This is a genomic window from Prescottella sp. GW823-FHT02E09 (assembly GCF_058797375.1).
In genome coordinates this window covers 302,645-416,320 of sequence record NZ_JBXAJP010000006.1, presented here as the reverse complement: position 1 = coordinate 416,320, position 113,676 = coordinate 302,645, and the positions used below count along the sequence as shown (strand labels likewise).

Below are 113,676 nucleotides of genomic sequence, written 5' to 3'. Positions count from 1 at the left end.
AGTTGACGTTCGCGACCAGCACGGCCTTGCGCTGGTCCTGCCACAGTTCCTCGGCGTCGCCGTCGAGCGCGAACGCGACGATCGCGACGTCCACGTCGCCACCGGCCCACGCCTGGTCGATGACCTTGGGGTGGCCCTCGGTGTCGAGCGCGTCGAAGTCGATCAGGTCGACCTGCGTTGCACCCGCGGCCTTCATCTGCGCGACGGCGGCGTCGCGACCCGGATCGTTGGGCAGCGCAGCGAGAATCACCCGCAGCGGTGCTTTCTTCAGGTACTCCTCGCAGATCGCCAGGCCGATCTCGGACGTGCCACCGAGGAGCAGCAGGGTCTGGGGGTTTCCGACGGCGTTGATCACTGCAGTTCCAACCTTCTGGACATGTCGGAGGCGAAAACGCCTGTGGGGTCGACGGATCGGCGGACCTTGATCCACTCGTTGATCCGCGGGTACATGGCATGGAACGTCTCGGCCGTGGTCCGCGAGTCCTTCGCGGTGTACAGGCGGCCGCCGAACTCGAGCACGCGCTTGTCGAGTTCGGTCACGAATTCGTTGAGGCCCGGCTTGATCCGGAAGTCGACGCAGATGTTCCAGCCGGCCATGGGGAAGCTCAGCGGCGCCTTGTTGCCCTCGCCGAACAGCTTGAACACGTTGAGGAACGAGTGATGTCCCGACGCCTGGATGTCGCGAATGATCTGCTTGAACTCGCCGACGGCCTCCGGCGGCACCACGAACTGGTACTGCAGGAAACCGTTGGAGCCGTAGCCGCGGTTCCACTCACCGAACAGGTCGAGCGGGTGGTAGAAGGCCGTCAGATTCTGGATCTGGTTGTCGGCGTTCTTCGTCTTGCGGTAGTACAGCTCGCCGATCACCGAGAAGTTGAACTTGTTCGCGAGACCGTTCGGGAAGACGTCCGGCAGCGTCAGCAGGGTCGGCGCGTCGAACTTCAGCGGATTCTTCTGCAGCTTCTTCGGCAGCTGGTCGAGCTTGGCCAGGCTGCCGCGCGAGACCGCGGCCCGGCCGAGATTCGGTTCGGGCGAGATTGCGTCGAACCACGCGCTCGAGTAGCCGTAATTGTTCTCGCTGCCGTCGCTGTGCAGCGCGATGGTCTCGTCGAGATCGGCCGTACGGCGGCTGTCCGCGATGAAGTACGCCGTCTCGGTCGGCGTCATCTCGATGGTCGCCTTGAGGATGATGCCCGTCAGGCCCATGCCACCGACGGTGGCCCAGAACAGCTTCGCGTTCCGGCCGGCCGGGGTGAGGGTGCGGATCTGGCCGTCCGCGGTGAGCAGATCCATCGAGCGCACGTGGTTGCCGAAGCTGCCGGCGCTGTGATGGTTCTTGCCGTGGATGTCGGACGCGATGGCGCCGCCGATCGTCACCTGGCGGGTGCCCGGCAGCACCGGAACCCACAGGCCGAACGGCAGGGCGGCGCGCATCAGCTGATCCAGGTTCACACCGGCGTCCACCGTCACCAGACGGGTGTTGGCGTCGATGTTGTGGATGCGCTTCAGCGCGTTCATGTCGACGACGAGTCCGCCAGCGTTCTGCGCCGGGTCGCCGTACGAGCGGCCCAGGCCGCGTGCGATGACACCGCGCCGCAGGTGCGACGGCTTCGACTCGTTCTGTTCCGCGACCTGGGCGACCGCCTGGGCGATCACCTCGACGTCGGGCGTGGACAGCACCTGCGCCGTGGTGGGCGCGGTGCGCCCCCAACCGGTGAGGGTGCGGGTCTGCGTGGGGAGCGGCTCGTGAGCCGTCTCTTCTGCTGTCTCGGACATCGGCTACGAGGTTACCTGGCGGTAGTGCGCGGACTCCTGTGTGAGTGCGCCGATCCACAACTTCTTTACTCGCGTTTTGCGCACTTGTCGGCCTTTTCGGGGCCTCGGGAACAACGACGAGTGCGCAAAACGCGGGAGGGGAGGTCGATCAGGCGGGGACGATGAGTCCGGCGGTCTGGGTGCGGGCGGCGGCGAAGCGGGTGGCGACGTCGTTCCAGTTGACGATGTTCCAGAAGGCGTTGACGTAGTCGCCCTTGACGTTCTGGTAGTCGAGGTAGAAGGCGTGTTCCCACATGTCGAGCATGAGCAGGGGGGTCAGGCCGATGCTGATGTTGCCCTGCTGGTCGTAGAGCTGGACGATGATCAGGCGCTGGCCGATGGAGTCCCAGGCGAGGATGGACCAGCCGGAGCCCTGGATGGCGTTGGCGTTGGCGGAGAAGTGGCTGCGGAAGGCGTCGAAGCTGCCGAACTGGTCGTCGATGGCTGCCGCGAGTTCGCCTTCGGGCTTGTCGCCGCCGTCGGGGCTGAGGTTGTTCCAGAACACGCTGTGGTTGGTGTGGCCGCCGAGGTGGAAGGCGAGGTTCTTCTCGTGCAGGTTGACCACGGGGGCGAGGGCGTCGGCGTCGCGGAGTTCGGCGAGCTTGTCGAGGGCGGTGTTGGCGCCGGCGACGTAGGCGGCGTGGTGCTTGTCGTGGTGCAGCTCCATGATCTTGCCGGAGATGTGCGGCTCGAGGGCGGCGTAGTCGTAGGGGAGATCGGGCAGCGAGTAGACGGTCATGACGTTGATCATGCAACCTCGAGTGCACTCGAGGTCCACCGCGTGTGCCGGACGTCACCACGGATCGGCCCGTACGGTTCGCCTACGCTCGTTCCCGTGTCCGGAACCCCCCACGCCCACGAACCGCACGTCCCGCTGCCGGTCGAGATCCCCGTCACCGAGTCCATCGCCGACGACGCGCTGGACCTGAAGACGCAGATCGTGCGTTTCGTGCTGACCGGTGGTCTGTCGGCCGTGGTGGATTTTGGGTTGTACCTGCTGATGCTCGCGATGGGCCTGCCCACGGCGGCCGCGAAGTCGATCGGATTCGTCGCGGGCACCACGGCGGCATACCTGATCAACCGTCGGTGGACGTTCAAGGCCGAGCCCAGTCGCGCGCGGTTCGTCGCCGTCGTCGTGCTGTATGCGGTGACGTTCGCGGTGCAGGTGGGGCTCAATCAGGTGATGGTGTTCCAGGTGTTCCCGGACGAGTGGTGGCGCGTGCCGTTGGCGTTCGTGATCGCGCAGGGTGCCGCGACGGTCATCAACTTCGTGGTCCAGCGCGCGGTGATCTTCAAGATTCGCTGACGCGGCTGGACACCTGTCTGGAGACTCTTCCGGTTTAGGTTGGAACAGGTTACATTTCCTGAACCGAACCGACGCGGAGGAGTCAGATCGTGCGTTACGGCATCAGCCTGTTCACCAGTGACCGAGGAATCACCCCCGCGGCGGCCGCGCAGGCGGTGGAGGAATCCGGTTTCGACGCGTTCTACGTGCCCGAACACACTCACATCCCGGTCAACCGGGAGTCGAATCATCCCGGCACCGGCAACGAGTCGCTGCCCGACGATCGCTACATGCGCACCCTCGACCCGTGGGTCGCGCTCGGCACCGCCGCGTCGGTGACGTCGCGGATCCGGCTCGGCACGTCGGTGGCACTACCGCTCGAGCACGACCCCATCACGCTCGCCAAGACCATCGCCTCCCTCGATCACCTGTCGGGCGGGCGCGTCACGTTCGGCGTCGGCTACGGCTGGAACGCCGAGGAACTCGCCGACCACGGTGTCGATCCCAAGAAGCGCCGCACCGCGCTGCGCGAGTACCTCGAGGCGATGCAGGCGCTGTGGACGCAGGACGAGGCGTCGTACGACGGTCAGTTCGTGAAGTTCGGCCCGAGCTGGGCGTGGCCCAAGCCGATCCAGCAGCCGCGCCCGCCCGTCCTGGTCGGTGCCGGGGCGTCGGAGAAGACGTTCGCGTGGATCGCCCGGTCCGCCGACGGCTGGATCACCACGCCGATCGAGCGCGACATCGAGGACAACGTGACGCTGCTGCGCAAGATCTGGGCCGACGCGGGCCGTTCCGGGCAGCCGGAGATCATCGTGCTGGCTGGTAAGCCCGACGCCGAGAAGCTGGCCCGCTGGCAGGATCTCGGCGTCAGCGAGGCACTGTTCGGGATGCCCGACAGCTCCGAGGACGAGGTGCGCGCGTACCTGCAGCGACTGGCCGGCAAGCTCGGTATCGGCTGACGCCGGTCAGCGCGGCGGCCCCTCCGTCAGCACCAGCGAACCCGACCGCGGTGCGCCGGTGGCGTCGATCCACCGCAACTGGACGGGGTCGCCCGGGTGCAGGGCGTTCATCCGGATCGTGAGGTCGGCGGCGGCGCGTACGGGTACGCCGTCGAACTCGACGATCACGTCACCGCGGCCGAGCCCGGCACCCTCGGCGGGGCTGCGGAAGCTGACGAGCGTCACCTCCGCGCCCGACGGCACGTTCGACTGCGGATCGCGATGGTCCCGGACGCTGACCCCCAGCAGCGGGGTGGGGCCGATGTGCACGGTGTCCGACGGCCGCCCGGCCAGCACCTGCTCCACCAGTTCCATCGCGGAGTCGATCGGGATCGCGTACGACTTCGGGGCGGGTGCCTGCGGCACGTCACGTTCGACGGCGTTCCCGGCGCTGCTGACTCCGATCACCTCGCCGAACGCGTTCACCAGTGGGCCGCCCGAGTCTCCGGGGCGGACGTCGGCGTCCACCTCGATCAGCCCGGACATCTGGTTGCGGGAGCCGTCGACGGAGTTGCGGGTGGTGATCGTGACCCCGAGTCGGGTGACGGCACCGGGCGCCGGCACCGGCACCCCGCCGCCCTCCGCGTTCCCGATCGCGGTCACCGGATCGCCGACGTGGGCCGCGTTCGACGACCCCAGCACCGCGGTCGGCAGGCCGGCGCCGCCGGGTAGTCGGAGCACCGCGAGGTCGCGGGTGCTGTCGTAGCCGACGACCTCGATCGGGTACCGGCGCATGTCGTGCATGCTGGTCGCCACGATTTCGGTACCGCCGTCGATCACGTGATGGTTGGTGAGCACGATCGCCGCGGAATCAGCCGGGCGCAGGACGATTCCGGTCCCCGCCGTCGTGCCGAGCGCCGACTGGGTCATGACGGTGACGATGGTGGGCACCACGCGGGCCGACAGTTCTGCAGGGTCGAGCGGAACGGCCGGCGGCGGGGCCGGTGCGACCACCGACGTCGCCGCCTGCTGTGGCGGCGACGCGTCGATCGTGCCGTGTTCGAGCGGTATGGCCAGGAGAGCGAGGCCCGCGGCCACGAGCACTGCAACAGCAGCACTGGCGCGGCGCACCCTCGTCGCTCTCATGGGTTCAGTCGCTTCCCTCCCGGTACACCGGCAGCAGACCGGAATCGCGGGCCTGCAGCAGTGTCGGCGCGGCCAGGTCCTTGTCGGACAGCGTCCACTGAAGCGGTGTTCCGTCGCGTCCGACGACCGGCCAGTCGATGCCGATGCCGGGGTCCAGTGGGCTCACCTCGTGCTCGCGTTCGGGGTTGTAGCCGGACGAGCACAGATAGATCACCGTCGAGTCGTCCTCGAGCGACAGGAACGCGTGCCCGAGACCCTCGGAGACGAAGAGTGCGCGACGGTCGACGTCGTCGAGCAGCACCGAATCCCACTGCCCGAACGTCGGCGAACCGACTCGCAGGTCGACGACCACATCGAGGACCGCGCCCTTTGCGCACGTGACGTACTTCGCCTGGCCGGGCGGGACGTCGGCGAAGTGGATGCCGCGCAGCACGCCGGCCGCGGACACCGAGCAGTTGGCCTGCTGCAGATCGAGGGTTCGGCCGATCGCGGCGGAGAACCCAGTGAAGCCGGGTTCCTTGAACCATTCGAGGAACACCCCGCGGTGGTCACCGAACTGTCGGGGCGTGATCTCCCACGCCCCCGGAACCTTCAACTCCCGATAATCCATTTCACCATTCTCTGCCGCGGTCGAGCAGGCCCAGCAGGTACGTGCCGTAACCGGACTTGATCAGCGGCTGCGCCCGCTCGCGCAGTTCGTCGTCGGAGATGAAGCCGCGCCGCCACGCCACCTCCTCGGGGACGCCGATCTTGAGGCCCTGGCGCTGCTCGATGGTGCGCACGTAGTTCGACGCGTCGAGCAGTGAATCGAACGTGCCGGTGTCCAGCCACGCGGTGCCACGCGGCAGCACCTCCACCTGCAGCCGCCCGGCCTCCAGGTACGTGCGGTTGACGTCGGTGATCTCGTACTCGCCGCGCGCCGACGGCTTCAGGTCGCGCGCGATGGCGACTACGTCGTTGTCGTAGAAGTACAGCCCCGGCACCGCGTAGTTGGACCGCGGCTGCGCCGGCTTCTCCTCCAGCGAGATCGCGGTGCCGGAGTCGTCGAACTCGATGACGCCGTACGCGCCCGGATCGGACACCCAGTACCCGAACACCGCGCCGCCCTTGACGTCGTGGAAACGGTTGAGCGTGGTGCCCAGGCCGGGGCCGTAGAAGATGTTGTCACCGAGGACGAGCGCCACCGAATCCGAGCGGATGTGGTCGGCGCCCAGCACGAACGCCTGAGCCAGACCGTTCGGTTCGTGCTGCACCTGGTAGCTGAGCGAGATGCCGAACCGGGAGCCGTCGCCCAGCAGGTTGTGGAACTGGTCGGCGTCGCCGGGCGTGGTGATGATCAGGATGTCGCGGATCCCGGCCAGCATCAGCGTCGAGAGCGGGTAGTAGATCATCGGCTTGTCGTAGACGGGTACCAGCTGCTTGCTCACGCCCAGCGTGATCGGGTGCAGCCGGCTGCCCGTGCCACCAGCCAGAATGATTCCGCGCATGTACTGAAGTGTTTCACGGGCGGCGGCGGGATTTCGGGGGAGTGGGTGCACTCGTCGAATGCGCGTCCGGTTTGCCGCGTCCGGGTGCGTGCACAGTAGGAGGAAACCGGCACGGACGGCTGTGCGCGCCAGCCGGGCAGCACACCTGCGGCGTTATGATCCTGAGGGGTCTACCACGAACTGCATGACGGTCCAGCGGCGCTTGGCCGGGCGAGGGTACGAGCAATGTGGTGGGTACGAACACAGTTTCACAGTCTGCGACCACGGCCGGTCGGCCGAGTCGGGCGACCGGCCGTGGTCGGAATGCGGAGTGAGTCGGCCCGTCGGTTCCGATGACTGGGCAGATCGTACTGAGGGAGAAGCTGCGGCGCCCACCGGTGCACGGGCTGATCCGGCGCCGCTTGGTGGACCCGCTCTGCAAGCTGCCTGCGGGTTCGCTCGGCCTCGTGGTCGCACCTGCCGGGGCCGGGAAGACCACCCTGCTCGCGTGGGTGGCGGACCGCTGCGGAATCCCCGTCGGCTGGTATCGCGCCGCCTCCGACGACCGAGCGGAGGCGGGTCTCGTCGCGCACCTCGCGCACACACTGATGCCGGTGACCGGGGTCGAGGCCGGCGAAGTGGAGACGATGGCCGACCTGCTCGGCCGCCTCGACGGATGGCGCGGGCCCGGTGCGCTGCTGATCCTCGACGACGTCCACGAGATCGAGGCCAGCGAGGCATCCACCTCCCTGGCGCGATTCGTCGCGCTGCGTCCAGGGCGGCTGCGGGTGCTCATGGGCAGCCGCAGGACTCCCGACCTGAACGTGCCCCGACTCCGTGTCTCCGGGACGGTTCGTGAGATCGACGGTGACGATCTGCGGTTCCGCCACTGGGAGGTCGAGGAACTGTTCGCGAAGATCTTCCAGGAGCCGATCGCGCCCAAATCCGCGGCGGCCCTGACCCGGCGTACCGGGGGGTGGGCGGCCGGGCTGACCCTCTTCCGCCTGGCCACCACGGGGCGGACACCCGCCGGGCGCGAGCACGCTGTCGAGGAACTGGGCGGACGGTCCAAACTGATCCGGTCGTACCTGGCCCGCAACGTCCTCGCCGAACTCCCGGAGAAGACCCGTCGATTCATGCTGACGACGGCGACCCTGGGGCGGTTGACCGGACCACTGTGCGACGGACTGCTGGGGGAGGCCGGGAGTGGCCGGGTACTCGACCTGCTCGAGCGACGACAGCTGTTCACCACCTGCGACGACGACGGGTCGACCTACCGCTACCACGAGGTGCTCCGCACCCACCTCGAGTCCGAACTCGTCGAGGAGTACGGGATCGCACAGGCAAGGGCCTGGTACGCGCGGAGTGCCGGGTTGCTCGAGGCCGCGCAGCATCATCGGGACGCGGCGATCGCGCACGCGAAGGCCGGGAACTGGGTGGCGGTCGGTCGGCTGGTGCACGAATCCGCCGAGGTCGCCTCGGCGCTCGGTGATCTCCCGTTTCCGCCGCACATGCTGCGCGAGGATCCCTGGCTGGCGATGGCCGAGGCCCGACGCCTCGGGCGGACGGGTGCACTCACCGAGGCGGGCAACGCATATCGGCGGGCCCAGGATCTCTGCGACGATCCTGAGTACCAGACCGTCTGCCGCCGCGAACGGGCTCTCGTCGAGTTGTGGCGAACGGGCGGCGGGGGCGTGCGAACGGGCGGATCGGAGCACTGGAGTGCGCCTGTGCGGTCGGCACTGCGGACGACCCCGTCCGACGCTCAGGGCGGTTCCCGACCCGAGGGCGCGCATGCCCGTCTGGTCGAGGGTCTGGTCGCGGTGTCGATGGGCGATCTGGTCGGTGCACGGAAGTCGTTGGCGGAGTCGGCCGAACAGGAATCCGATGCGGTCGCAAGCCTGTTCGCCAGGTTGGCGGGAACCGTCGTCGACATCGTGTTCGGGGCGCCCGGCGACCCGACCGACCGGCTCGGCGAAATCTCCTTGGATGCGGAGCTTGCGGGCTTCCCCTGGCTCGCCCGACTGTGTCGAGGGTTCCACGAGGCCGCGCTCGCCCTCTCGGCGCACTGGCGGCTCGCAGCCTGCGACGAGTTGGTTCGGGAGTGCGTCCACTCCGGCGACCGATGGGGAGCCGCGATCCTCCGAATGTCGACCGCCCTCGTTCGGTCCAGGCATCGGGACGAGCAGGCGCACAACGATTTCACGGATGCCGGCGAGCTGTTCGCGGCGGCGGGCGCCGAGGTGGGGGAAGTGTGGGCGCAGGTATTCGCGTGTCTGGAGGCACGCGAGCGGGAAGGCCACTCGGGGGCGCTCGCGCAGTTGGCCGGGCGCTGCCGCGCGCTCCGGGTGCGCGGTGCCCACGCGGTGGCGACTCTCGCGCGGGAACAGGTGGGTCAGGGAGCAGGGGCCGTCCCGACCTCGGCGGAAGTGGATGCACGCCGCACCCTGGAGGTGCTCGGGCTGGCGGAACTGCTCGGGGAGGCGCGGAGGTCTGCGCGGACCGGTACCCCGGCACCGCCTCGGGTGGCCGTCCGCTGCTTCGGCGGGTTCGGCTTCGAGGTAGGTGAGCGGCCCGTCGACATGTCCCGAATACGTCCGAAAGCCGCTGCGCTCCTGCGCATTCTCGCGCTCCACTCCGGACGGCACGTGCACCGCGAAGTACTCGAGGAGTCGTTGTGGCCAGGGGTCGAGCACGAGGTGGCGTGTCATCGCCTGCAGGTCGCGGTCTCGAGCATTCGCTCGCTCCTCGGGAGCACGGGGGTGACCATTCGTCGTTGCGGGGAGGCATACGGATTGCAGTTGCCACGGGGAACCGTGAGCGACGTGCGCGCATTCGAGGAAGTCCTCGCCGGCGTTTCGGGTATCGGGTCGGACGGGGTCGCCGATCGGGTGCGCATGCGCCGCGAGGCCCTCGATCTCTATCGCGGCGATCTGCTGCCCGAGGACGGCCCGGCCGAGTTCGTCACGGAGATCAGGGATCGGTTGCGCCGGGCGGCGGCGGAAGCGGCCGCCGCCCTCGCGGAGGACTGCAGGACCCTCGGTGACGGCGACGATGCGCGGGAGGCGGCGCGACTGTCCGTCCGGCTCAATCCTTACCAGGACCGTCCGTGGGAACTCCTCATCGCGCTCGACGAGGCCACCGGCGACCGGTGTGCTGCAGACCAGACCCGGCGCGAGTACTCGAGGGCGCGTGCCGAGGTGGCGGGAAGAGCCGTCACGAATCCGGACCGACGATCTCCACCCGGTGCGGCACGTGCGCCGGAGTGACGGCCGCGACCAGAGCCTCCAAGCGGGCGATGTCCACGTGCGCCGGATCGGTGGCGGTGACGCGCACCGTGACCCCGGCCTGGGTGGGGGCCTCCGGAGTCGACGAGGGTCGATCCGACCACGACGCGCCACCCGGTTCCACCACCTCGACGTCGACCCCGAAGGCTGCGGCCACCGCGTCCCGTACACCCGTCGTGGTGCCGCGCCATCGGAGCAACTCGGCTCCGGCCTGCACCAGTTCGCGCTTGCGAGTTGGCGTCTCGTCGGTGCCGAGGGTGAGGCCGAGCCAACCGGCGAGCCAGTCGAGCGCGTCGGTCGGCGTGGTGCTGGGGTCGAGGTACGCATGGTAGGAGTCGAGGACGAGGAAGGCCGGAGCCAGCAGTCGGTCCGCCACCTCGCAGATGCCCTGGACGTAGTGGTCGTCGAGGTACAGCGCCGGCAGTGTCGTCCCGAGTGGTCGGGGCGTGCCCAGTCGGTCCACCGTGCCGCGCATCACTGCACCAGGACCGAGTGTCGGTACGAGCAGATCAATCCGTTGTCGGGCACCAGGATCCGATCGGTCGCGTCACCACGCTGGCCGGTGTGCGGATCGGTGGGGAACATGTGCACGGTGATCTCACCGGCCATGTCCACACCGGGAACCGATGCCAGCAGTGAGTTCACCTCGTGTACCCGCAGGCTGCGGCCGAACGGCCACCCCGTGCCGTCCTGCCCGCCACGCAGTGGGTGCAGCAGTCCGTACAGCCGGCGTGAGACGTCCGCCTTGACGCTCGTTTCGTCGCTGCCGGGCAGGGCGGTGAGCCCGACCGCCACGGTCACCCCGATGTACTCGGGGGGCTCGACGATCACCCGGGTTCCGATCAACCGGCGCCGGTCGAGGAACTTCGCGATGTGCCGCAGCGTCTCCGGCAGCGGTGCCAGGTCCGTGATGCGGACGCGGCCGGCCTCGTCGTCCGCGACGTGGGGGACGACCAGCACCCGGACCAGACCGGATTCCTCACCGAGACAGTGCACGCGGGCGACTTCGGGGGCGGCCTCCCGCGTGAGTTGCTCGAAGTCCTCCGTCGTGACGGCACGCCCCCTGGACCGCAGCACCACCGGTCCGCGCGCCTTCAACTCCTCGACGGTCTCGGCCTGGGCGCCGCCGACGGCCGCGATCCGGTTCTCCACCCGGGCGACGTAGGGCACCGAGGTCTTCAGCACCCGTATCTGACCGATGCCGATGTTCCCACGTGTGCCACCGCCGATCCGGTACGAGTGCAACTGCAGCACGGCGCCTTTGGGTGGTGCGGCACCGTAGTTGCGCACCGATCCGTCCGCCTCGCGGACGGCCGGTCCGAAGGCGATTTCCCCGGACACCGCGTCGACGTGGAACACCGCGCTTTCCGGACCGGACTCGGCGAAGTCGTCGACCGCGGTCCACTCGGACACCGCGCCGTCGGCCGCCGTCGCGGTCAGCGTCCCCGGCTCGGCACCGGGCACGACCGGTCCGAAGCGAAGCGGAAAACGCTGCGCAGCACTGCCGTCGGACACCCCGAGCACCTCGTCGCGGATCGCGCGGGCGTGGGCGATGGGAGCGGTACCGCCGACCGTCATCGCGGCTATCGCGTCGACATGCGGTGAGCGCGAGTACATCGGCTGGTCGGGAAGCGGCGCGACCACCCGGCACCGGACCCAGCCCGCGCGCTGGCCCGCGACCACGGACGCGGAATGGTCGAAGGGCAGATGGAGCACGACGTCACCCGGCTTGTTGAACCCGCCGGTCTCGTCGCGATCCACCTCGCAGCCCACCCAGCCGTGGGGAGTCCAGGCCTCCCACACGAGCGGTGGGCGCAGGGGATCCACGCCGACGCCCGACACCCGGCACTCGAGCCGCAGCAGCAGCGCGCAGGAGGGCACCGCCGACGAGAGTCCCACCAGGAGGCAGTCCCCGGCCGCCGGCCGCGACCCGAAGCAGTCGAATCCGCCGCGATCGAGATCGACGGTGCGATCGACCGGATCCGCGTCGCCCGCCGAGACGGCCACCCGACTCCGGGTGCAGGGCACGATGTCGAGGCTGGAGAAGGTAGCGAACACCACGGGTTCCTGCAGGTCGGTCCGGTCCGTGCTGACCTCGGCCTCCGCGCGCACCGTCACCGTCTGCGGTTGCGGCGCCGACAGCCAGAACGTCGCCTGGGCCCGGGCCGCCGACGCGGGCCGCAACTCCAGGCCGATCAGATCCAGGAACTTCAGATAGTGGCGATCGGGTACGCGGTTGAGGCGATAGATCAGCTGGTCCAGCATGGCGGCGAACGCCTCGATGAGCGTGATGCCGGGGTCGGACAGGTTGTGGTCGGACCATTCCGGGAATCGCGACCGCATCAGCCGGCGGCCGTCGTCGACGAGTTCCTGGAATCCGCGATCGTCGAGGTTCGGGGCGGGGAGCACGGCAGTCACCTGCCTTTCTCGGGTATCGGGCCGGGTGGGGGTTCGTCGGGAATGACGTAGAACGGGAAGACGAGGTTGCGGGCCTCGTTGCGGCCGTGGATCCGGTAGCCGATGTCGACGAAGAACGCACCGAGGTCGTACTCGTCGAAGTCGACGTACACGTGCTCGACGTCGATGCGCGGCTCCCACTGCTCGAGCGCCGACCGGACATCGTGCGCGATCGCGGCGGCGGTGGCGGTCGTGGTGGGTGCGAACACGTGATCGTGCACCCGACAACCGAATTCGGGTCGCATCGGCCGCTCACCCGGTGCGGTCCGCAGGATGATCTCGATGGCCTGCTCCACATCGGTTGCGCCGGTGACCAACACGAATGCCCCGGTGGCGTCGATCTGCACCGGACTGGACCATCCGGAGCCGACGAAGTCCGCGGACATCGCGTCAACCTCCGATCAGTACGGTCAGGGCGCCCATGATGATCGGTGCTCCGCATCCGGAGAGATCCCCGACCCGGGCCGCCGGCTTCCCGCCGATGAGCACCGTCGGACAGCCGGGCGGAAGCAGCGGAGTCGGCGGATGGACGGTGGGCGGCGGGAACGAGCAGACATGGGGCGTACCGACGGTGGCGGCCGGGCGGCCCTCGATCAGCACGGTGAGTTCTCCGGGCGGGCCGACGACACCGGGATGGCCGGTCGCGTCGCCCACCCGTGCCGCGGGTGGCATGTCCGGTCCTCCTCTCCGTACGAGGTCAGTTCAGCTTGATCGGCAGGCCCTTGACGGTGCAGGGGCCGCCCGCCTGGACGTCCACGGTGGCGTTGGCGCGCATGGCGACCTGTGACCCGCGCAGGTCGACGCGGCCCTTCGTGTCGACCGACACCGCCCCGGTGCCACCGGCCACCGTCACCCCGTTGGTCGCCTGCACGGAGACGGTGTGACCCTTCAGCGTGAGCGGCGAGGTCCCGGCGTCGACGGTGACACCCTTCGCCCCCGCGACCGTCACGGTGCCGTCGCTGTGGACGGTGACGGTGGTTCCGACCGCGTCCAGGTCCAGGAAGCAGGTGCGCTGGGCGGTGCCGATGCTGATCCCCTCGGTGCGTCCCTTCGCGTCGTGCAGGTCGACGCGGTGCCCCAGCCGGGAGACGAACGAGCGCCGGTTGACCTCACCGGAACCGCTGTCGACGACCGGGATCCCCTCGGTCGGCGGGGTGTCGATCCCGTTGTAGAGACCGCCCAGCACGTACGGCCGTTCGGTGGCGTCCTGTTCGAAGGCCACCAGGACCTCGTCGCCCACCTCGGGTAGCAGCATCGTCCCGCGAGCCAGGCCCGCGCCGGGTTGGAGGGTGCGTGCCCAGTCGCTGACGTAATCGTCGGACAGCCAAGGGAACTTGAGCTTGACGCGGCCGCTGCCGGTGGGATCGTTCACGTCCGTGACCTGTGCGACGACCACGCCGCGCCCGACCCCCGCCACGGCATCGCCGCCGACGAGGCCGAGCAGACCGCGGTCGTGTCTGCCGGAGGCGGTGAAGGTCGTGGTGTATCCCGTCGAGGGGTCGTAGCGGTGCCGTGCGGTGGTGAGCCGGAACTTGCCGTCGAACGGTGCTCCCAGATCTTGCAGGGACACAGAGACGTTGGCGCGCACCTTCGGATTGCCGCGCGCGACGCCCTCTATCTCCGCGAACGTACCGCCGATCCGCTCGGCGATCGCCTTCGCGGCGGAGTCCGCCTCGGGCTGGGTGCGGTGGGTGGGTGCGACGCCGGTGAACGTCGGGTTCCCGACGGCGGCGGCCAGGTCGGCCGGCGTGGCTCCGGGGATCTCCGCGCTGAGGGTTCCGGCGTCGGCGGTTCCGACGATCGGCCGTTTCGTGTTCACGTCCCAGCCCCTCGCCTCGACCCGGGCCACCTGCCCGGCCGCCGTGAGCACGGACCGCAGCCGCACCAGGTCCTCTCCGAACCGCAGCACCAGGGGATTCTTCGCCTTCCCGTCCGGTGCGGTCGAGGCACGTTCGGGCGGGCCGAAGTTGAGTTCGTCGTCACGCACCGTGGTCTCGAAACCGATGTCGCGGCCGAGACGGTCGAGGAACTCCCAGTCCGTCTCCGCGCACTGGGAGATGTGATCGAAGACGGTGGGGGAGGGTGTGATCCGCCCGGGGGCCAGACCCGCCCGGCGTGCGACGGCGGTGGCAGCATCGGAAGCGGTGGCCTGGGTGAAGGATTCGGTGTGACGACCGCGGAAGAGTCGGTGCGCCTGGTCGTAACCGCGCAGGATGGTGAATGTGCCGGTGGCCTCGTGTTCGGCCTCGAGTGCCGTGACCTCGCCGGCGACGAGACGTTCCGACTCGGGGTGGCTGTCGGTGACGACGGTGATCGTCAGCTTCGCGCCGATCGTGACGCCGGTCTTGGAGACCACCGTTCGGTCCGGATCCCGGAACCGAAGGACGAACGAGTCGGGGACGCGCAGGTTGGTGTCGACGTAGGCGGACACCAGGAGGACGGAGACGTCCTCGGGCACCGGTGAACCGTCGATCGTGATCTGGAACCCGCCGGTCGTCGGCACCGTCATCACATCCTCATCAGATCGTCACGGGCGGGCAGCATCACCGCGGTCCCGTCCGGAATGCGCATCGGGTCGTCGATCCCGTTGTATGCGGCGATATTCCGCCACAGCGCCGCGTCGCCGTACTCGGCGTGCGCGAGCAGTGGGAGGCAGTCGCCGGCGACCATGGTGTGGGTCGAGCGCGCGGCGACGGATTGGGAGGACGGATTCTGCCCACCCTTACCGCCGGGCATCTCCTCGAGGTTGACCGTGCACACCGCGCGGATCGGCACCCCCGAGGACGAGAAGCGCGTGAACTTGGCGCTCACCTGGGTCACGAAGCCGGGGAAGCTCTTCAATCCGCCCCAGGTGAAGATGACCAGTGGTGGAAGGGCTTTCGCGGTACCGATGGTGTTCTCGGTGGGTACACAGCACTTCATCAACGCGTCCACCCGGGTCACCACACTGTTGTCCTGCGTCTCCCACGCGTCGAAGAACATCTCGAGGCTGAGCTTTGACGGCTCGGAGCCCAGGAACTCCGGTGGGCCGGCCTTCTTGGCGCCCTTCGTCGGCTTGCTGCCCCACTTCGCCGCCTTCGCGATGGTCACCTCCTTGGGGTTGAACTGGAAGTCGATGCTTCCGAGGTGGCCGCCGGGCTGGCTGCCGCCCGGAGCCTTCGTCGGCTCGTACAGTTCGAGACTCGCATGTACCTGCGCACCCGCAGCGTTGTTCCGGGCACCCGGCTTGGTGTCGGCGCCGTCGGAACGGATGGCGACTGCCTCGGTCACGACTTGCTCCTGTCCGTCCCACGGATCCCGCAGTGGGCGATCTCCAGCGTCTCGGTGGCCACCTTGGGACTTTCGAGGGTGAGACTGGGCCCGGTCCACCGGACCGGGACCACCCCGGACAGCGACCACTCGGCGACGACGCTGCCCTCGGTGTTCATCGCCGCGATCTTCGCGGTGGTGGGAGCGAACCCGTTGACGACGTCGTTGACCCAGTTGGACAGCAGGTGACTGTCCTTGCCGACCGGCCGGGAGAGCTTGATGTTGCTGAACTTCACCCGGGTGGGCAGTTGCCACACCATCCCGTTGTTGCCGCCCTCCTCCCGCTGCTCGAGCACGATCTCCAAGCCCAGGCCCTCACAGCTGGTGAAGTTACCCAGCGGGGAGGAGTCGACCGTCACCGAGAAGCACACGCTGACCGCGGGGTCGGTGTCGTCCATGGCAATTCCTTTCGTGACGGGTCGGCGTCACCGGTCCGTGAGCAGTCCGGAACGTTCGCGGTCCAACCAGAGTTCGGCTCGCAGCCGGGCCGCGAGCGGTTCATACAACTGGCGCGCCAGTTCGTCCAGCGACGGTCCGCCGCCGACCGGGGGCGCCGACCCGGACGGCGCCGGCGGCGCGGCGGCGACGGAGGATGGCGCTTCGGCCGCGGCGGGTGGCGTGGCCTCGGGTGGCGTCGCCTCGGGCGGGGTGTCGGGTTCCTCGATTTGTTGGAGCGGGGCCTGGGGCAACACGGTCGGCCGGGTCGGATCGGCGAGGAGCGGTGGTCGTGACGGGCTCCGCTGCGTCGCCCGAGGTGTCGGGGTCGGTTCGGCGGTGACTGATTCGCGTGAAATGTGCTCCGACGAGCGGGCCGTCGTGTGGGAGTCGTGCGGGAGCGGGACACGCTGGATCGGCAGCGGCGTCGGGGTGGCGGCCGGACGACCGGCGCCGTCCGCCACACTACTGCCGGTCATCGCCGCGAACATCTGCGTGAAGGACACGGATTCACCGGCGGCGCGAGTCGATTCGGGGGTGGTCTCGGTCGGGCGCGGCAGTTGGTCGGGCATGGCTGTGCGCGGGATCCGGATCGGGATCCCGGATCGCTGCACCGTCGGTGCGGCGGGTCCGGGCGGGGTTCCGGGTTCGTGCGGCAGGGAGAGCTGGGCGGCGCGGGCGGCCTGCACGGTCGTGTCGGGACGTGCGGGGGCCGCCGTGCGGGGGAGTGTGGGTATGGGGTCGCTGTCGTGCGGTGCGGCGGTGCGGGCGGCGTCTGTCGGTGCCTGGGTTGGGCGAGTTGCGGGCTCGGCAGCAGACGCGGGGCCGGCCTCGGGCTGTGATTCGGAGCGATCTCGGACAGTGCTGCGCTGCAGTCGAACTGTGCGATCGACGGTGTTTCGCGAGTGGGCGGGGGCGCCAGGCGTGGGCGGGGTCGGGACGGGGCCACGGGAGGTGATGGGGGTGGATGGTGTTCCCGCAGGGCTGCGGGAGACGGTGGGCGCAGAGGGCGTTCCCGCGGGGTTAGGGAAGGTCGTTGCGTCGGCCCTGCTGTTGATTCCGTCGCTGCGGGCCGTGGCGGCTGCGGGGCCGGGCGGACTGGACGAGTCATGCGTCACCCGGTCGCCCCGGCGGGGTGGGCCGACCTCGTTCGCTACGGTCGCCTCGGTGTGCGCGGGAAGGCGGAAGGCCGCCACGGGCGGCGTCGGCGGCGCGGGGCGTGCTGCGGGCGAGTCCGTGGAGTCCACGGGTCTGGTGGAATCGTCGGGCAGGCGTTGCGCCGGTGCGGAGTGTTTGGCGCGGTTGGCGCGCACCTCCATCGGTTCGGTGCTCTGCCCCGTTGTTCGTTGGAGCGGGATCGGCGCCTGCGTGTCGGGGTGGATCGGCGTCCCGACTTCGTGTCGGCTGGTCGTGGGTGGGAGTGCCGCATCGGGCGGCGGGGTCCCCGCCGGTGAGCTTCCGGCAGCAGTTGGTCGTGCCCGTTCCGAGCCTGTCGGCGGAGGCGTGCACTCGTGGGGCATCGGCCGAGGTACGGAATAGGGCGCCGTTGCGGGTGGCCCAGATTCGGGTGCCGCCCGAGTGGACGTGACAGGTGGCACCGGCTCGCGTGCTGCCGGTGCAGAAGTGGCCGTCTGTACCGACGGTGCCGGCAGTGCGGACGGTGCGGCGACGTGCTGGGCCCAGCCGCGAAGACCAGGAATCGGGCGGACCGGCGTCGGCGTATCCGGCGCGGCGCGGGGTGTGTCCGGTGTGGACGGCGACGCGTCCGGTCCGGGTGGGTCGGGGGTGGCCGGCCGGGGCACGGATTCGGTTGTGGTGGACTCGGATCCGGGGACTATATCGGTCGCTGAACCATCGCTCGGTGCGGACGGTTCGGGGTCCATCGGATCCGTCGGTGCCTGCGGGACATCGCCCGTGCCGGGGACGTCGACCGGTGCGGGGGTGGTCGCAGACGCGTCGGGGTCGATCGCAGCCGCGCGGGACACGGCGAGACGCCGTCGCGGTTCCGGGGTCGGAGCGACGGTCATCACCGGCCGGTCGGACGCCCCGGGTCCGGTCGGGGGCTCGGGATCCGTCGTGATGTCCGGAGGCGCGGATCCGAGAACGGCCGCACCGCTGTGCCTCTGGACGAAGGTGCGCGTGCCGGGGGTCGGGGTCGCTGGGGCGGGACGTTGTCGCGGGGGCGGTTCCCCGGCGAAGAGTCGGCTGAGCGGCCGGGCGAGATCCACGGTGGGGGACAGGGGGCCGGTGACACTCGGATCGGTCGCGATGCTCAGCCCGGCGGTGAAGGAGGCGAACCCCGCGCTGGTCGGGATGCGCGAGACGACGGGAGCGAGCGGGCGGAGCCTGTGCCACTGCGGATCCGGCGCCCGCACGGGTGCGGGGGCCTCCGGGGGCCTTTGTGTTCGCCACGGCCACCACCGCACCGCTCTCACCTTCCCGCCGTGTCGTCGGCAGTGAGCTGCCGGATGGTCGCCACATAGCGCAGGCGCTCGTGGTGTTCGAGGTCGAGCAGTTCGTCACGCGACCAGTGGAAGTGCAGTGCGACGTACGAGAGCTCCTCGTAGAGACGGTCGGTCCCGTACGTCACGATTCCCCCAGGCGCCCACCCGAAAGGTCGACGGTGAACTCGTGGTGGCACGACGGGCAGGCGACGCCGGCCAGCGTGTGTCCCTCCTGGTTCACCTGTCGGTACAGGTCCTGCAGGAAGGCCAGATCCGAGGCGAACAGCGATTCCACGATGCCCGCGTGGACGTCGTCGATGTCGCCCAGTCGCGTCACCACCCGTGCGATCAACACCACCGTCAGATAGGTCGGGTTCTCGCGGACCCGGTCGTCGCGTTGCGTGACGAGTTCGTCGCGCGCGGTCGCGAGCCGCATCGTCCCCTCGCGGTGCACGGCGCCGTCGGCGTCGACGAAGCCGCGGGGCAGCACGAACGAGAACTCGGTCTGCAGGCGCTCCCGGGGCGGTTCGGTCGCGGCACCCCGGATGTCGTCGTGGGGGCCGTCCACCACCGCGGCCGCGTTGGTCCTACGCACCCTCGACCTCGCAGCGCTCGTAGGTGAGGACCAGCTTCTCGGTCAGCACACTGGTGTCGCCGGCCTTGAGAGAGTTCACCTCGAGGCTCTTGGGCCACGCGTTGGTCACCTTGTAGCGCTTGACGGCGCTGCCCTCGTAGTCGTAGACCACGATCGCGCCGCCCTTGCGAACGTCGCCCATCTTCCCGAGTTGAGAATCCTTGACCCACTTGTCGAAACTGTTGTCCTCGGTGAGCGGGCGGGTGAGCGTGACCTCGCCGGCCTTCCACCGCCCGGGCAGCTTCTTGACCAGATACTTGCCGTCCGCGGCCGAGTTCGACTTGTACTCGATGACATCCTGCTCCATCTTCAGGCCGGTGACCTCGGTGATGGACTTGATCTGGATGCCGTCGAACTCCAGCCCGAACGAGTGGCCGACGGAGCTGTCGAATTCGGGAAGGGCCATGGGAGCACCTCACTTTCGATCGATCGGATCATTCGGCGACCAGGCTGGTGCCGCCCGAGAACTGGGAGAGCCGGAAGATGACGAACTCGGCGGGCTTCACCGGGGCGACCCCGATCTGGCAGACCACCTCTCCGGCATCGATGCCCTCCGCCGGGTTCGTCTCGTCGTCGCACTTGACGAAGAAGGCCTCGTCCGGAGTGGTGCCGAACAGGGCGCCCCGCCGCCACTCGTTGACCAGGAAGGCTCCGATGGTCCGTCGCAGCTTCGCCCACAACGCCTGGTCGTTCGGTTCGAACACCACCCAGCTGGTTCCGCCGAGGATCGACTCCTCCAGGTAGTTGAACAGGCGGCGGATGTTCAGGTACCGCCAGGCCGGGTCGGAGGAGAGGGTGCGGGCGCCCCACACCCGGATTCCGCGTCCCGGGAAGGACCGAATGCAGTTGATGCCCCACGGGTTCAGCAGATCGTGCTCGTTGCGGGTGATCTGGGTTTCCAGGCTGACCGCGCCGCGGACCACCTCGTTGGCCGGGGCCTTGTGCACACCCCGTGTGTCGTCGTTGCGGCCCCAGATGCCGGCGATGTAGCCCGACGGCGGCAGGTACTCGCCGTCGCCGTTCCCGATCCACGGCCAGTACAGTGCAGCATATTTCGAGTCGTAGGCGGCCTTGTCGACGCGCCACTCCTTGACCTGCTGGGCGTTGAGGCCCGGCGGCGGGTCCAGGATCGCCATCCGGTCGCCCATCTGCTCGCAGTGCGCGATCATCGACTGCTGCACGGACTGCACGGTGTCGAGGTCGATGGCGCCCTGCTGGTAGGCGGTCATCAGGTCGGGGATGCACACCATGGTGACCTCGTCGACCGCCTCGAGCCCGGAGAACCCGCTGCGGTCGGCGACGTCGCCGACGTAGTCGTCGCCCGAGAGCCGGGCCGGGACTTTCGCGGCGGGTGGTGGCGGTGCCTCGAGTGCCGTGGTCATTCCGGGCTTCGTGTCCTCGACGGTCTTGCCGGTGACCGCCTCGAGGCGGATCACCTTGGAGGTGGCGTTGACGACGGTCTGGGCGCCGGTCTTGCCGCGTCCGGCGGTGAGGCCGTTGTGTTCCTCGACCACTTCGCCGCCGCGCCGGACCACGAGCTTGAAGGACCCTTCCGGGGCGTCGCCGTCGGCCGCGGCGGCCTCGACGTCGAGGCTGCCGCTCGGTGCGGCAGGATCGAGTGCCATCACCCGGAGGTTGCCCAGAACGCCTTGTGGTGGAGAGCTTTCCACGTCCTTCGGTGTGGGGTTGTCGTTCGATGTGTCGTAGTCGACGCCGATGCGGACGACGTAACACATTCCGCCACCGTTCTGGAAGTATCCGAACACCGAGCGGGCGAGCGCAGCACCGTCGACGAATCCGCCGAAGGTACTGGTGAATTGGGTCCAATTGGTTACGAGCGTCGGCTTGTTGAACGGGCCGGATTCGGTGAGGCCGACGAACGCGGCAACGGCCGTGCCGACGCCCTCGATCGGACGGGAACCGGAGTCGACTTCCTCGACATAGACCCCGGGGGACAGGTAGGTCGGCATGGTTGCCTCCTGGACGCGGGACGCGATGAGGTTGATTCTGCGCGTGCCGTTGCATCCTGAGCAGTTGCCAACGGACGCCTGCCTGGTCATTGATCGGTGCCCCATCGGGCACGGATCAGAGCCGTGAAGTCGAGCTTTGTGAAGCTGTGTGGCACTGTCGCACTGAGCTATCGTCTGAATTGGGTGCTGCCCGCCGGCTTGTACCAGCTCGCTCCACATGTGCCAGCGACGGCTGTCCATCAGGCGCATTGCGCCCGATCTCGAAATGTATGCGAAGAGTTCTTCGATTGGATCCCCATGGAGAAGGCGCCAGGGTGGTACACCGACCCATCGAACAGGGCGCAAGCACGCTACTGGGACGGTAGGGAATGGACTGAGCACATCTACCAATCGCAGCCACCTGACGCCACGTCCGAGATCGACCTGAGCTACGACCGACTGGGAAGTCGGCTGCACGCGATCGGGTCCGTCGAGCTGACGTACGACAGGCTCGGCAGCCGCCCGCGCAAAGTGGGTGACTGGCGCCTGGAGTACGACAAGTTCGGCAGCCGTCTTCGGCAAATCGAGCGTCTCGAGGTCGAATACGACATGCTTGGAAGCCGTCCATCGCGCCTCGGCGCCTGGGATCTGCATTACGACACACTCGGTAGCCGTTTGCGGCAAATCGGTCCATTCCGGGTGGACTACGACACGCTCGGCAGCCGAGTACGGACCATCGGGCCCATGCGGATTCACTACGACTCGCTCGGCAGTCGACCGCGACGGGTAGAGCTGTCCTCGCCCGATGAAGGGCAACTGTCGGCGGATTGCCTGCTTGCGTTGTTCTTTGTCCTTTACGAACGCGAACGCAGACGCGATGAGGAGCGGTAGTGCCGAGGGGTGAACGAGCATCGTTGTATCGACGCCTCCGGTCCTGCCCGTTTCGGGCTCGGTTGGTACATGGTTGCTCTTGCTCTCCAATATTGCGGCACGGAGCACGCCGCTGAAGAGTCAGAGTGGCTAGCCAATACGCCGCTGCGAGTACAGCCGATCGGCAAAGAGTCGGCCAGATCGACGTCCGTTATTGAGGAGGGCCTTTCAGCTCGACCGGTGTTGAGACCTGGCCGCCGTTCTGCGATATCCGAACTTCGAGCGGGCGAGCGTGGCGCCGTCGACGAATCCGCCGAAGGTACTGGTGAATTGGGTCCAATTGGTTACGAGCGTCGGCTTGTTGAACGGGCCGGACTCGGTGAGGCCGACGAACGCGGCAACCGCCGTGCCGACGCCCTCGATCGGATCGGAACCGGAGGCGACTTCCTCGACGTATAACCCGGGGGACAGGCAGGTCGGCATGGTTGCCTCCTGGACGCGGGGCGCGATGAGGTTGATTACTCGCGTATTGGAGAGTGCGTTGCAGTCGTGCGGGCGTCGGGTCGGCCATGGATCGGTGCCTCTTCGGGCATTGGAGTTTCATCAATAGCGGTGACCTTGGCTGATGACCATAGCTCACCAGCGCCTCTCTCAAGAAGCGAAAAGGTTTGTTGCGATCCTAGTTTCGGGCCGAGCGTCCTCTGATGCGAGTCAATGTGTTCGCCGAGAAGGAAGTGTCAGTAGCCGCTGTGCCTCCCTGAGGGCCCCTTCGAGCTGCTCAGCGCACCTTTGATTACTTTTCAGTACCCCAGGTGAGAGGTCGCCTAGTCCGATGGACGAGAGGACATCGAGTCCGACATGATCCCAGATGCGCCACACTCCCAATCTGACGCCGGCAGCAGCAAGCGATGCTAGTGACTTCAGGCTGGTCTTCGGAATCGGCACTAACTGACGCTTCGGTATATTTCCTTCTTGCAGCTTTGATTCCCACTTCCTTCCGCCATATAGGGCCGTGGCCTCTATGGTGAGTGCGATCCTGCGTCCATCAATTGTGGCCACCTGCAGTTGTTGAAGCGCGGCGGCGCAGCGGTCGCAGGGTGTTCGGTTCATTCGTAGGATGATCGGGACTGTTGATCCTCTTGGGTACCTACTTTTGCCTGCCCGGGCTGCAAGATTCTGGCGGACGTCGTCGTTGAATGCGTACTCCGCGTGGCGTCCCATCGAGTTCTTGAATTCCATCGTACGCGTGGGGTATTGAACGAACGCGTGTGTTTCGGGAGAGAGGTAGTCAAGTGCGAGCATCAATCTCAGCGGTGGCGGTCCCATCAATCGCTTCAGTATGGCGTCAGCACTTGCGCTGTCGGCCGGCAGTTTCGATTTAGGAGCTTTCGCATCTGTCGTTGCCGTCGCCCGCTGCACCTCCCCGTGGACCGCCCAGTGCTCCCCGTGCTGCACGGGTTCGAGCACCGACAACCCGCGCCGCACTCGGATCGCTCCGAGGAGCGGACGCAGAATCCGGTCACCGACGACCTTGCCCGCGAATCGGTTTGCGGCCGCAACGCCCGACTTCATTCCGGCATCGAGACGCTTCTGCTTTCCTTCGGGGCTGTCATCCCCGCCCAGGACCTTTGCCTTCACCTTCTTGTGCTTGGCCCTCGCCGATTTCACGAGCTTCGACTTCTTGAGCTTTCCGATCAGCTTCTTGCCGAACTTCACGGCCTTTCCAACCAGCCAGTCGATGACCTTGCCGACTGGCTTCTGAACCGCCTCGAGCACCTTCTTGATCTTGTCGGCGATTCCGCCGATGCCCAACAGGCTTGCAAGCCCGCTGATTAACATCGGTACCGTCTTCGACATCGTATTCTCGATGTGTGCGGCGACGGCTCCGACTCCGCCTGAAGCGATCGACTCCACCGAGTCTAGGATCGAGTCGACGAAATCCTTGAGTCGGGCGGCGTTATCGACGAACCACATTACGGCGTCGTAGATCATCTTGCAGGCCTTGATGAACGCGGCGGCAGGGTTGAGTAGCGATACCAGCCAAGTGATTCCGGCGGTGATGATCTTTGTGATGACGAAATCCTTGATCTGGCTCATCACCGTATCTTTGAGATTTGTCAGCTTCTGGGCGATCCACCGCCAGAGTCCCGGGATGCCCTCGGTAGCAACAGCTTTGACGAAGTCAACGGCACGTTCGATCGCACCCATGGCTGGTTCTCCGACGACCTTGACGATCCGTGCGCGTATGGCGTTCCACGTGAGGCCCAGTAGTGACAGAACCAATGAGATGATTCCTTTGAGGTCGAACGTCTCGGGAATCTCGACCCCCGCGTCGGCGAGTGCCCCGAACAACCACGCCTTCAGCCCCTTCTTGAGGTGCTCGACGACATTGCTGACGAAGTTCATGACTCCGGTCTTGACCGCGTTGACGAACTTACGGAGGAACCCGATCGGGTCCCGGATGATTGTGCCTATCGCATTCGCGGCCCGCGACAGCACGCTCAGCAGCATCTCCTTCAGCTGGAGAATCGTCTTGATCGCGCCGCCTATGGCGTCGTTTGCATGGTCCCACAGGCCCTTGTTCTCGGCCTGCATCTTGGTGATCCGCTCGTCGACCGCACCCCGCGCTTCGACGTACTTTGCTGCGAGATCTTCGGCGAGTGACTTCGACTTGTCGTCTACCGAGGTTTCAAGTCCGTCGAACTTCTCCCCCACGTCCTTAGTTGCGGCCGCGCCCACCTGCTTCAGATCCTCGGGGAGCGATTTGATGTAAGCCGCGATGTCTCGGCGTCCCTGAGCAATCCGAGTTTTCGCTGCGGAAAGGTCGGTCGCCACGACATCTGCTACATGCGAGATGACCTGGTCCATCGCCTTCAGGTAGATCTCTCGTCCGGCCTGGAAGATCTCGTTCACTTCGGCAGGCGGACTGAAGAGTTTGTCCCTCAGCCATTTCCATCCGCCGAGCCAACCGCCGTAGCGGTCACGTTTGAAGGTATCCATTGTTCGTGCGACATAACCCTCGAACGTCGACCGTGCCGCCGCCGCGCCTTGTTCGAATGCCTTGTCGACCTTCGGATCGATCCCGTCGAGGATCTTCTTCACGTCTCCCTCGGTCGCCGAGTAGATCGACTGCACTCGGGTAGTGACCTCGGCGCGTTTCACCTCGTCCTTACTCTGGGTGGAGGCCTTGACGGCCGTGATCTGCCCGAGGGTGGCGACCCGCGCTCCATGGATGCCGGTGACTGCGGCTCCGGTCGACTCCGTTGCCCCGGCCTTCGCCTGGCCGAGTATCTGTGTCTCGGCTGCGCGCACCTGGGTGGGTGCTGTTGCCGAGTGCGTTGCCGCTTGCCCTTTGGCTTGCAATGCTTGCTGGAAGGCAGGCTCGTTCGACTCGGCGAGCTGCGGTTCGGTGACGTCGGCATCCGCCATCGTCCCGGCGACATCGCGGCCGCGAGCAGCAAGATTGAGTTGCCCGGATGGTGCCGGTTTGGGTACCGCGCCGGCTGCGGGCACCGTCGTCGGCGCGCCCGGTTGCTCGGCGGGCATTGGTGAAACCGCCTTCGGCACCGCCGTCGACTGGTCCGGCGCGGCCTCGGTCGCCGCGGAGATGTTCCTCGCGGATTCCTTGGTGCCCCCGGTGATCATGCCCTTGACCTCGGCCTTGACCTGCTCGGGTTGGCCAGATTTGGCGTATTTGTCGGCGTCGTCGAGGGTCCGTGGTGATTTCGCCTCGATCGCCGTCTTAACCGCGGCAATGAACGCCTTCTTATCGAATGTGCCCGCCTGCTGCGCGTCCATCGTGTCGGCCTTTGCAGCCTTGGCCTGGCTGTCGAGGTCACCAGGCGGAGCCAGCGCCGCGGCCTGCGCTTCTCGAGCCTTTGCGTTGGCGGGAGGGTGTGCCTTCGCTGACCGAGCGAAAGCGGTTGTCGACTCGATAACGCGGCCGAATCCGGGATCGTCTTCGGGTCGCACAGGCTCGGGAGGAATGGGCGGCTGAAGGCGCTGATGTGAGGGGAGAGGGGAGGGGGTCTCAGACGAGAGTGGCGGGAGAACTGGATGGGCGACGAGCGGACCGGGCGGTCGGCGAGGTGTTGGGCTGCGTCCGGCACGCGCGAGCGGGGAGCGTGGGGAGGTCGCTTTCGGGGGTGGGGTGGGTTTGTGGGTCGGTAGAGCGCCTGGATCGAGCCCGGTACCCGCCACTGTCAGTGCAGATGCCGGAGGCTTCCGGGCGGCGCCGTCGAGGTCGACAGCCACCCCCACTGATCTGACCTGACGCAGGCCCGACTCGACTGTCGGTAGATGCGGTGGTTCACGCCGAGCCTCTCGCAGCGCGGAATCGATCTGCGCTGTCCGGTCGGCTCCGGTTGTCCGGGCGCGTCCGGCGAGCAAGGCGGTGACTGCGGCATTGCCCGCTTCCCGCTGCAGCGCGAACAGTTGAGCCATGTGACCTGGGTAGCGTACGCGGGCGGGCGGTCGGGTCGCCTCTCGAACCGTGGTCGAGTCCCGCGTCGTCGACAGTCGAACGACCTGCCCCATAGCTGGCTTCCAGTCCTCGTCCTTACCGCGGCTGCTGGACTTCAGGTGCCCGTCCCCTCCGGCTCCTCTTCCTCCTCGCGCTGGACGAATCTGCCCTGAACAGAGGATTCCTCCGGCTCCTCCTCTGCCTCGTCCCGCTGAACCGGGGCTGAGGGACCCACGACACGTTCGGCATTGGCGGCCGCCTCCCGCTCGAACCGGTCCGACGGATCGGAGACGTTGATCCCACCTGGCGCCGGTGTCCCGTCCACCGGCCCGCTCCGCTGCTGCACGACGTGCGTCAGTTCGTGCGCGAGCATGACCCGGCCGTCGGTGGATTCGGGGTTGTACATGTCGCGCTGGAACACCACGTTCGATCCGACCGTGTAGGCGTGCGCGTGTACCGCACTGGCCGACCGGTTCGCGGCAGCGTCGTCGTGCACGCGGACGTCGCCGAAGTCGTGACCGAGGCGAGATTCCATGTCGGCGCGGACATCCGGTTCCAGCGGACGTCCCCCGCCGGCGACGACGTCGTGCACGGGGGAGGGCTCGTCGTCGACGAGCGCGCTGACGCCGGCGTTGCCCGCAGCCCGCTGCAAGTCCAGCAGCCCGTCCCGGCCGAGGATGTCCGGGCGGCCCTGGGCAGCAGCGGGCCCGATCGGTCCGGACGTCGAGGTTTCGTCGAGTCGAGCCGATTTCGGGCGCAGCGCCGCCTCGTCGTTGTCGAATCGGTGTTCGCGCATGGCGCAGTTCCTTTGCTCGAGCCCGCACCTTCAAGTCTCTCACCACCGCTCCGCCCTCGACAGTCCTTGTCGCCCTGCCCGATCGGGCAGAAGTACGTGCCCGATCGGGCACGGCGCCGGAGACCGTACGGTGGGTTGCAGGCACGGATGAGTACCGGCCCATGGGTATACGCTCGAGAGAGTCGAGTGTCGTCCTTGCGGGGAATCCATGAGCGACGTTGTGTGCGGTCAATGCGGCGCGGTCAATGCGCCCGGTGCACAGTTCTGCGTCCAGTGCGACTACTTCCTCGGCCTGAAGGCGGGCGTGTCGTCGGAATCCGGCGATGTCCCGGCATCGAAGGAGTCGCCCACGATGGACGACGCGCGGGTGTCGGCGCCGCACGTCGAGGCACTCGCGGGCGAGGCGGTTCTCGATCCCGATGCCGGCGCGCGTGTGCCGGTGCGGATATTCAACGCCTCGTCCATCGTCGACGGCTTCAAGATCGAGATGGCCGGGCCACCCGCCTGGCTGGAACTGACACACGACGAGATCAGCCTCTACCCGAACCGGGACGACACGATCGCCCTCGAGTTCACGCGTGCAACCGGCGCGCAGGTGGCCGCACAGGCCGTGCCCGTCGCGTTGAAAGTCCGGTCACAGACGGACCCGTCCAAGACCGGCACCGCCTCGGTCACGCTGACGGTGCCGCGGGTGGGCGGCCCGGTGACGGTGGGGGCGCGACCGACGCTCGTGCGCCTGGACGACGTGACCGAAGGCGCCGCGCAGGTCACCATCGACAACACGGGCAGCAACTACCCGCAGCGGCTGGAGGTGACCGGTTCCGACCCGGAGGGGGTGGTGCGCTTCGGCTTCACGCCGTCCACGATCGAGGTCCCCGAATTCGGTTCCGCCGAAGTCTCACTACGGTTCACAGTCCCGGAACTCGACCACGGGGAGACCGTCAGCCGACCGCTCACGATCACCGCGACGGGCGGCGAGGACCCGGTCGAGACGACGGTGACGGTCAACCAGGAGCGGTCCGAGGCCCCGGTCGAGGTCCCGCTGCAGATGCGCCTGGAGCCGAGCGCACTGCGCGTGCGCGACTGCGCCATGGCCGATCTGAGCCTGGTCGCGGACAACCGTCGGGGAACCCGGGACCGGGACGTCACGCTCGAGGGTCGCGACCCGGAGGGTGCCGTGCGCTTCACGTTTCCGACGCAACGGATTCCGGTGCGCGCCGGTGCAACCGAGACCGTTCGGTTCACCGTCACCTCGCAGGTACCCCCGCCCGGGGAGGAGGCCAGCCACCCCTTCAGCGTGGTCGCGGTGGAGGCGGATTCGGACTCGGATTCGGAGACCGAGGCGACCGGGACCTTCGTCCAGACGACGTCCCCGGCGCCGATCACGACCGCGACCGTCCGGCTGGAACCCGAGGAGGTACACACCCACGGCCGCTCCGGCCGGTACCGGGTGGTGGTCGACAACAGCCGCGGCGTCGATTGGCTGCATGTCACGTTGACCGGTTCCGACCCGGAGAACGCGGTCCGGGTCCGGTTCGATCCGAACCGATTCGAGATCCAGCCCGGTCATTTCTCGTGGGGCCGGATGGACGTGCACGCCGACCGGCCGGAGGGCGGGTCCGACGCGCGCCGCGAACTGCGGGTCGAGGCGTCGGACGGTCGTGAATCCGTGTCGACACAGGGGATGTTCGTCCAGTCCACCCCGGACTGGAAGCCGATCGCCCGGATCCTGCTCACCCTCCTCGGTGGACTACTCGCCGTCATCGGGGTTTTCCTGCCGTGGATGACGGCGTTCCCCGACTACTACATCGATCTGCTCCTGAATCTCGTGCAGCGCAACCCGTACGGCGCGGGGCAGACCGAGGAGAGCGTCGGGCAGACCCAGGACGTGGTGGAGTATTCGCAACCGGCGGCCCGGCTCGCGGTGCTCGTTCTCGCCGGTCTCATGATGTTCGGGGTCACCGGCAAGGACGGCAAGCTCACCCGCGCCTCCGGGGTGCTGCTGATCGTGGCGATGGTCGGGTACTTCGTCGCCATGGGAGTCGCGACGGGCATCGTCAGCGCGCCGATGCAAGGGGCAGTTCTGGTCGTGGCGGGCGGGATCGTCGGCTACATCGGCGGCCTACTCGCCAAGCGGTGAGCCCGTCGCCTCCAGGTGCGGGGCGAAGTCCCGGCCCCGCACGAGACGACCCAGCTTGCGGTACTCCTGCCGGATCGCCGAGACCAGGTCCACCATCGAGACGGGACGGCCGCCCTCGGCCGCCCGGTAGCCTGCGGTCACCGCCGCCGATCGAATGTTCCCGCCCGACAGCGGAAACGATCGTGCGCAGTAGTCGAGGTCGAGCTCTTCCTCTCGCGGCAGCGGCGGTGCGAGGCACACCTGCCACAGCGCCAGCCGGGCCGCTTCGTCGGGTTCGGGAAAGTCCACCACGACGTCGATACGGCGGGTGAACGCCTCGTCGAGGTTGGCCCGCAGGTTCGTCGTGAGGATCGCGATGCCGTCGAACGTCTCCATCCGCTGCAGGAGGTAGGCGCTCTCGATGTTCGCGTAGCGGTCGTGAGCGTCGCGCACCTCGCTGCGTTTGCCGAAGATGGCGTCCGCCTCGTCGAACAACAGCACCGCATTCACCCCGGCCGCCTCGGAGAAGATCCGTTCCAGGTTCTTCTCCGTCTCGCCCACGTACTTGTCGACCACCGACGACAGGTTCACGGTGTAGAGATCCAACCCGAGGTCGTGGGCGACCACCTCGGCGGCCATCGTCTTCCCGGTCCCGGATTCGCCCGCGAACAGTCCGGTCACCCCGATCCCGCGCGCGCCGCCGGGACGCATCCGCCATTCCCGGAGCACCCGGTCGCGGTGCCGGGCGCGCGCGGTCAGCTCGTGCAGCAGCGCGAGCGGACCGGGCGGCAGCACCAGGTCGGGCCAGCCGACGTCGGGTTCGACCCGCCGGGCCAGCCGCTCGAGCCCGGTCGCGTTCTGCGCCCGCGCGCCGCGCCGGAGCGCGTCGAGGTCCACCGCGCCGTCGCCGGATCGGGCTGTGGCGGCGGCGGATCCGATGGCGTGGTGCACCTGGTCCGGGTTCAGCACGAACCGCTCGGCCACCTCGCCGGGGTCGACGGACTGTACCGACGCGCGGAGCAGGCTGCGCCACAGTTGCACCCGATCGTCGACGGCGAGCCGACCGGTCTCGACGAGCAGCGGCGGCGTGACCGTCCACTGCGGATCCCAGGGGCCGACCCCGACGAGGACGACCGGCACGGACGCCCGGGCAACGACCCGGATCAGTTCGGCGGTGCGGTGTGCGCTTCCCGCCTGCGCGCCGACGCCCCCGACGACGAGTCCGGAGTCGGTGAGTAGCGCCTCGCGGCAGAGAACGCCCGCGACCTCGGACAGGTCCGGCAGTTCGACGAGCCGGGTCGCGTCGGCTCCCAGCGCCGGCCGGCCGAGCCGGGCGAACGCGGCGACGGCGGTGGCGACCCCCACGCCGCCCGACACCTCCCGGAGATAGGTCAGGGGCTGCCCACGATCGATCGCCACCGCGGCCGGGGTGGACCACGGAGTGTCGAATCCGACCGGGTCGGTGAGCACGTCGCGCAGGACCGGATCGGTGAGGTCGTCGCCGAGCAGATGTGCGGTGACGCGGTCCGGGACCCGCAGTCCCCGAGTGAGGAACGGCCGGTCGGCCTCCTCGACCAGGACGAGGCGGTGCTCGACGAGCGGCGAGCCGTCCGCGAGGCGGGCGCGCGCATCGGACGCGAGGGGCGACAGATCCGCCAGTTCGAGCGCCAGCGCCACCGTGGCCCGCCGCCGGCTGACGTCGTCGTTGAGGTAGCCGTAGAGGCGTTCGAAACGGGGGTCCAGATCGGGCAACAGACAGGCCACCAACAGTTCGACGTCGGCGGGGGAGAGCGTCGCGGTCCTGGCCAGGCGACGCAGTCGGATTACGGCGCCGTGCGTCTCTGCGGCGTCGGCGGAGCGTTCCACGTCGCATCGGGTGTCGACGTCCGGGGCGGGCGGATCGGGTGCGTCGTCCAGCAGGCTGTCGACCACGGCCTCGCTCAGGTAGAGCCCCCGAAACGGGTCGTCGGGTGCGGGGTCGTGCATCCGACGATGCGCGACCAGCGTGCGAATTCTGTTCTCGACCAGTCGAGCCCGACCGAGCAGATAGCCGACGCCCGCCTCGCCGTTCACGACTCACCGGCAGCTGATCGCGGACGGCCGTGGCGCACCTCGAGGATCTCGGACCCGTCGTGCTCGGCGACGGCCAGCGTGGTGGGGGAGGTGACCGGCGGCCCGGCCGTGTACTCCTGACCGGTGTCCACCGGCATGGTCACCACGATGTCCAACGACGGTCGTAGCTCGCCGCCCAACGCGGTCCACACGTCGGCGAACGAACGGTCCTCCGGCGGAGGCAGCGCGACACCGACCGGGACCGGCAGCCCGAGTTCCGCGAGCGAGCCGCTCAACAGTTCCGGAGGGATCGAGTCGTGCCGGAGAAAGCACGACAACAGCGCCGCCAGCAGCCCGTGCTCGTCCTCGGGGCGCTGCGTCCAGGCGGCCACGAGATAGGAGAGCTTGAAGTGGCGAGGTGGAAGATGTCGGGCGACAACGCGACTCCCGTCGTATTCGTTGACCAGCCCACGTTCGCGGCGGCGCAGGTCCTCGCGAATGTCGTACAGGAAGACGTCGATCGACGGGCCGGTACGTTTGGCGACCCATTCCTTTGTCGGCGCGTCGAAAGCTACCTCGACATCCGCGCCGTCGAGTGCCTCCCGCTCGATCAGCGACCGCAGTGCGCGGTCGACCTCGGGTATCACCAGTCCAACGGTGTCACCGCCGCCGTCGGCGGGTAACCCTCGTTCGCGAACCGTCGGGGGAGGCGGGAGGAGGCCGAATGGCCCTGACACCCAGCCCTTTCGGGCAGCGGTCGATCAGATGAGGCCCTCCCGCATCGCGTAGGCGACGGCGTGCGAGCGATTGCGGAGTTGCAGGCGGGTGGTCACGTCGTGCAGGACGTTCTTGACGGTCCGCTCGCTGTAGTTGAGCGTCCGCGCGATCTCCGCGGTGTCCTGGCCGTCCGCTACGAGTCGCAGAACCTCGACTTCTCGCTCGGACAGGCCGGAGAACTGCAGTCCCCGCGGTGCCAGCACCTGACGTTGCAGTCGGCCAACCTGGCCGAGGAGGACGGCGAGGAGGTCGGAGGGGACGATTCCCTCTCCCGATGCGACGCGAGCGATGGTGTGCACCAACGCTTCCGGTGATGCTTCGGCGCGTCGGACGAGGCCGCGCACGCCGATCTCGGCCGCGGTGACGACGGTGTTGCCCTCGATCGTCCCGAGCACCAGCATCGTCTGCGGCACCCCGCCACGTTGCAGCGCCCGCAGAGTTCGGGTCACCTCGTCGTCGAGGGTGTCGGCCGCGACCACAGCGATCTCCGCATCGTCGAGTTCGGCGTCGTCGACGAGCCAGACCTCCGGACGCTGGCGCAACTGACTCATCACGCCCGCCTGCAGGATCGGATCGTTGGCGTAGACGTATGTTGCAATGCGCCGCTGCATGACACCCTCCGGCGTGGTCGACTACACAGTCAACTATCCGCAGGGAACTCAACAACGGCTCAACGGGCAATCCGCTCCGGCTCAACGGGCACTCAACGAGCGGGACTTCGTGCAGTGGTCAGTTCTGAGGTTTGCCGCAGCGCGGGCAGAAGCGTTGGCCGGCCTCGAGTCCGAAGCCGCAGTTGGTGCAGGTGGCAGCCGGTCCGGATGGCGACGAGGAGTCCGACGGGCGATCGGCAGGCGGCGGTGCCTGCGGCGCTGCCATATTTTGCGGTGCCGGCGCCGTCCCGGAACCGCCGGCCGGGGCCGTCCCTCCGCCACTTCCCTGACGACTTCGGATGAAGAACACCACACCCGCCGCCACAAGTCCCGCCACGACGACTCCCGCGACCACCCACATCCACGGCTGCATGATCGCCGATCCGCTGTCGCCGTACTCGTCGCGCAACTTCACCGAGTCGCGGCGCATTGCGGCGGCCTGTGGAAGGTACGACTGGGATTTCTCCATCGTCGACTCGAAATTCTTGATTGCGCCGCTGTAGTTCCCGTCGTAGAACTCGCTCAGGCCTTCTCGGTACACATCGTCCGCCGCCGACGACTCCGGGGTGACACCGTTGCTGGCCATCAACTGCAGTAGACCCTCTACCGGGACTATGAAGTTGAACGGTTGTGTCTCCCCGGCGGGCGCGAAGCTGTTGACGCCGACGACCTCACCGTCCAGGTTCACGGTCGGACCGCCGCTCATGCCGGCCGACATGGGTGCGCTGACCTCGTAGACGGGTTGGGTGTCGACTGTCTTGGCGGCGCTCACAGTGCCGCTCTTGGCGGTCGGTTCCAGGCTGTGGTCGGTTATCCGCTCGGTGCTGCCCGGGTAGCCCACCGACAGCACCTGCGTGCCCACCTGCAGCTTCTCGGAGTCCTCGTAGAGGAGTGCGGTGGGCAGATCGTCGTTCTTCGGCTCGACTTTGAGGAGGGCGACGTCGCCGGCGTTCCGTGGTCTGTAGTCGACGACCCGCGCGGGGGTGGGCGCGACGTCGGGCGGGTCACCGGCGAGCGAAACGTAGAGTTTGGCACCCGGTGCGTCGTCGACGCAGTGGCCGGCCGTCCCGATGAAGCCGTCCGGTGTCAGGATGAAACCCGTGCAGTGCGTCACGGTCCCATTCGGGTTCGTACCGGATTCGAGGTACACCACGGCCGGGCGGATCAGCGCTGCGGACTGCACCTCCGGCGTGTATTCGGGCTGGGCCGACGTCACACCAGCCCCGACGAACGTGGCACCGAACGTCACAGCTGCGAGCACGGGATAAACAAACGGTGATCGATGGTCGGACATGGTGTCCTCCGCTGCAGTCAGCCCGTGCCCGGGTCTCTTCCCCGCGGTTACTCCGTCGGTGGAGTCGCCGTTTCCGGCGTGGTCACACCGGGAACCTTCTCGGCTGTAGTGGGTTCGACCGGTGCGACCCGGTTCCCCGTTCCTCCGTTGGGTTCCGCGCCCCCGCCGGTGACTTCGCCTCCACTGGTGACGCCGCCCTCGCTCGTGACACCGCCCCCGCCGGTGACCCCGGGTTCGGAAGTCGTCGGGCCGCTCGGGGGTTCGGTTGTGCCGCCCTGCTTGCCGCTCCCGGGCGGCGTTCCGGCGCCCGGTCCGGTGGCCGGAGTGCCGCCGCGACCGGGGGAGGGCGAGGAGTCTGGGGGTACCACTTCGAGGGGTTCGGGCTCTCCGATCACGATTGTGGTCGCCGAGTCGGAGCCGTCGAGTGACGTGAGTTCGGTCGAGGACATCGGCTCGGGCGCGGGATCGACCTTCACGACCTGGTCCTCGGAGAAGCTGTTCCACCGGGGCCCGGTGTAGTCGGCTTTGGTTTCGCTCGCCTGGGTGAGGGGATTGCCGCATTCACAGCGCACCCTCGGGAGGCCACGGTCGTCGATGAGCACTGCGGTACCCGTTTGCAGGACAGCCTGATACGGGGCCGCCTCGTTGTTCTCGAAGCCGTGGTTGGTCACGCGGGTGTCGCGGGTCAGGACCACCGGCGACAGGGAGTTCACGTAGGAGCGGACATCGTCGGTCTGCACCACCGATTTGAAGGCGCGGTCCTGAGCGGGATTGTCCTCCAGGAAGTTCGACAGCTTCTCCTGGTCGCAGACGGAGACGTTCAGAGAGCCTCCGTAGAGGCCGGCTTGTTCGCCGGAGACGGTCGTGTTGTCGACCGGTTCTTGATCGGAGCGTTCGGAGACACCGGTGGTGGTCGCAACCGATTCGGTCCACGGTGACTCACCTCGCGACGTCGCAGCCTCCAGGAGGACCGCACTCGCCTCGGCCTCCGGCGCTTTGGAGCATCCACCCGCGGTGAGCGCGATTGCGCACACCACGACCGCCGCTGCGCGACCGCGTCGTCTCGACGGGCGGCTCCGATGCGTCGCTCCGACGGACTTCGCAGAGCGGGTCGCCCCGCTCCGAACAGGCGAGCTGTTCACCGCTTCAGTTTCTCACGCGGGATGGGGTCCGTGATTGCCGACTTTTGTGCCCGAAGGGGCAACTGGCAAGCGGTTCAGCAGGAACTGGATGACGCATCGCGCGGGGGAGTCCCGGGTCCGTGGAGACGGTATGGTGGGCGCCGTCACACGCGGTGACATCATCGCCGGGTGCAGCGCTGTCGCTGATGCATCACCGCATCGGCAAACGGGAAACCACCTCGTCGGCGCATCGCCGACGCCGGGGGTGTGGGTACTGTTCGTGCACATGAGGCTGCTCGTCACCGGTGGCGCCGGATTCATCGGCGCGAACTTCGTCCACCAGACCGTCGCGGAGCGCCCCGACGTCCGGGTGACGGTCCTCGATGCGCTGACCTACGCCGGCAACCGGGCGTCGCTGGACGCGGTCGCCGATCGGATCGACTTCGTGCACGGCGACATCGCCGACGCCGAGGTCGTGAACCGCCTGGTGGCCGACTCCGACGTCGTCGTCCACTTCGCGGCCGAGTCGCACAACGACAACTCGCTCGCCGATCCGTGGCCGTTCGTCCGCACCAATGTCGTGGGCACGTTCACGCTGCTGCAGGCCGTCCGCGACCACGACGTGCGCTACCACCACATCTCCACCGACGAGGTGTACGGCGACCTCGAACTCGACGATCCGGCCCGGTTCACCGAGTACACCGCCTACAACCCGTCGAGCCCGTACTCGTCGACGAAGGCGTCGAGCGACATGCTGGTGCGGGCGTGGGCGCGCTCGTTCGGGATCCGGGCGACGCTGTCGAACTGCTCCAACAACTACGGCCCGTTCCAGCACGTGGAGAAGTTCATCCCGCGGCAGATCACGAACCTGCTCGACGGCGTCCGGCCCAAGCTGTACGGGCAGGGCCGCAACGTCCGGGACTGGATCCACGTCGACGACCACAACCGCGCGGTGTGGGACGTCCTCGAGCGCGGCACGATCGGGGAGACGTACCTGATCGGCGCGGACGGCGAGGTCGACAACCGCACCGTGATCGCGATGCTGCTGGAGCTTTTCGGGCGACCTGCCGACGACTTCGATGTCGTCCCCGACCGTCCCGGCCACGATCTGCGGTACGCGATCGACTCGACGCGCCTGCGCACCGAGCTCGGCTGGGAGCCTCGCTACCGGGACTTCCGCAGCGGCCTCGAGGCCACCGTGCAGTGGTACCGGGATCATCCCGAGTGGTGGCGTCCGGCGAAATCGGCCACCGAGGCCGGATACGCGCGCACCGGGCAGTAGTCCCAGCCTGTGCGAACGCCCCGATCCGGCCACGCCGCGCATCCGGTCGCGGTAGCGTGACGAGCGTTCGCGTCGGGAAAGTTCACTCGGGCATCGAACCGGGAGGGTGCACTCCATGAGGGCCGGATCGCTGAACATCTCTCACCGCCGTCGTCGGACCGGGCGGCGGACGCTCGTCGTCGCATCGGTATTCGCAACGCTCACCGTCGGCTTCGTCGGTCAGGCGGGCGCCGACCCTATCGCGGGTGCTCCGCCGTGCTCACCGGTGCGGTTGGAGGGCCTGCTGGCCGGTGCCACCGCGTCGGTCGCCCCGAATCTGGAGCTTCCGCTGCCGTGCCAGGACGCGGTCGGGGTCGGCTACGTCGGACCCGCCGAGATACAGGCCGGGGCGATCGGTTCGGCCGTCGCGGCCGGGCTGGGCAGCCTGGGATTGCTCGCTGCGAGCAGCATCGACTGGAACAACATCGGCCCCGACAACACCGGGTCCTTCAACATCGGCTGGGCCAACACCGGCTCGAACAACGTCGGGTCGGCCAACACCGGCTCCGGCAATGTCGGGTCCGCGAACACCGGGTCCGGCAACGTCGGCTCGGCCAATACCGGCTCCGGGAACCTGGGCTCGGTGAACACCGGGTCCTTCACCTACGGCTCGATGAAGACGGGCATCGGCTCGCTGGCCGCGGGCTCGCTCGGCATCGGCACGCTCAGCTGAACGGTGGCGGCGTGGTCACGCTTTGCTGGGAAGCGGCACCCGGGACTGCTCGTGCACCAGGGCGTTGCGCAAGGCTCGTGATCCGGCGAGGGCGGCGACCGTCCCCGCGAGCACCTCGCTCAGCGTGAACAGCAGGCGCGAGGTCAGCGCGAGCGCGAGGGCGGTGCCGGCGTCGGCGACCGGTGCCAGCGCCGCGACGATGACGGCCTCGCGGACCCCGAGCCCGGACGGCACGACGAACACCAGCACACCCGCGCACATGGCCAGTGCGATCGCGCCGATCGATGCAACCAGGCGGTCGGTGCCGAACCCGCCGAAGGTGGACGCCAGGATCCACAGGTGCACGCCGTACGCGATCCAGCTGATCGCGCACCACATCAGCGCGAGCCCGATCTTGTGCATCGTGAGCGGTCGGGTCAGCGGGGCGCGGCGCAGCAGTTTGAGCGCGATGTTCACCAGCCGGGTCAGCACCGGCGGGTACGCGCACACCAGCGCGATGGGCACCAGCGCGATGACCGCGACCGCGGCCGGGGTGCCGATCTGGAACAGCGCCGGCAGGCCCAGCAGTCCCACCAGCAGCGCCGACGTGGTGCTCAGCCCCACCGTGACGAGCACGGTGATGAACGCCGCCGCTCCGGACACCCCGGCCCGGCGGGCCAGTTCCGTCTGCAGGACGAAGGCCCACACACTGCCGGGAAGGTACTTACCGAGCTGTCCCACCAGGTAGCAGCGGGCGGCGTCGAATGCCGGAATCGGATGCTCGAGGGCGCCGAGCGTGTGCTGCCACGCGCGGACCGCCGCGCCCATGCCGAGGAAGATGAAGACGGTGGACGCGACGAGTGACCACCACGAGAGATCGTGGATCGTGCCGCGCACCTCGGACCACTGCGACTTCACCGCGAACCCGATCGCCACGATGATCGCGACGGTCACGGCGATCCGGAGGCCGTTCACCAGCAGCGTTCGCTTGATGTTCGGCGGCGACTCCGGCGGATCGGCGACGGAATCGGTATCGGATGTCATCCGAGTCCACTCCTCGCGTGGTCCGTCAGGGCTTCTCGACCATAGCAACCGGTCATGCGGTGACAGGGAAAGCGAGCGGCTTCGCGGCACGCTCACGCCACCAGTCGAACGCGGTAGCGAGCGCGTCCGGAACGGTCCCCTCGGACGATCCCGGCGTGTACAGGCGGGCGACCGCATCGACGTCGGATTCCGCGATCCCGGACCGGCTCATGCCGATCGTGTTGGCACCCCGCAGCTCCACCGGATTCCCGAACGCCTTCGCGAACGGGGGCACGTCCTTGACGACGACGGTGCCCATGCCGGTCACGACGCCGGCGCCGACGACGCGGCGCTGGTGCACGACGGTGTGCATGCCGATGTTCGCACCGTCGCCGACGCTGACGTGCCCGGCGAACGTCGAGCCCGCCGAGACGACGCAGCGGTCGCCGACCTGGACGTCGTGCTCGATCGAGACCCGGTTCATCACGAAACACCCGGCGCCGACGGTAGTGACCCGCTCGCTGCCGTGGTGCACCGTCGACAGTTCGCGGATCGTGGTGTCGGCGCCGATGACGATGCCGCGGTGCGGCGTCGGCTCCGACCACGACGCGGGGTGCGCGGCACCGAGGATCTCGGGGGGTGCGCCGAGCACCGCGCCCGCGCCGATCCAGCAACGGTCACCGACAGTGAGCGGACCGGTGAGGACGGCGTGCGGTCCCACGGTCACGTCGTCGCCGATGACGACGCCGTCGCCGATGACGGCGGTCGGGTGGATGTGACAGTTCTGTCCGATCGACATGGTCCGGCGGGAATCCTTCCGGGGGCGGAAGGCAGCACTTCGCTACCCTCAGGCGGTTGCCCCCGATGATTCGCGGGGTGTCTCGGACTGAATCTATCGGAGGGTCATTCAGTGATTGCAATCTCGAGCATCTCGTTCGGGGAAGACGTCGAACGGGAAGTCTTGGACACGCTGCGGTCGGGGATCGTGGCGCAGGGTCCCAAGGTCAAGCGGCTCGAGGAGGAGTTCGCGGCGCTGGTCGGTGTCCGGCACGCGGTGGCCGTGAACAACGGCACCACGGCGCTGGTCGCGGCCCTGCAGGTGCAGGATCTGCAGCCCGGTGACGAGGTGCTGACCAGTCCGTTCACGTTCGTGGCGACCCTCAACGCGATCCTGGAGGCCGGTGCGACGGCGCGTTTCGCGGACATCTCCGAGAGCGACTTCAACCTCGATCCGGCCGTCGCCGCCGCCCGGATCACCGACCGGACGAAGGTCCTGTTGCCGGTGCACCTGTACGGCCAGTCGGCGGACATGGCGGCGCTGATGCCGCTCGCCGCCGAGCACGGACTGTCCGTCGTCGAGGACGCCGCCCAGGCGCACGGCGCGACGTTCGACGGCCGCGGCGCCGGCAGCTTCGGTCTCGGCTGCTTCTCCTTCTACGCGACGAAGAACCTCACCACCGCCGAGGGCGGCATGATCACCACCGACGACGACGTCCTCGCCGATCGGCTGCGCGTGCTCCGCAACCAGGGCATGCGGGAGCGGTACGTCTACGAGATGGCGGGCCAGAACTACCGGATGACGGACCTGCAGGCCAGCCTCGCGCTGCCGCAGATGGCGTCGTACGCGCAGCAGGTCGAGGCGCGGCGCCGCAACGCGGAGGCGCTGCAGGCGGGCCTGAAGGACGTCGCCGGTCTGCGGTTGCCGAGCGAGCTGCCCGGCCGCGACCACGTGTGGCACCAGTTCACGCTGCTGCTCGACGCCGACGCACCGATCGACCGCGAAACGCTCGCGGCCCGGCTCACCGAGAAGGGTGTCGGCAGCGGCATCTACTACCCCAAGGCGGTGTACGACTACGAGTGCTACCGCGAGCACCCGCGCGTCGTCATCGAGGACACCCCGGTCGCGACGTCGGTCGCGGCGCGGTGCCTGAGCATCCCCGTGCACGCCCGGCTGTCGGAGTCGGACGTGGACCAGATCATCGCCGCGGTCCGCGGCGCGATGGAGGCGTGAGCATGAGCAACCCGAAGATCGCCCTGATCGGTGCGGGCAAGATGGGCTCGCTGCACGCCCGCGTCATCTCGCAGTCGCCGCTGACCGACCTCGCACTCGTGATCGAGCCCAACGCCGAGCAGGGCCGGGCAGTGGCCGACCGCTGCGGTGCGCAGTGGGCGCCCGACTTCACCGACCTGGCCGACGTCGACGCCGTCGTGATCGCCGCGGCCACGCCCGCACACTACGACCTGGCCGGCCGCGTCCTCGACCTCGGCAAGCCGCTGCTGGTGGAGAAGCCGCTCGCCGCGACGTACGACCAGAGCGTCGACCTGGTGGAGCGTTCGGTCCGTGCCGACGTGCCGCTGATGTGCGGTCTGCTCGAGCGCTTCAACCCGGCTGTGCGCACCGCCCGCGAGTTCGCGGGCGAGGTGTGGCAGGTGACCGGAACGCGGCACTCGCCGTTCGTGTCCCGCATCCCGACCGGCGTCGCGACCGACCTGCTCATCCACGACCTGGATCTCGCGATCGGCTTCGTCGGCTCGGAACCGGTACAGGCCCGCGCCGAGTTCGGCTACTTCCATCCGACGTCGATCGAGAACCGTGCCGAGGACAGCGCCGACGCCGTCATGCGCTTCGAATCCGGTGCCGTGGCAACCATTTCCGCGAGCAGGCTGAGCCAGCGCAAGATCCGGCAGCTGTCGCTGCTCGAGGCGGAGCGTCTCATCGAGATCGACCTGCTGCGCCGCGACATCACCGTCTACCGGCACGTCGACCACGACATCACCGCCGACGGCAGCAGCTACCACCAGCAGACGATCATCGAGATCCCGACGATCCGGTACAGCGAGGAGCCGCTCTCCGCGCAGCTCGGACACTTCGTGGGGCTGCTGAACGGCGCCGGTGACGTTGCGGCCGAACGGGTTTCGATCCTGCCCGCGCACCGCGCGGTGCACGAGGCGACAGTGTCTGCGACGTCGGCAGTCAGCTGAAGTTGCGGGCGATCACCGCTTCCACCAGCGCGGCGGTCGGGAAGTCGGCCATCACGATCCCCGTCCGTCCGGCGCCGGTGGTGCGCAGGTAGTCCTCCGTGCGGGCGAGCATCCCCGTCGTGCCCGGGGCGCCCTTGGCGACGGTGATCGGTACGGTCCCGGTGGCCATCACGACCGGGGTCGCACCGGTGGCGCTCAGGTGGTTGACGAACAACGTCTCCGTGTCGCCGGTCGCGGCCCGCTCGAACTGGGTGCGGGCCTTGTCCCACTTGGTTGCGACCGCGGCGAGGTCGGGTAGTTCGAAGTCGTCCTGGATGTCCGTGCTCGGGCCGGCCCAGCGGGGCCCGTACTCGGCGGTGGCGGTGAAATCCTGCAGCACGACGATCCGGCCGCGCGTCTCACCCAGTTCCGGGATCCGACCGTCGTAGCCGGCGGGCGGCGTCCACAGGTGCGCGCCCAACAGGTCGCGGGTGTCCGGGTTCTCGTGGATGTACCAGTCCAGCGTCGCCTGGTACGAGCGGGTGTTCTCCTCCTCCGTGTGCTCCTTCTTCAGTCGCATGAGGATGGTCTCGCTCGGATTCGTGCGCAGGAAGTCGGTAGCGATCCGGACCACGTCGGTGAAGTTGGCGTGCAGGTACTCGAGACCGTGGTGGATCGGGAACACGTCCCGGAAGTGCCGGGTGCGGATGTCGAGCGCGCGCACCCCGGCCCGCAGTTGGGTGGCCAGGTCGAAGTCCTGGGTGAGCGTCGGGATCGACGAGTTGTGCGCCATGGTGTCGTGAGTGCCGGGCAGCGACAGTGCAGCCAGGCTGATCGCGTCGGGCAGCGATCGCATCCAGTCCGGCGCCGACGTGGTGTCGAGGTCGCCGCGGCCGAAACTGCCCGCCGCCAGGTCGGCGCTGCCGAGGCTCGACGTCGACTGAGCCTTCGCGAGCGGGGCGGGAACGAGCAGCAACAGGGGACTTGCGGCGAGTGCTCGCAGTACCGTGCGGCGTCCGGGGCGGATTGCGTCGGCCATCGAGGATCCCCTTGCGCGGGACGGACCCGCCTGCGTGCGGAACCCCGCCGGTCGGCGAGGCGCGCCCAGTATCGCAGGGAAGGTGCTGCGGCGGAGGTGATTCGACGACGGATTCTACGGATGTTCGTGATCGACGACGGCAACAGAGAAGGGGTCCGCCGCCTTGCGGAACTGGTCCTCGAGCCGCGGCCACCGGGGCTCCACACCGAACTGCGCACGCGCGCGCAGGTACTGCTCGCGGACGCCGGTGATGTCGCCGGTGGCGACACGGTAGCGGAGAACGTCGAAATCGATGTCCGAGTCCACGGACCGGACGATGTCGTCGGGGCCACGAAGCTCGCCCATCACTGCGAGCGCTTGGGCGAGCGCCGTGCGGAGCTGGTGGGCGACGGCAGGAACGTCGGTATCGACCTGCACGGTCACGTGCGGCCCGATGCCGGTGGCGATGTTCTCGATCCGGCACCGGTACTGGCAGTCGACCTCGGCCGGGCGCTCCTGCACCGGACGCCCGATGACCCGGTCGAACTCCGCGGAGTAGACGCCGCAGTTGATGTAGAAGCGAATGGACTCGAAGCTGTTGCCCGCCGAGCGTTGCAGGTTGACGACGTCGACCAAGCCGTCCCGCTCTCGGCTGAAAGTCAGCTTCCGCTTACGAAATCCGTGCTCCTTCAGGAGTGGTACGGCACTCTCACCGAGGAGTGCTGCCAGTACTTGTTCTGCTGAGGGCTGGTCCACTCGGACATGCTCGCAGACCCGAGCGGGGCCCACCACTGCATCGGGACAGCTCAGTTCGTCGACCGCTCCCAGGCCTCTCCGGTCCACGAGATGTCCACGGGATACTCGCTGTTGACCCCGGTCGCCCAGTAGTCGACGGTGCCGTGGTTCGCAGAGTCGAGTTCGATCCAGCCGATTGTGAACTCGCCGCGCAGAACGCGTTGGGCCTGCCGGTCGATTGCGCCGAGGGACGCGCAGAGCCCGCGGATCCGCGACTCGATCCAATCCGCCGTGGGATCGGGGATCGTGATCTCCAGCGTGTCCTCGTCGCGCAGCGGGATCACCACCAGCAGCTCACCGGAGTCCGGTCGTACCTCCCGCGTCGCGTGACGCGCATAGGCGCGCAGCAGTTCCCGGGGATCGTATGGTGCACCACTGGACCGTCTCCACTGACCGACGCGAAACATGGATCCATTCTCACCCGCCAGGAGCCGAACCGGCTGAACCGGCCGCCTGCAAAAGAAGACCGCTTAGTATGCAATGCGGAAGCGAGGTGTGCCCGGGGGGGGTGGGGCCGGCTCTGCTTCGTCCATTCGTGTGTTGGGTTGTGCTGGTTGATCGAGGGTGGGTTTGATGGCGTTTCCGATGTTGTCCAAGGGGCAGAACATGTCCCTGCCGGTTGATGTGTTTCAGGTCGATGCGGTGATCGGGTGGGCCGAGTCGGAGATCGAGGTCGATGCATCCGCGTTGCTATTGTGTGCGGAGGGGAAGGTTCGTTCGGACGCGGACTTCGTCTTCTACAACCAGTCCGAGTCGGCGGACGGATCCGTCCGTTTTCTGGGTGCGGGCGCGACCGAGGAGGGCGCGCAGGCGCGAATTGCGATCGACCTGTCGACCGTTCCCGACGATGTGCAGACCGTGGCGCTGGCGGGCAGTCTCGGTCAGGGTAGCTTCGGCGACCTGGGCAAACTCACTCTCCGTGTCGTCGACGGCGCCGGGCACACGCTGGCGGAGTATGTCACCGCGGACGCGACGACCGAGGCGGCGTTCGTGTTCGGCGAGGTGTACCGCCGAGGCGGCGAATGGAAGCTACGCGTCGTGGGCCAGGGGTGGGACTCCGGACTCGTCGGTCTCGCGACCGATTTCGGTGTCGATATCGACGACGAAGCCGAACCGGAATCCGACGCCGACGGTGCCACGGCGTCGGCCAGTGGATCCGAACACGTCACCACGCCGCCCGAAGCGGCGCCCGACCCCGAGCACGTCCGAGGGGCGCCGGACCGGTCCTCTGAGGCGACCGCACCGGTGAAGGCGAAGGCCCGTGGGGTGCGCACGGCCAAGAAGGTCGTGAAGAAGACCAAGCCCCGTGAGTTCACGCTGGCGGAACACGACACGTGGCATCCGGCGCGATTGTTCTCGGTGGCCGGGGTGGGGGCGGGGGAGGAGCAGGAACGCCGCGCGACCTCAGCTCTGATCGCCACGATGCAGGCTGTGGGTCCGTTCGCGCGCGCGCTGTGTTCCCGGATGGGTGCCCCCGCAGGTACTTTCGAAGGCTATGTGGAGGTGCAGTATGACCACGGCGACACAAAGGTCATCCCCGACGCCGTCCTGAAGGTATCGCGCGGTAACCGGCTGTGGACCGGGTTGCTCGAGGTGAAGACGGGCAGCGGCAAACTCACGAAGGGGCAACTCGAGAACTACCTCGACGTGGCCCGAAAGAAGAAGTACGACGTGGTCGTCAGTCTGTCCAACGATGTTCCTGCCAGCGCCGGAGAACTGCCGGTTGAGGTCGACCGCCGCAAACTGGCCAAGGTCGCGTTGCGCCACCTGTCGTGGGCGGAGGTTGCACACGAGGCCCGAATGCTCCTCTCCCACGGTGGAATCGACAACGAGGTGCAGGCTTGGATCCTTGCCGAGTTCGTGCGATACCTCGACCATCCGCGGTCCGGGGCGGCCGAGTTCGTCGACATGGGCCGGCATTGGGTGACCGTTCGTGACGCGGTCACCGCCGGCACCCTCCGGGCCGGCGACGAGAAGGCCCTCACAGTTGCCGACACCTGGGTATCTTTGTCGCGGCACCTGGCCCTGCGGCTGACCGCCGAACTCGGCGTCACTGTCAAACACATCGTCTCGCGTCGATACAGCAACGACCCGGCAGCGCGGAACGCAGCGGTTGCAGAACGATTGGCCGCCGACGGTGTATTCGAATCCGTATTCCGGATCCCGGAGACCGCGGGCGATGTCGTCGTGATCGCGGATGTGCGCACCAACAAGGTCCGCTGCCGCACCAAGGTGGCGGCCCCGAACGAGGGCACATCGGGTCGTCGCCTGTCGTGGCTGCTCAGGCAGCTCAAGGATGCGCCGGGCAATGTTCAGGTCGAAGCGGTGTTCTCCGAGCGTGGGAACGAGTCGTGTGAGCTTCTCGAGACGGTGCGCGCGAATCCGAAGGTCTTGACCGATAACCGGGACGGAGAGGTCGTGTCGTTCGGTCTCGAGCAGACCTTTCCGATGGGAAGCAAGCGGTCCGGAACCGCGGCGAGCTTTGTCTCGAGCGTCACTTCGTCCGCGGATGCGTTCTACGGCGGGGTGGTGCAACATCTTCGGGAGTGGGTGCCGGCCGCCCCGAAGCAGACCGATCAGCCGTGCCCGGGCGCCGGTGAATCAGAGGCCAGGGAGACTGTGGCCGCCGACTGACTGCCCGAGCCCCAATCGTCGGGCGAGAGGGACTGTCAGGGAAGTCGTTCGGGCGGGAGCGCGCGCCGGGCCGTCCGGACGATGAACGACTTCGGCGGCTGCCAGACGTCGCGATCGTCGAACGGCCATGCGTAGGTGAGGGCTCCGTCGCGGATGCAGTCCAGCAGGCCCGGTGCTGCGAGTTCGTGGGCTGACCACTCGTACAGCTGCTGGAACCTCGGGACTATCACCCCGTAGTCCAGGATCCGGCCGAATCCGTGTTCGTCGGCGAGGTAGTACCGGGCGCCCTCGCTGAGGGGGTACTCGTCCGGGAGCACCCGAGACAACTGCACGAAGATCCCGGCCATACCCAGTCTCGGGTCGCCGAGGAGTGGGGCGAGCGGCCGGAGCCATCCGAGTGCGATCCTGGGGGCCGCGACGAGGGCGTGGGCGTACAGCACCCGGCAGAGCACGACGTTCATGAAGAAGCGTTCGGCCTCGTTCTCCGCCTCGGCCAGGTCGTGGTGCGCGAGATAGGCGGCGACGACGCTCCCGTTGTGCGCCCGATACCAGGCCCGAGCGGTCGGGTAGTCGGCGAACGACATCCAGAAGTCCACCGTCCGAGACGATGTCGGCCCGGACAGGTCTCCGCTCAGCGCTACTGCCTCGCACCCGTCGCGCAGGATGCGCTCGTTCACCGCGCGCCACCACGGACTGCCGGGGCGGTCGCTGGACGCGGGTTGCAGCAGACCTCGACGCAGCTGCCACTGCATGAACGACATCGCGGCCCGACGGAACGGCATATGGCGAGGAGCCTCGCCGTACGGGCCGTAGTAGCAGCGCTGCATCAGGGCGATCCGGCCCGCCGGATCGTCGCGGACCGAGCCGACCTGCTGCTCGGCCCAGGCAGCGGCCGTGCCCCTGGAGCTCACCTCACCATGATCCCACGCGCCACGCGGGCGCGGCCGGGTTCTGTTGCGGACCCGTTCTCGGCTTCGACTTCCCTAGACGGCCGCCTGCACCTTCCGCCGCCGCACCGCGAACCACACCCCCTGTCCGAGAGCGAGAACCAGTCCGGCGCCCGCGAGGCCCCAGCCGAGACCGCTTCCGGGTGGCGTGAATCGGAGGGTCAGCGTGGACTCTGCGCCGCCGCTGTCGGGCAGTTGCACCTGCAGCAGTCCGCCGGGGCTCTCGGTGATGTCGACCGGGTTGCCGTCCACCGAGGCCGTCCATCCGGGCCAGGCGAGGAGCGCGAACGTGGCTGTGCCCGAACCGGTGTATGTGACGGTCTCGTGCGTGTCGGTGGAGGCGGTGTCGCCGGTGATGTCGAGCCCCGGCGTGGTCGCGGACAGTCGGCCGTCGGGCCACTGGTGCGGCGCGGTGCGCGTGCCGATGGTGACGCCGTGGTCGACGCGAACGTCCCACTCGGCTGCGGGCAGCGCGTCGAGCGCGTGTGGCCCGCCGTAGGGTCCGCTGTTCTGCACGACGACGGTGTCGATCCGCATCGCGTCGAGCCACGGCACGCCGGTGCCGGGCGACTCGGCGAGCAGGCGGCCGACGCCGTCGCCGCAGGGGACGCCGCCGTAGTAGTTGATGCACAGGTCGTCGACGAACGAGTTGAAGCTGATGCCGGCGTAGTTGTTGACGGCCTCCACCCCGGCGGGCTGGTACAGGCTGCCGAACAGCACGTCGCCCCACTGGCCGGTGGGGTCGTCGGGGTCGATGTTCTCGCGGTCCGCGATCACGAACGTCGTGCCGGGATAACGCTTCTCGAAGTGCTCGTCGAGAAATGCCTCCTGGCGCGGGAACTTCCACGGGGTGACGTTGTAGTTGCCGGTGAACCACAGGTTGGTCTGCGCGGCCAGCGCCACGACCGTGCCGGCGACGAGCGCGCCCGCGAGCAGGCGGGGCTTGCGGAACGACACGACGAGCGCGAGCGCGGTCAGCGCGACGGTGATCGCCAGGGCCGCGAGGTGGATCCCGATGTCCTCGGGGATCTCGGCCCACGACAGGTAGAACTGAGCGACGATCAGCCCCGCGGTGATGCCGAGGCGCAGCTTCCACCGGTCACGCGCCAGCCCGGCGGACAGCGCGACGGCGGCGATGACGATGACCGGCAACTGCCCGTACTCGATGAGGCGCGCGGGCCAGCGGAACAGCCACAGGTTCGACGGGCCGAGCAGAAGGATCAGGTAGATGCCGCCGAACACGGCCAGCGAGACGGTGCTGCGGCCGAGGCGCCGCAGCGACCCCCATCGGATCCACGGCGCGAGCGGCACCAGGAACCAGGCCAGGTAGACGAGCGGGACGGTGGCGGCGGCCGATTCGAAGATCGGCCCGTACGGCCGGTTCGACAGCGCCGACGCGTTGATCAGATCCCCGAGGCCGGGGCGCAGGGCGTCGTCGTTGCGGATGCCGGTCTGGGTGCGCACCGAGACGCCGGTGGTGAACACGAGCGGCAGGTACACGATCAGCGACATCATCACGATCGCGACGCCGCTCACGATCAGCGACCGGATCCCCGGGAAAGGGCGTTCGGTGTCCTGTGCGCGGTTCCGCGCGACGCACTCGGCGATCACCGCGAGGTAGACGACCGCGACCGCGACCGCGCCGTACGGGTTGCCGGTCGTCATCGCCAGGAAACCGAACACGATCGGCACCAGCGGATTGACCCGGCCCGCCGCGCTCGCCCGCGTCGACCACCACACGTGCGGGATCCACGCGAACGCGATCAGGCCCGACGCCCACGTCGAGGCGTCGAAGTACAGGGTGTATCCGGCGAACGGCATCGCGAAGCCGGCGACGAACGCCATCGACCGGGACGCGCCGTACTGCCGGGCGAGCACGTAGACGCCGACCGCGAGGAGCGCCAGGAACTGCATCTTCACGAGCGTCATGCCGATCGCGAGGTTCGGCACCAGCGCGACCAGCGCGGCCTCGGCGAGCAGGACCGGGTTGTAGGTGCCGTACAGCGCCTCGGCGGTGATGTTCCCGCCCGCCCACATCTCCGGGAACAGGGTCGGCCACGACCCGTCGAGGAGCCGTTCGCCGATGGTGTGCCAGCCGGGAGCGAACGCCGCCGCGCTGTCGTCCCAGTAGTAGAACCACCGGTTCGACAGCAGCGGGATCGCCGCGACGATCGCCACGAGCGCGGCGAGCAGGATCGGTGGTGTCACACGTTTGAGCAGCGGCAGATCAGAATTCACGGCGGGCTTTCGTCGTCGGACGGATTGCGCGGCGGCAGCATCCCTGTCGTCGGAGCGTAATATTCCGCGCGGTTCGCAATGTAGTCGAGGAAAATCGAGTAGGTCGGAGGTCATCGGGTGGAGACGAGCTCCGGAGGCGGCGTCGGCGGGGGATACGACCTGTCCGTCGTGATCCCGGCGCACAATTCGGCCGATGTCCTGGCGACCACGGTGCGCCGGTTCGCCGAGCGTTTCGACGGCCAGGCCGTCGAGATCATCGTCGTGGAGAACGGGTCCACCGACACCACGGCCGCGATCTGCGCCGAGCTGGCCGCCGGATGGGACGCCGACGGGGTCGTGTTCGTGCCGATGCAGAGCGACAAGGGCATGGGCAACGCGCTGCGGGCCGGCGCGCTCGCATCACGGGGAACGCGGGTGTTGCTGACGGCGGACGACCTGCCGTTCGGTTTCGACGACGTCGACGGTGCGGACCGGATCGCCCGCGAGACCGGCCGGGCGCCGGCCGTGGTGATCGGTTCCAAGGCGCACCCCGAGTCGGTCGTCGACCGCGGCCTGGCCCGTGCGGTGATGACCCGCGGGTTCGCGTTGCTGCGCCGCACCATCCTCGGGACCCGCACCGGTGATCCCCAAGGCACGTTCGTCGTGGACGGGGACCTGCTGCGGGCGCTGGCCCCGCACCTGACGGAGCCGGGCTTCCTGTTCACCACCGAACTCGACTACGCCGTCGAATCCGCCGGGATCCGGCCGGTGGAGGTGCCGATCCGGCTCAGCGACGAGCATCGCGCGCACGCCAGCCGCATCTCGGTCGGCGACGTCGTGCAGATGGCGAAGGGCCTGTTGACGTTGCGCCGGCGCAAGGACTCGCTGCGCTCGGCGGCCTTCGCGGCCGCCTGACCGTACCGGCCGGTCAGGTCGGGTGCGGCGCGCGTCGGTGTGCCGTGTCGCGATACCCTGCCGGGTGTGGATTCAGCTGACTCGTCCGAGACCCGTACCGCCTCCGACGGCGGGCTGACCCCTCGCCTCGTGGCGCAGCGCACCCTGTTCGCCGGCACCTCGCCGGTCGCGAACGAGGAACTGTATGCCGTGGTCGAGAAGGGCGAATCCACCCGTGATCGCTTCTCGCTGAGCCTGCACGCCGGCGCCCGCGCCAACACCAACACCTTCTTCGGACGGTTCCCGGCCAGCTACTGGCAGCGCTGGACCGCCGTCCGTGAGGTCGCCGTCAGTGTCCGCGTCCTGTCCACCACGTCGTGCCGGGTGCTCCTGGTCGCGTCGGACATCGGTGGCCATCGCCGCATCGTCTCCGCGACCACCGCCGACGGCCAGGGCATCGTCACGCTGGCCAGCGCCCTCGACCAGTTCGTCGACGGCGGTTCGCTGTGGCTCGAGTTCGAGGCGCTCGACGCCGAGGTGACGTTCGACCAGATCGAGTGGAGCGTCGAGGCCGTCGGGCCGCCGCGCCCGGTCGCGGTGGCGATCTGCACGTTCAACCGCGCCGACGACTGCGCGAAGACGGTGGCGGCGCTGGCGTCCGACACGACCGTCGTCGATCGGCTCGAAACGGTGTACGTGGTGGACCAGGGCACCGACCCGGTGCAGGACCGCGAACTGTTCCAGCAGGTCGCGCCAGCGTTCGGGGATCGTCTGCGGTACCTGCGTCAGCCGAATCTCGGTGGCGCCGGCGGCTTCACCCGCGGACTGTTCGAGGCGTCCGCGTCCGGCGACGACACCGACGTCATCCTGATGGACGACGACATCCTGTGCGAGCCGGAGACGGTGCTGCGGCTGAGCGCGTTCGCGAACTGCACGGTCACCCCGGCCCTGATCGGCGCCGAGATGCTGTTCCTCTACAACCCCAACTACCTGCTGGCCACGGCCGAGCGGGTGGACCTGGCGACGTTGCGGCGCGGGCTGGCGCCGGACAAGTACAGCGAGCACAACTACAACGTGCTCGAGGAACTGCCGGAGCGCCGCGTCGATGCCCAGTACAACGGCTGGTGGTCCTGCTTGATCCCGGCCGAGGCGCTGCGCCGGGTCGGGCTGCCGCTGCCCGTGTTCTTCCAGTGGGACGACGTCGAGTTCAGCCTGCGTGCGGGCCGGGCCGGCATCCCGACGATCACGCTGCCCGGTGCCGCGGTGTGGCACGCGGACTTCTACTGGAAGGACGTCGACGGCTTCGCGCACTACTTCAGCACCCGCAACGGCCTGATCACCGCGGCCCTCGACCCCGGCTTCGCGCCGTCCGCGCTGGCGAAGAACCTCGCGCGCGACATCTCCCGGTCGATCGTCAGCATGCAGTACGGCCTCGCGCACACCCAGCTGCGCGCTCTCGAGGGCTTCCTCGAGGGCCCCGGCGCGTTGGCGGATGGCGGGCAGGCAGCGCTGGCCTCGGTCAACGCCGAACGAAAGCGTTTCCCGGAGACGGTGACCCGTCCCGCGTCGGAGCTGCCGATCGTGCCGGTGCGGCGGGCCGATCCGCCGCCGAAGGCGCACCGCGAGGACATGGTCCTCGCGAAGCGCGCGCTGTGGCAGGCCCGTGGACGGCTCGAGCCGGGGCCGGTGACGGTCTCGTTCGAGGATGCCCAGTGGTGGCACGTGGGCAGGTTCGCGCACGTGTTCGTGACCGACGCGTCGCAGTCCGGGGTCCGGGAACGGCGGTTCGACCGCGAACTGGCGGCCGAGATGACCGGACGCCTGCTCGGCGTGATGAAGCGGTTCCGCGCCGACGCGCCCAGTGTCGCGGAGGCGTACCGACGCGAGTTCCCGCAGCTGACGAGCCGGGAGAACTGGGCGCGGCTGTACGGAAAGTGATCCACGGCAGGATCATTCGCGCAGCCGGACCACGACCTGTTCGTGGTTGGCGGTGTACGCGAGGTAGTCGAACTCGAGTCCCGCGCGGGTGGCGAACTCGCTCCACGCGCGGTGCTCGTGGTTCTGCCAGCCGGGGTAGTTGAAGTACTCGTCGAACACCAGCACCGTGCCCGGCACCAGCCGATCGGCGAGCAGTTCGAGGACCGTGCGGGTGGACGAGTACAGGTCGGCGTCGAGGTGTGCGAAGGCGACCGGGCCGGGATGGTCGGCGAGGAAGCCGGGCAGACTGTCCTCGAACAGTCCCGACACCAGCTGCGCGCCGGGCACCGACGGCACGTCCTCCTGTGCGAACTCGCCGGCCGGAAATCCGGTGCGCCACGCCTCGGGCAGCCCCGTCCACACATCGAAGCCCCACACCTCGTGCCCCGTCGGGTGCAGCGCCTCGCTGATGATCTTCAGGGTCGTGCCACCGGCGACGCCGAACTCGAGTGCCAGCCCGTCGACCTTGACCACCTCGAGTCCGTATCGCAGCGTGTCGTGGGGATGCCAGAACACCGGTGCCTTGGGCATGTGTTCGAGCACGAACTGGGCGCTCTCCGCGGTGGCCTGGATGTCGAGCGCATGCGAGATGTCGCGTCGGGCGCGCTGTTCGAGTTCCTCGAGGCGCTCGGTCACCGACGCTACCTGCCCGCGCGCCTCCGCGAGTTCGTGCAGCACACGTTTCATCTCACCGTTGTTCGCGGCGAGCTCCGCCAGCAACTGATCGTGCCGGTTCTCGTGCTCGATCCGGGCCTGACGGTCCGAGTCGCGGAGCACCTCCGCGACGGCCCGTTGCAGTTTGAGCCGGGACGACTTCTTGAACCGATCGAGCATGCGCGGACCCTCCCACGTGAACGTCGAGTTCGTCCCCATGCTGCCAGCATCGCCCCCGTCTCGCAGGGCGGCGCCCGGTCCTGCCGGGGTGAGGCAGAGGGTGACCCACACCCCATTCGCGAAAGCCCGAATCGCGTCCGGGAGCTGTGGTCTTATCGGTCATGGTCGAATCGCGGAGATCTGCCGAACATCGACGAACGGTCGCCGTCGGCGCCGCGTGTGTTGTCGTCGCGGCAGCCGGACTCTCGGGAACTCTGCGCGAGGACGGCGACGGCGGCGTTCCGGCGACACCCGAGGCCGTGCACCTCGTGGCCGACTCGCGCGACGATGCGTCGGCCCTGCCGTGTGACGTCGTCGCGCGGCTCGACCGGGAAACCGAGGAGCGGGCCGCCGCGGGGCTCGAGGTTCCCGGGCCCGAGTGGTGGCCGCCGGTCGACGATCGGGTCGATGACCCCCGGCCGGCCGTCGCGCCCTTGGACCCGACCACCGGAATCCCCAAGGATCGGCTGGAGGAGCCGCTGCCACCCGAGGCGTGGGAGCAGATCAGGGCCGCCGAGGCCGAGGCAGCGCGCGCACCGAAGGTGCCGAGGCCGTGCGGCGCCGCCGTCGACGAGATCCAGGCCCAGGTGGAAGCCACCCAGGGAATGGTGGCCTGCTATCTGCCGGACGGCCGATACGGGGCCATCACGCTCGTGGACATGGTGCCGATCGACCCGAACGCGGCGCCCGAGCGCCCGTCACGGGACTATTGGGATCAGTACTGCCGCAGCCTCGGATGGGACCGCAGCCACTCGTGATCAGGGCCTTTCGAAGCGCTCCCGGCGTCCCAGCCCGCGCAGGCGCATCCACTCGACGAAGCCCTTGGGATCGCGGCGGGTGACGAGGAAGTACCAGCCGAACCGCGCGTACTCCTGCGGCAGCAGCTTGCGCATGCCCGGCTGCGACATCAGGTAGCCGCGGTTGCGGTACGTGAAGAAGCGCTTCGTCTCGTTGTCCGGATACTGCGTGTGCATCCGGCCGCCGAGGATCGGCTTGAACTCGTCGGCGCCGTTGGGATGCACGTACGCGGTCTGCAGGCACGTGCCGAACGGCAGCCCGGAGCGGACCAGACGGCGGTGCACCTCCACCTCGTCGCCGCGCACGAACAGGCGCAGGTCCGGCACGCCGACGGCGTCGATCGCGGCCGCCGAGAACAGCGCGCCGTTGAACAGCGACGCGATGCCGGGCAGCAGCTCCTCGTCGCCGAGTTCCGACCGCAGACGTTTCCATTCCACGCCGCGGCGCAGCGGGAACGCGAGCCGGTCCGGCTCGTCGATGTCGCACACGACGGGGGACACCTCGGCCAGACCGTGGCGCTGCGCGCAGTCGAGCAGTGTCGCGAGGACGTCGGGGCCCTCGGGGCGGCCGTCGTCGTCGGCCAGCCACACCCAGTCGGCGCCCAGCGACAGCGCGTAGAGCATGCCGAGCGCGAAGCCGCCGGCACCGCCGAGGTTGTGCTTGGACCCCAGATAGGTGGTGGGGACGTCGGCGCTCTCGACCAGCGCACGGACGTCGGCCTCGTCGGCGTTGTCGACCACCACGAGGTGATCGAGCGGACGGGACTGGCCGGCGAGCACCTTCAGCGACTGGGCGAGCAACTCGCGTCGCTTGTGGGTGACGACGACGCCCACGATCTTCTCGGTCGCCGTGTCACCGATGCGCTCGGTCACGAGGCCTTCTCTTCCTCGGCCTGTTCTCGCTTCATGTCGGCGATCACCTGGTGGACGTGGTCGGCTGCGTCGTCGCCCTCGTACGCGCGGACGACGTCCTCGATCTCGCCGTGCATGCGGATCTGCCCGTGGTCGATCCACATCGCGCTGTCGCACAACTGCGCCAGGAACTCGTTGGAGTGGCTCGCGAAGACGAGGATGCCGGAGCGTTCCACCAGCTTCTGCAGCCGGATCCGCGCCTTCTTCATGAACTCGGCGTCGACCGCGCCGATGCCCTCGTCGAGCAGCAGGATCTCGGGGTCGATGCTGGTGACCACGCCCATCGCGACACGGACCCGCATGCCGGTCGAGTACGTGCGCAGCGGCATGTTCAGATACTCGCCCAGCTCGGTGAACTCGGCGATCTCGTCCATCTTCGCGAGCATCTGCTTACGCGTCTGCCCCAGGAACAGACCGCGGATGATGATGTTCTCGTAGCCGGAGATCTCCGGATCCATGCCGACACCCAGGTCGAAGACCGGCGCGACGCGGCCACGGACGCGGGCGCTGCCGCGGGTGGGCTCGTAGATGCCCGACAGCAGGCGCAGCAGCGTCGACTTGCCGGCGCCGTTGTGCCCGACCAGCCCGACGCGGTCGCCCTCCTTGAGCGACATCGTGATGTTGCGCAGGGCCTCGACCACCACGACGTCGGAGTCGTTGCGTCCGATCGAGCCGCCGGCCTTGCCGAGGAACGCCTTCTTCAGCGACCGCGACTTGGCGTCGAAGATCGGGAAATCGACGCACGCCTCGCGGGTCTCGATGCTCACATTGCTGGTCATGTCAGTGGCCCCCTACACCCAGTAGGCCACGCGGGCCCGGTACTTGCGCAACGCGAACAGTGCGACAGTCCAGCCGACGACGGTGAAGCCCAGCACGATGTACCAGTGGTAGGCCTGCTGATCCTGGCCGATCATCGGGGCCCGGACGATGTCGAGGAAGTGGAACAGCGGGTTGAGCTCGGCGATCTTCGCGCGGTTGGCCACGTCACCGCCCTGCGCCGCGAGGGCGTCGGTGGACCAGAAGATCGGGGTGAGCACGAACAGCAGCAGCGTCAGGCTTCCCAGGATCTGGGCGATGTCCCGGTAGCGGGTCGCGAAGATGCCGAACACGATCGACACCCAGAGCGCGTTGAGAACGATCAGAGCCAGCGCGGGGATCGCCGCCAGCGACGTCCAGCTCATGTGCCGCCACACCCCGAAGGCGAACACCATGATCACGTAGATCAGCAGGTTGTGGCCGAAGAACAGCAGTTGTCGCCACACCAGCCGGTAGATGTGCACGCTCAGCGGCGACGGCAGCTGCTTGATCAGGCCCTCGTTGGCGATGAACACATCGGAGCCCTCGAGGATCGACGCACTGATCATGTTCCACACGATCAGGCCGACGGTGACGTACGGAAGGAACGTCTGGAGCGGCATCCCCAGCAGCGCGGAGTACAGGATGCCCATCGCGGTGGCCTGCACGCCGGTGGCGATCGTGATCCAGAACGGACCGATCACCGACCGGCGGTACCGCTGCTTGATGTCCTGCCAGCCCAGGTTGAGCCACAGCTCACGCTGCGCGAACCCCTCCCGCAGGTCCTGGAACGCACGACGGAACGTCTGCGAATCGGACATCGGGGCGGGGGTCTCGGCGTCGGACGCCGGCTCGTGATCCAAGGCTGCTGCTGACACGGGTTCCGAGCCTACCGTTCGCGGTGGAGTTGCCGGTTTCGGCGCACTCGATGTGCGCCGGCGTGGGTTACAGGTACTGCCCGGTCCCGCCCTGCGGATGCTCGTCCGGGCCCTGCATGCGGTGCTGCGGCCCCATGCTCATCCCGGGCGGGAGCGCGCCCTGACGCATCTGCTCGAGCTGCGCGCGGGCCGCCATCTGCTGCGCGAACAGCGCGGTCTGGATGCCGTGGAACAGGCCCTCGAGCCAGCCGACCAGCTGGGCCTGCGCGATCCGCAGCTCCGCGTCGGTGGGCACGGAATCGTCGTTGAACGGCAGCGTCAGCCGCTCGAGCTCCTCGCGCAGTTCGGGGGCCAGGCCCTGCTCGAGCTCGCGCACCGACGACTTGTGGATCTCCTTGAGCCGGGTGCGGCTGGCGTCGTCGAGCGGTGCGGCGCGCACCTCCTCGAGCAACTGTTTGATCATCGTGCCGATGCGCATGACCTTCGCCGGCTGCTCCACCATGTCGGTGAGCGCGTCCTGGTCGCTCTGGCCCGAGGTGTCGTCGGCGGCTCCGTCGGCGCGGTTCGCGGCCACGGACACCGGAACGGGATGGCCGTCGGGTCCGATCACGAGCACACGTTCGTTCTCCGGTTGCGTCATGGCTCCATCTTGTACGTTTCGGTGCCTGTTTGCCGAGGGCACGTCGACGGTGTCGGAAGTGTCGTGTGCTAGAGCACGTTCCGAAAAGCCGGATCTGAATCACACGATGTTGACAACGGGACTTAGAGTGTCCGTCATGGCTTACGACGTTGCCCGGGTACGGGGACTGATCCCGTCACTGGGCGATGGATGGGTCCACCTCGACCCGCAGGCCGGAATGCAGATCCCCGACGCGGTCTCCCGCACCGTTTCGACGGCGTTCCGCGCATCGGCGTCGTCGGCGTCCGGCCGGCACGTCTCGTCGCGCCGCAGCGCCGCCATCGTCGCGGCCGCACGCGAGGCCGTCGCGGACCTGGTCGGCGGCGATCCCGCGGGTGTCGTGCTCGGTGCCGACCGTGCGGTGCTGCTGGCCTGGCTGGCGGAGTCGCTCAGCTCCCGGTTGGGGCTCGGCACGGGGCTGGTGCTGTCCCGTCTCGACGAGGAGGCGAACGTCGCGCCGTGGCTGCGCGTCGCGAGCCGGTACGGCGCGCAGGTCCGGTGGGCCGAGGTGGAGATCGAGACGTGCGAGCTGCCGAGCTGGCAGTTCGCGGAACTGGTGCAGCCGACGACGCGTCTGATGGCGCTCACCGCGGCGTCCCCGATCGTCGGATCCGCGCCCGCCGTCCGGGCGGCCGCGGACCGCATCCACGAAGTGGGCGGACTGCTCGTCGTCGACGCCGTCGGGGCCGCGCCCTACGCACACATCGACATCAACGACCTCGGCGCCGACGTCGTCGCGGTCAGCGCGCCGTCGTGGGGTGGCCCGCAGGTCGGTGCCCTGGTGTTCCGGGATCCGACGCTGCTCGACCGGATCCCCGCGGTCTCGCTCAACCCGTACGCGCGCGGTGCCGAACGCATGGAGGTCGGCGGCCACCAGTTCGCGCTGCTGGCCGGGCTGACCACGTCGATCGACTTCATGGCCGGGCTCGAGGAGACCGCGACCGGCACCCGCCGGGAGCGGCTCGAGACGTCCATCAGCTCGCTGCAGGCCTACCACGACCAGCTGTTCGAGTACCTCATCCGTTCGCTCGATGCACTGCCGCAGGTGACGGTCATCGGCCGGTCACCGATCCGGGTGCCCACGCTCAGTTTCACCGTCGCCGGGGTGCCGGCCGACAAGGTGGCCGCGCACCTCGCCGACAACCGGATCGCCACCCTCAGCGGCCTGCAGTGCGGCAGCCGCCTGCTCGACGCGCTGGGTGTCAACGACGAGGGCGGCGCCATCACGGTGGGCCTGGCGCCGTACACCACCCGTTACGAGATCAACCAGCTCGTCAAGCACCTGGGGACGCTGGGCTGACCGGGCCCGTCAGTCCTCGCGCACGCTGAGGACCACCTTGCCGACGGTGTCGGGGGAGTCGAGCATCTCGTGCGCGGCGGGCGCCTCGGTGATCGGCAGTTCCGCGTGCACCACGGGTGCGACGATGCCCTCGCCGACCAGCGGCCACAGCTTGTCCCGGACCGCCGCGACCACCGCCGCCTTGCTCGACGGGCCCGTTTCCGGGCGTCCGCGCAGCCCGGTGGCCAGCACCCGGGCCCGCTTGGCGAGCAGCTTGCCGATGTCCAGTTCGCCCTTGCGGCCGCCTTGCATGCCGATGATCACCAGCTGGCCGTCGGGGCCGAGCGCGTCGAGATTCCGGTCGAGGTACGACGCGCCCATGTTGTCGAGGATCAGGTCCGCGCCGCGGCCGCCGGTGTCCTCGCGGAGCACCTGCACGAAGTCGGCGTCGCGGTAGTTGACCAGGATCTCGGCGCCCAGTTCGGCGCACCGCTCGAGCTTGTCGGTGGAGCCGGCGGTGACGGCGACCCGCGCGCCGAGCGCCTTGCCGACCTGAATGGCGTGGGTGCCGATGCCCCCGCCGCCACCGTGCACCAGCAGCACCTGGCCGGCGTGCAGGCCGCACTCCATCACCAGGTTGGACCACACCGTGCAGGCCACCTCGGGCAGCGACGCCGCCGCCCGCAGGTCCAGGCCCTCGGGCACCGGCAGCAGCTGGGTGGCCGGGACAGCGACCTTCTCGGCGTAGCCACCGCCCGCGAGCAGCGCCGCCACCCGGTCGCCGACCTTCCAGCCGTGCACGTCGGCGCCGACCTCCGCGATGACGCCCGAGCATTCGAGGCCCAGGATGTCGCTCGCGCCGGGCGGCGGCGGATACATCCCGCGGCGCTGCAGCAGGTCGGCGCGGTTGACGGCGCTGGCGGCGACGTCGAGCAGGACCTCGCCGGGGCCGGGTGTCGGATCGGGAACCTCGGACCAGGACATCACTTCGGGTCCGCCGGGCTCGGAAATCGTGATCGCGTACATACCCGTGACGCTAGTCGGACCGCGCTAGCGTCACCGGATGACCTTCTTCGGCAACATGCAGAACGAGATCTACCTGACCGGCATCGGCGGCACCCGCCCCGAGTTGCCGATGGCGGCGGCGGGGCTCGAGGCCCGGGCCCGGGAGGAGCTGAGCGCCGAGGCGTACGCGTACATCGCGGGCAGCGCGTCCACCGAGCGCACCGCCGCGGCGAACCTGGACGCCTTCACTCGCCGCGCCCTGGTGCCGCGGATGCTGCGCGGGACCGGAGCCCCCGACGCGCGGGACCTGAGCGTCGACATTCTCGGCACCCGGCTCGCGGCGCCGGTGCTGACCGCCCCGATCGGGGTGCTCGGCCTGGTTCGGGAGCGAGGCGAGACGATCGTCGGCGAGGTGACCGCCGAACTCGGGATCGGCTCGGTGCTGTCGACGGCGGCGTCGTCCACCATCGAGGACGTGGGCGCCGTCTCGGGCGACAACTGGTGGTACCAGCTGTACTGGCCCGCCGACGACGAGCTGGCGCAGTCGCTGGTGCGGCGGGCCGCGAAGGCCGGCGCCAAAGCGATCGTCGTCACCGTCGACACCCCGGGAATGGGCTGGCGGCCAAGGGATCTGGAGCTGGGGCACGTGCCGTTCCTGCGGGCCCAGGGCATCGCCAACTACCTGTCGGATCCGGTGTTCCGCTCACGGTTGGCGACCCCGCCGGAGGAGAGTGCGGAGGCGATGCAGATCGCGGTGCTCACGTGGGTGTCGCTGTTCGGCAACCATGCGCTGCGCGCGTCGGACATCGCGAGGATAAACGAGTGGACCGGTCTCCCCGTTCTGGTGAAAGGCATTGTCCACGAGGACGATGCGCGGGCCGTGGTGGACGCGGGCGCCGACGGGGTGATCGTGAGCAACCATGGCGGCCGGCAGGTGGACGGCGCCATCGCCGCTCTGGACGCGCTCGGCCCCGTCGTCGCCGCTGTGGGGGATCGGGCCACCATTCTGCTGGACTCCGGAATCCGCTGCGGTGCAGACGTGTTGATCGCGCTGGCGCTCGGTGCCGACGCGGTGCTCTACGGACGGCCGTGGGCCTACGGCCTCGGTCTGGCGGGTGCCGACGGCGTCCGGCACGCGCTGCGAATCCTGTTGGCGGATTTGGACGTCACAATGGGGTTGGCCGGTTTGTCCAGCGTTGCCGAGATCGATTCGAGCGTGCTACGCACTGTCGAACGATAGGTAGCACTACTATGCACTCGTGACAGCAGATGCTCGAGTAACCACGGGTGCCGGGGTGGCGTGGCTCGGTGCCGACGAGATGCGCGCGTGGCGCGCATTCATAGACGGCAGTCAGCGGTTGATGGATGTCCTCAACCGCCAACTGGAGACAGGGCACGGCATGTCTTTAGCCGAGTACCGGATCCTGGTGATGCTGTCGGAGTCCCCGGACGGATCGCTGCGGATGAGCGACCTCGCCGACGGCGTCCTGTCGTCGCGCAGTCGCCTCACGCATCAGATCCGCCGCATGGAGGCCGAGGGCATGGTGGAGCGCAGCCAGTGCGTCGAGGACGGTCGCGGCGTGCTCGCGGTCATCACCGACGAGGGCCGGCGACGGCTCGCCGAGGCCGCGCCCACCCACCTCGCCGGGGTCCGTAACTACCTGATCGACCTGCTCGGCAAGTCGGAGATGCGGATGCTCGCCGACGTCTTCGAAAGGGTCGACGACGCGATCGGCGACCGCGCCACCGGCTGATCGGTTTCACCCCCCGCCACGCATGCGGTTAGGATCTGCCACGGAAGCGTGGCAGAGCGGCCGAATGCACTCGCCTTGAAAGCGAGCGTGGCGTTAAACCCACCGCGGGTTCAAATCCCGCCGCTTCCGCCAAGGTCAGGGGCGGTTTTGAGAAACCGCCCCTGACGTCGGAAGATCCGGCAACGCCCCGATGTGACACAGGCATGACACGTGATCGTTAGGATCGCGGGCGTGGCGTTGAGAAACGGCGTTGAGAAAGTCGAGCTGCCGAGCGGGGACATCCGGTATCAGGTCCGGGCACGGGTGGCCGGACCTGACGGCGTGAGACGTCAGGTGCGCAGGAGGTTCGAGACCTCGAAGGCGGCGGGGGAGTTCCTCGACGAGTTGCAGGACAAGCTCAAGGAGGAGGCCGCGCAGGTTGCGGCCGACGAGGCCGGGGTCGTCACGGTGGCTGAGGCGGTCGAGCGCTGGCTCGCGGCGCAGCGGATCAATCCGACCACGCTCGCGGCCTACACGGCGGCGCTGGCGCCAGTGGTCGACCGGTTCGGTGGTCGCGATGTGCGGACGATCGACGACGGCGAGGTGGAGCAGCTCGTGCAGGACCTGGCCGCTGGTACCGGGCCGGGCGGGCGGAAGTGGAAGCGAACCTCGATCAATCCGATGCTCGCGCGCACCAAGGCTGTCTGGAAAGACCTGGAGCGGCGGAAGGTGCTTAGCGACAATCCAATCCAGTACATCAAGCCGCTACGCAAGAAAGACGACGCTGACGCCTACGAGGGCGCCCTGGACTTGTCCGACCGACTAGGTGAGGACGAGTTTACGCGGTTGGTGAAGATGCACTCCAGGGTGGATCTGCCCCTGGTCGGCGGGCCACGGTCGCCTCAGTACATGGCCGTGGTTCATGCGCCGATGGTGCACCTTGCGCTGATCGGGCTGCGGCGCGGTGAGCTGGCGGGGCTGCGTTGGAGCGCAATTGATTTGGATGCCGGTCGCATCACGGTGGCCGTGCGGACCAGAGTGCGCGTGACAGGCCGCACCATCGATCAGGGGAACGGCAAGACCGTCCGCGCGCGGCGATCACTGAAACTGCCAGCCTCGGTGCTGACGGTTCTGCGGGGCGCGCAAGAACGACAGCATATCGCCAGAAAGCGAGCTGGTGAGGCATGGGTCGGGACCCGAGATCTCCACGTGCTCACGCACTGGGATGGGCGAGCAGTGGCGCCGCGGACCCTGGACGACTGGTGGAAGGAAGCGCTGCGGTACGCGCAGGTGCCCCACCGCAGGCTCCACGCCGCTCGACATACCGCGGCGTCACGGCTGATCGCCGCGGGAGCGACACCGTCCGCGGTTGCGGCGTGGCTCGGTCACGCAGACGGCGGGACGCTCGTGCTGCGGACCTACGCCCACACTGATGCGTCGGAAGTGGACGCGCTGGCGGAGCTGCTGGGGTAATCGAGGATCTGTCGGTGGCGGGTCTGCCACACCACAACGATGTGTGATTGGAATCACACATCGGACTTGGGTTGCAGCTTTGTGGCCAGAGTCAGAGCTTCTTGCAGTTTCTCGCGCTAGTTATTCGGCGGTGGGGCCGACATGGGCCAACGGGCCGACGCGAGATATTCGGGCGATTTCTCGCTACTACTCGCCGTGAGCATCTCTGGCTCGGCGGCGGGGCTGGGAGGCGAGAAGTGTTGGTGGTGAAGGTATTCAAGGTGTGCAAGGTTGGTCTCGAACCGGTTGATGCGGAAGGAGCCAACAATGGCAATGGCAAGCAAAGGACCGCGCACACTCGTCGCCTCACGCGTCCCTGATGACGTGTACCAGATCCTCGAGGAGCGGCGGCTCGCCACCGGAGTCGGTTCCGTGAGCCAATTTGTCGCCGACCTGCTGTCGGGTTATGCCGGCCGCGCCGATCTGATGCGGGAGCTCGACCACGAGGCTCTGTTGAAGGGGGTAATGCCTGCGGCCTGACGGAACAGGCCCCCACAGCCGGGCTCCGCGTCTCACGGGTGACCCTCCCATATACATCCAGCAGCGCCAGCTCACCTCGACAGGTGAAAACCCCCGCTACTGATCCGAACAGGAACGAGGGTTATCGACTGAATTCTGGATGAGAACCAAGCGCCAACTTGATTCTCTGCGTTGCTATTCCCCGAAGGGACTGTCTTGGACGACAGGTCTCACGGTACATCGTGCCCCCACGCCTCTTCAAGATTCGACGATTACGGCGGAGAGTCGACACCGGAAACCGTGTGGCGATCGCTCGCTCCTCGGATGGCCGCGCGCCGTTCCATGCGCCTGTCCGAGCCCGGCGACGACGGCAAGTTCGCCACCTCACGCACTCTGGCCAGCCGACTTCCCGATTCGCCGGCCGCTGTACCGCTCTACAACCGGCACGGCTGCACTGTCCTACTGGCATTGGACTTCGACGCGAAACATCACGGCGCGGCCCAGGTCGACGCTGACGTCACGCGGGTCCTCGCGTGGCTGCACGAGTGTGGCGGCCGCGCAGTCACCGACCGGTCCACCAGCGGCGGCCGGCACGTGCTCGTACCGCTGCCCACCGACACGCCACTGCGAGTCGAGGGTCTCCGCGAACTGCTGGATGCACTCGAGAAGCGCCTGCCGACCTTCGACAAGTCCCCGATGCTCGGTAACTCGCACGGCTGTATCAGCGTCCCCGGGTCACTGTGCCGCGAAGGCGGTCACCGGCGCCTCGACGGCCCCCTCGCGGCTGCGGTCGAGGCCTTCACTCTGCGATCCGACCACGGTGTTGTCGGACACCTGGTCGCCCTACTCGGCGGCGTCGCTCTGCTGGATGGCGAGGGCGCGGACCCGTCTCGCCCTCGCACCGCGGTCGCGGTCGTGGAGGCTGTGCTGGCCTGCGAGGAGCGTCTCGTCGGCGTCGGCGACGACCGCCGCCTGCATCCCCGCTACCGCCTGACCAGCGCCATACCGACGCCGGTGGCAACGTTCGCGCGGACCGGCAAGATCGACCGCGCCCGTTGGCCGTCGCTCTCCGAGGCCAGGCAGTCAGTGATCAGCAGCGCCGTGCTGCGCGGCGGCAGCGCCGCCGACATCGAGGCTGCGCTCGGGACCGCCGACTACGCCGGCCTGCGCGACGCCTACGCCCGGTACGTGGCCCCGCGTCAAATCGCCAAATCACTGCGCGGGGACGTTGCCAATGCCTTGACCTGGGCCGCGAGAGTGGCCCCCCAATTCCGTGATCTCACGCACGAGAACAAGCACACAGGGGGGGCGGGGGGATCCACGGTTGCGAGAATTGCCGACTTCCGCAGCGATCCGATCCGACGCCGCTGGCTCGCTGCCGCACAGATGTGGATCGATCAGGAGTTCCTGGGATCCCGACAGCGACCAATCCTGCTGGCGGTGGTTCAGGCCCTCGCCTACACCTCCGCACTGGCCGGGGAGCTTGTGGAGGGAGTGCCAGTGGTGGCCATCGGTGGCCGAAGCCTGTCCCACTCTGCTGGGCTGATGTCGGAGTCCACGGTCTGGGCCGCGCTGCGCCTGCTTCGGGACACCCCTGGCTCCCCGGTGCTGCGTATCGCCCGCGGCGCGGGCCAACTCCCGGACCGGTACGCCTTGACCACGCCTGCTGGCGCGGCGGCTGGCGAGCTAGGCCGAGTTGCGCTCGAGCGGGCCCGTGTCGAGCCCGTCCACCAGGCTTGGAGCGTGATCGGACTGCGCGGGCGGGTGCTCTACGACCTGATTCGCAGCGGCCAGGTGACCACCGTGCAGGATGCGCTGGCGGCCGCGAAACTGGGTCAGTCGGCGGGGTACGCCACCCTCACTGACCTGCGGGTAGCCGGGCTGATCACCCTGGACAAGGGTTCTCTCGCTGTCTGCGACCGCACATTGGACGACGTCGCCGCCGATGCCGGTCTCGCCATCGTCGCGGCCGAGCGGATCGTCCGGCACCGCGCCGAGCGCCTGATCTGGCATGCCTGGCTCGAGTGCCGTTTCGGGCCGCCGCCGGCTGATCAGGACACCGCGGACCAGCGAGGCGCCACCCTGGCGGCCGCGATCGCGAACGCGCCCGTACTCGATGCACGGGATTCCGAGCTGATCTGGGCTGCGACGATGGCCGCGGGTCCACCGTCGGACCCGCACCTCGAAGCGCTAGATCTGCTCAGCGACACACGCGGTGCAGTGATCGTCACAGCACCGAGCTGAGCACCACGATCAAGTGGAGCGCCGAATCGAGCGAGATCACGCTGGTCGAGTACGGCCCGAATGCGGGGATCGCGGTCTCGGTGACCAGTCCGGTCAGGGCGCGCGTCATGAGGTCCATCGCTGTCTCCTTGGGTGCTCTGTGGGGACAGGGGTACGGCGGCTTCTCGAAACGGCGCTCAGGCACCGGAAGTCACGCGATCACCCTGTGGGTTTCTCGTGCTTGTCTCCGGCATGGGCGCCGCCCTGGCTGGCTTGTGTTCGGGCGACAGCGACCGATTTGTACCGAGACGACACCCTGCGAGATGGACGAATCGGGCGGCTACTGTGTCTTCCGGGAACTCGGGATCGTCCGAGGCAGGGAGGGATTCATGTTTCGCTTCACGTCAATGGCATTGGTGGCGTTGGCCGCGGCGGCGCTGGCCACTGGATGCAGCAGTAGCTCAGCAGGCGAAGGGCGGCCAGGGACTGTGTCTGAAGCCAGCTACAGCGGACTCAATGCCACCAAGTTGGACGGGGTCTCCCTGGCTGCCGGTTGGGCACGGCAGCTTCCTGATCAGCTCGTCGGCGACAAGGAGACTGCGCCGGCGATGATGAAGGCGACCTGCTTCGGGGAATACCCCGATCTGCGTCTCGAGGTCGAAGGTCCCGACAATGCGACGATGCGCGCGGCGGCCGGTGAGCAGACGATGAGCTTCACGTTCGGGCCGAAGGGGCCGATCGAGGTTCAGCCCCCGGCGTCCAGCTACACCTGGGGGCCGACCGGGTTGGACATTGATCTCAATATGTCGACCAGCACCAACACGTCGGAGAACGAGCTCTCGAAGGACGTCTTCGACGACGAGTTCGGCTGGATCAGGGTTCGGATGCTCGTCACCTGTTCCTGATCGACACCGGTTGCGGAGTGAGCTGCTCCCGGCGCAACGAGATCGGCGACAATCGCGGTAGTCGACACATGAACGGTTGGCGGGTACTGCTGGGCGTGGTGGTGGGGGCGGCGCTGGTCGGCTGCGGAAGTGGTGCTGGAGAGGATGGTTCGCCCTCGCCGGTGACGACGAGTTCGTCTGCGGCGGTGACGACGAGTTCGCCGACGCCCGTGGTCGAGTCGCCGCCGCCGGCTGCGTCGCCCGAACCCGTGGAGGAGACGGCGGAGGAGCCCGCGAGTCCGGCGGTGACGCAGTCGATCCCCGTCATCACCGGTTGCCAGGACGGAATGGGCCCGATCGAGACGTACTGGTCCGACGGGTCGGTCACCGGGTACTCGGACTACTGCCAAGCGCAACACGACGCGGCGCTGGCCGCCGAGGTGGAGGCCAATCGCAACAACGGGCAGTACCGCGGGCGGGAATCCACCTACACGCCGCTTCCGCAGGTGGAGCCGAAGGACGAGTACGACACGTCGTACCGGTGCACGAACCGGATCGACTACGCGGGTGATCCTCGGTCGAACGCCGAGATCAACTCCATCGGCGCCGCCACGGGTTACTGCCCCGAACCGATCAACTGACCACAGGTCGTTCCGAAACATCGGCAAGAAGGCGGATGCGGAAGCCGTACCTGTCGAACCGTCCGCACCTGTGGTTGTCCCGTACACCTGCGGATACGACGTGCTGTGGGACGCCGCCGGCAACGCCATCCCGGACCGGAATTCGGAGTGAAACTCAACAACGGCTGGACGTGCAGGAAAGGGTACCCAAGCACGTAGTGGATACGCGCGCGTGCGCGTACGCTGAAATCCACGCAGTCATCGTCCAAGGGGGTTACGGTGTCCGTCCGCGTCGGAGTCGAGTGGGTAAACAAGTTTCCGCTTACAGTTAGCAGCAACCCCCAGGAACCTGTGACCGATTGCCAACACCCCGAACTGCGCTATGGGAACGATATTGCGTGGGGCTTCTATCTGGAAATGGGCGCTCACGGACACCAACAGATGTTCGCGTGGGGTGACGACAACGCGTGGGCAGACGATTTTCGTCATAACGATTTCGGCGGCGATTCGCTCAGCTGGAGCGACGGCGTCCACTTCTGCTACTGCGCATCCCACGGCGGGCAGTTCCCCGGCGAAGAGTACGCGAACCAAGTGTTCATCGCATTCGCGTCCCAGCACACGTACTGTATGTCGAGCTCCGAACGGTGGCGCCTCGGGTCGCGGATGCTGAAGTGGTTCGTGATCGATTCCTGCGATCTGGTCGTAGATACTGATCCAGGTCACATCGTTGACGTCTGGGCACACCCCATGCAGGGGGTTCATCTGGTGTTCGGCTTCATCGGGATCCAGAATGTTGGACCTGTCGAGAGGACGCGCGGCATCGCGTTTGCTCGGTCCGCTTCTGCTGGGCGCCCGCTGGCGAACGCATGGCTCGACTGCGCCTACTCCTGGCATCGCGCTGATGAAATCAATCGGCCGATTGCGATCGCTGCGGGGATCAATCGTGAGGATGCGATCGACAGGCGTGAGAACGAAACGTTGGCGTACAGAGACGCCGATGTTGCGTCGACGAATTGGCTCGCGTGGAAGTGGCGAGGGTAGGCGGGGACACACGCAAATGACAGATGACACGCACCTTAGGCCACGGCCGGGCGACATGAGCATTTTCGCTCTCGAGCGCCCCGATGTCACCGAGCGGGCCGTACGAGACATAGCGGAGCGCTTCGGACTGAACGACCGGAAGCAGGACACAGCCTGCGCGGAGCATCCGCACGGGTTTGCTATCTATAACGAATCTCGCGAAATCCTCCTCTATCGCGAATCCGGCGGATGGCGCTACCGAGATCACGCTATGTGGCAAGTCGACGACGGACAATCACATCTCGAGATCGCCGACGAAGACGCAGCGGAACTGGCAATGAAACACGTCCGCGAGCTGAAGCTCGCGGATCCTCCTGATCTCCGCCTCCTCAAAGTGAGCCGGTGTCACGTTGGTGCGACAGACCGAGCCAATAACCATGTCGAGGAGCGGGTCATCGATGTGGGGGTCGCATTTCAGCGCACTCTCGACGGGCTGCCGGTCGAAGGCCCAGGGGGGAAGATCGTCATCTACCTGGATCACAGAGGCGTCGTCACCGGCGTCGATCGACTGTGGCGCACGATAATGGGCCGACACCAGGCTGTCTCTGATTTCCAGCCGATTGACGCTGCGCTCGACGATCTGGCGACGACCTGGAAGCGTCCGGACAATGCCACCATGGTGGTGAAAGAGCCGCGACTGGCTTATTACGAACTCGGCTGGGAGTACGCGCAACAATATTTGCAGCCCGCCTACATCCTGCCCATTGAAATCATTTCCCAGGGCGCCAAACCATTCGCCATGAAGTCCGAACACGTATTCCCGGCAGCTACGAACCATGTCGGGCCAGTTTTCCCTCCCGCCGCTCGAGTTCCAGCCCAAGGCGCGCGCCGAGCATCCAGCGCCGATTGAGCGGCACAGTCCCGAGAGGCGCTCGTTGTGTGGAAAGGGGCTTTTGTCGCTCCGCGCTAGTCGTGCGGCCTCGCGGTTGGACGCGCGGTGGGCTCATGTGGGAGTCGGTCGGCGAAGTCGATCAGCCGGTTCAGGGTATCTGCACGTTGGTGGCAGGGGCCGCACGTTGGGATACCCGCAGCGGATGCGTCTTTCGTGATGAGGTCTCCCATACCGACGGCGGACCTGGCGAGTCTGGACGGCAACCGGATTAAGATCGTTGGCTGCGACTGGTTTGACCGGCTATACGCGATCCGTCGGCGACCCAGCCGAATGCGCCGCAGCCGATCTCGCGCTGCGACGAGCAAGTAATACACGCGATTTCGCTTATCAACCTTGGGCACCTTTAGTCGGGGCCGCATGATGGCTTCCGTGTGTACCGCATATCTGTCATGGTCAAAATGGTCTTGGATTTCCGATCAGGTACCCTGGGTTATTCATAAACCGCGACGGAGTGGTGGCATCTCCAGTGATCCGGAAATTTCCGGCGGCCCGGGCTGCTGCCGTCACGACCCGCGGAACCCACGGTTTGGACATTTCCGATATATCTCCGAGGAACTCAACCTCAATCTGGTAGGGCGAATGGAACAGGAGATGGCCGGTCGTCGTGTCGTATCGGTCCATCTGCCCGAAATCAAATGCGCCGATTCCGTGAAAATAGTAATAATCGCAATCCTGGGATGGACTGCCGCACTTGGGATGTGTCGACTCGAATCCATGCGCGTATTGCCAGTGGTGCCACGACTCGTGCAGCAATGCTGCCGCACGAAAGCTGGGTGAATCGCTACCCGCCCCGGAGTTGAATATTACGCAAAACAGCTTGACGAAATTGTAGAAAACCCGTTTCCCTGATTTCGCTGCAGCGCCCCGGGAGTCGATCTGGGCAAGCTGAATGTCGAACGAGCTGTGAAATCGGTTGTCCACCGGGCGTGAGCTGCTTCGGTAATCTTCGGTAGAATGCCACTGGGAGTTGTAATTGTCTGACAGCGCATAGTTGATCAGAAAGGCTGAGTTGACAACTTTCGCGAACGGAAGCGTGATGTTGCAGGCGTCTCGGTATCCAGCGAACTTCCACGAGTAATCGGTGAGGTCGTAAGCCTGCCAGACCCAGATGAACAGATCGCGCCAGCAGCCGTAGAGCGACTGCACGGCTGTTTCTTCCGAGCCGGCACCTGGGGCGCAGGCTGGCGGTTCGACGACTGGTGGGCGTTCTATCGCCATGTTTAGTGCCCCCCTTGGTTTCTGTCCGTTTTGGGTCGCCGAGGTGTGGGCCTGTCGCGTTCTGCGGGTGCTCGCGGGAGCGGGGGGACTTCCTCGGGATACAGCTCGTAGAAGGCCCGGACCTTCGCGTTGAACTCTTGTGGGTTCGAGTTGCGTTCGAGGCGGGCGAGGCCGACCATCTTGATCTCGTCGGGTCGGGCAGCTGACCGGGCGGTCTCCAGCGCGTCGTCGCTGTCGTCGTGGTTGAACACGAACGCATCGAGCGCGGCGATTCTGACCGCTTTGGAAGGATGTCTGGCAGCGAGTGCGAGCACTTGTTGGAAAGCTTCCGCAGTCTTGAGGAACGCCAGCATCTCTACTGCTCGGGCCTGTAAAGCGCGGGCGTTGTGCGGATACGTGGTTCCATCTCCATCCTTCGATCTTGAGGATTCCGGCGTCGAGGGAGACACGCTGTCGGGTGGGAGGTTGATGAAGTCAACGAGACCGTCAAGCGTCTCGACATTGCTGAGCTCACCTATAACCGACAGCAGCATTAGATGACGGCCAAAGTCGCGGACCGGCAGTTCGAACAGTCTGGTCATCAGAACCGCGGGGAGCGATGCGTCGTCCCGCGCTGCAGCGACCGCCTGCCGAACAATCTGCGACTCAGACACCGGCGTCGACCCTACCCACAGAAGGAAAGGCTCAACCGTCGCGGATGTCAGATCAACCGGCGGCCGTGGGCGTGTAACCGGGCCATCGAATGGTGGCGGGTCCAGGCTGATCGGCATCTCGCTGGATACACGCCGCAGGAAACGTCTGGCGATGAGGATCAGTGCAGCGCCTCCGACGAGGATCCTCTGTGCGAAACTCATTGTGTAACCCCCGCAATTGCCGCAATTGCCGTTCGTCAATGCCCACAATCTCCGCTTGCCATATTCCGCTAGAGGTATTGTGCACCTTGGGACGCAAGCAGGTATGGCATTCAGCCGTCCAAACCGGCAGACCACGAGATGGATCCCCGAGCCACCCTGGGCTCCGAACGACAACGGGAACTCGCATTGGCGCGTGCTCGACACCTACCTACAGATGCTGTCGGAGCATCGGAGCATCGGAGCATCGGAGCATCATGGCCGCGAGTGAGGAGCCCGGTCTGGACCATCTTCTTCTGTCACAGGAGGAGCTGGAGCTGATCGCGGGGGAGCGGATCGCGGGGGCGCATCTCCACCCGCTACCGGGAGGTGTGTGATTGTGGTCCAGTTTCGTCAGGTGGAGGCCGCGTTCGCGACCTTGCGATTTGAGATTTCGCTGCGAAACCGCGGTGCTGTTCAGACCTCACCGTCGAGGACGGCCAGGAGCTTCTCGAGGATCGCGTCGGCCTGGTCTTCGACGTCTTCGAGAATGTCGGGGACATCGGAGAGGGCCGCCTGCGCGGCGCGGCGGGCTTCGACACCGCGCTTGTAGTACTGATCGTCGAGGACGACCTCGGGGTACACCTCGGGCCGATAGGTGTCGGGAACATCGTCGAATCGCGGCCGGCGGCGGTACGGCCGGTGCACCGGAGCCTGACCGGAGGTGTGTGCGGCGAGAATGCTCGCGATCGACTGAGCGGACAACGCGGTCCGGTCGAAGGGTGTGTGCCCCCACCGGTCGATCGGGGTGAACAGCGGAGAAGTCTGTCGTCGCTCCATAATCTGCTCGGTCACGGGCCGGGGCAGATATTCGGTGGGAAAGGTGTCAGCGTCGAGCCGGTCCGCAAGGAGGGCGGTCGACGGCGCTCGATCCAGGAATTCGAGGATCTGGAGCCACCGCCGGTACACCTGCGCGGGCGAGAGTGCACCCGGATGGACCGTGGCTCGAGACGGATCGGGTGAACGCTCTCGATGACCAAGGCCTCACCGTCGACGGCGAGATCGCCGCGGCGCAGGGTGCTGATCTGCTCGAAGCTCAGCCCTGAGGTGGCCAGGAGCAGGACCAGGCCGTCGCGGCGGCCGAACAACCCCGCCGTCCAGCCGGCGGTGGGGAGGTGGTCGATGATCCCTGCGACGGTCGACGCCCAGGTGTGAGAGTCGCGCGGCGCGAGCCTGATTGAGCATTCGCCGGATCGTGTCCGCGCTACCCGGAGCAGGGTGATCCGCGCTGCGGTGGACGGTGTTGATGGTCGCGACGCGGCGCCGCTGGGTGGCGAGCGCGGCGGGATTCTCCGCGATGAACTGTGCCAACGTCACCGGGTCGGCCGGAAGGGACGCCAGGTCGGCGCCGGCACCAGTCCTCGAACAGCGCCCACACGGAGCGATCCCTGGTCGCGAGAGCGGTCGCGGCGCGCATCAGAGCCCGATGTCGGTGACGGCGTTGCCGATGAGCGGGGCGTTCTCGCGAGCGTACACCTCGAGCATCCCCGGCGTCTTGTGGCCGGTCTGGCGCATGATCGCGTGCGCATCGGCGCCGTTGCGGAACGCCTGGGTGACGAATCCTGCACGCAGAGAATGCCCGCCGAGCGCAGCGACGAGGCTCTCGTCGTAGCCGGCCGCCCCCGCGCGGCGGCGCACGGCCCCGTGCACGGCGGCAGCGGACAGTGCCGTGGTGGAGAGGTTGCCGTTCTTCGCGATGGCACGGAAGAAAGGTGCGTGGGGCGAGATCTTCGGTACCGCGCCGCGGCAGACGTGCCCGTCGAAAGCGGGCGCGTTGCGCAGCGTCCGGATCACCGCGGCCCGGACGCCGCGCTCGTGGGCTGCCACGAGCTCCCACCACCGCAGCGCCGCGCACGGCGGGCAGCTGGTGTGCGAGTCCGTGAACGGCAGCGCGCGGATGACGCCGGCACCGTCCTGATCGGTCTTCGACTTGCGCAGACGGATGTGCAGTCCGTCGAGCCGGTGCACCGCAACGTCGCCGCAGCTGAGTCCGACGAGCTCGCTGCGCCGGAACGCACCGGCGAACCCCATGAGCAGCAGCGCGCTGTCGCGGCGTTCGAGCACCTCGCTGGCCCATGCGGTGACCGATTCCCGGGCGACGGTCACCATCGTGACGATGTCGGCGACCAGCAGCGGCGCCATCTGCTTGCGCGGCCGGTCCCCGGCGGAGGCGTAGGTACGACGGATGCCGGACAGGGTGGCCCGGACCGTCTCGTGCGTGGTCGGGCTGATGTGACCGCCGCGGCCGTGCACGTGCGAGATCGCGGCGACCCACTTGGACAAGGTGGCCGGCGCGTACGCCCGCTCGCCTTCGGGGGTGAGGGTATCGACGGCGTCATCGCCGCAACGGCTCCCAATCTGACCGACTCGATGGCGGCACAGGGGCTGGTACCGCTCGCGACGACGACATGGGGTCACACCACCGAGCAGGTCGAGCACGCCCAACGCCTCTACGACGAGGGCACGCACACCGTTGCTCAGATCGCCGGTCTGCTCGGCGTGCGTCGCACGACCCTCTACGGACACCTGAAGAAGACCGACCCTGTGGCGGCAGGCCACCAGACGGCCACCGCTGATCTCGCAGTGGCCACGCTCGAACATCCCGTCCCTCCGCGAAAGACGTCGCGCTCCTGCCCGAGCTGCGGGCACGAGCCCGCCACCCGATCCGAAGCGGCTCACCAGCGTGCCGACCTGGCCGTTTCCTGGCTGTACCTCGACTCGGAGGTACCCGGCGTGATCATCGCCCGACATCATTGCCGCAGTTGCCAACCCGAAGAACCCGCCGTCGACGTCGCCTGCACCGTCTGCGGCGACGGACCCATCCTTGCGGGAGAAATCGCCATCGGTGCCGCTACCAAGAGCGCACCGCCCGAGCCGGTCCAGCGTTGGCTGACCGAAGAGGGGTGGCAAACGGAACCGACGCTGTTGTGCCCCGACCACGCCTGAACGGACACATCCCGGCTGCCGGCAACTTCCGAGCAGTGCGCCCAGTCTCACGAGATGACCTAGGGATCTCTCCACCACGACGGGAAGGTGCAAGGTAGTCCGATGGATTCGAATGCGGAAGTGATCCTGCAAGGGCCGCGAGGGCGACGTTTGTGCCTCGAGCTTGTCCGGGGGCTGGGCCCAGAGATTTCGACCGCCGTGTTCGAGCTCGCGCACGGCGTCGAGATTGTGAGGGGGCCATCCGGGGTCAGGTTGATCCCGACAGCGAAGGGCGGTACCGAGCGCTTCCCGGTTTCGTCACTGGAGCAACTCGCGGCCGCCCTGGAGTCTGTCGATCTCACCGGCCTCGACACCCGCCAGATTCAGGCCGCCTTGGCGCGGTCGGTGGATTCCGCGATGTATTGGCAGGAGCCCGACGGTGACGATGTGCTCGCGGGCCACCCGACTGTCCGGGCTGCCCTCTCACGCGTCGCGGAACACCTCGCGTCGTCCCCGATCATGGAGTGGTTCGTGGAGCCTCGCCGGACCGAGCAGTGGGCGATCGATTGGCGATCCGCCAACGCCTGGGCGCCACTGCCGGAGGATCCGCAACAGACACTCAGGCGGTGGGCGGCGGGCGTGCGCACGGAGGAAGCACAGGCCGCGCGCGACCCCCATGCTTATGACACCGGACAGTGGTGGTCGATCCCGCTCGGGCTCATCAAGACTGTCGGTCGTCTTCCTGCTGGTGTGAGCCTCGTCGAAGACGGTTTCGGGTGGGAGCAAGCGACAGCGATACCTGTCCGCGGGGGAGGCCGAACTTTCGAGATCCGCTCGGCGGAGGACTGGATATCGCTGTGCCGTTCCTTTCCTCTCGAGGTCACCGCGTCCCGACGGCATGACTGGTTCCGTGCCACCGGCCGCGACGGCCGGTGGGTGATCCCCGATTGGGAGCGCGTCGCACGGGAGTGGGACGCCGCGCACCTCACGCCTCTGTGTTATCTCAGCAGTGCGACGCGGGCCCTTCAGGTTGACACCGAGACGGCCTCGGTCATCGCCGGCTGGGACCCCGGCAGCACCATCTGGCTCACCGATGTCGCACGCGAAGGGGACGGACCGCGGCAGGATTGGCACCTCGACAGCAACAGCGGCACTTGGATTTTGACGTCATAGACGCGTCTTGTCGCCATTCGCTGCGGGGGTGGTTGGCCGACCCAATACGGCCCTCGGTAATGAACTTGCCCCCGTCAACAGTGATGGTGGCGTTCGGGGGCTCCGGCATGCCGGTATTCAAAGGGTTTCAATACCTGACTGTCCCATTATCGCGGAGGTATTCGAGCGCCGCGGCGAGGCCGGGGCGGTCTGAACGTGTGCCGGACATGACATCCGAGAAGGTCTTTGCTACGCCGACTGCGGCGAGTGCATCGTTCTGCCCGTCGAGGGTCTGGTGTCCAGTGGAGACGCGGACGTAGCCGACGAGCTGTCCGGGTTGGTGGCTGCTCATACCTGAGACCATCTCATAAGTCGGCGCAGCTCGTGAGGCTGAGACGCAACTTTTGATACGTACTTGTGAGACGCGCCGACCTGCAACAACATCCAAACCGTCTCGATCGGCGGCTGGTGTCTCATTTCCAAGGTTGTGAAAACAGTCACGCTCAGTTGGGATGGTCAAGTGCATCCGGTCCCCATGCGGGCGCAGGCCAATTAGTCGCGGTCGCGTAGTGCATCAGCGGCGGCTCGATCGAGCTGCCCGACAGAGGCATTCCTGTCCGGCATCTGTGCGGGCGGGTCTTGTGGGCATTGCGACCTGGCGATCGAGGTAGTCCGCGGGGTTGCAGCGGACGTCCCGGTAGCCGACCGGCTTGCGGGCACCGGAGTCAGCTGAGGTAGGGGCACTCCCGCTCACGGATGCCGACGTCATTAATGTTCATTGCGCCGGGCGATCATTGAGATCGTTCTTTGTGGCGAAGGGACAGGGATGGCGAACGAGCGAATCACCGAGGACTTAGTCGAGGCCGATCTCCGGAGGCTCGGTTTCTACGACGACGAGGAGAAAGTGATCGTCGAGAAGCAGCAGTCCGCGGTGGAGGCGATCCGCTCAGCGCTGTCGAAGGCCTCGAAGACAGGCAAAGGCAACGTCGGGTACCCCGAGTTCATCATCACTTCGCCGGGTACACCCGACATGGTCGTACTCGTGGAGTGCAAGGCCGATGTCAAGTTTCACGAGTCAGCCAATCGCGATCGACCGAAGGACTACGCCGTTGACGGGGTGCTGCACTACGCACGCTTCCTGTCATCCAAGTACACCGTGATCTGCATCGCGGTCTCCGGACACGGAACGAAGAGCAAGTGGTCGTTCTTCGTTATGCCGAAGGGCACGACTGAGGCCAAGGATCTCGTCTCCCCGCAGAGGGCTCCGATCACCGAGCTGATCGGAATGGATGACCTGATCGGTGCCGCGTCTTTCGACCCCAACGTCCAGAGGCAACGTGAGAAGGACCTGATCTCGTTCTCGGTGGAGATGCACGAGTTCATGAGGGACGAGGCCGAACTAGAGGAAAAGGAGAAGCCGCTGGCTGTAGCCGGCACGCTGATCGCTCTAAACGACGACGTATTCGCAAAGACGTACGACGCATACTCCCCGAAAGACTTGCCGGCGTTCTGGATACAGTCGATCAAGAAGGTGATCCAGGAGGCCCAGCTTCCCAACGCCAAGCTGACGAACATGACACAACCGTTCACTGGCATCCAGGTGCACCCGGAGTTGAGCAAGGCAACGAAGGCGTATCCGAAGGGTCTCTTGAGCGAAATTGTCACGATGCTCGCCGAGCGAGTGATGCCGTTCATCACGGTGTACCACGACTTCGATGTCGTCGGTGCATTCTACGGGGAGTTCCTGAAGTACACAGGCGGCGACGGCAAGGGTCTGGGGATCGTGCTGACGCCTAAGCACATCACCGAGTTGTTCAGCCTTCTGGCGAACGTGAACAAAGAAAGTGTCGTACTCGACATCTGTGCAGGCACAGGTGGTTTCCTAATCTCAGCGATGAACCAGATGATGAAGTCGGCGACGACCGAAGCGGAGGTCGAGTCGATCAAGAAGGACCGCCTCGTCGGTGTCGAGCAAAACCCCTCGATGTATGCGTTGGCCGCCTCAAACATGATCTTGCGAGGCGACGGCAAGGCTAATCTGTATCAGGGATCGTGCTTTGATACGGCGATCAGTAAGGAAATTAAGGGCCATAAGGCAAATGTCGGTTTACTAAATCCGCCGTACGCGAAGACCAAGGAGGACCTCTATGAGTTGAGGTTCCTCGACCATATGCTGGACGCACTCGACAAAGGGGCGACTGGTATCGCGATCGTGCCGATCTCGTGCGCGACAGCGCCGAGTGACGACAAGCGGAGCCTGCTCAAGAAGCACACTTTGGAAGCAGTGATGTCCATGCCGCCCGAGGTCTTCTCTCCTGTTGGTGTGGTGACGTGCGTCATGGTGTTCACCGCCGGCATTCCCCATGCGACGTCGAATCGCAAGTCGTGGTTCGGCTACTGGCGCAACGATGGGTTCGTGAAGACCAAGCACCTGGGGCGCATCGACATGCACGGACGGTGGTCGACGACTCGGGACCATTGGGTCGAAATGTTCCGCAACCGCGAAGTTGTCCCCGGCGAGTCGGTGATGCAGCAGGTCGGCGCCGAGGACGAATGGGTCGCCGAAGCCTACATGGAGACCGACTACTCAGAGCTTGGCAAAGAACATTTCGAGCGAGTGTTGCTCGACTATGCCGTCTTCTCATTGAGCCGGTCGATCGAAGATGCGACTGACGCGGACGAAGCGGTCGTGGAGGACGAAGGATGACCACGGTCGAGGACGTCTTCTGCGTCGAGTACGGAACCAAGCTCGACATGAACAAGATGAAGAAGACGGAGCGACTCAAGGGCGTGGCGTTCGTTGGTCGAATCGGCGGGCTCAACGGCAAGTCCGGCGTCGCAGGATTCGTCGAACCGATTCCCGGCAGGGAACCGTACCCGGCTGGGCTGCTCACGGTCGCGTTGGGCGGTTCGCGACTGTTGTCGACCTATGTCCAGCAACTGCCGTTTTACACGGCGCAGAACGTGGCTGTGCTGACACCGAGGGACCCCTCGATGCCGTTGAACCACCGGTTGTACTACGCAATGTGCCTCAAAGCCAACGACTTTCGTTACAGCGCGTTCGGACGGGAGGCGAACAGGACGCTGGCCAGCATTGAACTGCCCGATTCGGTGCCGGATTGGGTGGATGAGTCGGAGATCCCGACCGTGGACGGCCTGGCAGGCATGGATGGTCCCAGCATGGATCTCGGTGACGCGCACGAGTGGGGCTGGTTCACCTACGCGGACATCTTCGACGTGAAGAAAGGTAAGCGGGTAAAGAAGGCGGATCGCAAGCCAGGCGGCACGCGCTTCATCGGAGCTTCCGAGAAGAACAACGGCATTACCGATATGAGCGACTTGGACCCGATCTTCGAACCGCACTGCCTGACAGTGCCGTACAACGGCAACTCGGTGGGCGTCGCGTTCTACCAGGACAAACCTTTCTTTGCGTGCGATGACGTAACGGTACTGAGGGCAAAGGACGAGGTGAGTCGGTGGGCGTTGCTGTTCGTCGCTGCAGTGATCAGATTTGAGCGGTACCGCTACACCTACGGCTACAAGTGGGGACTCCAGCGGATGGTGAAGACCCTCATCCGCCTACCAATCACAGGAAACGGGAAACCTGACTGGGACTTCATGGAGTCATACATGCGGGGTCTGCCGTTCTCGGCATCGGTAGCAGCTGTGCCGACCGCCAGCGCCTAACTTCTTGATTGCCACGGGTCACGGATCTCTGCATTAGTTAGTAGAGCTAACGGGTCGGTGGGCAGGAGCTTGCCATGTCGCCGCCGAGTATTCCCGAGGTGACGACACGCGGCTCTATGTGACACGCACATGACACACCTCGGGGGTGTCACGAGTAGGCGCGGCTCGCTTGGTGGGAAGAAAACTTCCTGAGCAGGAGAAATTCTGGCTGGAATTTGATCTTATAACCGCTCACTTCTTGAAAGCGAGCGTGGCGTTAAACCCACCGGGGGTTCAAATCCCTCCGCTTCCGCCACCGCCCCTCACCTGCCTCGGCAGGTGAGGGGCCTTTTCATGAACGGTGCACTTGCCTGTCCCCGCCACTGGGAGCGGTCGATGGCGGTCCGGGGGACAGGCGGTGACCGGGTCGACCCGGACGCATTCCGGTGATTGATCCGACCACGCGGTCCAGCTCTGGGGTCGCGTGTCGCCCAGCCGCCCTGTCCAGAAGCAGCCGGGGCCGGTCGAGGACAATGGGGACGCCGCCACGACATCGACCGAGGAGCCATCTACCGATGACCGCTGCCACCGCCGCTGCCCGCACCTACACCTCGCAAGTCGTGGTCCGGTGGTCCGACATGGACATTTTCAAGCACGTCAACCACGCCCGTATGGTGACGCTCCTCGAAGAGGCCCGCATCGACTGGCTGTTCACCGCCGGCCCCGAGATCGCGAACGTCCTCGGGACGAACGTCGTCGCCGGCGTCGAGGTCCGGTACCGGACGCCTCTCGAACACTCCGACAGCCCTCTGGCTGTGACGATGTGGATCGAGAAGCTCCGCGCCGTCGACGTCACCATCCGCTACGAGGTCAGGTCCGCCCACGCCGCACCGGATTCGAAGCCCGCCGTCACGGCCACCACGCAACTCGCGTTCGCCGACCCCGACGCGGGGACGCTGCGCCGACTGTCCGCCGACGAACGTGCCATCCTCGCCCCGTGGACCACGCAAGGCTGACGAACAGCGTCGGCCGCCGCATCACGCTCCCGTCCGGCAAGCCGGTGCGGTCGATAGGTGCGGAGCCTGAGGGGTGCGCGGTTCGGCTTCTGTCGCATTGCGGTCAGAGGGCTCGGCCTGGTTGCCGATCGGCCACTCCGACAAGGTGGGTGCGGAGCGCATGAACGATGTCGGCGCGGTGACACGACGGATGTCCTCGTCCGTGGGCGGTCCATCGCGGAGACAAGCCAGTTGCATTGGCAGGTAGACAGGACAGTGGGCGACTGCGCGGGTCGTGTTTGCCGCGTCGTCGAGGAGGACTGCAGTCAGGTCGATGAAGCAGTTTCGGATGGTCGGGCGTTGAAAGATCCCGCGAGTCGCCACTCGATCGCCGAACGCGCGCGCAGCAGCGGCGAGTGGAAGCTGCGCGACGAACATCAAGCCGAATTGAAACTCAATGTAGGAGGGATGTTTCCATCCGTGTAGGGGGCGTGGGCATCGTCATCGCGAAGACGTCGTAGTCGCGGGAGAGACTGTCGACCACTCCGTGCCATGAATGACGAGACAGGGTGTATCCGTGCAGCAGTAGTACAGGCTCGACCGATCCGGCCCGGTTCATGGATTTCGCAAGGCCCCTTGCGTCTCCGTCTGCCTAGTCATCACAAGCTGGGTGCGGAAGTGTCCAGGGGTGGGGAAGGGGCCACCGGATGTAGTGCCGGGGCAACCCACCACTTCGCGATTCACCGGCAGGTATCGGTGTGCCGTTCCGGCCCCCGCCGCGTGCGCCGCCCGGCATTCGCCCCTCAGGTGGCGTGACGGCCTCGTATGCAGTGGTGGGCCACCGTGGCGCGATGGCCGAGTCGCCCGAGAACACCCTCGCCTCGCCCCGGCTGGCCGAGCAGATCAGGTGGATATCGTTGCAGGGTAGCGCGTTCCGACCTTCGAGGAGGTGCTCGCCACGACCACCGTGACGCTTGAGGTGGAGAATCAAGGCCGTCGAGGCCGTCCCCGAGGTCACTCGGATCACGAACGCCCGTCCCGACGACGCGCGTCGGATCCAGTTCGCCAGCTTCCTGCCCGACGCGTTGCACTGACTTCCTGGCCGGTCCGCAGCCTCGACGACGTCCGCCGAGGGCTCGAGTGGGGTCTGAAGGTGAGGGCGCAGCGGTGGGGCTGCGCGCGTGACGTGCGCAGCCCCACCGCAGGTTTCAGCCGATCAGGTAGCAGCGAGCGACCCGCCGAAGAAGTTGAGTGCGCTGAAGAGATCGGAGAATGCGCCGAAGAACTCGGACAGGTAGCTCAGGTCCACGGTTCTATGCCTTTCGGTCGAATGGGTGTGTGCGGTTGCACATTCGAATCATGGACCGTGAAACTGAGCATTCGGTTCGGCGCGTCTGGCAGATCTCTGGCAAAACTCATTCTTTCCGAGGGTCGGTGGCGATGGCGTGGGAGCCGCCACCCGGTCGGCATGGTCGAGTTCCGCGTCGGCGTGCGCGCATCTGTTGCCAACCGTCGGGCGCGCCGTGATGTGCCGATCCCGTGTGCTGCCGAAAGGGATGTCCGCGCACGCGGCTCACGTTGCGTCCGTGGGCTTCCTTGTCGGAGCCGCATTCTTGCGGCGAGGAGAAGGTGCTGTTCCGTCCGACTCGGTTGCGGTTGGTGGCATCTGGACTCGGTCTGCAGCGTGCCGTGCTCCGATGTAGCCGAACACCATGGCCGGGCCGATCGTTGCGCCCGCGCCGGCGTAGTCGTTGCCCATCACTGCGGCGGACGTGTTGCCGGTAGCGTAGAGCCCCTCGATGACCTCGCCGGTGGCGCGGACCACCTGACCGTGTCGGTTGTGGACCAACCCTCCCTTCGTGCCGAGATCCCCGGCGCGCAGTCGGAGCGCGTAGTACGGGGCCTTGTCGATCGCATCCATCGCGGGGATCGGTAGCGTCGGGTCACCGTAGTAGTTGTCGTATGCGCTACGGCCGCGGCCGTAGTCTTCGTCGTTGCCATTTCGGGCAAAGCCGTTGTAGCGGTGCACGGTGTTCTCGAGGGCTCTGGCGGGCAGGTCGATCCGACGGGCGAGTGCATCGAGGGTGTCGGCGGTGACCAACAAGCCGCTGTCGTACCAGTCGTCCGGGAACTTCTGCCCGGGCATGATCGCGCCGATCTGGTAGCGGCTCTTGGCCGTTCCGTCGAAGACGAACCAGATGGGGTCGTGCTTTCCTGCGATCTGGTCATGCACGAAGTTGACATACGGGGCGGCTTCGTTGGTGAACCTCTTACCGTGCTGGTTCACGATGATCGAGCGCGGAACCGACCGCTCGGATACCAGGCCATGCATGATTCCGTCAGGCCGTCTGATGGACGGCATCCACCACGCGTCGTCCATCAAGTCCAATGCGGCGCCGATCGCCTCGCCCGCCACGATCCCGTCGCCGGTGTTGTCGACCGCGCCGAGGCTGTAGTTCTCCTTTCCGCCCTCGCGCAGGTACTTCCCGCGGAGTTCGGGGCTCTGCTCGAATCCGCCACTCGCCAGCATCACGCCCCTCCTTGCCCGGATCCGGACGGGTTGGCCGTTGCGTTCCGCGCTCACTCCGACCACGGAATTGGTTGTGTCGGTGATGAGCGTGTGCATCGGGGTGTTCAGCCACAGCGGCACGCCGGCGTGTTTGACCGCGAGCCGCAGTCGGCCGACGAGCGCCTGCCCGAGCGTCTCCATGTGTTGACGCAGGATGATGCTCTTGAGTGCTCTCCATCCGGTGGCCAGTGCGGCGCGGCGCCCGGCCCAGGTGCGCATCACCATGTTCAGGCGCACGAACTCCTTCGAGGTGATGTACAGCCCGGCGGGGGTCGACAGTGCACCTGGCCGCAGCAGTCCCTCGTCCTCACCGAGTTCCTTGAGGTCGAAGGGCAGCGGCTCGATGGTCCGGCCACGGGGTCGGCCGCCGGGTGCTTCGGGATGGTAGTCCGAGTAACCGGTGCACCACTGGAACCGCATGAGAGGGCTGGCATTTTCGAGGAACTCGAACACGCGGGGGCCGTGGTCGATGAATGCGTCGATGTTGGCTGCCGGCACCCGATCGCCGACAATGGCAGCCAGGTAGGCACGCACGCTTTCGCGGGAGTCGGAGAGTCCCGCGCGCACGAGGGTCGGGTTGTTCGGAACCCAGATGTTGCCGCCGGAGAGCGCGGTGGTGCCGCCGTAGACGGCAGCCTTTTCGATGATCAGGGTGTCGAGACCGCAAGCCGCTGCGGCAAGTGCGGCGGTCAGGCCACCTGCACCGCTACCGACGACGAGGAAGTCGACCTCGTAGTCGAATGTGCTGCGAGATGTGGAGGGGGGCATGGGGTACTCCTCGAGAGGTGCGTCAAGGTAGGAATGTCCGGCACGATGCGGCTCTGTCGATGGTTGATTCGCGCCGAACAGTGCACGGGCATCAGAGTTTGCTACTGCTGTCGGGGCGCTTCGGTCGCACGGAACCGAACCCCGGGGCCGGCCCGGTGAAAGGCTCAGACGGTGAGTTTGAGCTTCAGTGCGGCGATGGTGTCTGTCGACAGTCCGAGTCCTGTGACGAGGTAGTTGTCGAACGTACCGAAACTCGCGCTGATCTCGTCGAAGCCGGCCTGGAGGAACTCGGGGGAGACTCCCATGAGTACCTTCATCGCCGCACCTGCCTGCTCGCCTTTCGCGGTCGTGACCTGCGTGACGGTCGCCTCGATCGAATCTCTCGAGTACTCGTTGGAGAGGAGGTAATTGCTCATCACGGTCGCGTCGTCGACGCCGGCGATCTTCAGTAGAACCGCGCTGGTCCAACCGGCCCGATCCTTACCTCCGGTGCAGTGGAAGATCTGCGGCCCACCGGTGGTTGCGATGTCGGTCAGGAGGGCCGAGAACTGGGCACGCATCGACGGATCCGTGACGAACTGTCGGTTGGCGTCGGTGAGCAATGCGGCAGCGCTTTCGGGAGTCGAGAGATCCACCGCTGATGTGACAGCGCCACTCTCGGCGTCGCCGATGATGTTGACCTGCATGTAGCGCGCCCCCGAAGGAACGCGATCGGGGTTCTTGTCGATCTCCGCGGTGGTGCGGAGGTCGTAGACCACCTTCACGCCGAGGGTATCCAACGTTGCGGCGTCTTCATCATTGGTAGTCAGTGCGTTGGAGCGGTAGAGAACGCCCTCGCGTACACGGCGTCCGTCGACCGTGCTGTACCCGCCCTCCGGCCCCGCAAGGTCTCGGAAGTTGCTGACTGACTTCAGGCGGGGAGTCTCGACCGCGGCAATCGGACTCGCCGGAAGGGAGGACGAAGTCGACGAGGTGGTCGAGGCGGTTGCGGTGTCATCAGCTGCCGACTGACTGCACCCGGAAAGAAGAACGGTCAACGCCGCAGCGACACCGGCGATCTTGATCCGGGAACTCGACGGCTCTCCTCTGGCCGCGCTCGACATCGAGATCATTGGGCGCACTCTCGATTCCGGCAGGGCCGGAGGTCGCCACGTCTCTTCCGAAACTGCCAGGCGTGCTGGTTGTTGCATCGTTGCTCTCCTTCGATCAGAAACAGATGTTTGCCTTGTGCTGTCGCCGGCACACCGCTACACGTTCGTCGGCCCATCGCTCATACCGAAACCCCCTCGAACTCGAGCTCTACGGCGCGTTGGTAGCCGGCCTCGGATCCCGACAGGTAGCGATCGACGAATTGCCGCCACTTCCGCGGATCATCTGCCGCCGAGACATATTCGCGCTGGAATCCCTCATCCCGCTCGTAGTCCGGGACGCACGCCGTGAAGTGGGCACCACCGGGTGCCACCACCACTCCGGAGACAAGTCGACGCGGAATCCGGACCGTCCTTGTATGGGTCTCGCCGGTCAGCTCGGCCGTCGAAACGATGCGCTCACACGACACGTACGCCTGATCGGCGGCCTTGCAGAACAGGTCGTCGAAGTAGAAGTCGGGCCCCAAGTGCATTGCATTGCCGTGAATATCGGCACGGTTCATGTGCACGAGCGCGACGTCGAGCGGGATCGCCGGCATTGCCACGAGCATCTCTTCTCCGTACGGGTCGATTACCGTGCGCAGTCGGGGGCTGGCGCGCAGGACGTTCGGGCCCGGCCCGGCTCGCGTCGGCAGGTATGGGAGTCGGAGACCCGCTGCGTACAGGCCCCACTGGAGCATGCCCTCGTCGTACTCCTCGACCTCGATTCGGCCGCCCTGCCGTGCGGCGCGGAAGTGTGGATCGAGCGGAACCGAGTCCAGCGAGACGAGCCCGTGGACAACCTTCTTCACCTTGCCTGCCGCGCACAGTAGGCCTACGTCGGCGCCGCCGTACGAAACGACTGTGAGATCGTCGATGTCCGACCGGAGGATCTCCCTCACGAGCGACATCGGCTTCCGCCGGGATCCCCAGCCGCCGATCCCGATGGTCATTCCGGAACGCAGCCGGCAGGCCACCTCTTGCGTCGATATCACTCTGTCCGACAAGCAGATTCCTCCTTCTTTCGGTGATCGGAACAGTGGTTCCACAACTGTGTATCAAACATTTGCTGCGCCGCGAGGCGAAGGAGCAGACCTGAGATTTTGCTGTCGGAGTGGTGCGAGCGAACATCGATGTCGCTGTGATCGTGTCAGTCGGTAGCTGCGCATTACAGCCGATCCGAACGGTGTTCGGTAGGCGTGCGAACCTGCACGATCGACTTCGGGAGCATGAACGCAACAGCCGCACCGACCAGGGTGGCGACTGCGCCGATCATGAATGCGACCTGGAACCCGCGGTCGGTATAGAACACGGAGCCGTGTGTCACTTCGGGCGCGAGTGGCGCGATATAGAGCGAATTCATCACACTGAAAGCGATTACCGGTAGGACAGCCGGGAAAACGCTCTGGAAGACTCCCACGATGCTGGCTGTACTGGCTTGGAGTTCCGGAGGCACGGCCTCGATCAGGAGATTCGGTACAGCTGCGTAGGCGAGGCCCATTCCTGTGCCGAACACGGCAGCGAACAGCACAAGCAGGACCATGCTGCCGTGGATCAATGATGTCAGGGCGAATCCGCTCGTCATTGTCAGCAACCCGACTACCAGCATCCCTCGCGGGCGTGCACCTCGGCCGACGAGTAGGCCCACGATGACGCCGCCGACCACCACCATTCCGCCGATCGGAGCTTGAAGGACTGCGAATCCCTGTGCAGTGAGACCGAAACCGTATCCGAGATCCAAGCTGCTGGGGATCATGGCGAGCATGGGGAGCAGGATCGAGTACAAGCCGGCGGCGGCGTACGCGAAGCCGGCTCCTATCGCAGTCAAGAGCACCGGTCGATTCCCGAGGACCTCCAGATCCACGAGCGGATCTCGAACGTGGCGAGCCGAGATCATCCAAGCGCTCAGCAGCACTGTTCCGCTGATCATGTACACGAGGGTGGAAGTGTCCGTCCACCCTCGCGAAGGGCCGATGCTCACTGCGATCAGTAGGCCCGCAATACCTGCGCCGAGGAGCGCGGCGCCGAGAAGGTCGAGAGTGGAACGTAGCCGCACCGAGGATTCACTGGTGGATGCAGCGATCAACCCGGCGAGGAGCGTCAGGATACCGACGAAGAACCAGAAGATGCTGCGAAAACCATAGTTGTCCAGGAGCCATCCCGTCATGAACGGTGCAGGTATGGCAATCAGCCCCATTCCACTCGTGGCGATGCTGACGGCGAGTGTGACGGTTTTCGGTGGGAACACGTCGCGAATCAGCGAATAACTCAGGAATAGGCAGGGGATGAGGAATCCCGACACGGACCGCCCCAGGAGCATGATTGCGTAGCTCCCTGCTGTGGCGCAGATCAGTGAACCGAGCGCTGCCAGCGACACGCATGCCAGCAGGAGCTTTCGCTTGCCGTGCATGTCCGCAAGCTTGCCGATCAGGGGTGCGGTGATGGCGCCGACAAGGAGGAAGGCGGTCAACAGCCATGCTCCCTGTGAGGTCGAATAGTGTGCCGCAATCGATGGAATCGCCATCGATATCATCAGGTAGCTCATGGTGAGAGTCTCGAGAAGCAGCACCAGGGTCATGAGGGAGAAGGCGAGGCGTGGCGTCCATCGTTGCGCCTGCTGTGGATCGCTCGGTGGCGAGTCTGGCATGCCTGCGGGGTGAACGTCGGAGACCATTGAGTAGGCCCTTTCGTGGGGTCGGATGCGATCACCTACCTGAGACGGACTGTGCGAGGAACGAATTCGGGTAGGTCGAGCGAGGTGGCGAGCCCAGGGAGGGGGTGTTGCCCCTCGAAGATGTAGGTCACATCACAGAGCTTGGAAGCGTTGATTTACCACTACCTGTTCCATCCAGCGGGAGGCGTTGATGCATCCGGGACTCGCGAGCTGCCCGCTGTCGGCGAATTCGAAAGTGCACACAGCCGGGCTGTGACCTCCTACCTACTGCGCCGTCCCGTCAGCCGGTGTCCGCAGGCCTGGCCGCTCGGACGGCGTGCTGGATCGGGTGTCGGCCGTTCGTGGCGAATAGTTTGTGGCGAAGTTGATTTCGTGGCGAGCGCCCGCCTGCGCCGAGCCGCCGCCGTGGCTGAGGCTTCGGGCCGGCCGAGGGTGGGGCAATGATGTCTACCTCGTCTGCGTGGATTGTCCGTTGGGGCACTTCGGCGACGGGAGAGCGACCCCGATTGTGGATCTGTGCAGGATCGGTGGCAGGTGCTGGTTCATCGAATGGAGGCGGTTGGCGTTGTGGCCGAGTCGCATTCGTTCGTTGTCCGAACGATCTCGTCCGAACCTTGTGAAGTGCTTCCGGCGTGTACCGACCCGACGGTTCGGTTCGCTCCGCGGCATCGCGGTCCCGATCGGGTGACCGCCCGAGGAGGGCCGCTGTAGAACGTGCAGGTCCACCGAGTCGAGCCTAACGAGCGGTCGATCAATATTGCGCTGACCGTAGTCAGTGTGGAACTGAACTGTTACTCTCAACGCGATGTCAGCCCGCCTTTCTTCTCTCGAGTCCGGTCGTGCAGTGTGCGCGGCCCGATTCGGCGTGGCGACCTTCCGGCGCGGGCGTAAGGCCATAGACCGGCGTCCCGCGGGCCTGGTCTGGATCGAAAGAGCCTCGGCCGCAACGGCCGACTCCATCTGACGTTCACCTCTCCCGCGTAGGGCTGCCCAGCCCCGCCGGCGTTCCGCATGCCTGTACGTGATGCTGTCTTGCGCGCCACAGCGGAGAATGTGTGAGCTCAGTCTGTGACGTCCTCCACCTGATCCGGGCTGCTCCGACTTGGCAGCCTGTTCTTCGTCTTTCCATGACCGGGCCATCGCCGCTCGGTCGACGGGCGTACCCGTGGCAGGTCACCGCACAGTCTGCGTCGCAGCGGAGCCGTGCCTCAAACAGCCTCCGAAACCCATTCTTCCGCAATGAAAGACACACCTCTCCCATGAATCGTTTCGACAACCGCCGCATCCTCGTCACCGGCGCCGCTTCGGGTATCGGACAGGCGACCGCGCTGCGACTGCTCTCCGAGGGCGGCCATGTCGTCGCCGCCGACGTCTCCGAGGAGGGCCTGGCCACCACCCGCGCCCTCGCCGAAGGCGCCGCGCTCGCCGGCCGCCTGCACACCCTGGTGCTCGACATCGGCGACGAGAACTCCGTCGTCGGTGGTGTCCGTCAAGCACTCGACACCCTGGGTGGACTGGACGTGCTGGTCAACGCAGCAGGAATCCTGCGCGGCGCCCACACCCACGAGACCTCCCTCGAACTGTGGAACCGAGTCATCTCGGTGAACCTGACCGGCATGTTCCTCGTCACCCGGCAGGCGCTGCCCGCGCTTGTCGAGACCGGCAACGGGGTGGTGGTGAACTTCAGCTCGACCTCCGCCGCCTTCGCCCACCCGTACATGGCCGCATACGCCGCCAGCAAGGGCGGCATCCAGTCCTTCACGCACGCACTCGCCCTCGAGTACGGCAAGCAGGGGCTACGCGCGGTCGCCGTCGCACCCGGCAGCATCAAGAGCGGGATCACCGACACCACCGCCTCGTACCTGCCGCAGGACACCGACTGGTCCCTGTTCGGCAAGTTGTCCCCCATCCTGGCCACCGACCAGGAATCGGGGGGAGCCCCCATGGCCGGGCCGGAGAGTGTAGCCGGGGTCATCGCCATGCTGGCCTCCGACGACGGTGCATTCATCACCGGCACGGAGATCCGCATCGACGGCGGCACACACGCCTGACCGCGGCTCACTGCGGCGGCCCGACCCTCCTCGGGGCGGGCCGCCGTAGGGCGCTCGGCGAGTTCGGCGTGGTTGTCGTCGGGACCCCACCACGCGGCCGCGTGGTTGCGTTCTCCGATTGCCCTCTCAGGCAACGAGAGGGGCTGGCGCGCAGGTTTGCCGGCTGCGATCCACGCGGTCACGCAGGATCCGGCCACGGCGCGTCCCGGCCACGCCTCACGCCGCGCGCCGCTTCGCAAACAGAAGAACTCAATTTGACGTATTCGTCGTACAGTTCAGCAGAAGCGAGGGAAGTACGAATGCACACCCAGGGGACTCCGCAAACAGCTGCAGATTCGGCGCCCAGCGCAATTCTCGAACGCATCTCACTGGTCCTGGACGCCTTCGAGGGTCCCGGTCGACTCAACCTCGCGCAGGTCGTCAGGTACACCGGGCTCCCGCGGTCCTCGGCACACAGAATGCTCGAGCGCCTCGTCGGAATGAACTGGCTCCGCCGCGAGGGCAACGACTATGAACTTGGCACCCGCCTGATGCAGCTCGGTTCGACGGCGGTGTACCAGAATTCCGTGCGGAGGGCTGCCGCGCCGATTCTCCACGAACTGCACCGCGCCACGGGGTATGTCGTCCATCTCGGGGTGCTCGACGGTTCTGACGTCGTGTATCTGGACAAGATTGGTGGTCGACTGGCTGCGGAGTTGCCGACGAGGGTCGGTGGCCGGTTGCCTGCGCACGAGTCGGCGATCGGTAAAGCCCTGCTTGCATACACCCCATCCGGCAGCGACCATTTGGCCGACTTCACGCCAGAACTGCACAAGGTCCGCGAGATGGGTGTGTCGTACGACCTGAACCAAATCGCAGGAGGCATCAGCACAATCGCCGCTCCTGTCGGGGACTTGGGCGAAGTTGTCGCGGCGCTGTCGATTTGCGGCCCCGTCGGCTACCTGAAGTTCGATTACCGGCACACGACGCCAGTTCGTGTGGCGGCCAGCGCAATTCTGCATGCCGTCAAGGGGAGAGGGAGGGGCGGAGCTTTGTCGTACGCCAATCGCAATTATCTCGCGGCTATGCCCGCCCCAGGTCAGCGTCCTCGTCTACGTTTCGCGTAGGCGATCACGATCCGAAACGGGGCAGTCAGGCAGTGCCTCCGACGCGGGCCGGGCTCGCCGACACCTGACCTGGTGTCGGCGGGGCCGTCGGCTGTTCGCGGGCGGCGGATGAAGCCCAGTGGTGCGGTGCACCGTCGACGGGGTCCGCCGGTGCCGGACCCTCACATTTCCCCCTGACCTTGGGCTCTGCAGAAGCAAGCTGCGCCGTATTTCCCCGAGACCCGGCAGCGAATCGGATCGGTCCGTACGGTGGGGATGAACCGATACCTAGGGGGTGTGCACGGCAGTGATGGGGCGATCAGCCATGATCGCGGCGGGCCTGGTGGTCGCGCTGGCGATGTTCGGTCCGATGGTCGCGGTACAGGCCGCGCCGATCGAGCAGACACCGCCAGCTGTCGCTGCGGAGGCATACGTCGACCACGTGGTGGAGCTGACGGACCAACGCACGGCGCTGTTCGTGTTCTCGCCGGCGATGAGCAAGGTGGTGCAGGTGCAGATTCTGCATCCGACGGGCACTGCCGAACGGCCGTCGCTGTATCTGCTCGACGGCGTCAGCGCCGGATCCGAGTCGGACTACCAGGAGAGCACCTGGACGCAGAAGACCGATGCCGTCGAGTTCTTCGCGGACAAGAACATCAACGTCGTCCTGCCCGTCGGTGGCACCGCAAGCTACTACACCGACTGGGAGCGGAGCGATCCCGTGCTCGGCGAAAACCGTTGGGAGACATTCCTGACCCGCGAGTTGCCGCCCATCGTCGACGGGCAGTTCCACGGCAACGGCGTCAACGCGATCGCCGGCCTTTCGATGGGTGCGCAGGGCGCGATGACGCTCGCCACCCGCAACCCCGACCTCTACCGCGGCGTCGCCGCGCTCAGCGGCTGCATGGACACCGGTCGCATCGAATCCCAGGCCGGGGTGCGCGGCACCGTCGCATCGAAGGGCGGTGACGCCGACAACATGTGGGGGCTGCCGGACGACCCGGCATGGCCCGCGCACGATCCGACCGTGCACGCGGAACAACTGCGCGGCAAGGACATTTTCGTCTCCACCGGCAACGGGCTTGCCGGCCCGTACGAACTCGGTGCGCCCGACGCGCTCGAGAAGGTGGTCGTGGGTGGACCGCTCGAGGCGGCGTCCAACTCGTGTACCCAGTTGTTCGACGGCAGGCTGACGGAACTCGGCATCCCGGCCACATTCCTGTACCGCCCCTACGGAACTCACTCCTGGCCGTACTGGCAGGACGACCTGCGGGCGGCGTGGCCGACGCTCGAACGCGCCCTGGGGATCTAGCTGTACTTCGCCGTCAGTTCGGTGCCGCGGTGGTGATCCGACCCGGGGCCGGTGGGGCGACGGGGGAGCGGCTCTCCAGGTAGTCGGTGAGTGCATCGAGATCCGTTCCGGCGGAGGCGGGTTCGATCCCCGATTGCAGGGCGGTGAAGCCGTCGCCACCGTCGGCGAGGAACTTGTTGACCGCCACCCGGTAGAGGCCGTCCGGGTCGGCGGCGACACCGTCGACCCGGATGTCGGCGATGCGTGCACCGATCGGCGCTCCGCGGTCGATCCGGTAGGTCAGGGTGGACGACGGGGCCAGGATCAGCTCGAGCACGGATCCGTCGGGCCGCGGCTGGAACTGTTGCTCGAGAACGTCTTTCAGTTGGGCTCCGGTGAGGGTGCGTACCTCGAGCGAATTCGCGAACGGCTGCACCTGGTAGGCGTCGCCGAAGGTGACGGTGCCGTCGGCGTCGGGGAGTAGATCGGCTCGGATGCCGCCCGGGTTGGTGAGGGCGATCTGCGCCCCGCGTCCGCGCGCGGCTTCCAGTTGGGCATCGGCGATCAGATCGCCCAGCGGGCTCTCGCCGCCCGCGCTCGGTTCTCGGGTGATGTCGGCGGTGGTGACGCCGATCGCCCGTTCGGCCACTTCGGCGGACTGGGTGCTGGCCCGGTCGACCAGCTCGGCGACCCGCGGGTTCGGCGAGATATCCTGCGTGACAATCTGGTTGAAGGCCTGCGTCTGGTCCCGGTCCACCTCGCCGGTGGCGCGGTCGAGGCTCATGTCGACCACGGACACGATCCGTCCGTGAGAGGCGGCCTGCATCATCGGTCGCGGGTTGCCCGCCGGATCGTCGACCGTGCAGTTGTACTGGGTGTGGCTGTCGGCGGTGAAGATCGCGTCCACCTTGGGTGTCGCGCGGGTCGCGATGTCGCGGGCGGGGCTGTCGGCGAGGTCGCACGCGTTGGGTCCGCCGGTGGCCTGTACGTCGCCGCGGTGCAGGAGGACGACGATCGCGCGCACTCCGAGGAAGTCGAGGGATTCCGCGGTGCGGTCGATCGCGTCGAGCTCGTCACCGAACCGGAGGCCGGCGACGCCGTCGACGGTGATCTTCGACGGTGCATCCGACGGCATCACGCCGATGACGCCGACAGGCACCCCGTCGACGTAATTCACCGCGAAGGGGAGGGTGGCGGGGGTGCCGTCGGTGAAGCTCATGTTCGCGGCGAGCAGCGGGAACCGGGCGCCGCTGAACTCGGTTTCGAACTGGCAGCCGTCCACCGGGTGGCAGCCGCCGTTCTGCATGCGGTGCAGTTCCCCGAATCCCTCGTCGAGCTCGTGGGTTCCGATCGAGGCCGCGTCGACGCCCATCTCGTTCAACAGGTTCACGGTCGGTTCGTCGTGAAACAACGCCGACTCGATCGGTGACGACCCCCAGCTGTCGCCCACCGAGTAGAGCAGCGAGTTGGGGGCCTGCCCGCGGAGCTGGTCGACATACGCGGCGAGGTAGGCGGCGCCCCCGGCGTCGGTCGCGGGACCGTCGGGCCGGGAGATCTGGGCGCGGGCACCCTCGGGTGGCAGCAGGCTGCCGTGCAGGTCGTTGATCGCGAGCAGCCGCACCGGAACGGTGTCGACGTCCGGCGGTCGGGCGTCGACGGCCTGCGGTCCGACGGTCATCGACGCCCCGAGCGCCGCGGCGAGAACTGACACCCGAACCCGCGTCCGGCGTCCGGACAAATCGCTCCCTGGTCGACACACCGCCCAGAGTCTGCCAACGATTCGGCGGCGGTGATACCGCCGACCGATAACGGTTGGATTACGTCGTGGGCGAGCCCGCCGGGATGCCGGCGAGTTCCAGTGCGGCACCGGTAGTCGCGAACGCGAGGAACGCGTCGTTCTCGTGCGGGTCGCCGATCGTGATGCGGACACCGTCCACGCCGTAGGGGCGGATCAGCACCCCGGCCTCGGCGCTGGCCTCGCCGTAGGCGGCGGAGCGCTCGCCCATCGGCAGCCACACGAAGTTGGCCTGGGTGACCGGGACGTCGTAGCCGGCGGCGAGGAGGGCGTTGCGCATCCGGTCGCGCTCGACGACGACGTCGTGGGTCCGGTGCAGTAGTTCGTCCTGTGCGCCGAGGCACGCGATCGCGGCGGCCTGCGCGACGGCGTTGACGCTGAAGGTGATGTGCACCTTCGCCAGTGCGGCGACGATCGCCGGATCGGCGATCGCGTAGCCCACGCGGACACCGGCCAGCCCGTACGCCTTCGAGAACGTCCGCAGGACGACGACGTTGCGGCGGCCCCGGGCCAGTTCGACGCCGTCGACGCCGGAGCGGTTGTACTCGTAGTACGCCTCGTCGAGGGCGACGACGACGTTCGCCGGGACGGCGTCGAGGAACCGCTCGAGCTCGTCGCGGCCCAGCGCGGTGCCGGTGGGGTTGTTCGGGTTGCAGACGAAGATCAGGCGGGTGCGATCGGTGATCGCGTCCACCATCGCGTCCAGGTCGTGTCCGTGCTCCGCCGTGAGCGGCACCGGGACCGGGACGGCGCCGGCCACCTTCGTCACGACCGGGTACGCCTCGAACGAGCGCCACGCGTAGACGACCTCGTCACCCTCGTTGCAGGTGGCCTGCACCAGTTCCTGGCACAGTGCCACCGAGCCGCATCCGGTCGCGATGTTCTCCCGCGGCACACCGAGCGACTCGGACAGAGCGCCGATCAGTGCCGCCGACGTGTTGTCGGGGTAGCGGTTCGCGATCGCGGCGGCATCGGCGATGGCCTGCGCGACACCGGGCAGCGGGCCCTGCGTCGTCTCGTTGCTCGCCAGCTTGATCGCCCCGGGATAACTGCGGCCCGGCACATAGGTGGGGATGGAATCGAGGTCAGGGCGGGTCACGGGGGTCACGATGCGATTATGCGCCCTGCGATCACGTGCACTGTCGACGCGGTCGTGCCAAGGTTGAACCATGCCGGGAATCTTCCGGGACAGCGCCCCCTTGCGCGCCGATGACGACACCGTCGTGGAGGCTTCGCGGGTACCGCTGACCGCCGTCGAGCCCGACCGCCATGCGCGCGGCGGCATCGTGGTGCTCCACGAGTCCCGCCAGTTCACCCCCGCGCTGATCGACCTGATGCGCGCCCTCGCCGCGGAGGGCTGGCTGGTGGTGGCCCCGCACCTGTTCCATCGCGAGGCTGCACACAGCGATACCGAGGTGTTCGGTCAGAACCTCTTCGACGATTTCGACGCCACCTTCGACTGGCTCGTCGAGCGCGGCATCTACACCGACTGCGTCGGGGTCCTCGGATTCGACGACGCCGGAACGGCCGCGATGATCGTCGCCACCAACCGGCCGGTCGGGGCTGCGGTGAGTGTCTCCGCGCACGGCATCGTCGAACCCCTCAACGCCGACACCCCCACCCTCGTCGAGGCCGGGCCGTCGCTGAAGGCGCCGTGGCTGGGCCTCTACGGCGAGGACGACCCGCTGACCCCGCGCGACCACGTCGAGCGGCTACGAGACGCCGTCGCGAGGGCCGACGCGCCCACCAACATCGTCAGCTACAGCGGCCTCGCGCATCGGGCCGACGAACCGCCGGTCACCGAGGCGGCCGCGGGCGACGAGGACCCGCTCGTCGTCGCGATGCTCGACGCCCAGCGTCGGATCTTCGACTGGTTCGACGGGAACCTGCGGTGACCGCATGGCTCATATGACGCTGACCAGCGGTTTTGCGTTTGCCGGGCATCTCTGTGTAATGTTTCGCCCGGCGGTTCGAAAGGGCCGGCCCCCAAGGAGGCGTGCCAGAGCGGCCGAATGGGACTCACTGCTAATGAGTTGTCCCCCTTAAAGGGGACCGGAGGTTCAAATCCTCTCGCCTCCGCCACACTGGTGCTTCGTTGGGCCAGTAACAAGTGAACACTGTTTGGACATGCGCCCGTAGCTCAACGGATAGAGCATCTGACTACGGATCAGAAGGTTAGGGGTTCGAATCCCTTCGGGCGCACATACGAAATCCCCCACCAGCACCGCTGGTGGGGGATTTCTCGTTCTGTCTCAGCGCGATCTACGAGCCGAACGGCAGGCTCGACGAGCCGACGGAGATGCCGGCCGAGCCGACGGACGAGCCCGTCGACGTTCGCCAGGGGCCCCGGATCGCGACGACGATTCCCGGGGACTGGATGTTGGCGTACAGCGTCCGGCCGTCGTGGCTGAAGGCCGGACCGCAGAACTCGCTGTCGTTCAGTTCGTTGCGGGCAACCGAGAACGGCTCACCGTTCTCGGTCACGCCGATCAGGTGGCTGATGCCGTCGCCGTCCTCGGCGAGGATCAGGCCGCCGTGCGGCGACACGGTGATGTTGTCGGGTCCGTCGTAGTTGCCGGTGTCGACGGAAGGATCCGGGTTCACACCGAAGAGCGTCTTCAGCTCGACGGTCTGGGTGGCCGGGTCGTAGAACCACACCTGGCCGTCGTGCTCGGCAACGCTGCCGTCGCTGGTGCGGGCGAAGCTGGCGACGAAGTACGCGCCGCCGTCGCCCCACCACTGGCCCTCGAGTTTGCGGCTGCGGGTGACCTGATCATTGGTGAACTGCTTGCGCACCGAGGTGGACTTGGCGTCACGGTCGGGGACGTCGACCCACTGCACGGTGTACCGGACGCCCGGGGTGGTGGCCTGCGCCAGGTCGGGCACGTGGGTGCCGCCCTGGAAGCACTTCATCGCCTGCAGGCTGCCGGCGGTGTCCCCGCCCGGCGACTGCGCGAGCGTGTGGAACGCGCCCGGGCCACCGACGAATCCCTGCGGCGGCGTCCATCGGTAGAAAAGGCCGTTGGGGCTGCCGGCGTCCTCGGTGAGGTAGACGGCGCTCGACGACGGGTCGACGGCCACCGCCTCGTGCGCGTACCGGCCGAGGAACTTCAACGGAATCGGGCTCTTGCCGATGTTCGCGGCCTGACCGGCGGGGTCGACCTCGAAGACGTAGCCGTGCGCGAGGGTGAAACCGTTCGATCCGGCGCGGGCCTCGGTCTCCTCGCACGTGAGCCAGGTACCCCACGGGGTGATACCGCCCGCGCAGTTGTTCACCGTCCCCGCGACGCTGACGTACTGGGCCTGGCGCGCCCCGGTCCCGTCGATCGCGGTCGTGGTGGTGCCGCCGCGGGCACCCGGGTCGTAGGTGAGGCCCTCGACGGCGGGGACACCGTAGGGCTCGCTGCCGCCGACCTCGTGGTTGGTGACGAGGGTGGAGCCGTTGCCGTTCGCGAACACGCCGTTCGCGTCGGGATCGCTCGGGAAGGGGGCGCCGCCGTCGAGCAGCGTCTCGCCCGAGCGGGAGACGATCGTGTAGGAGAAGCCCTCGGGAAGGGCGAGGATGCCGTTGGGGTCGGGGACGAGCGGACCGTAGCCGATCGCAGCGCCGGGCGCGGCGCCCGCGATTGCGGGCCGGAACAGTGTGCCGACGCTGCCGGCGAGCGTCACCCCGATACCGGCCAGGGCGGTGCGTTCGAGGAATGTGCGGCGATCGATCGGTGACATGGTCACGGTGCGGTACCTCCCATTGGATCGTCAAGGACGGGAGGACGATAGGTGGGTGACCGCAACGACAGAATGCAGCCGAATGGCCTGCCGATGAACCGGACCGGAATTTCCTCGGGCAGGAGCCGGCGCCGCTCCGCCGGGGTGACGCGCCGCGGCCGGATCGGCCGATCGTGTTGCTTCGCAGACGGTTACGGGCTCGCGACAGTCTGGCGGCCCACATCGGAAATCCCCCACCAGCATCGCTGATGGGGGATTCCTCGTGTGGGAGTGGGGCGCGACGGTCCGCGCCGCTCACGTCAGCTGAAGGAAGCCAGTGTGCCGAGCACACCCATGATGGTGGCGATGGCGGTGAGGGCGGTGGCGATGCCGCTCACGACCGGCTTGACCTCGGCGACAGACGTAGCGAACTCGGCAGAACTCATAACTGCTTCCCATCGTGTGTTTGTTTGGTCGCGCGAACCTGCGCGCTCGCAAGCTACCCCACGCGTGGGCGGCCCCGCAGTAGGTACGTGCCGGAGGGCGCGGATTCCACCCCGTGGATCACCCTTGCGCCGGCAACGGCGGCCGTCGATCTCAGCTAGACGGCAGCAGAGCCGCCGCCACGCCGATCGCGAGCGCGGTGAACACGACGAGCCAGAAGACGGCGAACGGCGACCGGCCGAGCCCGACGGCGATCACGCCCGGGACCAACGACAGCAGCGCGAACGCCAGTAGCCATGACGTTCGGACCGTAGTTCGGTGCGCATGGGACCAACCCTGGTGTCGGGGATCCACGGAAACGGTCATGACCTCGCCCCACTTCGACTCTCTACCGAGCGACCCTACGCCGGATGCCGCCGGAGCCGAAGGGGGCGAGTCGGTCGGCTCAGGCCGCCGCGCCGGTGGTCGGCATCAGCCGTGCCAGGACGTCGGCGAGGGTGATCAGCCCGATCAGCTGCCCGTCCCCGTCCCCGTCCCCGTCCCCGTCGCGGACGATCGCGATGTGGCTGCGGGTGCTGCGCATCGTCGAGAGCGCCTCGTAGACCGGGGCTTCCGCCTCGAGCGTCAGCACGGCACGCATGAGGTCGCGGGCGCGGGTGCCGGGCTGCGAACCGAGGCTGTCACGGACGTGGACGACGCCCTCGACGTCGTCGCCGCTGCGCACCAGCAGGCGCAGATGCCCACTGCGGTCGGCGGTCTCGCGGATCCGCTCGACCGGTGCGTCCGGGTCGACACTGCTCGGCCGGTCGTTGGGCCGGACGATGTCGCCGACGGTGAGCGACTCGAGCTCGAGCGCGCTCGTGAGGTGACCGTGGTAGCGCTCGTCGAGCGTGCCGACGGTCGCCGAATGCTCGACGAGGTGCCGCAGGGCCTCGGGATCCTGCCCCGACGCCACCTGGTCCACCGGCTGCACGCCGACCTTCACCAGGCACCGGTTCGCGGCCCGGTTGAGGACGACGATGAGCGGGCGGGTGAGCCACATGAAGCCGCGCATCGGGATCGCGAGCATCGTGGCGGACTTCTCCGGGTGGGCGATCGCCCACGACTTCGGCGCCATCTCGCCGACCACCAGATGCAGGAACGTCACGATGATCAGCGCGAGCACGAATCCGGCGACGTCGGCGAGCCACGACGGCGCGCCCCAGCCCGCGAAGGCGGGCGTGAGCCAGTGGTGCACAGCCGGTTTCGTGACCGCGCCGAGTGCGAGGGTGCAGACGGTGATGCCCAGCTGGGAGCCGGCCAACAGCACGGACAGCTCGGACGCGCTGCGCAGTGCCGCGCGGGCGGAGCGGCTGGTCGGTGCGGCGTCCTCGAGGCGGTGCCGGCGCGCGGCGATGAGCGCGAACTCGACCGCGACGAAGAAGGCGCTCGCGGCGATCAACACGACGGTGACGGCGAGGACGATCCAGGGATTACTCATCGACCGAGTCCTTCCGGTCCGTGTGGACGGTCACGAACAGTTCCGACGGCACGTGCTTGTCGACGCCGCGGACCTCGACATGCAGGTATGTCGGCGGTGGCGGTTCGTCGGAGACGAGGTCGGCCGGGTCGGCGGGGAGCGGGACGGTCACGGTGTCGCCCACCTGGGGCAGTCCGCCGAACTCGGCGATGACGAGGCCCGCGAACGTCTCGTAGTCGTCGTCCTCGGGCAGGTGCTCGTCGAGCACGCGCGCGAACTCGTCGATGTGCACGCCGCCGGGGACCAGCCAGCCGCCGTCGACGGCGACCACCTCGGTGGCCTCGTTGTCGGGGTCGTGTTCGTCGGCGATCTCACCGACGAGTTCCTCGGCCATGTCCTCGATGGTGACGACGCCGGCGAAGCCGCCGTATTCGTCGATGACCAGCGCCATTTCGTCGTTCGCGGCGGTGATCTGGGCGAGTACGTCGGGCAGTGGCAGCGTCGTCGGCACGATCACGGCCGGCCGGGCGTGGTCGGTGGCGGTCCCGGTGGGGGCGGAGCCGAGCAGGTCGTGCAGGTGGATGACGCCCCGCAGGTCGTCGCTCGTCGCCCCGACGACGGGGTAGCGGGTGTGCCCGGCGCCCATCCGGGTCAGGACGTCGCCGATCGGTGTGTCGGCGCGGACGACGTCGACGCGGGCCCGCGGGATCATGGCGTGTTCCGCGGTGCGGGTGGGGAAATCCAGGATTCGGTCGAGCAGGGTCGACAGCTCGCGGGGCAGCTCGCCGGCGTCGCGGGACTCGGCGACGATGTGCTCGAGGTCGCGGGGCGTCGCGGAGTGCTCGACGTCGTGGACCGGTTCGATCCTCAGCACCCGCAGCAGCAGGTTCGACGACTGGTCGAACAGCCAGATCAGCCAGCCGAACAGCTCGAGGTAGAGCGTGGTGGACAGCGCGAGCCTGCGGGCGACGGGCTCGGGACGCGCGATGGCGAGGTTCTTCGGGAACAACTCGCCGAACACCATCTGCACGACGGTGGAGAACAGCACCGCGAGGATGGCGCCGACGGCGATGCCCGCGCCGGTGGGGATCCCGATGCCGCCCATCAGCTCGCCCAGCCCCCGGCCGATCAGTGGTTCGGCGACGTAGCCGACGAGCAGGCCGGTGACGGTGATGCCGAGCTGGGCGCCGGAGAGCATGAACGAGGTGCGGCGGGTGACGCCGAGAGCGCGGGCGGCCGCGGCGTCCCCCGATTCGGCGCGCGCCCTCAGCCGCGACCGGTCCACCGCCATGTAGGCGAACTCCTGCGCGACGAAGTAGCCGGTCAGCGCGGTGATCGCCAGGACGACGGCGATACCGGCGACGATTCCGAGCAGCGTCAGCACGCGGACACCTCCACAGCCGGGGTGTCACTGATGATCACACGATGGTCGACGGGTCTTCGAGGTTTGCGCTTCGCGCGTCTCATGGCGCTCTTTCTGTGTCGGTAGGCATGTCCCACAAAAATAGGACGAATCGCCCACCGGGTTGGTTCCGAAGTCGGCGATCCTTTGTGAGGACGCCTAGCCTCGGATCGAGGTCCGGATGCCCGGACAGTGCCGTGTGAGGAGAGCCCGTGACGACGTCGGAAACCCAGCCCCAGCCCCAGCCCATTGCCCTCGGCCCGAAGTCCGACGACCTGCTGGCGGACGCGATCGTCCGCGGCGGTGGTGGACTCGTGGACCTGGCGGATGCGCGGGCGCTGGTGTGGGACGGCGACGACGTCGCGGGCTTCCCGGGCGAGCTCCCGGAGTCGGTCCGGTGGGTGCAACTGAACTCGGCCGGCGTCGAGCACTGGTTCGACGCCGGGATCATCCAGCGGCATCCGGAACTCGTGTGGACCTCGGCGGCGGGCGCCTTCTCGGCGAGTGTCGCCGAGCACGCGTTCGCACTGCTGCTCGCGGGCGTGCGGGCGCTGCCCGAACACCTCGCGGCCACCACGTGGCGGCAGCGGGAGTTCTTCGACAAGATCGGCACCCTGCGCGGGGCCCGGGTCGCGATCATCGGCGCGGGCGGCATCGGGCGCGCGCTGATTCCGATGCTCACCGCGGTCGGTGCCACCGTGGTCGCCGTGAACCGGTCCGGCCGCCCGGTGCCCGGGGCCGTCGAGACGGTGACCGCCGACCACGTCGACGACGTCTTCGCACGGGTCGACCACGTCATCGTCGCGGCCCCGGCGACCACCGAGACCCGGCACCTGGTCGGCGCTTCGCAGCTCGCCCGGCTCGGTCCCCGGTCGTGGGTGATCAACGTTGCACGCGGGCCACTCGTCGACACCGACGCGCTCGTGACCGCGCTGCGGGAGAACACGATCGGTGGTGCGGGACTGGACGTCACCGACCCCGAGCCGCTGCCCGACGGGCACCCGCTGTGGACGCTGCCGAACGCGATCATCACTCCGCACGACTCGAACCCGCCGTCGGTGCGGCGCGGCGCGTTCGCCGAGCACGTCGCCGAGAACGTGCGGCGCTTCGTCGCCGGTGAGGAACTGATGGCGCGGATCGACCCGTCGGCGGGCTACTGAGTCGATCCGCGTCCGGTTCTCGTGGTCAGCTTTCGGGGTACAGCGTGGATCTCATTTCCGCCCAGGTCCTTCCGCCCGCGAGGAAGTGTTCGTCAGCCATCTCCTCGACCGTGACCCAGATGTGTGCGGGGTCGTAGTCGAGGTTCTCGGCGACCACGCGGCTGACCTCCTTCATCGTCCGGGTGAGCGCTTCAGGCGACTTTCCCTGCATCGTCTTGATGGTGACCATCGGCATGTGAATCTCCGTTCCCCTTTTGGGTCTCGATTGGAAACCCAGCCTCTCGGATGCTGGGTCTGGATGTCAAACCCTGATAGGGTTGCCGCATGTCAGACGCGTCGGCCCTGCGGGTTCCTCTGGACGAATGCGGCCTTGCCCGGGCGGTCGCGGTCATCGGGGACCGATGGACGCTGCTCGTGCTGAGGGAGGCGCACTACGGAGTCACTCGCTTCGACGAGATGCGCGCCGATCTCGGGATTCCCAAGGCTGCATTGAGCATGCGGCTGAAGATCCTCGTCGACGAGGGTTTGCTCGAGAAGCGCCCGTATCGAGTCCCGGGCTCACGTACCCGGGACGAGTACCTGCTCACCGTCAAGGGCCGGGAACTGTTGCCCGCCTTGATCGCGCTCATGCAATGGGGAGATCGACACCTGGGCGCTGACGACGGTCCGCTGCAGTTCCGGCACGCCGATTGCGGCGGCCTTGTCACCGCTCGGCTCGTCTGTGAGTGCGGGAGCTCTGCCGAGGCGGCCGACCTCGAGCCGCGGCTGCGTTAGGGACCGGCGGTGTCGAACCCGGCCCGCGGAGAGGCAGTGACGATCGCCGGGTGGGATCCCGTTCGCTCATTCGACGGACGATCGGCGCCGCGGAGGGTGCGAGAGGCCTCACGCGTGGCGTCGAGGACGAGTGGGGCGAAGTGCTCGAGCTTGCCCGAGCGGGCGTCGCCGCACAGCGAGATCGCGGCAACCGGGCGGTCGCGGATGTGGACCGCGGCGCCCACGCAGGCGATGCCGCGGATCGACTCGCCGCGTTCGTAGGCCAGTCCCCGGCGATGACGGATCCGTCCCAACTCCAGGTGTAGCGCGGAGATGTCGGTGATGGTGCGGTCGGTGCAACGGCTCAGTCTGTCCTCGTAGAGCCTGTCGACCCGCTCCGGGTCGAGCCATGCGAGCATCGACTTTCCACCGGCGGTCGAGTAGGCAGGGTCGTGGCCGCCGACGCGGGTGGGCAGTGAGGTGGCGAGGTGGCCACCGACCTTGTCCAGGTAGACGCTCTGGCCGCGGTCCAGCACGGCGAGGTGGACCACCAGCCCGGTCTGCAGGTGCAGTTCGTGCAGCAACGGAGCGGCGGCGGCACGGATTTCGGTCTGCGCACCACTGCCGTCGGAGAGGCCGAGCGCCCGGCGCCCGAGAACGTATCCGGACGACAGGTGCTCGAGCCAATCCAGTTGCACGAGTTGGTCGAGGATGCGGTGCACCGTCGAGCGGGGGAGTCGGGTGCGACGGGTTACATCCTCGAGCGTGAGGCGCGTCGTGCGACTGTCGAAGGATTCGAGGATCAGGGTGGCCCGCTCGATCATGGATACCGGCGGATCGTCGCGTAACGCACGCGGCGTCGGTGGACTCCGCAGATCGTCGATCGTCACCGACACCTCCACCCAGTCCGAATCCTGTCAGCCGTTTGGTCAAACCGACCGGAGACATCATCGCTCGAGTGGTGATGCGGCGCACATGCCGCCCCGTCCGGTCAGCTCGCCCAGAAGATGCGGTAGAGGACGTACAGGCCGAACCATGAGATCAGAGCGCAACAGGCGACGAGAAGGATGTCGAAGAAGATGACCATGGGATCCGGCCTTTCGGGGTCGAGGAGTCGTCGGCACTGTCAGTCGACCTGTCCGGGCTGATGCAAACACAACGCAACAACTGCTGCAATGCGTAATGCGACACATGTTGCGTTAGTGGATTCCGGTATGTCGATCTGGGAGGATGACGGTTCGTCCGGTGTCGGGGACGCGCAGAGTAGAGGAGACCGCATGAAGCGCCGCGGGGCACATGTCACGCAGGCTGTCCACGCGGCCACTGTCGAACTACTCGCGGAGGACCCGGAATCGGTGAGCATTGCCGAGATCGGGAAACGTGCCGACGTTCACCGCACGTCGATCTACCGACGATGGAGGACGCTCGACAACCTTGTGGCCGACGCGATCCTGAATCGGGTCGACATGGACGTTCCTATCCCCGACACGGGCTCGGCACGGACGGATCTGGTGCAGTTCCTGACCTCGCTGCGGAGCTACCTCGAGACGCCGGTCGGCCGCGCATTGGCCCGTTTCGCCGTTACCCCGGCTGTCGGAGTGGAGGTGATCGAGGGGCGCAAGACTCTGTGGGACAAGAGGTTCGGTGCTGCCAGCGTCATCGTCGAACGAGGAATCGACCGGGGTGAGGTGGCGCCGGGAACCGACGCGGTCGCGCTGGTCACGCTCGCGACGGCTGCAATACATCTCGAATCCCTCACCGAGGGAACCCAGCCGATGATCGACATCGACGACGCGGTGGGCCTGTTGTGGCGAGGCGTCGCCGACGCTCCCGATGCCGACCGCTGAGGCCGGCGGAAGTGGCCGTTCCGGGCTACCCCTCAGCGGTTCCGCGGCGATGCCGTCCCATGGCTAGCCCTCGGCCAGTTCTCGCAGGATCCCGGCCAGGTCCTCGATGGCGGCGGAGGGTTCCGCGGCCGGCCGCCGGAACAGTCCCACCGGCTCGGCGGTGCCCGGTGTCGGCTGCGGCAGTCGGACGAGGGTGCCGTCGTCGAGGTCGGTCTGCGGCACCCGTTCGGGGGTGAACCACACCGCGTTGCCGCGTCGGGCGAGGGTGCGGGCGACGGTGACGTCGAGGGTTTCGACGCAGCCGGCCGGCAGGTGCAGGCCGTGTCGCTGCAGCAGCACCTCGGTGTGATGACGCGGGACGGTACCCGCGGTCGCGACCACCAAGGGGTACTCGAGCACCGCGGGCATCGATGCCGGGCCCGGGGACGCGGCGAGCGGATGGTCGGGGCGGACGATCAGGGCCAGCGATTCGGTGTAGAGCAGTTCGAAGGTGATGTCCTGCAGCGCAACGGGTTCGGTCATGCGTCCGAGCGCGAGGTCGAGTTCCCCGGCGCGCACCGCGGCGAGCAGGACCGCGTTGGACCCGGTGGTGACCTGGACTCCGACATCGGGATAGCGCTCGTGCAGGCGGGAGATCGCGGCCGGCAGCAGAACGCTGGCGACCGTCGGCAGCGCGCCGACCCGGATCGGCGCGCTGGGCGCGCCCGCGCCGGCGAGGGCCGACGCCGCCGACTCCATCGCGTCGGTCACCTCCACTGCGTGCCGCAGGAACTGCTCGCCGGCCGGGGTGAGCCGGGCGCCGTGCCGGCCCCGGTCGACCAGGCGGGTGCCGGCGAGTGCTTCGAGCTCGTTGAGGGTCTTGGTCACGGCGGGCTGCGTCAGGTGCAGTCGTTCGGCGGCCCGGCCCAGGTTGCGTTCCTGCGCCACCGCGACGAAGCACGTGAGGTGCCGCAGCCGGATCCGGTGCAGCAGTCGGGACGCGGCGGGGGATTCGGGAGGAGGAACGTACCCATCGGTCATAGCCAAAGGTTATGGAAATGCTCCTGAAGGGTCAATTTACATGACGTGTACTTAGAAATAGCGTGGTCGGTGACAACGCTCGACAGGAGTATGACCATGACCATCGGCGAATTCGTCGAACGCGACGCGACGGTGCATCCGCCCGCGCTGACCCCGGGCTACAAGACCAGCGTGCTGCGCTCGCCGCGCAATGCGCTCATCTCGCCCCGGAACACGCTGTCCGAGATCACCGGCCCGGTGTTCGCCGCGCGCGAACTGGGGGAGAAGGACAACGACCTGATCCTCAACTTCGCAAAGGACGGGCTGCCGATCGGCGAGCGCCTGGTGGTCCACGGGTACGTGCGCGACGAGTTCGGCAATCCCGTCTCCGGCGCGCTGGTCGAGGTGTGGCAGGCCAACGCCGGTGGCCGCTACCGGCACAAGAAGGACCAGTACCTCGCGCCGATCGACCCCAACTTCGGCGGCTGCGGGCGGATGATCACCGACAGCAACGGCTACTACGTCTTCCGTACCATCAAGCCGGGTCCGTACCCGTGGGCCAACAGCACCAACGCGTGGCGGCCCGCCCACATCCACATGTCGCTCAGCGCCGACGGCTGGGCGCAGCGGCTGATCACCCAGCTGTACTTCGAGGGCGACCCGTTGATCGAGCGCTGCCCCATCGCCGAGACGATCCCCACCCTCGAGCAGGTGCGCAGCCTGATCGCGCAGGAGGATCCGGCGAACCACATCCCGTTCGACGCCCGCACCTACCGCTTCGACGTCACCCTCCGCGGCCGTCGTGCCACCTTCTTCGAGAACGCCCTCCCGGGAGCCCCGCGATGACCTTCGCCCTGCCCTCCGCCCCGTTGACCCCGCGCCCGATGGTCACCCGGTTCCCGGAGACGCCGTCGCAGACCGGCGGTCCGTACGTGCACATCGGACTCGCGCCACAGCAGGCCGGGTTCGACATCTTCGAGAACAATTTCGGCAACGATCTGGTCGCCGACGACACTGTCGGTGAGCGGATCACGATCGAGGGCCGTGTGTTCGACGGCAGCGGCACACTGGTGCGCGACGCGCTGCTCGAGATCTGGCAGGCCAACGCGTCGGGCAAGTACGCGCATCGCCTCGATCCGCAGGACAAGCAGCTCGACCCGACGTTCCGTGGGTGGGGACGCACCGGCGCCGACTTCGACTCCGGTGTCTTCGAGTTCCGCACGATCAAGCCCGGTCCCGTCGAGGCCGACGGCGGCCGCGTGCCGGCCCCGCACATCTGCGTCGTGGTGTTCGCCCGCGGCATCAACGTGGGACTGCACACCCGCATCTACTTCGATGACGAGGCCGACCGCAATGCCGCCGACCCCGTCCTGGGCGGAATCGAGTGGGAGACCCGCCGCGAGACGCTGATCGCGAAGCGGACCGAGCGGGACGGAAAGGTGTTCTACACCTTTGACATCCGGTTGCAGGACACCCCCGACGGCGGCGCCGAGACGGTGTTCTTCGACATCTGATCAGGGGACGTCGACCGGCAGCACGGTGCCTTGCGCGACGGCGCACAGGCGGGTGCTGCCGTCGTCGGCCACCATCTCCAACTCGCACCGGCACACCGCGCGGCGGCGCCCGGAGTGGACGACGCGGGCGGTGGCGCGCAGCGTCCGACCTTGGGCGGGGCGCACGTACTCGATGGTCATCCCGCCGGTGAGAACCCCGGGTCCCAGCGCGGTGCCCGCCGCGTAGGTGAGGGTGTTGTCGGCGGCGTAGGCCAGCACGCCACCGTGCAGGAAACCGTTCTGCTGCAGCAGGTCCGGGCGTGCATCGACCTCGAGAACGGCACCGTCCGCGTCGAACGCGACCAGGCGTGCCCCGAGCAGGACGCTGAACGGCTGCGATGCGAGATGGGTGCGGGCATCCTCGACGCTGAGCCGTGCCCCGGTAGTCGACATGGAACCTCCTCGGCGATACTCGGCTGTCCGTCAACGACTATCGCACGTCAGCGACGGTGGTGCCGGGGACCAGTAGTCGAGCATCTCGGCGAACGTCTCGCAGGCGGCGTCGGAGACGCCGTACGGCGACTCGAGGTGCACGCCCAACGGGAAACCCAGATCGCGGACCCCGTCGATCACGCGTCGGTACAGATCCACCAGCGCGCGTCGGCGCTGCTCCGGTGAGCCGGCCGCGGTGCGGGCGACGAATTCCTGCTCCGGCCGGACCAGTTCGTTGCCGGTGTCGTGGATGAGCCAGTCGATCAACCGCACCTGCCGTTCCATGCGGGGGACGAATCCGAACGACAGCAGGATCTCCGGTCGGTGCGCACTGCGCGCCGCGAACGTCTGCAGGAAATCCACGATCCGATCGGAGTACAGCAGCTGGCTCAGCGCGAAGGTCGCGCCGTGTTCGCATTTCTCGTCGAACCGGCCGACTTCGCCTCGGCGCGTGGGGATCAGCACCACACCGCGGTGGGGGACCAGGTCGCGGAATCGGCTGAGTGCGTCCTGCGGTGAGATCCCCGCCGCGGAGGCCGGCACGCCATGAGGTTTGCCGACGAACGTGATGCCGTCCATGCCGGCGTCGCGCAACCGGCGCACGCGGTCCGCGAGTTGCCGTTCGTCCTGGAACACGGTGACCTGCGTGCACAGGCCGGCGACGGGGCCGAGTGCCGGACGGACCGCCGCCCAGAAGTCCAGCACGTCCATCCGGGGCGCCAGCGTGACGGGCCGGTCCGCATCCTCGGCGACGATACCGGGCATCATCACGTGGCTCACGCGCCCGGTGAGCCCGTGGCGGCGGCAGTGTTCGTCCGCGGTGCAGGCCTCCCGCACCGCGTCGGCCGTGCCGCCGTCAAGTTCCGGTGGCACCAATTCGAGTGCCACCGTGTTCATTGCGTGCGATCGGCCGTGGCCAGCCAGGCCGGGGCGAGCAGGCGGTCCTGGGCGTCGTAGCCGAGTCTGTCGGCGACCGCGGCCAGCGGGGCGTCGGGCTGCCGCGCGATGTCGCCGCGGGTCAACGCGGTGGTGTACGTGGTGCGTTCGAGTCGGCGCACCGCCCAGCCCGCGCCCGCGAGCGTCTCCCGCAGATTGTCCTCGCCGATCCGGAAGGGGCCGGGGAACTCGTCCGGGACCAGGTCCGAGAAGCACAACAGGTGCAGCCGGGCGCCCGGCCGGCAGGCCCGGTGCAGTGCCGCGACATAGCGGTGACGGGTGTCCTCGTCGAAGCAGTGATACAGCGCGCTGTCGATCGCGGTGGTGAACCTGTCGGTGTAGCCGGTCAGGGTGAGGGCATCGGCGACGTCGAAGTCGACGGCCCGATCGAGCCCACGACGGCGGGCGCGGTCGCGGGCGATGTCGATCGCGGTGGCTGCGGCGTCGAGCCCGCACACCCGGTATCCGCGATCCGCGAGGAACAGTGCGTTCTCGCCTGGCCCGCAACCGATGTCGATAACCTCGCTCGCGATCCGGCCGTCGGCCTCGAGGTTGCGGATCACGGGCTGGGGCTCGCCGATGTCCCACGGCACCTTGTCGATCCGGAACCCCGGGTGTTGCGCGGGTTCGGTGGGCTGCGGGTTCTGGTTGAGGGCATCGAAGTCGCCGCGGTACAGCGCATCGAAGTCGGCGGGGTTCGGTGCAGTGGGTGGTTGGGGCGCATTGGCGTTCACGTGCTGTTCCTTCCCGACGAGGTGGATGTCGAACCCTGGGTGGAGGCCGGGGTGCGGGCGCGCACGGTCAGCAGGTTGCACTGCTGGCGGGTGTAGATGCGTTCGCAGCCGAGTTGTTCGAGCAGGATCGCCGGATCGTCCGGAGCGAACATGCGGGCGCCGCCGAACCTTCCGACCAGGTCGATCAGCGGGCCGGTGATCGCGGCGGCCGGCCCGACGGGGCGGCAAGGGACCATCACCAGCAGCCACCCGCCCGGTCGCACGATCCGGATCATCTCCGTCAGGGCGTCCACCGGTTCGGGCACCAGCATGATCACCAGCGTGGCGCAGGCTGCGTCGGTGCAGTGGTCGCGCAGCGGGAGGCGTGTCGCGTTGCCGCGGAGAAGGCCCATGTTCGGCCGGGCCCGGTGGCCCGCACGCGCCAACATGGGCGCCGACAGGTCCACCCCGACCGCCAGACCGTGCGGGCCGACCGCGTCGGCCAGGGCGGTGGTGACGTTGCCGGGCCCGCAGCCGACGTCGACCACCGTCTGCCCCGGCCGCAACCGGAGTTGGGCGGCGACGGTCGAGAATCCGGGCGCCGTCACGGCGGCGGTCACCCGCTGCATCCGTTGGTACAGTGCGGCGCCGAGCGACGTCTGCCAGGCGGCCTGCGCGCGCCCCGGTGGGGGAACGGTCTCACCGGGGAGGGTGTCCAGGTACCCGTCCGCCGTCGGCGTCCAGGTCACGTCCGGTCGCAGCAGCTCTTCCAGTCGCTCCGCGGTCGCGCGCGTCGAGATCTGTTCCGGCTCCGACGATCGATCCACGTGGACCATCTCCCTCCGGGCACCTGCCCGCCGGGTTCGGTAATCGTTGACTCGGCTCGTCCCGGGACAGGGGGTGCCTGCGGGACACACCGGCTGCTTTCTCGATCGAACAGTGCGTCAGCCCACAGTTCATGGTACCGACAGAGTCCAGGTGGTTCCGTTGGTCGCCGGCTCGAGAGCCGCGGCCGACCTCCAGTCCTCCGCCACGGCCGACACGGGTGCCCGGAAGGCGAGAGTAGTCCGGATCGGTGAGAAGCTGTTCGCCACGATCGGCCGGTCGAAGGCCTTGCAAGACAGGGGATTTCTGGATCCAGCCGGTGGAGCTGCGTGTATCCGAGGGCTCAGTGGGCGTCGGGTCGGGCGACCGGACCGGCATCGCGAACAGCGACGTTGAGTTCGGGCTTCGCGTCCGTCGGAGCGTCCGGTCCTGCCAGCTGATCCCACATGGCGTCGACCATGGGCTGCAGGAACAGCTGTCCTACCTGTCGAACCATCAGGCCGATCACCTGAGCCGACTCGGGGCGGTTCGTCGACGCGAGTCCGGCGCTGCGAAGTCTGGCGATCTCGCTGCGGCTCAGTTCGGTCAGACGGGCGAGAAGCTGTCCACCGCCCCCGTTGGGGTCGAGCAGCGACCGGCGGAGGTAGTTCACGACCGTGGGGTGCGTCTCGAGCATGTAGCGCACCGCGTTGTTGCGGGCTGCCGCCACCTCGGCGGGTGTCCCGTCGTCGGGGACTTGGGCGATCGCCTGCGCGTGATAGTCGACAATCAGCTGTTCGACGGCACTGCGCAGGCCGTCCTTCGTCTTGAAGTGGTGCTGCACCAGCCCGACGGTGACGCCGGCCGCGGCGGCCACCGCCCGCATCGACACCCGGTCTTCTCCCTGATCGGCATACAGATCGAGTGCGGCGTTGCGAATTCTTGCCTTCGCGGTCAGATCGTCGTCACTGGCTCGTGGATCGCCCACGGGTATCGCCTCCCCTCGGCCGGAATCGTACAACTCATTCTCAACACTTTACATCTGCATAAAAGACAGTACATTTGTATAGCGACGAAGGGAGTGTTCCATGTCACAGTCCGGACCCTTGGTGGGTGTCCGCGTCGTTTCGCTCGCGATCAACCTGCCCGGCCCGCTCGCGGCGGCGAGGTTGTGCGAGTTGGGTGCCACGGTGACGAAGATCGAACCGCCGACCGGCGATCCGATGTCGGTGGTCGTGCCCGCGTGGTACGAGGAGATGAGCCGCGGCCAGCGCGTCGTCGCGCTCGATCTCAAGGATCCGGACCGACGGGCCGAGGCCGAGGCCGAGATCGCCGCGGCGGATCTCCTCATCACCGCGGTTCGACCCTCCGCGCTGCGCAAGCTCGGCCTCGAGGATCTCGTCGCGGGCCACAGGCGGCTCTCGCACGTCGAGATCGTCGGGTACACCGGTGACCACGCCGAGGTCGCCGGCCACGATCTGACGTACCAGGCGGTGCACGGGACATTGCAGCCGCCGGCGATGCCGACGGTTCCGGTCGCCGACCTGCTCGGTGCCGAACGCGCCGTGTCGGCCGGCCTGCTCGCTCTGATGGTCGCCGCCCGCACCGGTGAGGGGCAGCACCACCGAATCGTCCTGGACGAGGCTGCGGCGTCGGCCGGCGCAGCGGTACGTCACGGGCTCATGGGAGCCGGGGCGCCACTCGGTGGGGCGAATCCGGCCTACGGGATCTATTCCAGCGCAGACGGACACGTGGCTCTCGCGGCGATCGAACCGCATTTCTGGTCGCGAACTCGTGTGGCGTTGGAGATCGACGGCGACCGTGACGAACTCGCGACCGCGCTCGCGGCCCGCTCGACCGCCGAATGGGAAGAGCTCGCTCGGCGCTGGGACATCCCGCTCGTCGGCATCCGCAATCGAATGCAAGGAGTAGAGAAGTGACTGTTCGCGAAGCTGTCATCGTCGGTGCCGTGCGTACCCCGGTCGGGCGACGGGGCGGTGTACTGAGTCGGTGGCACCCCGTCGATCTTCTGGGGCAGACGCTGCGGGCCCTCGTCGACCGGGCCGGCGTCGAGCCGACGTTGATCGAGGACGTCATCACTGGGTGTGTGCTCGCACAGGAACAGCAGTCCGGCAACATCGGGCGGCACGCGGTGCTGGCTGCGGGCCTGCCCGAGTCGGTGCCCGCGGTGACCATCGATCGACAGTGCGGCTCGGGGCAGCAGGCAGTGAGCTTTGCCGCGCAGGCCGTGATGGCGGGTTCGCACGACCTTGTCATCGCGTGTGGCGTCGAGTCGATGTCTCAGGTGCCGATGCCTGCCGCGATGGTCCCGGGCGCACCACTCGGCCCCCACTACAGTCCACGCGAGCTGGCCCGATACGACGGTCGGCTGGTGGCACAGGGCGATTCGTCGGAACTGATGAACGCGAAGTTCGCGCTCTCGCGTGAGTCGCTGGACGCCTTCAGTGCCCGCAGTCACGAGCGAGCCCTCGCCGCGACCCGCACCGGCCGCTTCGCCGATCAGCTCGTTCCCCTCACCCCCGATCCGGAGGATCCGTCGGGACCCGTGATCGAGGGGGACGAGGGGATCCGCGAGCATCTGGACCGAGACAAGATGGCCTCCCTGAAGACGGTCTTCGCCGCGGACGGACGCACCACCGCGGCCAACTCCTCACAGCTGAGCGACGGTGCGGCGGCACTGCTGATTGCCGATCGCGATTTCGCCGAGCGTCACGGTCTGGTGCCGCGTGCCCGATTCCGTGCACTCTCGGTCGCAGCCGCCGACCCGGTCATCCAGTTCAGCGCGATTCTCGACTCGACCTACAAGGCGCTGGATCGGTCGGGGCTGTCCGTCGACGACATCGATCTGTTCGAGGTCAACGAGGCCTTCGCCGGGGTGCCGCTGATGTTCCAGCAGGAGTTCGGTGTCCCGGACGACCGACTCAACGTCAACGGAGGCTCGGTCGCGATCGGCCACCCCCTCGGATCGACCGGCGCCCGGATGCTCACCGACCTGCTCCACGAGCTCGAGCGCACCGGCAAGAACCTCGGCCTCCAGACGATCTGCGAGGCGACGGGTACCGCGAACACCACCATCATCGAACGCATCTGAGGAGTCCGCGATGACGTACGAGATCGTCAAGGGTCTGCCGTCGACGCACGGCGACCGCTACCAGCTCAACACCACGACGTTGATCCGTCACGCCGCCCGAACCCACCCCGAGCAGGAGATCGTCTTCCGGACGGTGGACGGCGGGTGGGATCGCTATACCTACGCCGATGCCTACACGCGGATCCGGAAGGCGGCCAACGTTCTTCGTGGACTCGGTGTCGGACCCGCCGATGTGGTCGGCATTCTCGACTGGAACAGTAGGCGGCACTTCGAACTGTACTGGGCGATCCCGGGGATTGCGGCGGCGATGCTGCAGATGAACCTCCGGCTGTCGGCCGACGACCTCGGGTACGTGGTCGGCCACAGTGAGGCCCGGTGTGTGCTGGTCGACGAGTCCTTGCTTCCGGTCGCCGAATCCCTTGCAGCGCAGGGGGTAGCCATCGACTGGTGGGTGATCATGTCGGATCGTCCGATGTCGGACATCTCGACCACTCTGTCGAATGTCCACCACTTCGAGGACCTGATGGCCGCCGCCGACTCGGAGATCGAATGGCCGATGATCGACGAGACGTCCACCTACAGTGCCTGCTACACGACCGGGACGACGGGCCGACCCAAGGGGGTGTACTACTCGCACCGCGGTATGTACCTGCATGCCCTGACGCAGGCCGCGACGCTGAGCATGACCTCGGACGACGCGGTCATGCTCATCACCCCGATGTTCCATGGACAGTCGTGGGGACTTCCGCAGTCAGGCGTGTTCAGTGCCGCCAAGATCGTGCTCCCCGGTCGATACGTGGCGGAGGACACGTCGGTGCTGGTCGACGAGATGATCGCGGAGAATGTCACGGTCGCCAACGGCGCGCCGGCGATCTTCCAGCCGATGCTCGACTACATCACCACCCTCGACGTGAAGCCGGACTTCACCGGCGCCAAATTACTCTCCGGCGCCACCGAACCGCCGCTGTCGATGATGCGCGGCTTCCGCGAACTGACCGGCGCCGACATCGTGCATGCCTACGGGGCCACCGAGACGACACCACTCGTGACGTCGAACGGCGCGGCCAAGCCGTCGATGCGCGACACCCTCAGTGATGAGGAGAAGTGGGATCTGAAGCGTTCCCAGGGCATCCCCGTTGTCGGAGTCGATATCCGAATCGTGGATCCGGAGGGAAACGATCTCCCTCACGACGGGGTGGCGCACGGCGAGATCCTCGTCCGAGGGCCGTGGATCATCGAGCGCTATCACAAGCTCGCCGATGACGGTGACCGATTCCTCGACGGGTATTGGCGCACTGGCGACGTGGGCCGGATCGACGAACACGGCTACCTCAAACTGACCGACCGGATCAAGGACGTGATCAAGAGCGGCGGCGAGTGGATCTCCTCGATCGACATGGAGAACGCGATCGTCGGGCACCCGCAGGTGGTCGAGGCCGCCGTGATAGGTGTCCCGCACCCGAAGTGGCAGGAACGCCCGATCGCACTCGTGGTCACGGTGGACGGCAGCGAACTGCCGCTGGGCGAGATCCACGGACTGCTCGAGGGTGCCTTCGCGAAGTGGCAGCTGCCGGAGACGGTTCTGTTCGTGGATCGATTGCCGCGGACCAGCGTCGGGAAGCTCGACAAGAAGACCATGCGTACCCAGTACTCCGAGACCTACGAGGATGCCCGGTGAGTAACGAATCCATTCTGAACGTTCGCCACGAGGGGTCCATCGCGGTCCTCGAGATCAACCGGCCGGCTTCCCGCAACAGCCTCTCGCACGAACTGCTGGAGGTCATG

At 67.4% G+C, this 113,676-nt stretch carries 104 protein-coding genes, 3 tRNA genes and 1 pseudogene (2 of these 108 only partly in view); 44 read left to right on the top strand and 64 right to left on the bottom strand.

From position 1 onward, the window contains the following. From dprE2 to AC1RIF_RS18165, 3 genes are all read right to left on the bottom strand, one after another. Window positions 1-355, bottom strand: the 5' end (the start) of a protein-coding gene (gene dprE2, locus AC1RIF_RS18175) for a decaprenylphospho-beta-D-erythro-pentofuranosid-2-ulose 2-reductase (protein ID WP_492602743.1). It extends 407 nt beyond the left edge of the window; only the first 355 of its 762 coding nucleotides appear in the window; the start codon lies at window positions 353-355; its stop codon lies off the left edge, out of view. Then, window positions 352-1,776, bottom strand: coding sequence for a decaprenylphosphoryl-beta-D-ribose oxidase (dprE1, locus tag AC1RIF_RS18170; RefSeq protein ID WP_492602742.1), 1,425 nt, complete (start codon window positions 1,774-1,776; stop codon window positions 352-354). Before dprE1 ends, dprE2 begins: the two co-directional genes overlap by 4 nt. A gap of 148 nt (window positions 1,777-1,924) precedes the next feature. Then, window positions 1,925-2,554, bottom strand: a complete 630-nt coding sequence (locus tag AC1RIF_RS18165) for a superoxide dismutase (protein ID WP_492602778.1) — start codon at window positions 2,552-2,554, stop codon at window positions 1,925-1,927. A gap of 96 nt (window positions 2,555-2,650) precedes the next feature. Here AC1RIF_RS18165 and AC1RIF_RS18160 point away from each other — a divergent pair, with 96 nt between their 5' ends. Beyond that, complete coding sequence (locus AC1RIF_RS18160) at window positions 2,651-3,121, top strand: GtrA family protein (RefSeq protein ID WP_492602741.1); 471 nt, start codon at window positions 2,651-2,653, stop codon at window positions 3,119-3,121. Window positions 3,122-3,210: 89 nt separating this feature from the next. Further along, window positions 3,211-4,059: an LLM class F420-dependent oxidoreductase gene (locus AC1RIF_RS18155; RefSeq protein ID WP_492602740.1), complete on the top strand. Its 849-nt coding sequence runs from the start codon at window positions 3,211-3,213 to the stop codon at window positions 4,057-4,059. A 6-nt stretch (window positions 4,060-4,065) separates the two neighbouring features. Here the strand turns inward: AC1RIF_RS18155 and AC1RIF_RS18150 are convergent, their stop codons facing one another. The 3 genes from AC1RIF_RS18150 to rfbA are packed head-to-tail and all read right to left on the bottom strand — an operon-like array spanning window position 4,066 to window position 6,671. Further along, entirely contained in the window at window positions 4,066-5,184 is a 1,119-nt protein-coding gene (locus tag AC1RIF_RS18150; RefSeq protein WP_492602739.1) for a S1C family serine protease, read from the bottom strand. Window positions 5,185-5,188: 4 nt separating this feature from the next. After that, window positions 5,189-5,794: a dTDP-4-dehydrorhamnose 3,5-epimerase family protein gene (locus AC1RIF_RS18145; protein WP_492602738.1), complete on the bottom strand. Its 606-nt coding sequence runs from the start codon at window positions 5,792-5,794 to the stop codon at window positions 5,189-5,191. A gap of 1 nt (window position 5,795) precedes the next feature. Further along, entirely contained in the window at window positions 5,796-6,671 is an 876-nt protein-coding gene (gene rfbA, locus AC1RIF_RS18140) for a glucose-1-phosphate thymidylyltransferase RfbA (RefSeq protein WP_492602737.1), read from the bottom strand. Window positions 6,672-7,003: 332 nt separating this feature from the next. Between rfbA and AC1RIF_RS18135 the strand changes: the two genes are divergently transcribed. Next, entirely contained in the window at window positions 7,004-9,919 is a 2,916-nt protein-coding gene (locus tag AC1RIF_RS18135) for an AfsR/SARP family transcriptional regulator (RefSeq protein WP_492602736.1), read from the top strand. On the opposite strand, the gene AC1RIF_RS18130 is transcribed toward AC1RIF_RS18135, so the two are convergent. The 12 genes from AC1RIF_RS18130 to AC1RIF_RS18075 form a co-directional block, all read right to left on the bottom strand. Next, window positions 9,867-10,412, bottom strand: coding sequence for a phage tail protein (locus AC1RIF_RS18130; protein WP_492602735.1), 546 nt, complete (start codon window positions 10,410-10,412; stop codon window positions 9,867-9,869). The two genes, AC1RIF_RS18135 and AC1RIF_RS18130, sit on opposite strands and share 53 nt — an antisense overlap. Continuing rightward, entirely contained in the window at window positions 10,412-12,355 is a 1,944-nt protein-coding gene (locus tag AC1RIF_RS18125; protein WP_492602734.1) for a putative baseplate assembly protein, read from the bottom strand. The genes AC1RIF_RS18130 and AC1RIF_RS18125 overlap by 1 nt, the downstream gene beginning before the upstream one ends. Then, entirely contained in the window at window positions 12,352-12,780 is a 429-nt protein-coding gene (locus tag AC1RIF_RS18120; protein ID WP_492602733.1) for a gp25 family contractile injection system sheath assembly initiator, read from the bottom strand. Before AC1RIF_RS18120 ends, AC1RIF_RS18125 begins: the two co-directional genes overlap by 4 nt. Window positions 12,781-12,784: 4 nt before the next feature. Then, window positions 12,785-13,066 (bottom strand): PAAR domain-containing contractile injection system baseplate protein, encoded by a 282-nt coding sequence (locus AC1RIF_RS18115; protein WP_492602732.1) that lies wholly within the window; start codon window positions 13,064-13,066, stop codon window positions 12,785-12,787. A 25-nt stretch (window positions 13,067-13,091) separates the two neighbouring features. Beyond that, the gene (locus AC1RIF_RS18110) at window positions 13,092-14,903 is read right to left on the bottom strand and encodes a VgrG-related protein (RefSeq protein WP_492602731.1); all 1,812 of its coding nucleotides are present in this window, start codon (window positions 14,901-14,903) and stop codon (window positions 13,092-13,094) included. Beyond that, a complete protein-coding gene (locus AC1RIF_RS18105; RefSeq protein ID WP_492602730.1) occupies window positions 14,903-15,664 on the bottom strand; it encodes a CIS tube protein in 762 nt (253 codons plus the stop codon). The genes AC1RIF_RS18110 and AC1RIF_RS18105 overlap by 1 nt, the downstream gene beginning before the upstream one ends. Beyond that, window positions 15,661-16,101, bottom strand: a complete 441-nt coding sequence (locus AC1RIF_RS18100) for a phage tail protein (protein ID WP_492602729.1) — start codon at window positions 16,099-16,101, stop codon at window positions 15,661-15,663. The genes AC1RIF_RS18105 and AC1RIF_RS18100 overlap by 4 nt, the downstream gene beginning before the upstream one ends. Before the next feature lie 27 nt (window positions 16,102-16,128). Continuing rightward, entirely contained in the window at window positions 16,129-16,827 is a 699-nt protein-coding gene (locus AC1RIF_RS18095; protein ID WP_492602728.1) for a hypothetical protein, read from the bottom strand. Window positions 16,828-18,569: 1,742 nt separating this feature from the next. After that, the gene (locus AC1RIF_RS18090) at window positions 18,570-18,728 is read right to left on the bottom strand and encodes a DUF6760 family protein (protein WP_181818907.1); all 159 of its coding nucleotides are present in this window, start codon (window positions 18,726-18,728) and stop codon (window positions 18,570-18,572) included. Next, window positions 18,725-19,177, bottom strand: a complete 453-nt coding sequence (locus AC1RIF_RS18085) for a hypothetical protein (protein WP_492602727.1) — start codon at window positions 19,175-19,177, stop codon at window positions 18,725-18,727. Before AC1RIF_RS18085 ends, AC1RIF_RS18090 begins: the two co-directional genes overlap by 4 nt. Then, window positions 19,170-19,622 (bottom strand): phage tail protein, encoded by a 453-nt coding sequence (locus AC1RIF_RS18080; RefSeq protein WP_114723716.1) that lies wholly within the window; start codon window positions 19,620-19,622, stop codon window positions 19,170-19,172. The genes AC1RIF_RS18085 and AC1RIF_RS18080 overlap by 8 nt, the downstream gene beginning before the upstream one ends. Before the next feature lie 28 nt (window positions 19,623-19,650). Continuing rightward, complete coding sequence (locus AC1RIF_RS18075; protein WP_492602726.1) at window positions 19,651-21,186, bottom strand: phage tail sheath family protein; 1,536 nt, start codon at window positions 21,184-21,186, stop codon at window positions 19,651-19,653. 123 nt (window positions 21,187-21,309) lie between these two features. Between AC1RIF_RS18075 and AC1RIF_RS18070 the strand changes: the two genes are divergently transcribed. Continuing rightward, on the top strand, window positions 21,310-22,056 hold the full coding sequence (locus tag AC1RIF_RS18070) for a DUF2510 domain-containing protein (RefSeq protein ID WP_492602725.1): 747 nt from the start codon (window positions 21,310-21,312) through the stop codon (window positions 22,054-22,056). A 207-nt stretch (window positions 22,057-22,263) separates the two neighbouring features. On the opposite strand, the gene AC1RIF_RS18065 is transcribed toward AC1RIF_RS18070, so the two are convergent. The 3 genes from AC1RIF_RS18065 to AC1RIF_RS18055 all read right to left on the bottom strand — a co-directional run bounded on the left by AC1RIF_RS18065 (window position 22,264) and on the right by AC1RIF_RS18055 (window position 27,293). Continuing rightward, window positions 22,264-22,518 (bottom strand): hypothetical protein, encoded by a 255-nt coding sequence (locus AC1RIF_RS18065; RefSeq protein WP_492602724.1) that lies wholly within the window; start codon window positions 22,516-22,518, stop codon window positions 22,264-22,266. 228 nt (window positions 22,519-22,746) lie between these two features. Beyond that, window positions 22,747-25,833, bottom strand: coding sequence for a phage tail protein (locus tag AC1RIF_RS18060; RefSeq protein WP_492602723.1), 3,087 nt, complete (start codon window positions 25,831-25,833; stop codon window positions 22,747-22,749). Between the two features lie 779 nt (window positions 25,834-26,612). Next, entirely contained in the window at window positions 26,613-27,293 is a 681-nt protein-coding gene (locus AC1RIF_RS18055; protein WP_492602722.1) for an eCIS core domain-containing protein, read from the bottom strand. A 208-nt stretch (window positions 27,294-27,501) separates the two neighbouring features. On the opposite strand from AC1RIF_RS18055, the gene AC1RIF_RS18050 reads away from it, so the two are divergent. Further along, window positions 27,502-29,433, top strand: coding sequence for a hypothetical protein (locus tag AC1RIF_RS18050; RefSeq protein WP_492602721.1), 1,932 nt, complete (start codon window positions 27,502-27,504; stop codon window positions 29,431-29,433). Here the strand turns inward: AC1RIF_RS18050 and AC1RIF_RS18045 are convergent. From AC1RIF_RS18045 to AC1RIF_RS18025, 5 genes are all read right to left on the bottom strand, one after another. Beyond that, window positions 29,416-31,485 carry an ATP-binding protein gene (locus AC1RIF_RS18045; RefSeq protein WP_492602720.1) on the bottom strand — a complete coding sequence of 690 codons (2,070 nt, stop codon included), beginning with the start codon at window positions 31,483-31,485 and terminating at the stop codon, window positions 29,416-29,418. The two genes, AC1RIF_RS18050 and AC1RIF_RS18045, sit on opposite strands and share 18 nt — an antisense overlap. Continuing rightward, window positions 31,482-32,111 carry a Pvc16 family protein gene (locus AC1RIF_RS18040; protein WP_492602719.1) on the bottom strand — a complete coding sequence of 210 codons (630 nt, stop codon included), beginning with the start codon at window positions 32,109-32,111 and terminating at the stop codon, window positions 31,482-31,484. The genes AC1RIF_RS18045 and AC1RIF_RS18040 overlap by 4 nt, the downstream gene beginning before the upstream one ends. 114 nt (window positions 32,112-32,225) lie before the next feature. Further along, window positions 32,226-32,852 carry a helix-turn-helix transcriptional regulator gene (locus AC1RIF_RS18035; protein ID WP_492602718.1) on the bottom strand — a complete coding sequence of 209 codons (627 nt, stop codon included), beginning with the start codon at window positions 32,850-32,852 and terminating at the stop codon, window positions 32,226-32,228. A 118-nt stretch (window positions 32,853-32,970) separates the two neighbouring features. Further along, the gene (locus AC1RIF_RS18030) at window positions 32,971-34,152 is read right to left on the bottom strand and encodes a trypsin-like peptidase domain-containing protein (RefSeq protein ID WP_492602717.1); all 1,182 of its coding nucleotides are present in this window, start codon (window positions 34,150-34,152) and stop codon (window positions 32,971-32,973) included. Window positions 34,153-34,232: 80 nt separating this feature from the next. Further along, on the bottom strand, window positions 34,233-35,219 hold the full coding sequence (locus AC1RIF_RS18025) for a DUF6777 domain-containing protein (RefSeq protein WP_492602716.1): 987 nt from the start codon (window positions 35,217-35,219) through the stop codon (window positions 34,233-34,235). A gap of 373 nt (window positions 35,220-35,592) precedes the next feature. Between AC1RIF_RS18025 and rfbB the strand changes: the two genes are divergently transcribed. Continuing rightward, window positions 35,593-36,588: a dTDP-glucose 4,6-dehydratase gene (gene rfbB / locus AC1RIF_RS18020; RefSeq protein ID WP_492602715.1), complete on the top strand. Its 996-nt coding sequence runs from the start codon at window positions 35,593-35,595 to the stop codon at window positions 36,586-36,588. 115 nt (window positions 36,589-36,703) lie between these two features. Next, complete coding sequence (locus AC1RIF_RS18015) at window positions 36,704-37,300, top strand: pentapeptide repeat-containing protein (protein WP_492602714.1); 597 nt, start codon at window positions 36,704-36,706, stop codon at window positions 37,298-37,300. Window positions 37,301-37,315: 15 nt separating this feature from the next. Here the strand turns inward: AC1RIF_RS18015 and AC1RIF_RS18010 are convergent, their stop codons facing one another. Together AC1RIF_RS18010 and AC1RIF_RS18005 are read right to left on the bottom strand one after the other, a co-directional pair. Beyond that, complete coding sequence (locus AC1RIF_RS18010; protein WP_492602713.1) at window positions 37,316-38,323, bottom strand: lysylphosphatidylglycerol synthase transmembrane domain-containing protein; 1,008 nt, start codon at window positions 38,321-38,323, stop codon at window positions 37,316-37,318. A 52-nt stretch (window positions 38,324-38,375) separates the two neighbouring features. Then, a complete protein-coding gene (locus AC1RIF_RS18005; RefSeq protein WP_492602712.1) occupies window positions 38,376-39,101 on the bottom strand; it encodes a DapH/DapD/GlmU-related protein in 726 nt (241 codons plus the stop codon). A 111-nt stretch (window positions 39,102-39,212) separates the two neighbouring features. Here AC1RIF_RS18005 and AC1RIF_RS18000 point away from each other — a divergent pair, with 111 nt between their 5' ends. Both AC1RIF_RS18000 and AC1RIF_RS17995 read left to right on the top strand, forming a co-directional pair. Beyond that, the gene (locus tag AC1RIF_RS18000; protein ID WP_492602711.1) at window positions 39,213-40,313 is read left to right on the top strand and encodes a DegT/DnrJ/EryC1/StrS family aminotransferase; all 1,101 of its coding nucleotides are present in this window, start codon (window positions 39,213-39,215) and stop codon (window positions 40,311-40,313) included. 2 nt (window positions 40,314-40,315) lie between these two features. Next, window positions 40,316-41,284: a Gfo/Idh/MocA family protein gene (locus tag AC1RIF_RS17995; protein ID WP_492602710.1), complete on the top strand. Its 969-nt coding sequence runs from the start codon at window positions 40,316-40,318 to the stop codon at window positions 41,282-41,284. Here AC1RIF_RS17995 and AC1RIF_RS17990 read toward each other — a convergent pair. The 3 genes from AC1RIF_RS17990 to AC1RIF_RS17980 all read right to left on the bottom strand — a co-directional run bounded on the left by AC1RIF_RS17990 (window position 41,277) and on the right by AC1RIF_RS17980 (window position 43,483). Next, window positions 41,277-42,302 (bottom strand): phosphatidylinositol-specific phospholipase C, encoded by a 1,026-nt coding sequence (locus AC1RIF_RS17990; RefSeq protein ID WP_492602709.1) that lies wholly within the window; start codon window positions 42,300-42,302, stop codon window positions 41,277-41,279. The two genes, AC1RIF_RS17995 and AC1RIF_RS17990, sit on opposite strands and share 8 nt — an antisense overlap. 114 nt (window positions 42,303-42,416) lie before the next feature. Next, window positions 42,417-43,037 carry a DUF4304 domain-containing protein gene (locus AC1RIF_RS17985; protein WP_492602708.1) on the bottom strand — a complete coding sequence of 207 codons (621 nt, stop codon included), beginning with the start codon at window positions 43,035-43,037 and terminating at the stop codon, window positions 42,417-42,419. Window positions 43,038-43,087: 50 nt separating this feature from the next. After that, complete coding sequence (locus AC1RIF_RS17980) at window positions 43,088-43,483, bottom strand: hypothetical protein (RefSeq protein WP_492602707.1); 396 nt, start codon at window positions 43,481-43,483, stop codon at window positions 43,088-43,090. A 166-nt stretch (window positions 43,484-43,649) separates the two neighbouring features. Between AC1RIF_RS17980 and AC1RIF_RS17975 the strand changes: the two genes are divergently transcribed. Then, window positions 43,650-45,710 carry a TerD family protein gene (locus tag AC1RIF_RS17975; RefSeq protein WP_492602706.1) on the top strand — a complete coding sequence of 687 codons (2,061 nt, stop codon included), beginning with the start codon at window positions 43,650-43,652 and terminating at the stop codon, window positions 45,708-45,710. Between the two features lie 35 nt (window positions 45,711-45,745). On the opposite strand, the gene AC1RIF_RS17970 is transcribed toward AC1RIF_RS17975, so the two are convergent. Together AC1RIF_RS17970 and AC1RIF_RS17965 are read right to left on the bottom strand one after the other, a co-directional pair. Next, window positions 45,746-46,621 carry a hypothetical protein gene (locus AC1RIF_RS17970; protein WP_492602705.1) on the bottom strand — a complete coding sequence of 292 codons (876 nt, stop codon included), beginning with the start codon at window positions 46,619-46,621 and terminating at the stop codon, window positions 45,746-45,748. A 72-nt stretch (window positions 46,622-46,693) separates the two neighbouring features. After that, the gene (locus AC1RIF_RS17965; RefSeq protein ID WP_492602704.1) at window positions 46,694-48,895 is read right to left on the bottom strand and encodes a putative glycosyltransferase family protein; all 2,202 of its coding nucleotides are present in this window, start codon (window positions 48,893-48,895) and stop codon (window positions 46,694-46,696) included. A gap of 117 nt (window positions 48,896-49,012) precedes the next feature. Between AC1RIF_RS17965 and AC1RIF_RS17960 the strand changes: the two genes are divergently transcribed. Continuing rightward, window positions 49,013-49,789 carry a glycosyltransferase gene (locus AC1RIF_RS17960; RefSeq protein WP_492602703.1) on the top strand — a complete coding sequence of 259 codons (777 nt, stop codon included), beginning with the start codon at window positions 49,013-49,015 and terminating at the stop codon, window positions 49,787-49,789. A 66-nt stretch (window positions 49,790-49,855) separates the two neighbouring features. After that, window positions 49,856-51,706 carry a glycosyltransferase gene (locus AC1RIF_RS17955; protein ID WP_492602702.1) on the top strand — a complete coding sequence of 617 codons (1,851 nt, stop codon included), beginning with the start codon at window positions 49,856-49,858 and terminating at the stop codon, window positions 51,704-51,706. A 12-nt stretch (window positions 51,707-51,718) separates the two neighbouring features. On the opposite strand, the gene AC1RIF_RS17950 is transcribed toward AC1RIF_RS17955, so the two are convergent. Then, complete coding sequence (locus AC1RIF_RS17950) at window positions 51,719-52,579, bottom strand: class I SAM-dependent methyltransferase (protein WP_492602777.1); 861 nt, start codon at window positions 52,577-52,579, stop codon at window positions 51,719-51,721. Window positions 52,580-52,740: 161 nt separating this feature from the next. On the opposite strand from AC1RIF_RS17950, the gene AC1RIF_RS17945 reads away from it, so the two are divergent. Beyond that, window positions 52,741-53,376, top strand: a complete 636-nt coding sequence (locus tag AC1RIF_RS17945) for a hypothetical protein (RefSeq protein WP_492602701.1) — start codon at window positions 52,741-52,743, stop codon at window positions 53,374-53,376. Here AC1RIF_RS17945 and glfT1 read toward each other — a convergent pair whose 3' ends face one another. The 4 genes from glfT1 to AC1RIF_RS17925 form a co-directional block, all read right to left on the bottom strand. Beyond that, a complete protein-coding gene (glfT1, locus tag AC1RIF_RS17940; RefSeq protein ID WP_492602700.1) occupies window positions 53,377-54,288 on the bottom strand; it encodes a galactofuranosyltransferase GlfT1 in 912 nt (303 codons plus the stop codon). Then, window positions 54,285-55,106, bottom strand: a complete 822-nt coding sequence (wzt, locus tag AC1RIF_RS17935) for a galactan export ABC transporter ATP-binding subunit Wzt/RfbE (RefSeq protein WP_492602699.1) — start codon at window positions 55,104-55,106, stop codon at window positions 54,285-54,287. The genes glfT1 and wzt overlap by 4 nt, the downstream gene beginning before the upstream one ends. 12 nt (window positions 55,107-55,118) lie before the next feature. Further along, on the bottom strand, window positions 55,119-56,000 hold the full coding sequence (gene wzm, locus AC1RIF_RS17930) for a galactan export ABC transporter permease subunit Wzm/RfbD (RefSeq protein WP_492602698.1): 882 nt from the start codon (window positions 55,998-56,000) through the stop codon (window positions 55,119-55,121). A gap of 67 nt (window positions 56,001-56,067) precedes the next feature. Next, the gene (locus AC1RIF_RS17925; protein WP_492602697.1) at window positions 56,068-56,640 is read right to left on the bottom strand and encodes a bacterial proteasome activator family protein; all 573 of its coding nucleotides are present in this window, start codon (window positions 56,638-56,640) and stop codon (window positions 56,068-56,070) included. A gap of 136 nt (window positions 56,641-56,776) precedes the next feature. On the opposite strand from AC1RIF_RS17925, the gene AC1RIF_RS17920 reads away from it, so the two are divergent. After that, a complete protein-coding gene (locus AC1RIF_RS17920; RefSeq protein ID WP_492602696.1) occupies window positions 56,777-57,979 on the top strand; it encodes a cysteine desulfurase-like protein in 1,203 nt (400 codons plus the stop codon). 9 nt (window positions 57,980-57,988) lie between these two features. Here the strand turns inward: AC1RIF_RS17920 and AC1RIF_RS17915 are convergent, their stop codons facing one another. After that, the gene (locus tag AC1RIF_RS17915) at window positions 57,989-58,984 is read right to left on the bottom strand and encodes an NAD(P)H-quinone oxidoreductase (protein ID WP_492602695.1); all 996 of its coding nucleotides are present in this window, start codon (window positions 58,982-58,984) and stop codon (window positions 57,989-57,991) included. Window positions 58,985-59,021: 37 nt separating this feature from the next. Here AC1RIF_RS17915 and AC1RIF_RS17910 point away from each other — a divergent pair, with 37 nt between their 5' ends. From AC1RIF_RS17910 to AC1RIF_RS17885, 6 genes are all read left to right on the top strand, one after another. Beyond that, window positions 59,022-60,203: an alpha-hydroxy-acid oxidizing protein gene (locus AC1RIF_RS17910; RefSeq protein ID WP_492602694.1), complete on the top strand. Its 1,182-nt coding sequence runs from the start codon at window positions 59,022-59,024 to the stop codon at window positions 60,201-60,203. Between the two features lie 79 nt (window positions 60,204-60,282). Beyond that, entirely contained in the window at window positions 60,283-60,717 is a 435-nt protein-coding gene (locus AC1RIF_RS17905; protein WP_492602776.1) for a MarR family winged helix-turn-helix transcriptional regulator, read from the top strand. 42 nt (window positions 60,718-60,759) lie between these two features. Next, window positions 60,760-60,849: transfer RNA gene (locus AC1RIF_RS17900), tRNA-Ser, on the top strand. A 99-nt stretch (window positions 60,850-60,948) separates the two neighbouring features. After that, window positions 60,949-62,169, top strand: a complete 1,221-nt coding sequence (locus AC1RIF_RS17895) for a tyrosine-type recombinase/integrase (protein ID WP_492602693.1) — start codon at window positions 60,949-60,951, stop codon at window positions 62,167-62,169. Window positions 62,170-62,475: 306 nt separating this feature from the next. Beyond that, window positions 62,476-62,688, top strand: coding sequence for a toxin-antitoxin system (locus AC1RIF_RS17890; RefSeq protein WP_139794580.1), 213 nt, complete (start codon window positions 62,476-62,478; stop codon window positions 62,686-62,688). A 303-nt stretch (window positions 62,689-62,991) separates the two neighbouring features. After that, window positions 62,992-64,911: a hypothetical protein gene (locus tag AC1RIF_RS17885; RefSeq protein ID WP_492602692.1), complete on the top strand. Its 1,920-nt coding sequence runs from the start codon at window positions 62,992-62,994 to the stop codon at window positions 64,909-64,911. On the opposite strand, the gene AC1RIF_RS17880 is transcribed toward AC1RIF_RS17885, so the two are convergent. Next, complete coding sequence (locus AC1RIF_RS17880) at window positions 64,895-65,029, bottom strand: hypothetical protein (RefSeq protein ID WP_492602691.1); 135 nt, start codon at window positions 65,027-65,029, stop codon at window positions 64,895-64,897. The genes AC1RIF_RS17885 and AC1RIF_RS17880 overlap by 17 nt on opposite strands. 250 nt (window positions 65,030-65,279) lie before the next feature. On the opposite strand from AC1RIF_RS17880, the gene AC1RIF_RS17875 reads away from it, so the two are divergent. The 4 genes from AC1RIF_RS17875 (at window position 65,280) to AC1RIF_RS17860 (ending at window position 68,324) form a co-directional block, all read left to right on the top strand. Continuing rightward, a complete protein-coding gene (locus AC1RIF_RS17875) occupies window positions 65,280-65,795 on the top strand; it encodes a hypothetical protein (RefSeq protein WP_492602690.1) in 516 nt (171 codons plus the stop codon). Between the two features lie 185 nt (window positions 65,796-65,980). After that, complete coding sequence (locus AC1RIF_RS17870; RefSeq protein WP_492602689.1) at window positions 65,981-66,415, top strand: hypothetical protein; 435 nt, start codon at window positions 65,981-65,983, stop codon at window positions 66,413-66,415. A gap of 258 nt (window positions 66,416-66,673) precedes the next feature. Next, a complete protein-coding gene (locus tag AC1RIF_RS17865) occupies window positions 66,674-67,435 on the top strand; it encodes a DUF6345 domain-containing protein (RefSeq protein ID WP_492602688.1) in 762 nt (253 codons plus the stop codon). A 55-nt stretch (window positions 67,436-67,490) separates the two neighbouring features. Further along, window positions 67,491-68,324: a hypothetical protein gene (locus AC1RIF_RS17860; protein ID WP_492602687.1), complete on the top strand. Its 834-nt coding sequence runs from the start codon at window positions 67,491-67,493 to the stop codon at window positions 68,322-68,324. A 435-nt stretch (window positions 68,325-68,759) separates the two neighbouring features. Here the strand turns inward: AC1RIF_RS17860 and AC1RIF_RS17855 are convergent, their stop codons facing one another. From AC1RIF_RS17855 to AC1RIF_RS17840, 4 genes and pseudogenes are all read right to left on the bottom strand, one after another. Then, window positions 68,760-69,584: a hypothetical protein gene (locus tag AC1RIF_RS17855; RefSeq protein ID WP_492602686.1), complete on the bottom strand. Its 825-nt coding sequence runs from the start codon at window positions 69,582-69,584 to the stop codon at window positions 68,760-68,762. A gap of 2 nt (window positions 69,585-69,586) precedes the next feature. Further along, a complete protein-coding gene (locus AC1RIF_RS17850) occupies window positions 69,587-70,438 on the bottom strand; it encodes a hypothetical protein (RefSeq protein WP_492602685.1) in 852 nt (283 codons plus the stop codon). A 453-nt stretch (window positions 70,439-70,891) separates the two neighbouring features. Beyond that, the gene (locus AC1RIF_RS17845) at window positions 70,892-71,269 is read right to left on the bottom strand and encodes a hypothetical protein (protein ID WP_492602684.1); all 378 of its coding nucleotides are present in this window, start codon (window positions 71,267-71,269) and stop codon (window positions 70,892-70,894) included. A gap of 621 nt (window positions 71,270-71,890) precedes the next feature. Beyond that, window positions 71,891-72,811, bottom strand: a pseudogene (locus AC1RIF_RS17840) (site-specific integrase); the annotation flags it as partial. On the opposite strand from AC1RIF_RS17840, the gene AC1RIF_RS17835 reads away from it, so the two are divergent. Both AC1RIF_RS17835 and AC1RIF_RS17830 read left to right on the top strand, forming a co-directional pair. Further along, on the top strand, window positions 72,707-73,420 hold the full coding sequence (locus AC1RIF_RS17835) for a Hin recombinase (RefSeq protein WP_492602683.1): 714 nt from the start codon (window positions 72,707-72,709) through the stop codon (window positions 73,418-73,420). The pseudogene AC1RIF_RS17840 and the gene AC1RIF_RS17835 sit on opposite strands and share 105 nt — an antisense overlap. Window positions 73,421-73,522: 102 nt before the next feature. Next, window positions 73,523-74,572: a hypothetical protein gene (locus AC1RIF_RS17830; RefSeq protein ID WP_492602682.1), complete on the top strand. Its 1,050-nt coding sequence runs from the start codon at window positions 73,523-73,525 to the stop codon at window positions 74,570-74,572. A 127-nt stretch (window positions 74,573-74,699) separates the two neighbouring features. On the opposite strand, the gene AC1RIF_RS17825 is transcribed toward AC1RIF_RS17830, so the two are convergent. Beyond that, window positions 74,700-74,903, bottom strand: a complete 204-nt coding sequence (locus AC1RIF_RS17825; protein ID WP_492602681.1) for a recombinase family protein — start codon at window positions 74,901-74,903, stop codon at window positions 74,700-74,702. 474 nt (window positions 74,904-75,377) lie between these two features. Here AC1RIF_RS17825 and AC1RIF_RS17820 point away from each other — a divergent pair, with 474 nt between their 5' ends. The 3 genes from AC1RIF_RS17820 to AC1RIF_RS17810 all read left to right on the top strand — a co-directional run bounded on the left by AC1RIF_RS17820 (window position 75,378) and on the right by AC1RIF_RS17810 (window position 79,233). Then, window positions 75,378-77,258 (top strand): HsdM family class I SAM-dependent methyltransferase, encoded by a 1,881-nt coding sequence (locus tag AC1RIF_RS17820; protein WP_492602680.1) that lies wholly within the window; start codon window positions 75,378-75,380, stop codon window positions 77,256-77,258. Further along, window positions 77,255-78,238, top strand: a complete 984-nt coding sequence (locus AC1RIF_RS17815; RefSeq protein ID WP_492602679.1) for a restriction endonuclease subunit S — start codon at window positions 77,255-77,257, stop codon at window positions 78,236-78,238. Before AC1RIF_RS17820 ends, AC1RIF_RS17815 begins: the two co-directional genes overlap by 4 nt. Window positions 78,239-78,792: 554 nt before the next feature. Further along, a complete protein-coding gene (locus AC1RIF_RS17810; RefSeq protein ID WP_492602678.1) occupies window positions 78,793-79,233 on the top strand; it encodes an acyl-CoA thioesterase in 441 nt (146 codons plus the stop codon). A gap of 1,552 nt (window positions 79,234-80,785) precedes the next feature. Here the strand turns inward: AC1RIF_RS17810 and AC1RIF_RS17805 are convergent. The 4 genes from AC1RIF_RS17805 to AC1RIF_RS17790 form a co-directional block, all read right to left on the bottom strand. Next, window positions 80,786-82,549, bottom strand: a complete 1,764-nt coding sequence (locus AC1RIF_RS17805) for an FAD-binding protein (RefSeq protein ID WP_492602677.1) — start codon at window positions 82,547-82,549, stop codon at window positions 80,786-80,788. A gap of 164 nt (window positions 82,550-82,713) precedes the next feature. Further along, complete coding sequence (locus AC1RIF_RS17800) at window positions 82,714-83,652, bottom strand: tyrosine-protein phosphatase (protein ID WP_492602775.1); 939 nt, start codon at window positions 83,650-83,652, stop codon at window positions 82,714-82,716. Between the two features lie 167 nt (window positions 83,653-83,819). Next, window positions 83,820-84,683, bottom strand: a complete 864-nt coding sequence (locus AC1RIF_RS17795) for a CoA transferase subunit A (RefSeq protein ID WP_492602676.1) — start codon at window positions 84,681-84,683, stop codon at window positions 83,820-83,822. Window positions 84,684-84,844: 161 nt separating this feature from the next. Further along, a complete protein-coding gene (locus AC1RIF_RS17790; protein WP_492602774.1) occupies window positions 84,845-86,323 on the bottom strand; it encodes an MFS transporter in 1,479 nt (492 codons plus the stop codon). Between the two features lie 1,286 nt (window positions 86,324-87,609). On the opposite strand from AC1RIF_RS17790, the gene AC1RIF_RS17785 reads away from it, so the two are divergent. From AC1RIF_RS17785 to AC1RIF_RS17775, 3 genes are all read left to right on the top strand, one after another. After that, window positions 87,610-88,401: an SDR family NAD(P)-dependent oxidoreductase gene (locus AC1RIF_RS17785; RefSeq protein WP_492602675.1), complete on the top strand. Its 792-nt coding sequence runs from the start codon at window positions 87,610-87,612 to the stop codon at window positions 88,399-88,401. Window positions 88,402-88,700: 299 nt separating this feature from the next. After that, window positions 88,701-89,507 (top strand): IclR family transcriptional regulator, encoded by an 807-nt coding sequence (locus AC1RIF_RS17780; RefSeq protein WP_492602674.1) that lies wholly within the window; start codon window positions 88,701-88,703, stop codon window positions 89,505-89,507. Between the two features lie 289 nt (window positions 89,508-89,796). Next, window positions 89,797-90,798 (top strand): alpha/beta hydrolase, encoded by a 1,002-nt coding sequence (locus AC1RIF_RS17775; RefSeq protein ID WP_492602673.1) that lies wholly within the window; start codon window positions 89,797-89,799, stop codon window positions 90,796-90,798. Between the two features lie 13 nt (window positions 90,799-90,811). Here AC1RIF_RS17775 and AC1RIF_RS17770 read toward each other — a convergent pair whose 3' ends face one another. Continuing rightward, on the bottom strand, window positions 90,812-92,455 hold the full coding sequence (locus tag AC1RIF_RS17770) for a bifunctional metallophosphatase/5'-nucleotidase (RefSeq protein ID WP_492602773.1): 1,644 nt from the start codon (window positions 92,453-92,455) through the stop codon (window positions 90,812-90,814). Between the two features lie 139 nt (window positions 92,456-92,594). Continuing rightward, window positions 92,595-93,680 (bottom strand): histidinol-phosphate transaminase, encoded by a 1,086-nt coding sequence (hisC, locus tag AC1RIF_RS17765; protein ID WP_492602672.1) that lies wholly within the window; start codon window positions 93,678-93,680, stop codon window positions 92,595-92,597. A gap of 61 nt (window positions 93,681-93,741) precedes the next feature. Between hisC and AC1RIF_RS17760 the strand changes: the two genes are divergently transcribed. The 3 genes from AC1RIF_RS17760 to AC1RIF_RS17750 all read left to right on the top strand — a co-directional run bounded on the left by AC1RIF_RS17760 (window position 93,742) and on the right by AC1RIF_RS17750 (window position 94,774). Beyond that, window positions 93,742-94,467 (top strand): dienelactone hydrolase family protein, encoded by a 726-nt coding sequence (locus tag AC1RIF_RS17760; RefSeq protein ID WP_492602671.1) that lies wholly within the window; start codon window positions 93,742-93,744, stop codon window positions 94,465-94,467. Between the two features lie 95 nt (window positions 94,468-94,562). After that, window positions 94,563-94,654: transfer RNA gene (locus AC1RIF_RS17755), tRNA-Ser, on the top strand. A gap of 47 nt (window positions 94,655-94,701) precedes the next feature. Further along, window positions 94,702-94,774, top strand: a tRNA-Arg gene (locus tag AC1RIF_RS17750). A gap of 60 nt (window positions 94,775-94,834) precedes the next feature. Here AC1RIF_RS17750 and AC1RIF_RS17745 read toward each other — a convergent pair. The 5 genes from AC1RIF_RS17745 to AC1RIF_RS17725 form a co-directional block, all read right to left on the bottom strand. Continuing rightward, window positions 94,835-96,298 (bottom strand): alkaline phosphatase PhoX, encoded by a 1,464-nt coding sequence (locus tag AC1RIF_RS17745; protein ID WP_492602772.1) that lies wholly within the window; start codon window positions 96,296-96,298, stop codon window positions 94,835-94,837. A gap of 299 nt (window positions 96,299-96,597) precedes the next feature. Then, window positions 96,598-96,723, bottom strand: a complete 126-nt coding sequence (locus AC1RIF_RS17740; RefSeq protein WP_492602670.1) for a hypothetical protein — start codon at window positions 96,721-96,723, stop codon at window positions 96,598-96,600. A gap of 151 nt (window positions 96,724-96,874) precedes the next feature. Then, the gene (locus tag AC1RIF_RS17735) at window positions 96,875-97,087 is read right to left on the bottom strand and encodes a hypothetical protein (RefSeq protein ID WP_492602669.1); all 213 of its coding nucleotides are present in this window, start codon (window positions 97,085-97,087) and stop codon (window positions 96,875-96,877) included. A gap of 79 nt (window positions 97,088-97,166) precedes the next feature. Further along, entirely contained in the window at window positions 97,167-98,201 is a 1,035-nt protein-coding gene (locus AC1RIF_RS17730) for a hemolysin family protein (protein WP_492602668.1), read from the bottom strand. Further along, a complete protein-coding gene (locus AC1RIF_RS17725; RefSeq protein ID WP_492602667.1) occupies window positions 98,194-99,564 on the bottom strand; it encodes a hemolysin family protein in 1,371 nt (456 codons plus the stop codon). The genes AC1RIF_RS17730 and AC1RIF_RS17725 overlap by 8 nt, the downstream gene beginning before the upstream one ends. A gap of 230 nt (window positions 99,565-99,794) precedes the next feature. On the opposite strand from AC1RIF_RS17725, the gene AC1RIF_RS17720 reads away from it, so the two are divergent. Beyond that, the gene (locus AC1RIF_RS17720; RefSeq protein WP_492602666.1) at window positions 99,795-100,742 is read left to right on the top strand and encodes a D-isomer specific 2-hydroxyacid dehydrogenase family protein; all 948 of its coding nucleotides are present in this window, start codon (window positions 99,795-99,797) and stop codon (window positions 100,740-100,742) included. A 25-nt stretch (window positions 100,743-100,767) separates the two neighbouring features. Here AC1RIF_RS17720 and AC1RIF_RS17715 read toward each other — a convergent pair whose 3' ends face one another. Then, window positions 100,768-100,977: a tautomerase family protein gene (locus tag AC1RIF_RS17715; protein WP_492602665.1), complete on the bottom strand. Its 210-nt coding sequence runs from the start codon at window positions 100,975-100,977 to the stop codon at window positions 100,768-100,770. A gap of 89 nt (window positions 100,978-101,066) precedes the next feature. Between AC1RIF_RS17715 and AC1RIF_RS17710 the strand changes: the two genes are divergently transcribed. Next, on the top strand, window positions 101,067-101,516 hold the full coding sequence (locus AC1RIF_RS17710; RefSeq protein ID WP_492602664.1) for a winged helix-turn-helix transcriptional regulator: 450 nt from the start codon (window positions 101,067-101,069) through the stop codon (window positions 101,514-101,516). Here the strand turns inward: AC1RIF_RS17710 and AC1RIF_RS17705 are convergent. Then, window positions 101,513-102,319, bottom strand: coding sequence for an IclR family transcriptional regulator (locus tag AC1RIF_RS17705; protein WP_492602771.1), 807 nt, complete (start codon window positions 102,317-102,319; stop codon window positions 101,513-101,515). The genes AC1RIF_RS17710 and AC1RIF_RS17705 overlap by 4 nt on opposite strands. A 453-nt stretch (window positions 102,320-102,772) precedes the next feature. Here AC1RIF_RS17705 and AC1RIF_RS17700 point away from each other — a divergent pair, with 453 nt between their 5' ends. Beyond that, on the top strand, window positions 102,773-103,342 hold the full coding sequence (locus tag AC1RIF_RS17700; RefSeq protein ID WP_492602663.1) for a TetR/AcrR family transcriptional regulator: 570 nt from the start codon (window positions 102,773-102,775) through the stop codon (window positions 103,340-103,342). Window positions 103,343-103,405: 63 nt separating this feature from the next. Here AC1RIF_RS17700 and AC1RIF_RS17695 read toward each other — a convergent pair whose 3' ends face one another. Continuing rightward, entirely contained in the window at window positions 103,406-104,362 is a 957-nt protein-coding gene (locus AC1RIF_RS17695) for a LysR substrate-binding domain-containing protein (RefSeq protein ID WP_492602662.1), read from the bottom strand. Window positions 104,363-104,458: 96 nt separating this feature from the next. Here AC1RIF_RS17695 and pcaH point away from each other — a divergent pair, with 96 nt between their 5' ends. Together pcaH and pcaG are read left to right on the top strand one after the other, a co-directional pair. After that, complete coding sequence (gene pcaH, locus AC1RIF_RS17690) at window positions 104,459-105,187, top strand: protocatechuate 3,4-dioxygenase subunit beta (protein ID WP_492602661.1); 729 nt, start codon at window positions 104,459-104,461, stop codon at window positions 105,185-105,187. Next, entirely contained in the window at window positions 105,184-105,855 is a 672-nt protein-coding gene (pcaG, locus tag AC1RIF_RS17685) for a protocatechuate 3,4-dioxygenase subunit alpha (protein ID WP_492602660.1), read from the top strand. The genes pcaH and pcaG overlap by 4 nt, the downstream gene beginning before the upstream one ends. Here the strand turns inward: pcaG and AC1RIF_RS17680 are convergent, their stop codons facing one another. The 5 genes from AC1RIF_RS17680 to AC1RIF_RS17660 all read right to left on the bottom strand — a co-directional run bounded on the left by AC1RIF_RS17680 (window position 105,856) and on the right by AC1RIF_RS17660 (window position 109,767). Then, the gene (locus AC1RIF_RS17680; RefSeq protein ID WP_492602659.1) at window positions 105,856-106,287 is read right to left on the bottom strand and encodes a PaaI family thioesterase; all 432 of its coding nucleotides are present in this window, start codon (window positions 106,285-106,287) and stop codon (window positions 105,856-105,858) included. It lies immediately after the preceding gene. Between the two features lie 30 nt (window positions 106,288-106,317). After that, window positions 106,318-107,223 carry a mycobacterial-type methylenetetrahydrofolate reductase gene (locus AC1RIF_RS17675; protein WP_492602658.1) on the bottom strand — a complete coding sequence of 302 codons (906 nt, stop codon included), beginning with the start codon at window positions 107,221-107,223 and terminating at the stop codon, window positions 106,318-106,320. After that, window positions 107,220-107,996, bottom strand: a complete 777-nt coding sequence (locus AC1RIF_RS17670; RefSeq protein WP_492602657.1) for a class I SAM-dependent methyltransferase — start codon at window positions 107,994-107,996, stop codon at window positions 107,220-107,222. Before AC1RIF_RS17670 ends, AC1RIF_RS17675 begins: the two co-directional genes overlap by 4 nt. Next, the gene (locus AC1RIF_RS17665) at window positions 107,993-108,802 is read right to left on the bottom strand and encodes a class I SAM-dependent methyltransferase (RefSeq protein WP_492602656.1); all 810 of its coding nucleotides are present in this window, start codon (window positions 108,800-108,802) and stop codon (window positions 107,993-107,995) included. Before AC1RIF_RS17665 ends, AC1RIF_RS17670 begins: the two co-directional genes overlap by 4 nt. Before the next feature lie 341 nt (window positions 108,803-109,143). After that, complete coding sequence (locus AC1RIF_RS17660; RefSeq protein WP_492602655.1) at window positions 109,144-109,767, bottom strand: TetR/AcrR family transcriptional regulator; 624 nt, start codon at window positions 109,765-109,767, stop codon at window positions 109,144-109,146. A gap of 100 nt (window positions 109,768-109,867) precedes the next feature. Between AC1RIF_RS17660 and AC1RIF_RS17655 the strand changes: the two genes are divergently transcribed. The 4 genes in view from AC1RIF_RS17655 to AC1RIF_RS17640 are tightly spaced (at most 10 nt apart) and all read left to right on the top strand, a layout consistent with a single transcriptional unit that may run on beyond the window. Then, window positions 109,868-110,719, top strand: a complete 852-nt coding sequence (locus AC1RIF_RS17655; protein ID WP_492602654.1) for a CoA transferase — start codon at window positions 109,868-109,870, stop codon at window positions 110,717-110,719. Beyond that, window positions 110,716-111,891: a thiolase family protein gene (locus tag AC1RIF_RS17650; protein WP_492602653.1), complete on the top strand. Its 1,176-nt coding sequence runs from the start codon at window positions 110,716-110,718 to the stop codon at window positions 111,889-111,891. The genes AC1RIF_RS17655 and AC1RIF_RS17650 overlap by 4 nt, the downstream gene beginning before the upstream one ends. A 10-nt stretch (window positions 111,892-111,901) precedes the next feature. After that, a complete protein-coding gene (locus AC1RIF_RS17645; protein ID WP_492602652.1) occupies window positions 111,902-113,569 on the top strand; it encodes a long-chain-fatty-acid--CoA ligase in 1,668 nt (555 codons plus the stop codon). Then, window positions 113,566-113,676, top strand: partial view of an enoyl-CoA hydratase/isomerase family protein gene (locus AC1RIF_RS17640; protein ID WP_492602651.1) — the 5' portion only. It continues 675 nt past the right edge of the window; only the first 111 of its 786 coding nucleotides appear in the window; it begins with the start codon at window positions 113,566-113,568; the stop codon falls past the right edge of the window. Before AC1RIF_RS17645 ends, AC1RIF_RS17640 begins: the two co-directional genes overlap by 4 nt.

Bases quoted from the DNA above. Each gene is read 5' to 3' on its own strand.
- dprE1 (WP_492602742.1), bottom strand. From the start codon at position 1,776: ATGTCCGAGACAGCAGAAGAGACGGCTCACGAGCCGCTCCCCACGCAG.
- AC1RIF_RS18165 (WP_492602778.1), bottom strand. From the start codon at position 2,554: ATGACCGTCTACTCGCTGCCCGATCTCCCCTACGACTACGCCGCCCTC.
- AC1RIF_RS18150 (WP_492602739.1), bottom strand. From the start codon at position 5,184: ATGAGAGCGACGAGGGTGCGCCGCGCCAGTGCTGCTGTTGCAGTGCTC.
- AC1RIF_RS18145 (WP_492602738.1), bottom strand. From the start codon at position 5,794: ATGGATTATCGGGAGTTGAAGGTTCCGGGGGCGTGGGAGATCACGCCC.
- rfbA (WP_492602737.1), bottom strand. From the start codon at position 6,671: ATGCGCGGAATCATTCTGGCTGGTGGCACGGGCAGCCGGCTGCACCCG.
- AC1RIF_RS18135 (WP_492602736.1), top strand. From the start codon at position 7,004: ATGACTGGGCAGATCGTACTGAGGGAGAAGCTGCGGCGCCCACCGGTG.
- AC1RIF_RS18130 (WP_492602735.1), bottom strand. From the start codon at position 10,412: ATGCGCGGCACGGTGGACCGACTGGGCACGCCCCGACCACTCGGGACG.
- AC1RIF_RS18120 (WP_492602733.1), bottom strand. From the start codon at position 12,780: ATGTCCGCGGACTTCGTCGGCTCCGGATGGTCCAGTCCGGTGCAGATC.
- AC1RIF_RS18115 (WP_492602732.1), bottom strand. From the start codon at position 13,066: ATGCCACCCGCGGCACGGGTGGGCGACGCGACCGGCCATCCCGGTGTC.
- AC1RIF_RS18110 (WP_492602731.1), bottom strand. From the start codon at position 14,903: ATGACGGTGCCGACGACCGGCGGGTTCCAGATCACGATCGACGGTTCA.
- AC1RIF_RS18100 (WP_492602729.1), bottom strand. From the start codon at position 16,101: ATGGACGACACCGACCCCGCGGTCAGCGTGTGCTTCTCGGTGACGGTC.
- AC1RIF_RS18080 (WP_114723716.1), bottom strand. From the start codon at position 19,622: ATGGCCCTTCCCGAATTCGACAGCTCCGTCGGCCACTCGTTCGGGCTG.
- AC1RIF_RS18075 (WP_492602726.1), bottom strand. From the start codon at position 21,186: ATGCCGACCTACCTGTCCCCCGGGGTCTATGTCGAGGAAGTCGACTCC.
- AC1RIF_RS18065 (WP_492602724.1), bottom strand. From the start codon at position 22,518: ATGCCGACCTGCCTGTCCCCCGGGTTATACGTCGAGGAAGTCGCCTCC.
- AC1RIF_RS18060 (WP_492602723.1), bottom strand. From the start codon at position 25,833: ATGGACGCGCAGCAGGCGGGCACATTCGATAAGAAGGCGTTCATTGCC.
- AC1RIF_RS18055 (WP_492602722.1), bottom strand. From the start codon at position 27,293: ATGCGCGAACACCGATTCGACAACGACGAGGCGGCGCTGCGCCCGAAA.
- AC1RIF_RS18050 (WP_492602721.1), top strand. From the start codon at position 27,502: ATGAGCGACGTTGTGTGCGGTCAATGCGGCGCGGTCAATGCGCCCGGT.
- AC1RIF_RS18035 (WP_492602718.1), bottom strand. From the start codon at position 32,852: ATGCAGCGGCGCATTGCAACATACGTCTACGCCAACGATCCGATCCTG.
- rfbB (WP_492602715.1), top strand. From the start codon at position 35,593: ATGAGGCTGCTCGTCACCGGTGGCGCCGGATTCATCGGCGCGAACTTC.
- AC1RIF_RS18015 (WP_492602714.1), top strand. From the start codon at position 36,704: ATGAGGGCCGGATCGCTGAACATCTCTCACCGCCGTCGTCGGACCGGG.
- AC1RIF_RS18010 (WP_492602713.1), bottom strand. From the start codon at position 38,323: ATGACATCCGATACCGATTCCGTCGCCGATCCGCCGGAGTCGCCGCCG.
- AC1RIF_RS18005 (WP_492602712.1), bottom strand. From the start codon at position 39,101: ATGTCGATCGGACAGAACTGTCACATCCACCCGACCGCCGTCATCGGC.
- AC1RIF_RS17995 (WP_492602710.1), top strand. From the start codon at position 40,316: ATGAGCAACCCGAAGATCGCCCTGATCGGTGCGGGCAAGATGGGCTCG.
- AC1RIF_RS17990 (WP_492602709.1), bottom strand. From the start codon at position 42,302: ATGGCCGACGCAATCCGCCCCGGACGCCGCACGGTACTGCGAGCACTC.
- AC1RIF_RS17980 (WP_492602707.1), bottom strand. From the start codon at position 43,483: ATGTTTCGCGTCGGTCAGTGGAGACGGTCCAGTGGTGCACCATACGAT.
- AC1RIF_RS17975 (WP_492602706.1), top strand. From the start codon at position 43,650: ATGGCGTTTCCGATGTTGTCCAAGGGGCAGAACATGTCCCTGCCGGTT.
- AC1RIF_RS17950 (WP_492602777.1), bottom strand. From the start codon at position 52,579: ATGCTCGATCGGTTCAAGAAGTCGTCCCGGCTCAAACTGCAACGGGCC.
- AC1RIF_RS17945 (WP_492602701.1), top strand. From the start codon at position 52,741: ATGGTCGAATCGCGGAGATCTGCCGAACATCGACGAACGGTCGCCGTC.
- wzt (WP_492602699.1), bottom strand. From the start codon at position 55,106: ATGACCAGCAATGTGAGCATCGAGACCCGCGAGGCGTGCGTCGATTTC.
- AC1RIF_RS17925 (WP_492602697.1), bottom strand. From the start codon at position 56,640: ATGACGCAACCGGAGAACGAACGTGTGCTCGTGATCGGACCCGACGGC.
- AC1RIF_RS17920 (WP_492602696.1), top strand. From the start codon at position 56,777: ATGGCTTACGACGTTGCCCGGGTACGGGGACTGATCCCGTCACTGGGC.
- AC1RIF_RS17915 (WP_492602695.1), bottom strand. From the start codon at position 58,984: ATGTACGCGATCACGATTTCCGAGCCCGGCGGACCCGAAGTGATGTCC.
- AC1RIF_RS17910 (WP_492602694.1), top strand. From the start codon at position 59,022: ATGACCTTCTTCGGCAACATGCAGAACGAGATCTACCTGACCGGCATC.
- AC1RIF_RS17905 (WP_492602776.1), top strand. From the start codon at position 60,283: ATGCGCGCGTGGCGCGCATTCATAGACGGCAGTCAGCGGTTGATGGAT.
- AC1RIF_RS17890 (WP_139794580.1), top strand. From the start codon at position 62,476: ATGGCAATGGCAAGCAAAGGACCGCGCACACTCGTCGCCTCACGCGTC.
- AC1RIF_RS17885 (WP_492602692.1), top strand. From the start codon at position 62,992: ATGGCCGCGCGCCGTTCCATGCGCCTGTCCGAGCCCGGCGACGACGGC.
- AC1RIF_RS17880 (WP_492602691.1), bottom strand. From the start codon at position 65,029: ATGGACCTCATGACGCGCGCCCTGACCGGACTGGTCACCGAGACCGCG.
- AC1RIF_RS17875 (WP_492602690.1), top strand. From the start codon at position 65,280: ATGTTTCGCTTCACGTCAATGGCATTGGTGGCGTTGGCCGCGGCGGCG.
- AC1RIF_RS17860 (WP_492602687.1), top strand. From the start codon at position 67,491: ATGAGCATTTTCGCTCTCGAGCGCCCCGATGTCACCGAGCGGGCCGTA.
- AC1RIF_RS17855 (WP_492602686.1), bottom strand. From the start codon at position 69,584: ATGGCGATAGAACGCCCACCAGTCGTCGAACCGCCAGCCTGCGCCCCA.
- AC1RIF_RS17850 (WP_492602685.1), bottom strand. From the start codon at position 70,438: ATGAGTTTCGCACAGAGGATCCTCGTCGGAGGCGCTGCACTGATCCTC.
- AC1RIF_RS17830 (WP_492602682.1), top strand. From the start codon at position 73,523: ATGGATTCGAATGCGGAAGTGATCCTGCAAGGGCCGCGAGGGCGACGT.
- AC1RIF_RS17825 (WP_492602681.1), bottom strand. From the start codon at position 74,903: ATGAGCAGCCACCAACCCGGACAGCTCGTCGGCTACGTCCGCGTCTCC.
- AC1RIF_RS17820 (WP_492602680.1), top strand. From the start codon at position 75,378: ATGGCGAACGAGCGAATCACCGAGGACTTAGTCGAGGCCGATCTCCGG.
- AC1RIF_RS17815 (WP_492602679.1), top strand. From the start codon at position 77,255: ATGACCACGGTCGAGGACGTCTTCTGCGTCGAGTACGGAACCAAGCTC.
- AC1RIF_RS17810 (WP_492602678.1), top strand. From the start codon at position 78,793: ATGACCGCTGCCACCGCCGCTGCCCGCACCTACACCTCGCAAGTCGTG.
- AC1RIF_RS17805 (WP_492602677.1), bottom strand. From the start codon at position 82,549: ATGCCCCCCTCCACATCTCGCAGCACATTCGACTACGAGGTCGACTTC.
- AC1RIF_RS17800 (WP_492602775.1), bottom strand. From the start codon at position 83,652: ATGTCGAGCGCGGCCAGAGGAGAGCCGTCGAGTTCCCGGATCAAGATC.
- AC1RIF_RS17790 (WP_492602774.1), bottom strand. From the start codon at position 86,323: ATGCCAGACTCGCCACCGAGCGATCCACAGCAGGCGCAACGATGGACG.
- AC1RIF_RS17785 (WP_492602675.1), top strand. From the start codon at position 87,610: ATGAATCGTTTCGACAACCGCCGCATCCTCGTCACCGGCGCCGCTTCG.
- AC1RIF_RS17780 (WP_492602674.1), top strand. From the start codon at position 88,701: ATGCACACCCAGGGGACTCCGCAAACAGCTGCAGATTCGGCGCCCAGC.
- AC1RIF_RS17775 (WP_492602673.1), top strand. From the start codon at position 89,797: ATGGGGCGATCAGCCATGATCGCGGCGGGCCTGGTGGTCGCGCTGGCG.
- AC1RIF_RS17770 (WP_492602773.1), bottom strand. From the start codon at position 92,455: ATGACCGTCGGACCGCAGGCCGTCGACGCCCGACCGCCGGACGTCGAC.
- AC1RIF_RS17760 (WP_492602671.1), top strand. From the start codon at position 93,742: ATGCCGGGAATCTTCCGGGACAGCGCCCCCTTGCGCGCCGATGACGAC.
- AC1RIF_RS17745 (WP_492602772.1), bottom strand. From the start codon at position 96,298: ATGTCACCGATCGATCGCCGCACATTCCTCGAACGCACCGCCCTGGCC.
- AC1RIF_RS17740 (WP_492602670.1), bottom strand. From the start codon at position 96,723: ATGAGTTCTGCCGAGTTCGCTACGTCTGTCGCCGAGGTCAAGCCGGTC.
- AC1RIF_RS17735 (WP_492602669.1), bottom strand. From the start codon at position 97,087: ATGACCGTTTCCGTGGATCCCCGACACCAGGGTTGGTCCCATGCGCAC.
- AC1RIF_RS17730 (WP_492602668.1), bottom strand. From the start codon at position 98,201: ATGAGTAATCCCTGGATCGTCCTCGCCGTCACCGTCGTGTTGATCGCC.
- AC1RIF_RS17715 (WP_492602665.1), bottom strand. From the start codon at position 100,977: ATGCCGATGGTCACCATCAAGACGATGCAGGGAAAGTCGCCTGAAGCG.
- AC1RIF_RS17710 (WP_492602664.1), top strand. From the start codon at position 101,067: ATGTCAGACGCGTCGGCCCTGCGGGTTCCTCTGGACGAATGCGGCCTT.
- AC1RIF_RS17705 (WP_492602771.1), bottom strand. From the start codon at position 102,319: ATGATCGAGCGGGCCACCCTGATCCTCGAATCCTTCGACAGTCGCACG.
- AC1RIF_RS17700 (WP_492602663.1), top strand. From the start codon at position 102,773: ATGAAGCGCCGCGGGGCACATGTCACGCAGGCTGTCCACGCGGCCACT.
- AC1RIF_RS17695 (WP_492602662.1), bottom strand. From the start codon at position 104,362: ATGACCGATGGGTACGTTCCTCCTCCCGAATCCCCCGCCGCGTCCCGA.
- pcaH (WP_492602661.1), top strand. From the start codon at position 104,459: ATGACCATCGGCGAATTCGTCGAACGCGACGCGACGGTGCATCCGCCC.
- pcaG (WP_492602660.1), top strand. From the start codon at position 105,184: ATGACCTTCGCCCTGCCCTCCGCCCCGTTGACCCCGCGCCCGATGGTC.
- AC1RIF_RS17680 (WP_492602659.1), bottom strand. From the start codon at position 106,287: ATGTCGACTACCGGGGCACGGCTCAGCGTCGAGGATGCCCGCACCCAT.
- AC1RIF_RS17675 (WP_492602658.1), bottom strand. From the start codon at position 107,223: ATGAACACGGTGGCACTCGAATTGGTGCCACCGGAACTTGACGGCGGC.
- AC1RIF_RS17655 (WP_492602654.1), top strand. From the start codon at position 109,868: ATGTCACAGTCCGGACCCTTGGTGGGTGTCCGCGTCGTTTCGCTCGCG.
- AC1RIF_RS17645 (WP_492602652.1), top strand. From the start codon at position 111,902: ATGACGTACGAGATCGTCAAGGGTCTGCCGTCGACGCACGGCGACCGC.